71 protein-coding genes, 2 tRNA genes and 1 pseudogene (1 of these 74 cut by a window edge) are annotated in these 84,838 nt (G+C 40.4%); 38 read left to right on the forward strand and 36 right to left on the reverse strand.

Translation table 11 applies throughout. The features are described from left to right. Together DDV96_RS10730 and DDV96_RS10735 are read right to left on the reverse strand one after the other, a co-directional pair. Positions 1-1,087, reverse strand: the 5' portion of a protein-coding gene (locus DDV96_RS10730) for a tetratricopeptide repeat-containing sensor histidine kinase (RefSeq protein WP_206074021.1). 884 nt of this gene lie to the left of the window's left edge; 1,087 of the gene's 1,971 nt are visible here — the first part of the coding sequence; the start codon lies at positions 1,085-1,087; the stop codon falls past the left edge of the window. A gap of 123 nt (positions 1,088-1,210) precedes the next feature. Then, a complete protein-coding gene (locus DDV96_RS10735) occupies positions 1,211-1,645 on the reverse strand; it encodes a retropepsin-like aspartic protease family protein (protein ID WP_116694770.1) in 435 nt (144 codons plus the stop codon). 49 nt (positions 1,646-1,694) lie between these two features. Here DDV96_RS10735 and DDV96_RS10740 point away from each other — a divergent pair, with 49 nt between their 5' ends. The 8 genes from DDV96_RS10740 to DDV96_RS10775 all read left to right on the forward strand — a co-directional run bounded on the left by DDV96_RS10740 (position 1,695) and on the right by DDV96_RS10775 (position 7,269). Then, the gene (locus tag DDV96_RS10740) at positions 1,695-2,459 is read left to right on the forward strand and encodes a TatD family hydrolase (RefSeq protein ID WP_116694771.1); all 765 of its coding nucleotides are present in this window, start codon (positions 1,695-1,697) and stop codon (positions 2,457-2,459) included. 9 nt (positions 2,460-2,468) lie between these two features. Further along, the gene (locus DDV96_RS10745; protein WP_116694772.1) at positions 2,469-3,497 is read left to right on the forward strand and encodes an asparaginase; all 1,029 of its coding nucleotides are present in this window, start codon (positions 2,469-2,471) and stop codon (positions 3,495-3,497) included. 143 nt (positions 3,498-3,640) lie between these two features. Continuing rightward, positions 3,641-3,728, forward strand: a tRNA-Ser gene (locus DDV96_RS10750). Between the two features lie 375 nt (positions 3,729-4,103). Continuing rightward, positions 4,104-4,910, forward strand: a complete 807-nt coding sequence (locus DDV96_RS10755; RefSeq protein WP_116694773.1) for a MotA/TolQ/ExbB proton channel family protein — start codon at positions 4,104-4,106, stop codon at positions 4,908-4,910. Between the two features lie 18 nt (positions 4,911-4,928). After that, positions 4,929-5,357 carry a hypothetical protein gene (locus DDV96_RS10760; RefSeq protein ID WP_116694774.1) on the forward strand — a complete coding sequence of 143 codons (429 nt, stop codon included), beginning with the start codon at positions 4,929-4,931 and terminating at the stop codon, positions 5,355-5,357. 4 nt (positions 5,358-5,361) lie between these two features. Continuing rightward, positions 5,362-5,982, forward strand: a complete 621-nt coding sequence (locus DDV96_RS10765; RefSeq protein WP_116694775.1) for an ExbD/TolR family protein — start codon at positions 5,362-5,364, stop codon at positions 5,980-5,982. A gap of 13 nt (positions 5,983-5,995) precedes the next feature. After that, positions 5,996-6,469 (forward strand): ExbD/TolR family protein, encoded by a 474-nt coding sequence (locus DDV96_RS10770; RefSeq protein ID WP_116694776.1) that lies wholly within the window; start codon positions 5,996-5,998, stop codon positions 6,467-6,469. A 113-nt stretch (positions 6,470-6,582) separates the two neighbouring features. Next, positions 6,583-7,269: a porin family protein gene (locus DDV96_RS10775; protein WP_116694846.1), complete on the forward strand. Its 687-nt coding sequence runs from the start codon at positions 6,583-6,585 to the stop codon at positions 7,267-7,269. Here DDV96_RS10775 and DDV96_RS10780 read toward each other — a convergent pair. The 7 genes from DDV96_RS10780 to pyrH all read right to left on the reverse strand — a co-directional run bounded on the left by DDV96_RS10780 (position 7,264) and on the right by pyrH (position 16,530). After that, positions 7,264-7,869: a hypothetical protein gene (locus tag DDV96_RS10780; RefSeq protein ID WP_116694777.1), complete on the reverse strand. Its 606-nt coding sequence runs from the start codon at positions 7,867-7,869 to the stop codon at positions 7,264-7,266. The genes DDV96_RS10775 and DDV96_RS10780 overlap by 6 nt on opposite strands. Continuing rightward, complete coding sequence (rpoN, locus tag DDV96_RS10785; RefSeq protein ID WP_116694778.1) at positions 7,869-9,332, reverse strand: RNA polymerase factor sigma-54; 1,464 nt, start codon at positions 9,330-9,332, stop codon at positions 7,869-7,871. Before rpoN ends, DDV96_RS10780 begins: the two co-directional genes overlap by 1 nt. A 297-nt stretch (positions 9,333-9,629) precedes the next feature. Continuing rightward, the gene (asnS, locus tag DDV96_RS10790) at positions 9,630-11,072 is read right to left on the reverse strand and encodes an asparagine--tRNA ligase (RefSeq protein ID WP_116694779.1); all 1,443 of its coding nucleotides are present in this window, start codon (positions 11,070-11,072) and stop codon (positions 9,630-9,632) included. 89 nt (positions 11,073-11,161) lie between these two features. Further along, positions 11,162-13,561 (reverse strand): efflux RND transporter permease subunit, encoded by a 2,400-nt coding sequence (locus DDV96_RS10795; RefSeq protein WP_116694780.1) that lies wholly within the window; start codon positions 13,559-13,561, stop codon positions 11,162-11,164. 307 nt (positions 13,562-13,868) lie between these two features. Next, positions 13,869-15,134, reverse strand: a complete 1,266-nt coding sequence (locus DDV96_RS10800; RefSeq protein ID WP_116694781.1) for a DUF5686 family protein — start codon at positions 15,132-15,134, stop codon at positions 13,869-13,871. An 87-nt stretch (positions 15,135-15,221) separates the two neighbouring features. Further along, on the reverse strand, positions 15,222-15,776 hold the full coding sequence (gene frr / locus DDV96_RS10805; RefSeq protein ID WP_116694782.1) for a ribosome recycling factor: 555 nt from the start codon (positions 15,774-15,776) through the stop codon (positions 15,222-15,224). 46 nt (positions 15,777-15,822) lie between these two features. Beyond that, positions 15,823-16,530 (reverse strand): UMP kinase, encoded by a 708-nt coding sequence (gene pyrH / locus DDV96_RS10810; protein ID WP_116694783.1) that lies wholly within the window; start codon positions 16,528-16,530, stop codon positions 15,823-15,825. A 154-nt stretch (positions 16,531-16,684) separates the two neighbouring features. Between pyrH and DDV96_RS10815 the strand changes: the two genes are divergently transcribed. Both DDV96_RS10815 and DDV96_RS15855 read left to right on the forward strand, forming a co-directional pair. After that, a complete protein-coding gene (locus DDV96_RS10815; protein ID WP_116694784.1) occupies positions 16,685-18,067 on the forward strand; it encodes a T9SS type A sorting domain-containing protein in 1,383 nt (460 codons plus the stop codon). Positions 18,068-18,136: 69 nt separating this feature from the next. Beyond that, positions 18,137-18,295, forward strand: a complete 159-nt coding sequence (locus DDV96_RS15855; RefSeq protein ID WP_165806005.1) for a hypothetical protein — start codon at positions 18,137-18,139, stop codon at positions 18,293-18,295. Positions 18,296-18,314: 19 nt separating this feature from the next. Here DDV96_RS15855 and tsf read toward each other — a convergent pair whose 3' ends face one another. The 7 genes from tsf to DDV96_RS10850 all read right to left on the reverse strand — a co-directional run bounded on the left by tsf (position 18,315) and on the right by DDV96_RS10850 (position 26,346). Further along, positions 18,315-19,136, reverse strand: coding sequence for a translation elongation factor Ts (gene tsf, locus DDV96_RS10820; protein ID WP_116694785.1), 822 nt, complete (start codon positions 19,134-19,136; stop codon positions 18,315-18,317). Positions 19,137-19,234: 98 nt separating this feature from the next. Next, entirely contained in the window at positions 19,235-20,146 is a 912-nt protein-coding gene (rpsB, locus tag DDV96_RS10825) for a 30S ribosomal protein S2 (RefSeq protein ID WP_116694786.1), read from the reverse strand. Positions 20,147-20,384: 238 nt separating this feature from the next. Continuing rightward, complete coding sequence (rpsI, locus tag DDV96_RS10830; protein WP_116694787.1) at positions 20,385-20,771, reverse strand: 30S ribosomal protein S9; 387 nt, start codon at positions 20,769-20,771, stop codon at positions 20,385-20,387. Next, positions 20,771-21,226, reverse strand: a complete 456-nt coding sequence (rplM, locus tag DDV96_RS10835) for a 50S ribosomal protein L13 (protein ID WP_116694847.1) — start codon at positions 21,224-21,226, stop codon at positions 20,771-20,773. The genes rpsI and rplM overlap by 1 nt, the downstream gene beginning before the upstream one ends. A 218-nt stretch (positions 21,227-21,444) precedes the next feature. Continuing rightward, a complete protein-coding gene (locus tag DDV96_RS16200; protein WP_116694788.1) occupies positions 21,445-21,675 on the reverse strand; it encodes a T9SS type A sorting domain-containing protein in 231 nt (76 codons plus the stop codon). 62 nt (positions 21,676-21,737) lie between these two features. Next, positions 21,738-25,190: a pyruvate carboxylase gene (locus DDV96_RS10845; RefSeq protein ID WP_116694789.1), complete on the reverse strand. Its 3,453-nt coding sequence runs from the start codon at positions 25,188-25,190 to the stop codon at positions 21,738-21,740. A gap of 97 nt (positions 25,191-25,287) precedes the next feature. After that, positions 25,288-26,346: a hypothetical protein gene (locus DDV96_RS10850; protein WP_116694848.1), complete on the reverse strand. Its 1,059-nt coding sequence runs from the start codon at positions 26,344-26,346 to the stop codon at positions 25,288-25,290. A 129-nt stretch (positions 26,347-26,475) separates the two neighbouring features. On the opposite strand from DDV96_RS10850, the gene DDV96_RS10855 reads away from it, so the two are divergent. Together DDV96_RS10855 and DDV96_RS10860 are read left to right on the forward strand one after the other, a co-directional pair. Continuing rightward, positions 26,476-29,121: a DUF5916 domain-containing protein gene (locus DDV96_RS10855; protein WP_116694790.1), complete on the forward strand. Its 2,646-nt coding sequence runs from the start codon at positions 26,476-26,478 to the stop codon at positions 29,119-29,121. 207 nt (positions 29,122-29,328) lie between these two features. Then, positions 29,329-29,976, forward strand: coding sequence for a hypothetical protein (locus DDV96_RS10860; RefSeq protein WP_116694791.1), 648 nt, complete (start codon positions 29,329-29,331; stop codon positions 29,974-29,976). On the opposite strand, the gene polA is transcribed toward DDV96_RS10860, so the two are convergent. Next, on the reverse strand, positions 29,973-32,843 hold the full coding sequence (polA, locus tag DDV96_RS10865) for a DNA polymerase I (RefSeq protein ID WP_116694792.1): 2,871 nt from the start codon (positions 32,841-32,843) through the stop codon (positions 29,973-29,975). The two genes, DDV96_RS10860 and polA, sit on opposite strands and share 4 nt — an antisense overlap. 356 nt (positions 32,844-33,199) lie before the next feature. On the opposite strand from polA, the gene DDV96_RS10870 reads away from it, so the two are divergent. Further along, a complete protein-coding gene (locus DDV96_RS10870; RefSeq protein WP_133240842.1) occupies positions 33,200-34,618 on the forward strand; it encodes a hypothetical protein in 1,419 nt (472 codons plus the stop codon). A 185-nt stretch (positions 34,619-34,803) separates the two neighbouring features. Here DDV96_RS10870 and DDV96_RS10875 read toward each other — a convergent pair whose 3' ends face one another. Continuing rightward, positions 34,804-35,457, reverse strand: coding sequence for a polysaccharide deacetylase family protein (locus DDV96_RS10875; RefSeq protein ID WP_317045965.1), 654 nt, complete (start codon positions 35,455-35,457; stop codon positions 34,804-34,806). Positions 35,458-35,461: 4 nt separating this feature from the next. Continuing rightward, positions 35,462-38,758: a glycosyltransferase family 117 protein gene (locus DDV96_RS10880; RefSeq protein WP_116694850.1), complete on the reverse strand. Its 3,297-nt coding sequence runs from the start codon at positions 38,756-38,758 to the stop codon at positions 35,462-35,464. Positions 38,759-38,951: 193 nt separating this feature from the next. On the opposite strand from DDV96_RS10880, the gene DDV96_RS10885 reads away from it, so the two are divergent. After that, positions 38,952-39,024 (forward strand) — tRNA-Gln (locus DDV96_RS10885). 43 nt (positions 39,025-39,067) lie between these two features. Here DDV96_RS10885 and DDV96_RS10890 read toward each other — a convergent pair. After that, a complete protein-coding gene (locus DDV96_RS10890; protein ID WP_116694794.1) occupies positions 39,068-40,306 on the reverse strand; it encodes an NAD(P)/FAD-dependent oxidoreductase in 1,239 nt (412 codons plus the stop codon). A gap of 109 nt (positions 40,307-40,415) precedes the next feature. Between DDV96_RS10890 and DDV96_RS10895 the strand changes: the two genes are divergently transcribed. The 16 genes from DDV96_RS10895 (at position 40,416) to DDV96_RS10970 (ending at position 54,578) form a co-directional block, all read left to right on the forward strand. Next, positions 40,416-41,942: an HAL/PAL/TAL family ammonia-lyase gene (locus DDV96_RS10895; protein ID WP_116694795.1), complete on the forward strand. Its 1,527-nt coding sequence runs from the start codon at positions 40,416-40,418 to the stop codon at positions 41,940-41,942. A 2-nt stretch (positions 41,943-41,944) separates the two neighbouring features. After that, the gene (gene fabG / locus DDV96_RS10900; RefSeq protein WP_116694796.1) at positions 41,945-42,676 is read left to right on the forward strand and encodes a 3-oxoacyl-ACP reductase FabG; all 732 of its coding nucleotides are present in this window, start codon (positions 41,945-41,947) and stop codon (positions 42,674-42,676) included. A 53-nt stretch (positions 42,677-42,729) separates the two neighbouring features. Continuing rightward, complete coding sequence (locus DDV96_RS10905; protein ID WP_116694797.1) at positions 42,730-43,611, forward strand: LpxL/LpxP family acyltransferase; 882 nt, start codon at positions 42,730-42,732, stop codon at positions 43,609-43,611. Between the two features lie 121 nt (positions 43,612-43,732). Continuing rightward, positions 43,733-44,170 (forward strand): hypothetical protein, encoded by a 438-nt coding sequence (locus DDV96_RS10910; protein WP_116694798.1) that lies wholly within the window; start codon positions 43,733-43,735, stop codon positions 44,168-44,170. Beyond that, positions 44,170-45,321, forward strand: a complete 1,152-nt coding sequence (locus DDV96_RS10915; protein WP_116694799.1) for a beta-ketoacyl-[acyl-carrier-protein] synthase family protein — start codon at positions 44,170-44,172, stop codon at positions 45,319-45,321. The genes DDV96_RS10910 and DDV96_RS10915 overlap by 1 nt, the downstream gene beginning before the upstream one ends. Further along, a complete protein-coding gene (locus DDV96_RS10920; RefSeq protein WP_116694800.1) occupies positions 45,311-45,934 on the forward strand; it encodes a 3-oxoacyl-ACP synthase in 624 nt (207 codons plus the stop codon). Before DDV96_RS10915 ends, DDV96_RS10920 begins: the two co-directional genes overlap by 11 nt. Next, positions 45,934-46,191: a phosphopantetheine-binding protein gene (locus tag DDV96_RS10925; RefSeq protein WP_116694801.1), complete on the forward strand. Its 258-nt coding sequence runs from the start codon at positions 45,934-45,936 to the stop codon at positions 46,189-46,191. The genes DDV96_RS10920 and DDV96_RS10925 overlap by 1 nt, the downstream gene beginning before the upstream one ends. Before the next feature lie 112 nt (positions 46,192-46,303). Further along, positions 46,304-46,546: a hypothetical protein gene (locus DDV96_RS10930; protein ID WP_116694802.1), complete on the forward strand. Its 243-nt coding sequence runs from the start codon at positions 46,304-46,306 to the stop codon at positions 46,544-46,546. Further along, positions 46,537-46,851 (forward strand): type II toxin-antitoxin system RelE/ParE family toxin, encoded by a 315-nt coding sequence (locus DDV96_RS10935; protein ID WP_116694803.1) that lies wholly within the window; start codon positions 46,537-46,539, stop codon positions 46,849-46,851. The genes DDV96_RS10930 and DDV96_RS10935 overlap by 10 nt, the downstream gene beginning before the upstream one ends. 84 nt (positions 46,852-46,935) lie before the next feature. Next, positions 46,936-48,129: a beta-ketoacyl-[acyl-carrier-protein] synthase family protein gene (locus DDV96_RS10940; protein WP_116694804.1), complete on the forward strand. Its 1,194-nt coding sequence runs from the start codon at positions 46,936-46,938 to the stop codon at positions 48,127-48,129. After that, positions 48,129-49,154 carry a beta-ketoacyl synthase chain length factor gene (locus tag DDV96_RS10945; protein WP_116694805.1) on the forward strand — a complete coding sequence of 342 codons (1,026 nt, stop codon included), beginning with the start codon at positions 48,129-48,131 and terminating at the stop codon, positions 49,152-49,154. The genes DDV96_RS10940 and DDV96_RS10945 overlap by 1 nt, the downstream gene beginning before the upstream one ends. Then, positions 49,148-49,912: a polysaccharide deacetylase family protein gene (locus DDV96_RS10950; protein ID WP_116694806.1), complete on the forward strand. Its 765-nt coding sequence runs from the start codon at positions 49,148-49,150 to the stop codon at positions 49,910-49,912. Before DDV96_RS10945 ends, DDV96_RS10950 begins: the two co-directional genes overlap by 7 nt. A gap of 1 nt (position 49,913) precedes the next feature. Further along, complete coding sequence (locus DDV96_RS10955) at positions 49,914-50,537, forward strand: LolA family protein (RefSeq protein ID WP_116694807.1); 624 nt, start codon at positions 49,914-49,916, stop codon at positions 50,535-50,537. Between the two features lie 10 nt (positions 50,538-50,547). Next, a complete protein-coding gene (locus tag DDV96_RS10960) occupies positions 50,548-50,934 on the forward strand; it encodes a hotdog family protein (protein ID WP_240607703.1) in 387 nt (128 codons plus the stop codon). After that, positions 50,921-52,150 (forward strand): DUF2062 domain-containing protein, encoded by a 1,230-nt coding sequence (locus tag DDV96_RS10965; protein WP_240607704.1) that lies wholly within the window; start codon positions 50,921-50,923, stop codon positions 52,148-52,150. The genes DDV96_RS10960 and DDV96_RS10965 overlap by 14 nt, the downstream gene beginning before the upstream one ends. Beyond that, on the forward strand, positions 52,143-54,578 hold the full coding sequence (locus tag DDV96_RS10970) for an MMPL family transporter (RefSeq protein WP_116694809.1): 2,436 nt from the start codon (positions 52,143-52,145) through the stop codon (positions 54,576-54,578). Before DDV96_RS10965 ends, DDV96_RS10970 begins: the two co-directional genes overlap by 8 nt. Positions 54,579-55,098: 520 nt before the next feature. Here DDV96_RS10970 and DDV96_RS10980 read toward each other — a convergent pair. The 6 genes from DDV96_RS10980 to DDV96_RS15860 form a co-directional block, all read right to left on the reverse strand. Further along, positions 55,099-56,181: a T9SS type A sorting domain-containing protein gene (locus tag DDV96_RS10980; protein WP_116694811.1), complete on the reverse strand. Its 1,083-nt coding sequence runs from the start codon at positions 56,179-56,181 to the stop codon at positions 55,099-55,101. A 340-nt stretch (positions 56,182-56,521) separates the two neighbouring features. Continuing rightward, on the reverse strand, positions 56,522-57,607 hold the full coding sequence (locus tag DDV96_RS10985) for a DUF7452 domain-containing protein (RefSeq protein WP_165806006.1): 1,086 nt from the start codon (positions 57,605-57,607) through the stop codon (positions 56,522-56,524). 442 nt (positions 57,608-58,049) lie between these two features. Continuing rightward, the gene (locus tag DDV96_RS10990) at positions 58,050-58,592 is read right to left on the reverse strand and encodes a DUF4136 domain-containing protein (RefSeq protein ID WP_116694813.1); all 543 of its coding nucleotides are present in this window, start codon (positions 58,590-58,592) and stop codon (positions 58,050-58,052) included. Between the two features lie 12 nt (positions 58,593-58,604). Further along, complete coding sequence (locus DDV96_RS10995) at positions 58,605-60,584, reverse strand: urocanate hydratase (RefSeq protein ID WP_116694814.1); 1,980 nt, start codon at positions 60,582-60,584, stop codon at positions 58,605-58,607. Positions 60,585-60,658: 74 nt separating this feature from the next. Further along, entirely contained in the window at positions 60,659-61,039 is a 381-nt protein-coding gene (locus DDV96_RS11000) for a GxxExxY protein (protein ID WP_116694815.1), read from the reverse strand. A gap of 76 nt (positions 61,040-61,115) precedes the next feature. After that, positions 61,116-61,277: a DUF5522 domain-containing protein gene (locus DDV96_RS15860; RefSeq protein ID WP_165806007.1), complete on the reverse strand. Its 162-nt coding sequence runs from the start codon at positions 61,275-61,277 to the stop codon at positions 61,116-61,118. A 157-nt stretch (positions 61,278-61,434) separates the two neighbouring features. Between DDV96_RS15860 and DDV96_RS11005 the strand changes: the two genes are divergently transcribed. Continuing rightward, complete coding sequence (locus DDV96_RS11005) at positions 61,435-61,749, forward strand: hypothetical protein (protein ID WP_116694816.1); 315 nt, start codon at positions 61,435-61,437, stop codon at positions 61,747-61,749. A 331-nt stretch (positions 61,750-62,080) separates the two neighbouring features. On the opposite strand, the gene DDV96_RS11010 is transcribed toward DDV96_RS11005, so the two are convergent. The 3 genes from DDV96_RS11010 to DDV96_RS11020 are packed head-to-tail and all read right to left on the reverse strand — an operon-like array spanning position 62,081 to position 69,322. Continuing rightward, the gene (locus tag DDV96_RS11010) at positions 62,081-66,685 is read right to left on the reverse strand and encodes an Ig-like domain-containing protein (protein WP_116694817.1); all 4,605 of its coding nucleotides are present in this window, start codon (positions 66,683-66,685) and stop codon (positions 62,081-62,083) included. A gap of 6 nt (positions 66,686-66,691) precedes the next feature. Then, positions 66,692-67,585, reverse strand: coding sequence for a hypothetical protein (locus DDV96_RS11015; protein ID WP_116694818.1), 894 nt, complete (start codon positions 67,583-67,585; stop codon positions 66,692-66,694). A gap of 21 nt (positions 67,586-67,606) precedes the next feature. After that, positions 67,607-69,322, reverse strand: coding sequence for a hypothetical protein (locus DDV96_RS11020; RefSeq protein WP_116694819.1), 1,716 nt, complete (start codon positions 69,320-69,322; stop codon positions 67,607-67,609). 233 nt (positions 69,323-69,555) lie between these two features. On the opposite strand from DDV96_RS11020, the gene DDV96_RS11025 reads away from it, so the two are divergent. Genes DDV96_RS11025 through hemL form a run of 3 tightly spaced genes read left to right on the forward strand, consistent with a single transcriptional unit; the run spans position 69,556 to position 72,627 of the window. After that, entirely contained in the window at positions 69,556-70,497 is a 942-nt protein-coding gene (locus DDV96_RS11025; RefSeq protein WP_116694820.1) for a 1-aminocyclopropane-1-carboxylate deaminase/D-cysteine desulfhydrase, read from the forward strand. A 1-nt stretch (position 70,498) separates the two neighbouring features. Further along, the gene (locus tag DDV96_RS11030; protein WP_116694821.1) at positions 70,499-71,335 is read left to right on the forward strand and encodes a glucosaminidase domain-containing protein; all 837 of its coding nucleotides are present in this window, start codon (positions 70,499-70,501) and stop codon (positions 71,333-71,335) included. Positions 71,336-71,340: 5 nt separating this feature from the next. Next, positions 71,341-72,627 carry a glutamate-1-semialdehyde 2,1-aminomutase gene (gene hemL, locus DDV96_RS11035; protein ID WP_116694822.1) on the forward strand — a complete coding sequence of 429 codons (1,287 nt, stop codon included), beginning with the start codon at positions 71,341-71,343 and terminating at the stop codon, positions 72,625-72,627. 280 nt (positions 72,628-72,907) lie between these two features. Here the strand turns inward: hemL and DDV96_RS11040 are convergent, their stop codons facing one another. The 4 genes from DDV96_RS11040 to DDV96_RS11055 all read right to left on the reverse strand — a co-directional run bounded on the left by DDV96_RS11040 (position 72,908) and on the right by DDV96_RS11055 (position 77,006). After that, the gene (locus DDV96_RS11040) at positions 72,908-73,258 is read right to left on the reverse strand and encodes a hypothetical protein (protein ID WP_116694823.1); all 351 of its coding nucleotides are present in this window, start codon (positions 73,256-73,258) and stop codon (positions 72,908-72,910) included. 88 nt (positions 73,259-73,346) lie between these two features. After that, positions 73,347-73,781: a hypothetical protein gene (locus DDV96_RS11045; RefSeq protein ID WP_116694824.1), complete on the reverse strand. Its 435-nt coding sequence runs from the start codon at positions 73,779-73,781 to the stop codon at positions 73,347-73,349. Positions 73,782-74,017: 236 nt separating this feature from the next. After that, positions 74,018-75,292 carry a fibronectin type III domain-containing protein gene (locus DDV96_RS11050; RefSeq protein WP_116694825.1) on the reverse strand — a complete coding sequence of 425 codons (1,275 nt, stop codon included), beginning with the start codon at positions 75,290-75,292 and terminating at the stop codon, positions 74,018-74,020. A gap of 256 nt (positions 75,293-75,548) precedes the next feature. After that, positions 75,549-77,006, reverse strand: a complete 1,458-nt coding sequence (locus DDV96_RS11055) for a hypothetical protein (RefSeq protein WP_116694826.1) — start codon at positions 77,004-77,006, stop codon at positions 75,549-75,551. Between the two features lie 162 nt (positions 77,007-77,168). On the opposite strand from DDV96_RS11055, the gene yiaA reads away from it, so the two are divergent. Next, the gene (yiaA, locus tag DDV96_RS11060) at positions 77,169-77,645 is read left to right on the forward strand and encodes an inner membrane protein YiaA (protein WP_116694827.1); all 477 of its coding nucleotides are present in this window, start codon (positions 77,169-77,171) and stop codon (positions 77,643-77,645) included. A 180-nt stretch (positions 77,646-77,825) separates the two neighbouring features. Here yiaA and DDV96_RS11065 read toward each other — a convergent pair. The 3 genes and pseudogenes from DDV96_RS11065 to DDV96_RS11075 all read right to left on the reverse strand — a co-directional run. Next, positions 77,826-78,062 (reverse strand): annotated as a pseudogene (locus DDV96_RS11065) (lysine--tRNA ligase); the annotation flags it as partial. Between the two features lie 193 nt (positions 78,063-78,255). Beyond that, positions 78,256-79,059 carry a hypothetical protein gene (locus tag DDV96_RS11070; RefSeq protein ID WP_116694828.1) on the reverse strand — a complete coding sequence of 268 codons (804 nt, stop codon included), beginning with the start codon at positions 79,057-79,059 and terminating at the stop codon, positions 78,256-78,258. 481 nt (positions 79,060-79,540) lie between these two features. Further along, on the reverse strand, positions 79,541-80,230 hold the full coding sequence (locus tag DDV96_RS11075) for a hypothetical protein (RefSeq protein WP_116694829.1): 690 nt from the start codon (positions 80,228-80,230) through the stop codon (positions 79,541-79,543). 99 nt (positions 80,231-80,329) lie between these two features. On the opposite strand from DDV96_RS11075, the gene DDV96_RS11080 reads away from it, so the two are divergent. Genes DDV96_RS11080 through DDV96_RS11090 form a run of 3 tightly spaced genes read left to right on the forward strand, consistent with a single transcriptional unit; the run spans position 80,330 to position 84,580 of the window. Beyond that, complete coding sequence (locus DDV96_RS11080) at positions 80,330-81,547, forward strand: ABC-three component system protein (protein ID WP_116694830.1); 1,218 nt, start codon at positions 80,330-80,332, stop codon at positions 81,545-81,547. Positions 81,548-81,549: 2 nt separating this feature from the next. Further along, on the forward strand, positions 81,550-82,254 hold the full coding sequence (locus DDV96_RS11085; RefSeq protein WP_133240843.1) for a hypothetical protein: 705 nt from the start codon (positions 81,550-81,552) through the stop codon (positions 82,252-82,254). Further along, complete coding sequence (locus tag DDV96_RS11090) at positions 82,247-84,580, forward strand: AAA family ATPase (RefSeq protein WP_116694832.1); 2,334 nt, start codon at positions 82,247-82,249, stop codon at positions 84,578-84,580. Before DDV96_RS11085 ends, DDV96_RS11090 begins: the two co-directional genes overlap by 8 nt. Positions 84,581-84,838 lie beyond the last annotated feature (258 nt).

Here is an 84,838-nt window from a genome sequence, read left to right on the forward strand (position 1 = left end):
ACTGCCCCATTTCAGAATAAATATTTGAAAGCAATAAATGGGAATGGAGGATATCATCTTCGTGGCCAACAGCCTTGGCGTTTTTCAATTGGTTTTTCGCATACTGCAACGCTTCGTTTTCTAGGCCCATAGCGTGATAATACCTGGCTTTTGCTCCATTATAGCTTATATTGGCCAAACGATCATCTTTTGCCTTTCCTATCCATTGGTCCAAGATATTGATGTAGTCGCGGGCGGTTAACATCTGGTTGCTGTTTATGTAGTATTCAGCAAGTTTGGCATTTACATCAATGCGGCTGCTGTAATTTTTCTGTTCTGTATCCGTAATATCGAGCAGCGAATCGGCTTTTAAAAGGTAATCTAGCTCTAATTTTTTGTTACCTGTTTTATTGAAATCGATGGCCTGGTTGTAGTATTCGGTTATCAGGTACTGTTTGTTCTCCAACCCTTTGAGGGTTTCAATAAGGTCTTCCCGTTCTTTTTCTGCTTTGTCGTAAAAACCATTCATGCTGAACATGGTGATCATCCCTTGGCGGGCATGTAACATATATTCGTAGGCCTGCCGTTTTTCGTATAATTGGTAGGCCTTTTCGTAATACTCGCTCGCAGCGACAAACCTACCTATGTTAGAATACGCCTGACCGCTAAAAAGATAGGCATCGGCGATATAAATGGAATCGTCTTTAGAGAAATTTTTGATCGCCGTTTCGTAATCCTGGATGGCATCTTTCACATTCAGTTTTAGGTTGGCCTTTCCTCTTTTAAGGTAGAGCCCGCCCAATAAAAAACTGTCTTTTATTTTATACTTATGTGCCAATACACCATCGATGACGGTTACGGCCTTACGGGGTTCGTTTTTGTAGTTTGAAAGCACCCGTTGCAGGTTCATGGCCTTTTTAGCCGCCAATGCAATGCTGTCCACTTTTTTTGCCAATTCAATATATTGGGTGCTGTAGGTTATAAAAGTTTCGTTGTCAACTCCATAGCTTTTTGAAAGTACCGAATCGATCGCTGTCAGTTTTTCGTGGATGTTGGAGGCCGTTCGGGCTTTGTTTTTGTAAAACGAAATATCTTGACCATGGCCCATAAGCGGCCATAGCAAAAAAAGGGCTAAAAATACTGTAAGCTTTTTAAGCATAGTTGCCAATACATTATGGGGAGGCCTTAAAAATACTAAAAATTAATCAGTGGCACGAAGCCGGGTAGCAACTTATTTTAGGTAGAGGCAATTTCTACCATAATCGATGACTGCACGAAATTGTTTTAAAAAATCGGCCCCGATTATGCCGTTTATCGAATCTTCTTCGGCTTGTTGCAGACCTTGGTTTACGTGGGAAAGGTCAAAAACCACAAAATCCATGGTGTTTGAGCTCCAGCTGCCTATGATTACCTTGTTTTTTCGGGCCATACGAGTTTCCATGTTTATGGCGCCGGCACCGGCAGCTTTAATTTCGCTGTCCTCGGTTTCCATTGAAAAAAGCGATATCTCGTCATAACCAATGCAACTGGTCGAGGCGCCAGTGTCTAAAATAAACAGCCCGGGAACCCCGTTTACCGTGGCCGATAATTTATAGTGGCCTGTTACCAGTTTTTTTAAGGGGATTCTGTGGAATTTTTTTTCTTCAAGGAAGGTACGTAACTGCATCTTATGTTTTTTGTAAAGATAGCCAACAAATTTAAGTAGCTTTGCGAATATGTTGACAGATACACACACCCATTTATATAGTGATGCTTTTAACGAAGACAGGCCACAAGTTCTACAACGGGCTATCGATGCCGGGGTAAAGCGGTTTTTTATACCTGCCATAGATTCAGGGCACACCCAAGAAATGTACGAGCTGGAACTAAACTACCCCCAACACGTATTTTTGATGATGGGGCTGCACCCAACTTCGGTAAAAGAAAACTATCTTGAGGAACTGGCCCACGTGGAACAGCAATTTAAAGACCGAAGTTTCTACGCTGTGGGCGAAATAGGGATCGATCTCTACTGGGACACTTCCACCTTGGCCATACAGCAAGATGCGTTTAAAAAGCAAATACAGTTGGCTAAAAAACACAAATTGCCTATCGTTATTCATTGCCGAGATGCGTTTGATGAGGTGTTTGAGGTTTTGGAAAGTGAAAAAGATGAGGAACTCTTCGGGATTTTCCATTGCTTTACCGGTACAAAATCACAGGCAGAACAAGCCTTATCCTATAATATGAAACTGGGCATCGGCGGCGTGGTAACCTTTAAAAACGGTAAAATAGACCAGTTTTTAAGTGAAATCAGTTTGAAACATATCGTTTTGGAAACCGATTCCCCTTATTTATCGCCCGTACCGTATCGCGGTAAGCGAAATGAAAGCAGTTATTTACAATTTGTTTGTAAGAAAGTGGCACAATTATATAACATTTCAGAAGAGGAGGTGGCAAAGGTGACCACCCAAAACTCAAAAGAACTATTCGGCATATAAACCACGACCATGCACACAAAACCCAACATACTTTTAATATATACCGGCGGGACCATTGGTATGATCAAGGATTTTGAAACCGGGGCTTTGCGCAATTTTGATTTCGATGACCTATTAAAGCACATCCCTGAGCTAAAACTGCTGGATTGCGAGATTAGCACCCGGAGTTTTGAAGAGCCAATAGACAGTTCAAATATGAGCGCTAAATACTGGACCATGATAGCAGGCATCATTGAAGAAAACTATGCCCATTTTGATGGTTTTGTGATCTTGCACGGCAGCGATACCATGTCTTATACCGCTTCGGCGTTGAGTTTTATGCTGGAAAATTTGGCAAAACCTGTTGTGTTCACGGGGTCGCAGTTGCCCATTGGTGATCTGCGTACCGATGCCAAAGAAAACCTTATTACCTCAATCCAGATTGCGGCACTGCAAGAAAAAGGCAAGCCCCAAATAGCCGAAGTTTGCCTGTATTTTGAATACAAGTTGTACAGGGCCAATCGCACCACCAAGATAAATGCAGAGCATTTTGAAGCTTTTGCCTCCTTAAACTACCCAGCACTGGTGGAAAGTGGCGTCCACCTTTTTATTAATCACGATGCCCTGTACAGGCCTAACCGAAGAAAAAAACTGAAAGTCCACAAGCGGATGGAGTCGAATATTGTGCTGTTGAAAATGTTTCCCGGTATCGATATTTCCACGGTAGAACATATCTTCGCCTATCCCGAAATGAAAGGGTTAGTGATTGAAACCTACGGAAGCGGAAACACGACCAACGAGGAATGGTTTTTAAAGCCCTTAAAAAAGGTAATAGCTAAGGGGATTCCCGTCATCAATGTAACCCAGTGCTCTGGTGGAAGTGTGGTCATGGGGCTTTACGAAACCAGTACGGCCTTAAAAAGAATGGGTGTGATATCGGGTAAAGACATTACTACTGAAGCCGCTTTGGCAAAATTAATGTATTTATTGGGGCAGAAAATATCCCCTAATAGCTTTAAAACCATTTTCGAAACATCGTTAAGGGGAGAGATGATGTAAAATTTTTCGCGAAAATATTTTATCAACCAATATATTTTTTGTTATTTGGCACTCCGTTTAAAAAACCTGCTTTTTTAATCAAAAAGTGAGGGTATATTTGAAATAATAGCGTTACTTACCTTATTTTTGAAAGGTAAAACAATAGAGAGGTGGCCGAGTGGTCGAAGGCGCACGCCTGGAAAGTGTGTATACGCCAAAAGCGTATCGAGGGTTCGAATCCCTTCCTCTCTGCGAACACAATTGGTGTGAGGGTGTAAGTATCGTAACCCACGCCAACAAAACCGTGGTTAAGCAAACGTACAAAGTGAAAAGTTGGCGCATTGTCGATAATTACCGTTAAAAGCCGTCAAAAACCATTGGTTTTATACAAGTTCTTGTTATTTTCGTTTTTTGAAAACTGAAAGTTAAGGCTGTACGTAATGAACCTGATGAAACAGCTTTATATGCCTTGAACAAGACAGTGTTGATTTATATTCTGGCAAAAAAACTTAATAAGCACTGAAATACAGTTGTTTATTGGTAATGCACAAATTTATTATTGCAGATTAACTAATTATTTTTATATCTTTAAACCTTTAACTAAACACAAACTTTAAGTCGATAGCAATGAAAAAATTATTTTCTATTATGGCAATTGCCGCAATGGTCTTTGCGGGAACATGTAACGTAAACGCAGCAACTGCTCAAACCGTACCGAGCAGTGCTCAAGCATTAACAACCGCAGCTACAGTGACCTTTGTACAAGACGAAGAGGCCGCAGCTGACACTGATGAACCGAGAGGCTTTCATCAAGAACTGAAGCAACGCTTTATTGAGGGTGGTCCTGCATTTATGGGGATCGTACTATTATGTCTTATCCTTGGTCTTGCAATTGCAATTGAAAGAATTATCTATTTAAATCTTTCCACCACCAATACACAAAAATTAGCTGCAAAGGTGGAAGATGCACTTAACAGCGGTGGCATTGAAGCGGCGAAAGAAGTGTGTAGAAATACCAAAGGGCCGGTAGCTTCTATTTACTACCAAGGTCTCGACCGTGCAGACGAAGGCGTTGATGCCGCAGAAAAAGCAGTAGTTGCTTACGGTGGTGTGCAAATGGGACAGCTGGAGAAAAATGTTTCTTGGGTGTCTTTATTTATCGCACTTGCTCCTATGCTTGGTTTCATGGGTACGGTAATCGGTATGATTGAAGCCTTCGATAAAATCCAAGCTGCTGGTGATATGAATCCATCTCTTGTTGCCGGTGGTATTAAGGTGGCATTGTTGACAACCGTATTTGGTTTGATCGTGGCGATTATCCTTCAAATTTTCTACAATTACATCATCGCTAAAATCGATAGTATCGTAAACAGTATGGAAGATGCTTCCATTACCTTGATCGATATGTTGGTAGATTACAAAAACAGAAAATAATACTAAAACCACCTTATAATGGCTTTACATAAAATTTTAAAAATTGTAGCAATAATCCTCAGTTTGGCAGGTATTGTGTTCCTTGGTATGATTTTATCAAAGGGCGACGATGTTGTAAAAGCAACTGGAGAAGGTGTTGACGGATATTTGTACATAGCATACATTACGCTCGCAATCGTACTATTATTTGTTATAATCTTTGTGCTGAAAGGGATTTTTGCCGGAAACATAAAACGAACCTTATTGTCAATCCTCGGTTTCCTCGTTGTGGTGGCTATAGGCTACGCCCTGGCCAGCGGCGTTGAAACCCCAATGCAGGATGGAAAGATGCTTTCAGAAAGTGGATCCCGTTGGGTTGGTACTGGATTGTATGTATTTTACATCTTGGCAATCTTAGCGATAGGTTCTATGGTATTCAGCGGAATTAAAAAAATGACAACACGATAATATTATGGCAAGAAGAGCAACACCCGAGGTTAACGCAGGGTCTATGGCAGACATCGCATTCCTGCTCCTTATATTTTTCCTGGTAACCACTACCATTGAAAAAGATAAGGGTATTGCGAGACAATTGCCCCCTGACGAAGAAATAGAAGACCCACCTGTTATTAAACAGAAAAACCTGTTCATTGTTAATGTGAATAAGGACGACCAATTACTGGTAGAAGATGAGCTCATGAACGTGAAAGACTTACGGGAAGCAGCGATTGAGTTTTTGGATAATGGTGGCGCGCCAAAAGGCAGCCCCGAATACTGCAACTACTGTAAAGGAGCTCGAGACCCAAAATCTTCAGATAATCCAGAAAAAGCGGTTATTTCGGTACAGAACGACCGTTTAACATCATACGAAATGTACATAACCGTACAAAACGAATTGGTGGCAGCTTATAATTTCTTACGTAACAGGGAGTCTCAGCGGCTGTTTGGATGGAAATTTACCGAGGTAAAACAGGCTATCGACGAAGGTAGTTTTACCGGTAATGAAGAAGATGCACAAGAAAAGCTGAAACGAATTCAAGAATTGTTTCCGCTAAAATTATCAGAAGCAGAACCTAAGAAGAGCGGACAATAAATAACAATCTATTATGTCAAAATTCAGAAAGAAAAAGGGTGGTGAAATACCAGCAGTAAATACAGCATCATTACCCGATATTGTATTTATGCTATTGTTCTTCTTTATGGTAGTAACCGTATTAAGGGATAACAATTTATTGGTACAGAACACATTGCCAAAAGCAGATCAATTAGAGAAGCTGAAAAAGGACCGTTCAGTATATATTTATGCCGGTAAGCCAAGTGCGCGCTACCAAGATAAATATGGAACTGAAGGGAAAATACAGATAGGCGATAAATTTACCGATATTTCCAATGTAAAATTTGCATTGACCGAAGCAAGGGAAAGATTGCGACCAGAATTGCAGGACAAAGTCATGGTGGCGCTTAAAGTGGATGAAGACACCAAAACCGGGCTTGTAACCGACATAAAACAGCAATTGCGGGATTTGAATATGTTGAAAATTATCTACATAACTTCTCCCGGAAACCCTATTGAACAATAAACAATGGGTTTAATAAAAATAGCAGCCTTGATCGTTTCGGTCAAGGCTTTTTTATTTCTATTTTTTAAAATTAGGCCTATCTTTAACAAATGATGGATTGCTCAAAAACCATAATGATATTAATTAGCCTTATTTGCGCTATACCTGCGATTTGCCAACAAACAGAAACGCATAGCGACACTTTGGTCGACACTAGGTATCGTGAAGATCAATTTTATATTGGGCTTAATTACAATATTATTTCCAGCGTGCCCAGAGGGGTTAACTCAAGGGGACTTTCAGGTGGGCTGCAACTTGGGTATTTCAGGGACATGCCCATCAACAAAAGGCGCAATGTGGCCATTGCTATTGGTGCCGGCTTGGCTTTTGATCAATTTGGCCAAAACCTTTTCATAGGGGAAAAGCTTGACCAAACCACCATATTCAAAGTGTTGAACGATGAGGTGACGTTTGATCAAAACCGTTTCAGCATGGCTGCTTTAGAAGTTCCGGTACAGTTCAGGTGGCGCACTTCAACTGCTGAGAGCTATAAATTTTGGCGTATCTATGCTGGATTTAAGATGGGCTATGTTTATTGGTACAAAGCAACTTTTAAGCAACCCAATAACAAAGTGGTGCAAACCGATATACCTGAATTCAACAATCTTCGTTTTTCGGCAAATCTGAGCTTTGGGTACAATACCTTTAATTTTTACGCATCATATAGCATCAACCCTTTTTTTACCGATGCCACTACCAACACTGGCCAAACCGTAGATTTTAAGGCTATTAAGTTAGGGCTGATCTTCTACATCCTATAACCAAAAGTTGACCATGATCAATTGCGGGATCAATCCTATGAACAAGCCTATAATGAGTTCAGCATAATTGTGGGAAGTGGTGTGCAAACGCGAAGAAGCCACCCACCCGTTGAAAAAGAAGAATGCACTTATCCAGGGTAGCACATTTACTTTAAAATGTATGCTCATTAAGAAGACAAAGGTGGTGATGCCCGCTATTCCTATTTGGTGCAGACTTACTTTAACCTTGAGCATAACCATCACCAAAGCGGAAATAGTAGAAAAGAGAATGCCTACAAAAAAATAATAGAGTTCTGGACTGTCGTAGGCATCGAACACCAGTTTAATGATTACCAACAGCAAAATGCATTGAATCATTAATGGGATTTTACGTTCTTTGGCGGTTTTTAAGTGCATGGAGTTGATGATTCCCAAATTCCGCAATAAGAAAAAGACAATAATAGGTACAAATAGCGTGATGATGGCCACGGCAAAGAGTTTGGAGCGCATCAAATCCAAATCAACATAGCGGGGCGTAAAAACAAAATATAGAATAGTGCCTAAAGTAGGCATCCATAATGGATGCAGCACATAAGCGCCAAGACGTAAAAAGCGATCCATTAAATTTCTTTTCGTAAACGAGCCACGGGAATATCCAGTTGTTCCCTGTATTTTGCAATGGTACGGCGCGCAATGGGGTAGCCTTTGTCTTTGAGTACTTTCGCTAGTTTATCGTCCGTTAGCGGCTTCTTTTTGTCCTCTTCCTGAACGGTAATTTCAAGGATTTTCTTTATCTCGCGGGTAGAAACGTCTTCCCCTTGGTCGTTTTTCATGGATTCGCTGAAAAATTCTTTTATCAAGAACGTTCCGTAAGGCGTATCCACGTATTTACTGTTGGCCACGCGGGAAACGGTTGATACGTCCATATCTATTTCATCGGCGATGTCTTTTAAAATCATAGGCCGCAACTTGCGTTCATCGCCCGTTAAAAAGTAATCTTTTTGGTAGTTCATAATGCTGCTCATAGTTACGAAAAGTGTTTGTTGCCGTTGTTTAATGGCTTCTATGAACCATTTGGCAGCATCCAGTTTCTGCTTGATGAACATCACGGCATCTTTCTGTTTTTTCGTTTTTTTCTTAGATTCCTTATACCCTTTCAGCATATTGGTATAATCACGGGATACGTGCAGTTCAGGAGCATTTCGGCCGTTTAAGGTAAGCTCTAGTTCCCCATCGCGTATTTTTATGGTAAAATCGGGGATTACGTGCTCCACAATTCGGGTGTTGCCCGCATAGCTACCGCCCGGTTTGGGGTTTAGGCTCTCGATTTCATGGATGGCATCACGTAGCTGGTCTTCGGAAATATCAAATTTTTGAAGGATTTTTTTGTAATGTTTCTTCGTGAACTGGTCAAATGCTTCATCCAGAATAGAGATGGCCAAAGCCACCGGTGGGGTTTCTTCCCGTCGTTTTAACTGAATCAATAAACACTCCTGCAAACTTCTTGCGGCGACACCGGCGGGATCTAAACCTTGCACAATGTTGAGCACTCTCTCTACTTTTTCTTCACTGGTATATACGTTTTGCGTAAAAGCTAGATCGTCCACAATATCGAGTATCTCTCGGCGAATGTAGCCGCTTTCATCAACGCTGCCCACCAAGAATTTGGCGATTTGCATTTCTTCTTCGTCCAAGCGGTAGGTGTTTAGTTGCTGCAATAAATATTGGTTGAACGACTTCCCCGAAGCATACGGTATCTGCTTGTCCTCATCGTCTGCGCTGTAATTGTTGGAGGAGAGTTTATAACTAGGCACTTCGTCATCACTTAAGTAATCGTCTACGTTTATTTCGGTTTCGATCACTTCGGTACCGTCGTCTTCGTATTCGTCTTCATACGTATCCGAAAATTCGTCCTCGTATTCCTCGCGTTCTTCTTTTCCGCCTTCAAGAGCTGGGTTTTCTTCCATTTCCTGTGATATACGCTGCTCAAAAGCCTGTGTGGGCAGTTGTATCAACTTCATCAACTGGATTTGTTGAGGCGATAACTTCTGGGATAGTTTAAACTTTAATTGTTGCTTTAACATAAATTATAATCTGACTTATAAAGTTAAAAAAATCCAGCTACAAAAACAGGATTGCGGCTGGATTTAATAAACTATTGGGAAATTTTGAGGTATGCTTGATGCTGGATGACAGTGATGACTGTTCCTGAAATTTTCGGCTCATTGATGAATAAGCTTAAAACGCAGAATATTTTTTGTAGAGACGAACGCTGTTATAAGTTATTATGACTTACCTTCTTTTATAGAATCAATGGATTGGGGATATTTTTTTTACTTTCACCCTTCACCCTTCACCGGTCACCGAACACCAATCACTCCTTAAAACTCAGCATTGCCGGGAGTGCGCGGATACGGTATGACATCACGTATATTGCCCATTCCGGTTACAAATTGCACCATACGTTCAAAACCAAGGCCAAAACCGCTGTGCACGCATGTGCCAAATTTACGGAGCTCCAGGTACCACCAAAGTTCTTTTTCATCGATGCCCATAGACTCCATTTTTTCCTTTAATACATCATATCGTTCTTCCCGCTGCGAACCACCTACAATCTCTCCAATACCGGGAAACAAGACGTCCATTGCCCGAACGGTTTTACCATCGTCGTTCAAGCGCATGTAAAAAGCTTTGATTTTCGCCGGATAGTCAAAGAGGATCACGGGACATTTAAAGTGTTTTTCCACCAAAAAACGTTCGTGTTCGCTTTGCAGGTCGGCGCCCCACTCGTCTATGATGTATTTGAATTTTTTCTTTTTGTTGGGCTTTGAGTTTTTCAGGATCTCGATCGCCTCGGTATAGGTAACTCGCTTAAAGTTGTTTTCCAGTACAAACTTCATTTTTTCCCTAAGTGCCATCTCGCTGCGTTCAGCCTGTGGTTTGGTTTTTTCAACCTGCAACAGCCGGTTTTCCAGAAATTCCAGGTCATCTGCACAGTGCTCTAAGGCATATTTTATAATGTATTTTATAAAGTCTTCGGCCAGATCCATGTTGCCGTCCAGATCGCAAAATGCCATTTCGGGTTCAATCATCCAAAATTCGGCCAAATGACGTGAAGTGTTTGAGTTTTCGGCTCTAAACGTGGGGCCAAAAGTGTATATTTTCCCCAAGCCCATGGCGTAGGTTTCGCCTTCCAATTGTCCGCTTACGGTTAAGTTTGTCTCTTTTCCGAAGAAATCCTGTTTATAATCTATTTTTCCCTCATCATCCAACGGTGGTTTTTTTGGGTCTAAATTGCTTACCCGGAACATTTCACCAGCACCCTCTGCATCGCTACCGGTGATAATGGGAGAGTGCATGTAATTGAAACCATTTTTCTGAAAATATTCGTGCACGGCAAAGGCCAATTTAGAACGGGTTCGCATGACCGCGCCAAAGGTGTTGGTGCGCACGCGCAAATGGGCTTGTTCGCGTAAGGTTTCCAATGAATGCCGTTTGGGCGAAAGGATGGTGAGCTTAACATCTTCTGGGTCTGCTTCGCCCAAAATGGTGATCTTAGAAACCTGTACCTCAACAGCCTGCCCTTTTCCTTGGCTTTCTACTAACACGCCACTTACTTCAATGGCCGCGCCCACATTGATTTTTTTCAATGTTTCTTCTTCAAAATTCTCAAAATCAACAACACATTGCAGGTTTTTAATGGTAGAACCATCGTTTAAAGCGATAAAACGGTTGCTCCTAAAAGCCCGTACCCAACCTTTTACGGTGATTTCGTGCAGGGAAGGCTCGGTTTTCAATAACTCAGTGATTTCGGTATGCTGCATAATGCTGTTTTTTTAAGCGGTAAAGATACTTTTTCTATAAATTTCAGAAAAATATATTCTGAAGTACCTTAAAGGGTTCAATTTCAATTTCAGTCTTCCACTTCGTCTTCATCCTCTCCATCTGTTAAAATCTTTAATGAGGGTTTTTTAAAGGTCTTTTTATTGGCGATTTCTTTTTCCAACGACAACAACAAGGCCGGCAGCAACAATAAGTTGGCCAACATGGCAAAAACTAACGTTACCGAAACCAATGCTCCCAACGCCACCGTGCCGCCAAAACTGGAAATGGTAAATACCGAAAACCCAAAAAACAGTACAATCGAGGTGTAGAACATGCTCACGCCCGTTTCGCGCAATGCGGCATAGACCGATTTTTTTATCTTCCAATTGTTGGCGATGAGTTCTTGCCGGTACTTTGCCAAAAAGTGGATGGTGTCGTCCACCGAAATACCAAAAGCAATACTAAACACCAAAATGGTCGATGGTTTTATGGGCACGCCCAAAAAGCCCATAAGACCTGCCGTTACTAACAACGGAAGCAGGTTGGGCAATAATGATACCAAGATCATTTTAAAACTGCGGAACATCCACGCCATAAACAAGGCAATCAATAAAATGGCAAACGACAGTGAAATGATCAAGTTATGGATTAAGTATTTGGTCCCTTTTTGGAATACCAAAGCTTTCCCGGTAAGGGTCACATCATAACGCTCCGGAGGGAAAATTTTGTGGATTTCAGCTTTTAAATCCTCTTCAATACGCTCGTAACGCTCGGTTTCGGTGTCTTTTATAAACGTGGTGATGCGGGCAAACTGTCCCGTGCTATCTACATAACTTTCCAGTAAATTGGTATCGCCCGCACTGCTTTTTGCCTGCGAAAGGATAAACGTGCGTTCTTGGCTGTTGGGCAACTGGTAATATTCTGGATTGTTGTTGTAATAAGCCTGTTTTGCATATTTAACCAGTTCAACCACCGAAAGCGGCTTGGAAAATTCAGGTACTTCTTCTATATAGGTCTGCAGTTCGTCCATTCGTTTTAAGGTGGCAGACTTCATCACGCCTTTTTTGCGTTTGGTATCGATTAATATTTCCAACGGCATGATGCCTTCAAATTCTTGTTCAAAAAAACGAATATCCTTGAAAAACTCGGTCTTTTTGGGCATGTCTTCTATGATGCTTCCTGAAATTTTAATGGTGTAGATGCCAATAATGCTCACACACAGCATCACGATGGAAACAATAAAAATAGCGATGCGATGCTCTTTTACCATCCGTTCCATCCAGTTGACAAACGTACCGATCCACCGTTTGTTCAAGTGTTTTAGATGTTTGTACTTGGGGATGGCCATGTAGCTGTACACTATGGGGATAATAAACAGACTGAGCAGGAAAATGGCAATAATGTTAATGGAAGCCACGATACCAAATTCGCTCAACAATTTGCTGTTGGTCAAAATAAAAGTGGCAAAACCCGAAGCGGTGGTCACGTTAGTCATTAACGTAGCGTTGCCCACTTTGCTGATAACCCGTTGCAATGATTTTGCCTGGTTGCCGTGCTGTTTAATTTCCTGTTGGTATTTGTTGATGAGAAAGATACAGTTGGGGATACCAATGACGATGATGAGCGGCGGAATCAAGGCCGTGAGCACCGTGATTTCGTAGTGAAGCAGCCCTAATATACCGAACGACCACATAACCCCGATTATGACCGTTACCATAGAAATTAAGGTCGCCCGAACCGAACGAAAGAAGAAGAAAAATATCAGCGAAGTAACCAAGAGAGCCGCCCCGATGAACATCCCGATCTCGTCAATGATGTTTTGCGAATTTAAGGTGCGTATGTACGGCATGCCCGAGGTATGCACCTTAATCCCTGTTTTCGTTTCAAACTGGTCTATTAACGGGATCAGGTCTTTTAAGATGAAGTCTTTCCGTTCGGCGGTATTTACGATGTCTTTTTTTAAATATACCGCTGTGCGGACCGACTGTTTGTTCGGACTATAGACCAACCCCTTGTAAAAAGGAAGGTTATTGAAAAGTTCGTGTTTGTATTTCTGAAGTTTTTCTGAAGAGGTAATGGAATCTTCAATAAAAGGCACCATTTGAAACCCGACGGTGTCTTCCTTACGTTTCAGTTTTTGCAGGTTGCCAAGGGACAAAGTAAGGCTTACCTCGTCATATTCGCCAATTTTTTCCGAAAGCTGAGCCCATGCGTTAAAATGGGAAGGGGTGAAAAGTGCAGAATCCTTTATTCCCAAAACGATCAAATTTCCTTCTTCGCCGAATTTTGAAAGGAATTCGTTGTATTTCAGGTTGATTTCGTGGTCGTCGGGCAATAAATTGGCTTCAGTATAGGTAAAGCGCATGTTTTTCCATTGCAACGCGAAAAATACGGTGGCTGCTGCTATGGCAATAAGAATAAAAGTTCGGTTGCGTAAAATAAACCGTGCCACGGCACTCCAAAACCCGATACTGAAAAGTTTGTCCAAACCTGTTGTTTTTTAGCAGGCGCAAAGGTATAAATTATAAGGCAGTAGCAGGGGGTTTAGCGCCAAATTTTACAGCTTAAAATTAGTCGTGTCCGACTAAGACATAAGACCGTTGCACTAATAGACACAGGACGTAAAACTAAATCGATAACAAATTCGAAATTGACCTTTGCTTATTTCAATTAAGTTATAGTATTATTTTTAAAGCTGACTTAAAAAAGCAAGTCGTAAAGGTATAAATCCCTCTCATAAAGGTAAAGTGGGTTGCTACAAAATGTATCAAATTGTTTTGCCGAATACTAATGGCTTAAAATTTAGCGTAAAAGGTAAATTTGAACGAAATATTATCTTCAAATTCGGGCAAGTGATAATATCCATACCGATACGCAAAGCTCAGGCCAAAACCAAAAAGGAGTTTGTTGAGCTCAATCCCCGATTCGGAATAAAATTGGTCCAAGGTTTTAAAATTGAGACCAGCGTGTTTTTGAGGGTTTTCCATGTTTCCGATGGCGTGACGGGTAATGATCACCAATTCGGGCTTAAAACGCTCGGAAAAATAAAACCGGCGCAAACTGTGTTTTATTTGCATTGTGGCGAGCTTGGACGAGAAAAATTCGCCAAAGTACATCGTTTCAAAACTTTTACGTCCTGCAACCGAAAACCGTTGCAGGATGGTGTTTTTGGTCGGGCTGTTGGGGTAGGCGTGAAACAGATGAGTGATCGGGGCATCGCCAATGGCATAATCGCCTTCCAACAGAATACTGGTGGCCGAGAGATCGGTGCGCTTTATGTAATAATCGAGTTTTAAGCCAAATTTTGTGTAGTTAAAGTCGCTGCCTGCTATACCTTTTAACCCTTGCGTAACCTGTGCGCTTATCTTTGGGGTGCCGTCAAAATATTCTACAAAACCATCGTTGGTGGTAATAAACTCTTTTTTTGGACTTATCCTTACCGAAGCTGTGATCTCAGCCAGTTCGTAGCCGTCGTAGGTTTTTCCCTCATTTATAAAGGTGTAATCTTCAATTTGTTCTACGTTGCTGTGCGAGATGCGGAGTTCTGATAATATTTTAGGGTCAAATTCACTCTGAACATTCGCCTGCCACGTGCGGTGTTTGAAAAATTGGGTTACGTTCACCAGCCGGGGCTCGAATACCGAATACACCCGGGCATCGGTCAAATACTGAAATGTCCCTATCTCGCGGATATCATCCACGTAATAAAGGTTGAGCCATGTTTTGTTTTCTTTGTCAATGCGGGCACTTCCGCCTAAACTGTACTTAATCGTGCGGTCCTTAAAACCGTATGCCACGTAACCGCCAATTTTATAGTTTTCGAAAAGACTGTCGTTGGTAATCCCACCTATGCCCAAACGGAGGCTTTCGTAATTGTTGTATTTAATTAGATACCGAAGATCGACATCAAAAAAACCTATGGGGTAAAAGCCGGTATTGAAGGGATTTTTCTTTTCCTCTTTTTTGGTGGCGGTAGTATCTTTTTCGGTTTTTATGGCAGGTTCTTGCGCAGCAACACCATAAGCGAGTAACAGCGTGATGATAAAAAGATAGTGGCGCATACAGAGAATACGGGGTTAGAGTTTTAAAAATAAAAAGAAAGCGGCATAATGGCCGCTTCTTTTTATTTTGTTTAACGAAACCGCAGGTTAAACGGTCATGATCTCTTTTTCCTTTTGGGCAAAAATCCGGTCGATTTTCGCAATATGGTTGTCGGTCATTTCTTGGATCTCTTCTTCTAAATTTTTTTGTAAGTCTTCTGAAATGTCCAGTTTTTTCAAATCGTTATTAGCGTTTTTACGGTCGTTTCGCACCACGACTTTTGCTTCCTCGGCTTCGGCTTTCGCCTGTTTAGCCAATTCTTTACGGCGTTCTTCGGTTAAAGGAGGTACGTTTATAATAACGCTTTCGCCATTGTTTTGAGGGTTGAAACCAAGATTGGCCACTTGAATGCCTTTTTCAATTTCAGGGATGAGCGATTTTTCCCAAGGCTGGATGGAAATGGTCATTCCGTCTGGCGTGTTTACGTTGGCCACTTGATTGAGCGGGGTAGGGCTACCGTAATAATCTACCACCACACTGCCTACCATAGAGGGAGAGGCTTTACCGGCACGGATATTGGCCAATTGCTTCTCAAGGTGTTTAACGGCTTTGTCCATGGCTTCTTTGGTGCCGTCTATCAAAAATTCAATTTCGTCTTCCATTTTTATTTTTTGTTTAAAAATACGTCAAAAGAGACAATTATAATAACTATAAATTTACTTTGGTGCCAATTTTTTCGCCGGAAACCACTTTCAGCAAATTGCCTTTGGTGTTCATGTCAAAAACAATGATGGGCAGTTTATTTTCTTGGCTCAACGTAAAGGCTGTAGTGTCCATTACTTTCAGTCCTTTTTTCAGCACATCTTCAAAGGTGATGTAATCGTATTTTTCGGCGGCCTTGTCCTTTTCGGGGTCGCTGGTGTAAATGCCGTCCACCCGGGTTCCTTTTAAAATAACATCGGCGTGAATTTCAATGGCACGTAACACCGCGGCGCTATCTGTGGTAAAATACGGATTTCCGGTGCCACCACCAAAAATCACAACGCGTCCTTTTTCCAAATGGCGAATGGCCTTTCGGCGTATAAAAGGTTCGGCCACTTCGTTTATTTTCACGGCGCTTTGCAAGCGGGTGGGCACGTTTTCATCTTCCAAAGCACTCTGCAAGGCCAGACCGTTGATTACGGTAGCAAGCATCCCCATATGGTCACCCTGTACACGGTCCATCCCGCGGCTGGCACCGGCAACACCCCTAAAAATGTTTCCGCCCCCAATAACGATGGCCACTTCAACCCCTTTGTCTGTTAGTTGTTTTATTTCTTGTGCGTATTCCTTTAAGCGTTCGGGGTCTATCCCGTATTGGCGTTTTCCCATTAAGGCTTCGCCCGATAATTTTAAGAGGATCCGTTTGTAGTGCATAGTGGTATTTTACTGTGCAAAAATAATGAAAAATTATGTACCGTGTTGAGAAATTTAAAAGGTTGGCGTTGCATACAATATGGAAACAATGATGACATTTTTAAACCACCCCGATGTAAAGAAAACAGCTCATTAATCTTTAACATTTCTTATTATGAAACATCTAGTACTCTTTTTTTATTGCCTGCTTGCCATTGGTGCAACAGCGCAACAACCCAACACTTCACATTTTTCTTTTACTCCTGCCGAAATTGAAAAAACGAAATGTATTTCTGATGCACAACGGCAAGAAGTGCGGCAAACGATTGAAAAAAACAAACAAGCGATTCTGCAAAAAACCCCAAGTGCTTTTCAACATAGGGGCGGCTCGCTGTTATTTATTTTACCGATACAGGCCAAGAGCAACTTTGACGACTATGGGTATTACATTATCAACAACCAAGTGGATCAAGACCTAAATCCCAACGGAAACTTAGAAGATTACAACTGTGGCGAACGCACCTACGATTGGGTTACCGGTAACCACGAAGGCACCGATTATGTACTGTGGCCGTATCCTTGGAAGCGTATGCAAGAAGAAATCATGGAAGTAATCGCCGCTGCACCTGGTATTATTATCGATAAAAGGGACGGCAACTTCGACCTTAACTGCGACAACAACGGCAACCCCAACTGGAACGGTATTATCGTTGAACATCCAGATGGATCGCAAGCGTGGTATTGGCATTTTAAGGACGGTGCCATTACAGCCAAAAACATAGGCGATACGGTAGAAGTTGGGGAATACCTGGGTGCTGCCGGAAGTTCGGGCAGCAGTACCATCCCGCATTTGCATTTTGAGGTGTATGATGCCAACGGAGATTTAATCGATCCCTATGAAGGCACTTGCAACGATATGAACCCTTCTAGCTGGTGGGTGGACCAACCGGATTATTTTGTGCCGGAAATCAATCATATTTCAACCCATAACTCCACCAATTTTGATACCGAATGCGGCGTGGTGGAAAACACCTACGAAGAACTGAACTTTGAACCTGGCGAGGACGTCGTCTTCCGTATTTTTTATCGGGACATCAGCACGGACGATAACACCCATATAACCGTTACCAAGCCCGACGGATCGGTATTGTACGACTATGATTTTACTTCCCCTTGGCCCAACTACACCGGAGCTTATGCCGAATGGGTTTTCCCGGTGGACAATACGTGGCCTGACGGGGTATACACTATTTCCGCCGAATTTTACGGTACGGTCTATGAAACCATTTTTGGCGTGAACACCGATTTGGGGAGCGAAGACGAAGCGTTTCAAGCGTTATCTGTTTATCCCAACCCCACTTCGGGAACCTTGTTTATAGCCAGTGGATCGGTCATTGAAAAGGTTGAAGTGTACGATATCCTTGGACGGAAGGTAGTGCGGCAAACTTCAACAGCACAAAAAATGGAAATCAATACCGAAACCTGGAGCAGTGGTTTGTATGTGGTTTTTATTACTTCAGGAGGGAACACCGTTTCAAAGAAAATAATTAAAGAATAGCATTTAGTGGTACAGTATATTTTGCCTTGAAGAGATCTTGTGGGAAAAAGAACTAATTCTTACAAAACAATGAACTATCTATGGGGTATCTATGGAGTATCTGTGAGGTTGCTTAGAGAAAGAAGCTGCCCTAAAACTAAATTTTTGGATAAACCGATGATTGTAAAATTTGAAAAGGAAGCTATAAAAGAAAAGAGGTTTCAGCAACTTGCTGAAACCTCTTTTTAATTATGATATGTTGTTGTGCTTAGTCTAAAGAAACACGCTCAAAAGCAACAACCTCTACATCGCCAAACGATTTCACGTATTGGGCAACGCTCTGCTTGCTGTCTTTGATAAAGGCTTGGTTTACCAATGTATTGTCTTTAAAGAAACGTTTTATCTTGCCTTGGGCAATTTTGTCCAGCATGTCTTCTGGTTTGCCTTCTTGGCGCAATTGGTCTTTGGCGATCTCGATTTCCTTATCGATGGTAGCTTGATCTACGCCTTCTTCGTTCAACGCTACTGGGTTCATTGCCGCGGCTTGCATAGAAACATCTTTGGCAACTTCTTCGGCGTTGTCCACTTTTTTGGAAAGACCGGTCAACACGGCGATTCTGTTCCCTGCGTGGATGTACGAACCTACAAACGGAGCTTCCAAAGTTTTAAAAGCACCGATTTCTATTTTCTCGCCAATAACACCGGTTTGCTCGGTCAATTTTTCCTGAACAGTGATGCCGTTGTAATCTGCAGCTAAAAACTCATCTTTAGAGGATGTGTTCAAGGCCAGTTCGGCAAAATCGTTGGCCAATTTTACAAAACCGTCGTTCTTGGCCACAAAGTCTGTTTCACAGTTCAAAGAAACGATAACGCCTTTGCTGTTGTCATCGTTCACTTTTGCGATTACAGCCCCTTCGCCAGACTCACGGTCGGCTCTTTTGGCAGCAATTTTTTGTCCTTTTTTGCGAAGGATTTCGATTGCTTTGTCAAAATCACCATCGGCTTCGACCAAGGCCTTTTTACAGTCCATCATCCCGGCACCGGTGGATTTTCTTAATTTATTTACTTCTGCGGCGGTTATTTTTGCCATCTTTATAACGTTTTTAATGTATTAGTAAAAAAGCCGTTCAATTGATTTTCAATGAAGAAAATAACCAAACGGCAAATTTGTATTAACAATGGGTTATTTTACTCTTCTTCTTTGGTTGCTTTCTCCAAAGTTTCTTCTTTAGACTCCAATTTTACAGGCTTTTTGGCCTCTTTCATGGCTTTTTTATCTTCTTTGTCTTCCGAAGGAACTTCCTTGTCTGCTTTTTTATCAGCCTTCTTTGCTTTGGCCTCTTCTGCTTTCTTCGCTTCCTTTTTGGCTTTTTTCGCGGCTTTTTCTTCTTCGCTCTTTTCTTTTCCGGCTTTGCGTTCTGCAAGACCTTCTATAATAGCTTCTGAAACTTTACCAACGATTTTTTCGATAGACTTGGATGCATCATCGTTCGATGGGATAGCATAATCAATCTCACGCGGATCACTGTTGGTGTCCACCATTGCGAAAATTGGAATGTTCAGTTTCTGGGCTTCTTTTACAGCAATGTGCTCCCGTGTTGTATCTACAACAAACAAAGCACCTGGAAGCCGGCTCATATCGCTAATGGAACCTAAGTTCTTTTCCAGCTTCGCACGAAGACGGTTTACTTGCAAACGCTCTTTCTTGGAAAGGGTGTTGAAGGTGCCATCTTGTTTCATACGGTCAATAGAAGCCATTTTTTTAACGGCTCTTCTAATTGTTACAAAATTGGTAAGCATACCACCGGGCCATCTTTCTGTAATGTAGGGCATATTGGCATCGCTTGCTTTTTCTGAAACGATGTCCTTTGCTTGTTTTTTAGTAGCTACGAAAAGGATTTTTCTTCCGCTGGCTGCAATTTTCTTCAAAGCTTCATTTGCTTCTTCCAGTTTTGCAGCTGTTTTGTAAAGGTTGATAATATGGATTCCGTTGCGCTCCATATAGATATATGGTGCCATGTTCGGGTTCCATTTACGGGTTAGGTGTCCAAAGTGTACACCTGCGTCAAGTAACGACTTAACTTCTTTGTTGTCTGCCATTTTGTTTTAGTTTACGTTCCTGTTTAGATAGCAACCTTTCCTGTAAAAAGGACTTGGTTTAGATGCTAAACTAACTTCCGCGACATACGGAATAACAGCGAATTAATAAAAAATTTATATAGATATGTAAAAGTACTTGTCTGGCCGCTTTTAAAGCGGTGCCGCAACGAGTGCGGCACGGCAAGTAAACTGTTTTTTCAACAAGCTCACAAACAAGGTTGCTGAGCGTAGCCGAAGATTAACGTTTGGAGAATTGGAACTTCTTACGTGCTTTCTTCTGTCCAAACTTCTTACGTTCTACCATTCTTGGGTCTCTTGTCAATAAACCTTCTGGTTTAAGAATCCCTCTGTTTTCTTCGTTAAGTTCGCACATAGCTCTGGAAAGGGCCAAACGGATGGCTTCTGCCTGTCCGGTAATGCCACCTCCAAATACGTTTACCGACACGTCAAAGTTTTTGTCGTTTTCGGTCAACATAAGAGCTTGCCTTACTTTATATTGTAGCGTACCTGTGGTGAAGTACGTTTCCATATCTTTTTTGTTAACGGTAATGTTTCCTTTTCCGTCAGAAAGGTACACACGCGCAACAGCGGTTTTTCTTCTTCCTATTTTGTGAATAACTTCCATTACTTGATATCGTTAAGGTTAATGGTTTTAGGTTTTTGTGCCTCTTGGTCGTGCTCTGCGCCGGCATATACTTTCAGGTTCCTGAAAAGTTCTGCTCCCAATTTATTTTTTGGCAACATACCTTTGACAGCTTTTTCCACAACTCTTGCTGGGTCTTTGCCGTACAATTCTTCTGCTGTTAAGCTGCGCTGTCCACCAGGATAACCTGTGTGACGAATGTATTGTTTATCGGTCCACTTGTTCCCGGTCAATACAATTTTGCTGGCGTTGGTGATAACCACGTTGTCTCCACAGTCAACATGAGGGGTAAAATTAGGCTTGTGCTTGCCACGCAGCAATTTCGCTACTTTGCTGGCCATGCGTCCAAGCGTCTGTCCATCAGCATCTACGTGCAACCATTCTTTGTTTACGGTCGCGCTGTTTGCTGAAATAGTTTTATAACTTAGTGTATCCACTTTAATTGATTTTTCTGCCGGCATTCACCTACCGTCAGGTTAAACATTTCCTTCTTTTGGATAAATCGGGGTGCAAATGTAACGTTATTTATTTGAAAAGCAAGGGGTGGGGAACTAATTTTTCTTCTGAAAAAAGACGTAGTATTTAAGACTCCCGAATTCTCAGGACTGCAAGACCTATCAACAGAATTCAGAATTCAGAATTATGAATTGAAAAATTATTCTTTAACAAACTTCTTAGTGGCAATCTGCTTGCCCGCTGTAAATTGAACATAATACATACCACTCGATAATTGTGAAACATCGATTGTTTTTGAAGTTTCAAACCCTTCAATTTGTTGCACCAAATCACCTTTTACCGAAAAGACTTTTACTTGGTCTATTTGTTGGTTGTTGGCGTTGAGTTGTGAGAACGCCTCGCTGTGAGCTGTGGGTTTTGAGCTGAGTATGCGTTATTGGTAAAACCCAGCTATCCAAGCTTTACTTTTCGATTTCGACTTCAATTTCAACCTCACTCAACCGTCACTACTAAATCCCCTTTCATTAACATGGTTCCCGGTTTTAACGTGATCGATTTTACTTTCCCAGCTTTGTTGGCTGTTACCGTTGTCTCCATTTTCATGGCTTCAATAACAAAAAGCGGTTCGTTTGCTTCAATTTCTTGTCCTTTTTTCACCAACATTTTATAGAGCATTCCTTGAAGCGGCGCACCGTATTGGTTAGCATCTTCTGGGGCTGCTGGAATGTGGACTTCTTTTTCAACCTTGATGGATTTGTCTTTAATTTCCACAAAACGGTTTTCCCCGTTTACCGAGAAGAACACAATACGAACCCCTTCATCATTTGGTATTCCTACCGAAAGCAGTTTTACAATGATGGTTTTTCCTTCTTCCAGTTCAATAATGGCTTCTTCGCGTAGTTTCATTCCGTAGAAGAAGTTTTTCGTGGGAAGAATAGCTAAGTTTCCGTATAGCTTATATTTTTCGTGTGCTTGTTCAAAAACACGTGGGTATAGGCTGTAGGACAGAAAGTCTTCAAATTCAATTGGGCGGCTAAATCCTTTCTGAAATTTCTTTCTAAATTCAGCATATTCTTTATCAAAATCAATAGGCTCCAAATGCGCATTGGGTCTATCAGTGTAGGGATCAGTATTTCTTAGAATTATTTTTTGCAATTCTTTTGGGAAACCTCCTAATGGTTGCCCTAAATCGCCTTTAAAGAAATTGATAACCGATTCCGGAAACGAAATTTCATTGCCGCGCTCCATTACATCCTCAGGCGTTAGATCGTTCGTGACCATAAAGATAGCCATATCACCCACCACTTTACTACTTGGGGTTACTTTCACCAAATTTCCGAAGAGGGCATTTACCTGCTCATACATTTTAGTTACTTCGTGGAACCGGTCAGCCAGGCCCAATGCTTCGGCTTGCGGACGTAAATTGGAATATTGGCCGCCTGGGATTTCGTGTTGATACACTTCGGCCGTTCCCGCTTTTAAACCAGACTCGAATGGATAATACATTTCGCGGGTATCTTCCCAATAATTGGAAAATTCATTCAGCTTTTTAATATCATAGTCGTGTGCCCGTTCGTGACGTTTCATCATTTCGACTACTGAGTTGAAATTAGGCTGCGATGTTAAGCCAGATAAACCGCCCAATGCCACATCAACAACATCTACACCCGCTTCAATGGCTTTTAAATAGGTGGCCGATTGTATGGAAGACGTATCGTGTGTATGCAAATGCAATGGGATGTTCAGCGTATCTTTTAAGGCCGAAACCAATTCGGTTGCAGCGTATGGTTTCAATAAACCGGCCATATCTTTAATGGCAATCATATGCGCCCCGGCATTTTCCAAGTCTTTTGCCAGTTGTGTGTAGTATTTTAGGGTGTATTTGGTTTCCTTGTGGTCCAAAATATCTCCTGTATAGCTAATGGCTGCTTCTGCAATACCACCGGTTTTGTTTCGAACATAGTTAATGCTTGGTTCCATCGCTTTTACCCAGTTTAAGGAATCGAATATCCTGAATAGATCGACCCCGTTTTCCCATGATTTTTCCACAAATTTTTCAATTAAATTATCTGGGTATGCTTTGTACCCTACGCCGTTGCTGCCCCGAAGCAACATCTGAAACAAGATATTCGGCATACGCTCCCGTAATTCGCGTAACCGAGTCCAAGGGCTTTCGTTTAAAAACCGCATACAGACATCAAAGGTAGCGCCGCCCCACATTTCAATACTAAAGGTGTTGGGGTGGTTTTTAGCGTAGGTTTCAGCCACTTTTAGCATATCGTAGGTTCGCATACGTGTTGCCAATAATGATTGGTGGGCGTCACGGATGGTCGTATCGGTATAATATATTTTCTTTTCATCCTTAAGCCAGGCACAGAATTTTTCAGGGCCCATTTCGGTAAGCATATCTTTTGTGCCTTTTGGAAATTTTTCAGAAGGACTATAAATAGGAATTTTAGGGTTTCTGAATTTTTTATTTTCGTCGATAAACTTTACATCTGGGTTTCCATTGACGATCACTTCCCCTAAATAATTGGTGATTTTTGTCGTTCTATCTTGTGGTAATTTTACATCGAACAAAGAAGGCGTATTCCCGATAAAGTTGACCGTCGCGGCTCCTTCTTTAAACGTCTCGTGCTGAATGACATTTTGAAGAAAGTGAATATTGGTTTTTACACCACGAATTCTAAATTCTTTTAAAGCTCGAACCATTTTTCGAACCGCACCGTCCAACGTTCTGCCGTGGGCCGAAACTTTTACCAGCATCGAGTCGAAAAAAGGGCTAATACTATACGATTGATAAATACTTCCGGCATCTAAGCGAATGCCCATCCCCGAAGCACTTCGGTAGGTGGTAATCGTGCCATAATCTGGAGTAAAGTTGTTGGTTGGGTCTTCCGTTGTCAATCGACACTGCAAGGCAAAACCATAGGTTTTAAGTGAATCTTGATCGTAAATTTTAATTTGCTTATCCGAAAGTTTATACCCGCCAGCGATAAAAATCTGGGATTTAATTAAATCGATTCCAGTGACCATTTCCGTAACGGTGTGTTCCACTTGAATACGCGGGTTTACCTCAATAAAGAAGACATTGTCGTTTTTATCGACTAAAAACTCAACTGTTCCTACGTTATTGTAGCTTACTTCTTCGGCAATGGAAACTGCATATTTGTAGAGCGCTTGTTTTACTTTTTCTGAAACATTATAAGAAGGTGCCACTTCAACTACTTTTTGATGCCGGCGTTGCACCGAACAATCCCGCTCGTATAAATGGCGGATATTTCCGTGGTTGTCGGCTACGATTTGAACTTCTAAGTGCTTCGGCTCTTCCACATATTTTTCTAAAAACATGGTATCGTCGCCAAAAGCATTTCCGGCTTCGCTTTGAGCCGACTCAAAATTGTTTTTTAAATCGTCGTCATTTCTAATAATCCGCATCCCACGGCCACCGCCGCCCGAAGCAGCTTTCAACATAACCGGATAGCCAATTTCAGAAGCTTCAGAAAGCGCTATTTTTAAAGAGGTAAGTTCTTTCGTGTTGCTTTTAATGGTTGGCACCTTGCACTTCTCAGCAATTTTTTTGGCTGTGATTTTATCACCTAAGGCATCCATTACTTTTGGGTCTGGACCGATGAAAATTACACCCGCTTCGGCACATTTACGGGCAAATTCAGAGTTTTCAGATAAAAAGCCGTATCCCGGATGGATGGCATCGACATCTTTTGCTTTTGCCAAAGCAATGATTTCATCCCCATTTAAATAGGGTTTCAACGGTTCGTCGTCTTTGCCAATTTGGTAGGCTTCGTCGGCTTTGTAGCGGTGTTGTGAGTAGCGGTCTTCATAGGTGTAAACGGCAACGGTTGTTAAGTTTATCTCGGTACATGCCCTAAAAACACGTATGGCGATTTCTCCGCGGTTGGCAACTAATACTTTTTTAATATCCATGATGTTGTGTGGCTTTTTTTCTGAAAAACTAAAATGCTGTTAAAGATAAAAAATACTATGCGCGCATAATAATTTTTAAACACTTTTTCTGAAATCTTTATGAAATATAATACGGATTCTCGTTTTGGTAATTACGGATTACAAAATCCAAGGCGCTTTGCAGTATTTCGCCCATGTTTTCCGATTTTTTAAAATTTACATCACCGGTAAGGGCCAAGAGGTCGTTTTTTAACTGGGCTATTTTTTCGGGAGGCGATATGGTGTCGTTTTTCATACATTCCATAATTTCCCGCAACCGTGTTTTATCGCTTACGGCCCGTTTGGCCAACAAGGATCGCTCTTCCCGTTTGTACTGCTCGATGGATTCTTCCTGCAACAACTCCATCGTCATGGTGACCAACTTATTGTTTTCCTTTAAAAATTGCGGTTTATAGACTTTGGCGTTGCCTTCGTAGCTTTGTTGGTCAAAATCGATGGCACGGATTCGGTATTGAATTCTGTCAAAATCGTGGGTGAGGACCATCACGTAATTGTACGAGCGCATATCGCCCAACAGCCTTACAAAACAACGTTCGTTGAATTTTACAAACTCTTTGGCAATTTCCTTTTTTTGCTGCTCGGTACATTTTTGCAGTTCATTTTCAATAAAATCATCCCCCGGAATGCCCGAGATGTGTTCTTCGATCAAGGTATTGCCGTGCACCAAAAAATTGATGTGGTTGGGCGATAGCAGGTGTTCCAGCTCGAGGCCATAAATGCGGGAGGCATCGGCTTTTTTAATGTAGAGGAATAAATAGTTGTCGTTCAAGATGTTTCGCACTTTTACACGAAACGGTTTTGAATTTCCGAAGGTGCAAAAATCGATACTGTCAATGCTAAGGTAGGGCAATAAGCTGTCGCTACCATCGGAATGCAAAATAGAATACATCCGCTTTAGGCTGGCGTCTATTTCTTCGCGTTCAAATTCAGAGTAATACACGCTGATCCAAAGTGTGTCATTCCCGTGTTTGTCATAAATGGAAACCGAGCCCTGAAACCGCAGCAAATCATCATAATAAATGGTGATTTTGCTTTTGCGGCCATGTTTGGTTAAATAATTGGACAGCGCATCGGTAATCTCGTAAGCGGGTTTCTTTTTGGAAATGAGTTTTCGCATGGTAACCGTTTTAAACCTTAAAGATACCATAATTAAAGGGATGTTTTAACTGTTAAATAAATCATAAAAATACGTTAAGGGTGTCACAACATAAGGCGAAATAAGTCTATATAATTAAATCAACCAATTATGTATAAGAGACTTATATGTTTCGTTTGTAGTGTGTTTGTAGTTGTTTCAGTTCAGTCGCAAACAGAAATAGATGCCGAAACCAATAGTGATAAGCTAAAAAAACGAAGCTACACGACACAGTCTATTGGTAATGAACTTCCGCCAACCATTGATGGTGTCATCGACGAAAGCGCTTGGGATAGCGTGGATTGGACCACAGACTACGTGGAAAACCAGCCCGATAATGGCACGCCGCCCACCGAACAGACGAAAATGAAAATCGTCTATGATGCCAAAAACTTATATGTAGCGTTTAGGTGTTACGATGCCGAACCGGATGAAATAGTACGAAGGCTTTCCCGTAGGGATGGTTTTGAAGGTGATTGGGTAGAATTGAACATTGATAGTTATAACGATAATAGATCAGGGTTTTCATTTACTATTACGGCTGCTGGGGTAAAGGGTGATGAGTTTATTTCAAATAACGGAAACAATTGGGATGGCAGCTGGAACCCAATTTGGTATGTAAAAACACAAATTGATGCCGAAGGGTGGACCGCCGAAATGCGAATCCCTTTAAGTCAGTTGCGGTTTGGAAATGCCGAGGAACAGGTTTGGGGCATACAATCAACCCGGCGATATTTCAGAAAAGAAGAACGTTCTTTATGGCAACCGGTAGATGCCAATGCGCCAGGTTGGGTAAGTGAGTTTGGCGAATTGCGCGGCATTAAAGGCATAAAGCCCCAAAAACAGTTAGAGATTCAGCCGTATGCGCTTACCAAACTAAATACTTACGAAGAAGAAGTCGGAAATCCTTTTCGAGATGGAAGTGATACCCGTTTTACAGCTGGATTGGATGCTAAAATCGGTATCACAAACGATCTTACCTTAGATGCAACCATCAACCCAGATTTTGGCCAAGTAGATGCTGATCCTGGAGCCATAGCATTGGATGGATTTGAAATATTCTTTCAAGAACGGCGTCCTTTTTTTGTGGAGAACAAAAATATATTCGACTATAACATCAGTGGTAATTCTGATAATCTATTTTTCTCGCGCCGTATTGGGAGAAGTCCGCAAGGTTCAGCTTTTGGACCCACTACTGCATATGTTGATCAGCCAGAAAATTCTACCATTTTAGGTGCGGCAAAATTTAGCGGAAAAACCAAGGATGGCTGGTCTATTGGCGTATTGGAAAGTGTTACTGCCAAAGAATATGCCGAGGTTGTTAATGAAGACGGAACTGAAGCAGAAGTATTGGTCGAGCCGTTAACCAATTATCTTGTTGGTCGGTTGCAGAAAGATTTTAACGACCGAAACACCTATATAGGAGGAATATTTACAGCTACCAATAGAAACTTAGAAGACCGTTTAAATTTTTTGCATAAAAATGCCTATTCTGGAGGGCTGGATTTTAAGCACAACTGGAATGATAGAAATTATTATGTGGAAGGCAAGCTGGTTTTAAGCCAAGTAAACGGGAGTGAAGAGGCTATAGAACGAACACAACGATCTATCGTTCACTTATTTCAACGGGTTGATGCCGGTCACGTTGCTGTAGATACAGCTAAAACGTCTTTAGCAGGAACAGGCGGCAGGATGGAGTTTGGAAAGGGAGGCGGTGGAAACTGGCGGTACAATATTGGCGGCTCTTGGCGGTCCCCAGAATTAGAACTGAACGATATTGGTTTTTTACGGCAGGCCGATATTGTAAACCAATATGCAGGGGCAAGACGCGTGTTCAATAAACCTTCCAGTTGGTACCGAAGGGCGAACATACGGGCATATCAGTCATCAGATTATGATTTTGAAGGAAATTTTAACCGCTTGTACTATCAGCTTGTAGGGTATGTGAACTTTAAGAACAATTGGTTTGCTGAATTGGGGTCGGAAAATAATGCGGCCCAGTTTAATATATCTGAATTACGTGGTGGGCCACGCTTTAGAAGAAACGGCGATCATTTAGGGTTCTTGTACCTTGGGACCGATAGCCGGAAAAAATTCAGTACTACCTTGGGCTATGTTTACGGGCAGGCGGCCCAAAAAAACTTTTCCTTTACACGTTACGAAGTTCGGTTTAACTATCAACCATTCAATGCACTGAGCTTGTCGATGACTACCAAATATGAATCAAGGCCCGATAAAACACAATATGTTGACCAGCCCAGTTTTAATGGCGACAAACGGTATGTTACTGGCGAAATTGATCAAGAAACCATTAGTACCACGCTTCGGGTGAATTATACTATCAATCCTAATTTAACCATTCAGTATTATGGACAGCCTTTTTTGGCCCGCGGAAGGTATAGGAACTTCAATTTTGTAAATAATGCAACTGCGAAAAATTTGAATGACCGGGTTACCCTGTATGGTGCTAATCAAATAACCTTTGCAAACGACACCTATTCCATTGATGAAAATAGAGATGGTGTTACCGATTATTCTTTTGAGAACCCCGACTTTGCTTTTGTGCAGTTTCGGTCTAATTTGGTGTTGCGTTGGGAATACATTCCAGGTTCTGAAATTTTCTTCGTTTGGTCCCAAGGCATAACCGGGTTAGGGGATGCCAGAAATGATTTCAATAGCATTGTGGATAATCAATTATTTCAAAAACGACCGCAAAACACATTTTTGATCAAGGCTACGTATCGGTTTGTGTTGTAAATTAAGTCAGCGATAAAAAAACGTATTTTATCGAAAAGTAAATCTTAATAAAACCATTTTGTAGGTTGTTTCGTTACATATTATAAGATTTGTAAAAACCCCAATAATTATGTTTCGAAAAAGAACACTTTTAATCGTTTCTACTTTAATTTTATCTTTTATGCTCTGGCGCAAGTTGGAATTTCCAATACTGCTCCAGAAGCAGCGTTGGATGTTACATCTTCAGACAGTGGTATTTTAATTCCTAGGGTAGCACTCTCCTCAGATACAGATGTTACTACTGTCACCAACCCTAATGGGGGTGGGGCGCCAGTAGTTAGCACTTTGGTATATAATGATGGAACAAGTGGATTAACCCCTGCTGGATTTTACTTTTGGAATGGTAGTAGCTGGAGTAAATTGATAGATACGACTCCAGATGTTTATTTTGGTAAGGCAATAATTAACTCGACTGGAAATATAGACATTACAGGTATTCCTTTTCAGCCCAAACGTGTTGTTTTCACTGCATATGCAAATGTAGATTCTTATAACTTGAATACAAATAGCTCTGGCGCTAATAATAATAACACTAAAGAAAACACTTTTGGTTCTATGAAAGGTTATGCTTTCGAGATGGGGAGAACAATCACGCAACAAGTAATTTTCAATGGAGGTTCTGGTAATTCAATAAATAATATTTCTCGCTATGCTTCTTCTTCTCACTGTATAGGGTTACGGTATACTAACAATAATGGAAGTGACTTAGGCTTAACAAATGCTTCTCTTACAAGTTTTAAAGCTGATGGCTTTAGACTGAATGTTACAACATTGACAGATAATGTAGTTGTTCTCTATGAGGCATATCGTAATTAATGCGCCTCCAACCAATTTTCACCCAGCCCAATTTCCACATCCAATGGAACTTTTAGTTTGTAAGCGTTTTCCATTTCGGTTTTAATGAGTTTTTGAAGTTCGTCCAATTCAGGTTTATACACATCGAACACCAATTCATCATGCACCTGAAGCAGCATTTTGCTTTTATAGTTGGCTTCGGACATTTTTTTGTGAATGTTGATCATCGCCACTTTAATAATATCGGCGGCACTTCCTTGTATGGGGGCGTTTACGGCGTTTCGTTCTGCAGCACCGCGCACTACGGCATTGCTCCCGTTGATGCCATTTAAGTAGCGCCGTCTGCCAAGAACCGTTTGCACGTAACCGTTTTCGCGGGCAAAATCGATTAGCCCGTTCATATATTTCCGCAATTTTGGGTAGGTTTTGTAATAGGTATCGATTAATTCTTTGGCTTCTTTTCGGGATAAATCGGTTTGGTTGCTCAATCCAAAGGCCGAAACTCCATAAATTATCCCAAAATTCACGGTTTTGGCATTGCTACGTTGCTCGCGAGTCACTTCGTCAATTGGCACATTAAACACTTTGGCCGCGGTGGAAGCATGAATGTCTTCGCCCTTTTCAAAAGCTTCGATCATGGTGTCTTCCTCGCTCAAAGCGGCGATGATGCGCAGTTCAATTTGCGAATAATCGGCAGCCAGCAGGATGTGGTCTTTGTCGCGCGGTACAAAGGCCTTCCGTACTTGGCGACCCCGTTCGGTACGTATGGGGATGTTCTGTAAATTTGGGTTGTTGCTGCTCAAGCGTCCGGTGGCGGCTACGGTTTGCATATAATCGGTGTGGACGCGGCCGGTTTTTTCGTTCACTTGTTCGGGCAGGGCATCCACATAGGTGCTTTTCAGCTTTGCCAAGCCACGGTATTCCAATACATCCCGAATTATTTTATGGTCTTTGGCCAAATAGGAAAGCACGTCTTCGGCGGTTGAAAATTGTCCGGTTTTGGTTTTTTTCGGTTTATCGACCAGCTTCATTTTTCCGAAGAGAATATCGCCCAATTGTTTTGGGGAAGCAATGTTGAATTCCTCACCGGCTTCTTCGTAAATTTCTTTTTCCAGACGTTCAATATCGTTATTTAGTGCTTCGGAAAGGCTTGCCAAATACGCTTTGTCCAGTTTTATACCTTCCAGTTCCATATCGGCCAATACACGGAGCAGGGGGATTTCAATATCGTCGAAGAGCTCTTGGGTGTTTGCCTCGCCCAGTTCCTTTTCAAAATGTTCTTTAAGCTGAAGCGTAATGTCGGCATCTTCCACGGCGTATTCGGTCTGGTCTTCCACCGGAACATCGCGCATGGATTTTTGTTTTTTTCCTTTTCCGCCAATCAATGCCGTAATGGATACTGGGGTATAGTTAAGGTAGGTTTCGGCCAAGACGTCCATATTGTGCCGCATATCGGGGTTGATAAGGTAATGCGCCAACATGGTGTCGAACAGTTTTCCCTTTACTTCCACATTATATTTGGCCAATACCTTAATATCGTATTTTAAATTCTGACCAATTTTTTCGATGTTTTCTGCTTCAAAAAACGGGCGTAATGTTTCTATCATTTTTTGTGCTTCTTCCCGCTCTTCGGGAAAAGGCATGTAAAATCCTTTTCCGGTTTCCCATGAAAAAGCAATCCCTACCAACTCGGCCGTTAGTGGGTTTAGACCGGTGGTTTCGGTATCGAAACAGACGCTTTTTTGTTTTAATAAATTCTGAAGGAACAATTTGGTACCCATTCCCGGTTTTATGGTCTGGTAAAAATGTTCCGTGTCTTTTATGGTTTTGCGAGAGTTGTAAGTTTCGGCATTTTCTGATGTATTCCCGTCGCTGTCGAAAAGCGAGAATTGGCCGGAGCCGGCAGATTTTGCATCTTTTTTAGCACTTTGCTTCGTCCCCCTCTGCCCTTTGGGCATCTCCCCCGAGGGGGGAGAAGTGTTTTCTTTTTCATTGTTAGTGTCTGAAGAAAACAACTTTAGGAATTGATCGCGCAGTCTTCTAAATTCGAGTTCTTCAAAAATTTCCTGTACTTTTTCGGCATCGGGCATGGAAAGTTCGTAGTCCTTTTCATTAAAGGTTACCTCGCAATCGGTAAAGATGGTGGCCAGTTTTTTGGACAGGCGGCCAATTTCGGCATTGGCGATCACCTTTTCCTTCATTTTTCCTTTCAGCTGGTCGGTATTGTCCAGCAACCCTTCCATAGAACCGTATTTGGCGATGAATTTTTTGGCAGTTTTGTCGCCCACGCCGGGCAAACCGGGAATGTTATCGCTGGCGTCACCCATCATGCCCAAATAATCGATCACCTGTTCGGGCCGTTCTACGCCAAAGCGTTTCTGCACTTCGGGGATGCCCCAGGTTTCAATGGCATTGCCCATTCTGGCTGGGCGGTACATAAAAATATTTTCGGAAACCAACTGGGCGAAATCTTTATCGGGCGTCACCATAAACACTTGGTAGTCCTCTTTTTCGGCCTGTTTGGCTAGGGTGCCAATGATATCGTCTGCTTCCATACCCGAAATTTCAACACACGGAATGTGCATGGCCTTTAAAATGTCCTTGATAATAGGGATGGACTGCCGGATCACATCGGGCGTTTCGTCGCGGTTGGCTTTGTATTCAGGAAACATCTCGGTGCGTTCCTTGCTGCCGTCTTTATCAAAACAAACGGCGAGATGGTCGGGTTTTTCCCGGCGAATGACATCAAAAAGCGAATTGGTAAACCCCATAATGGCTGAAGTGTCTTGCCCTTTGGAGTTTATACGGGGGTTTTTTATAAAAGCATAATAACCACGGAATATCAAAGCGTAGGCATCGAGCAGGAACAGGCGTTTTTTATCGGACATGAACTAAAATATTGTGTTTCCTTCAAAAGTAAAAAGAAGACTTCATATATACGTGGTTTCCATAGAAAAATAAAAGCCGTCTTTCCTCAAAGACGACTTTTACCCAAAAGTTGTACCGTAAAATAAACCCTTAGGCCACTGTACGGTTGTTTATATATACGTAGGTTTTTACCACTTGGTTTTGACTTTTAAAATTTAAGTGGACCTTATAATGATGAGAGGTGTTTTTTAAGTCGTTTTAGCGTTTACAAAAACACAATACAATTTATTGCATATTTACGATTAAATGCGTAGTTTTTAAGTTAAACGGCATGTATTTTGCGCCGAATTATAAAAACCTACAAATCCCCACTGTTATGAAACAACTTACATTACTTTTTTTCACTTTATTTTTTTGTGGTTATTCCTATGCTCAAGTAGGAATAGGAACCACTAATCCAGACCCCTCCTCTATGTTGGACATTCAATCTGATTCGCAAGGGTTGTTAGCTCCTAGAATGGATACGGCTGCTCGAAATGCGATTGCTAACCCAGCAGAGAGTTTATTGGTTTTTGACACTGATGAAGATGCTTTTTATTATTATGATACTGCCGGTACCAAATGGGTAAAATTGCTAACTAATAATGTGGAACGGGATAACTATGTTTTGGTTAAAGATGAAACTGATTTTCCAACCTCTGGAACTTTAGATGAAAATACATATTATGAAATAAATGGAACGATAACCTTAACAAAATCAATTAATTTAAACAATGCGTATGTGTCTGGGATGGATGCCAATGAAGATATTCTTTCATTTCCAGGAGGAACCGTTTTTAAAGGCACTACTACCGGTGGAAGTATAAGGAATGTTACACTTAAAGGAGACAAAGCTTTTGAAATTACTGGGCCAGGAATTACACAAGGTTCATTATTAGTACAAAATACTATTATAGACGGTATGTCAACGAGTGTTGGAAGCATATCAGGTTTTGGATTATACTTTGGTAACATTGTTCAGTTTAAAGGGAATAAAGGCGGAATCACTTATTCGAACATTGGAAACTTGCTATTGAACAATCAAGCCTGGTTAGATACTAATGAGGGGACTTTTGAAACTTTCTCAGGGAACTTTGGATTAATAGAGAAAGTAAGTGGTTTTAGTTCAGTAAACGGTGGGGATGTCGCTTTAGACGTGAGTGATGCTAGTCTTAATGTGACAACAGGTGTATTACAAGGAACTGTTTTTTCAGGGGGCGGTGATTTTGTAAGTGGTTATGCCGCTGCAAATACGTATCCAGGGTATAATTTCTCTGTTGATTGGGAAGTAAATGCACCAGGAATACCTAGGGAAAGTGATGATGTGGGAAATGCCAGTATGTACTACCAAGGAACAGCGGCATCTACTACACTTAATAGCAATGGCACCAAAATTAGCGTTTCTACGACAGCTTCTAACCTTTTGCGATTTAGTCATGGAAACAATGAACTTATTTATAAGGGGAAAGAAGAACGTGTTTTTGACATAAGCGGTTCTTTATCTTATAATAGTAGTGGAGTTCCAGAATTGGTTTTTTATATTCTAAAAAAGACTACGTCAGGTAATAGTGCGCTTAATAATACCAAAGTTTTTTCGAAAGGTAGTACAGGTTTTTTTACGGATTCCGGTACTTTGGCCATTCCTTTAACAGGGACTGTTAGTTTAAAACCTGATGAGTCTATAGAAGTATGGGTGCAAGGTGGTAATTCTTCGAGCAGTATTAATATTCGCTCTTTAAATTTAAGTATTAACTAAAGAAAGTTTTTCTGCAAATTTGCTTATAAAGGTTCATTGTTTTCTATAGTAGTAGGAAATAATGGGTGTTTAGTTTTTAAATAATTTGAAAAGGCTTTGAAAATCATTTTAACACTTTCCTAATCTTTTGGTGGTTGTGGTGGCCTTGTTTAATTTTCAGAATACATATGGCAATATTTGGCAGCTTAAAGCTTTTTAAAATTATAGTCCATTTTTTTATAATACTCCAAAACCTTCGGCAGCACATACCGGAGGTTTTTTTGTGCTTTTAAACTGTCATGGAATACCACAATACTCCCGGGTTTTAGATTTTGTGCCACATTTTGAAAGCATTGGTCTTCTGAAACCGAAGCGTCATAATCGTAACTCAGCACGCTCCACATAACGATTTTGTAGCCTTGTTGCTGGAGCAAGCTTGCTTGTTTTGATGTGATCTTGCCATACGGCGGACGGAAAAGCGAGGTACGAGGAACGAGGTACGAATGACGACTATTTTGTGCTTGTAACTCAGTTTCGAAAAGCGAAACATTTTCAATATAGCTTTGAGTGCTTGTTTTCCAGCCATTTAAATGATTAAAGGTATGATTGCCCACTTGATGTCCTTCAGAAATTATTCTCTGAAAAATCTCGGGATGTTTTTTAACGTTGTCGCCAATACAGAAAAAAGTGGCTTTGGCGTTATACTCTTTTAAAGTATCGAGCACCCAGGGCGTCACTTCGGGGATGGGGCCGTCGTCGAAGGTTAAGTAGATTTTATTGTCTTTATTTGGCAATGCCCAAATTCGCTCCGGAAAAAGCCGTTGCACCAATTTGGGCACTGTTACCAAACGCAGTTTCACTTTTTTACTGTTCTATTGCTTTGTTTATCACATCATCGGGAACCGAATCGGCCATTATCTGGATGGATTCTTTTTCCTGAAGGTCTTTCTCCACATCAACGCCTTCGCTTTCCTTGTAAAAATGACGGAAGAGTTTTAAATAGTCATTAAACTCAGCCGCTTCTTCTTTGGCAAAGGCTTCGTCGTCATACACAATCACGATATCGACCAAACCACGGTAGCGCTCCATATCGCTAATAATTTCATCGGCAATATTGTACTGCCTTTTCACTTTAAGGCCGCTGTAATACAACAGTTTTTCCTGATATTTTTTGGTAACTTTTTCGTACAGTTCACGGGCTTTTTCGGGCTCGTCCACTTCATAATACCCTAAAACATACGGTTCTAACAGCGAATAATATTCAAAGTACTTCACAGGCATTTTTTCCATGGCCAGATCGAGCACTTCTTCGGCTTTTTCCTTTTTGCCTTCGTTGATGAGATTTTCTGCCAACCGGGCCAAATTGCTTCGGTAGGTGATCCCGTTTCTCCTGGTTTCGGTGTCGTGATATATGTCTGGACTGCCGCTGTTGCCCCAATCCCAGTTCATAACGATGTCGTACATTTTTTCGGTATCAACACGGCCCATATCAAATGGGTTTCGTGGGTTTACCGGTGTTCTTATTGGGACTAATTTATAGACTACGCCGTCCAGTTGCAGGTAATCTTTCATCCATAAATAATCGTCATCGCCAAAAGCACCGCCGCTAAAGTAAATGGGGCGTTCCCAATCGTTATTGGCAATGATGTCGAGCATCATCATTCGGTTTTTATAGATAACGTTTCCTTTTAACTGAATGTAAATTTCATCGACTATTTTATCGGCATCCTTTTGCGGAACAATGCCGTTTTCCAACACTGTTTGCTTGTCCACCGGAATACGGATGGTCTTTGCCGGAAACGTATTGGCCATTTGGTTGCTTTCCAGCTCGACCTGTGTTGCCGGGCTGTCGTTGGCCACCCAGTTCATCCAGGTCTTGATGTCAACGGTGTCTTTTCTGGTTTCTTGATAATACAAGAAATCGCGCGTGCCGTAGCGGTATTTTTCGTGGGTGAGTTGCGACGGAATAGGGTCGCTGGTAAAGGCTTTCTTTTTCATATCGTCAATGTACCAATCGGTTTGGAAAAGACTGGTATTGATGATGCGTACATCTTGGCGGTAACCTTCAATGTTCTGTGCATACCACAAGGCAAAGGTGTCGTTATCGCCAATGGTAAAGAGAATGGCGTTCTCATCTACCGAGTCGAGATACATTTTTGCCATCGCATTGGCGGTATAACGACCAGAGCGATCGTGGTCGTCCCAGTTTTGGTAGGCCAACAATACGGGCGACGCCAATAGGGTAACACTGAGTACCACGGGGATGGCAATTTTTGGGGATAGGTAGTCTTTTGCCATTTCATAGAGGGCATAGACGCCAAAACCAATCCACATCGCGAATATGTAAAACGAACCTACCAGCGCATAATCCCGTTCGCGGGGTTCAAACGGGCGTTCGTTGAGGTACACTTTTAGGGCAAGACCGGTAAACAAAAAGAAAACGAGCAACACCCAAAAATTCTTTTTGTCGCGGTTAAACATGAACACCACGCCCAGAATCCCTAAAATCAAGGGCAGGAAATAATAAGTATTCCGTGCTTTGTTGTTTTTTACATCGCTTGGCAGGTTGTCTTGAGAGCCAAGACGCAGTTCGTCTATAATATCGATCCCGCTAAGCCAATTTCCGTGCAAATCGGTGTACTGACCTTGCACATCGTCTTGTCTTCCGGCGAAATTCCACATAAAATAGCGCCAATACATATACCCGAACTGAAACTCAAACATAAACTTGAGGTTTTGGGCAAAGGAGGGTTTTTCGATATTGAGTGCCATTCCAAACTCACGTAAAAACCTGTCATAGTCTTTGCTATCAACTACGCCTTGCTCATAAGCCTGTTTAAATTTGTTTACTTCCTGCACCAATCGCTTTTCGTTTCGGTATTCGGGCTTTATGGTAAAATCGAGCCCTCCGGTAAACTCCAGGTAATTTGCATTGTTCTCTACACTCCACATTCTGGGCAGATATGCTTTTTGTGAGTCATCACTGTTTTGCAAAGCATTTTTATAATCGTTTACAATAACATATTTGCCGGCTTGTTCGTCTTCTTCGTATTTTGGTTTTTCATCCTTATAGGGGTTGTCTGGATCTAAACCAACATACGCTTCAGTAAACAACGGGCCGTAAAACAAATGGGTTTGTGGGTACTGTTCGCGGTTATAATAAGCCAAAAGCTCTCGGGCGTTCGATGGGTTGTTTTCATTGATAACCGTGCCGGCGTTTGCCCGAATGGGGAGCATTAACCAACTTGAAAAGCCTATAAAAATGAACAATACACAAAGAATTAAGGTATTAAACTGCGTATGGTTTTTTTTGCGTGTGTACCGAAGCCCAAAATAAAACAAAGCAATGAACACAATACCGGCAATAAGCGTCCCACTGTGGAAAGGCAGGCCAATGCTGTTGACGAAAAACAGCTCCGAGGCACTGAAAAACTTCATCGTCATGGGCAATAACAATTTGAAGATAAATAGCAGGATGGCCACCACGACCACATTGGCCACGATAAAATTTTTGATCGTGATCTTTTTATAATTCTTGAAAAAATACAGAAATCCAATGGCTGGAATGGTGAGCAATCCCAAGAAGTGGATGCCAAATGAAAGTCCGATGATAAACGAAATTAGAATGACCCAGCGATCGCCTCTTGGGGTGTTCATTTCGCGTTCCCACCGCAACCCACAATAAAATAAAACTGCGGTGATAAATGCTGAAGAAGCGTAAACTTCGGCTTCGACGGCACTGAACCAAAAACTATCGGTAAAGGCAAAACTGAGCGAACCTACAAAAGCACTGCCTAAAATAGCGATGGCATTGTTTCGGGTCACTTCTTGCTGTTTTGATACGACAGTTCGCAACAAGATCGTCAACGACCAAAACATAAATAAGATGGTAAAGGCGCTGGCGAAAACCGACATCAGGTTAATGGTAAGCGCAATGTTTGAGGCTTCCATGGCAAAAATGGAAAAGAACGCCCCTAACAACTGATAGAGTGGTGCACCTGGCGGGTGGCCCACTTCCAGATTGCTCGCCGTGGTGATGTATTCGCCGGCATCCCAAAAACTTGCTGTGGGTTCTACGGTAAGCCAGTAGGTGATAAGGGAGATAAGAAAAGCGGACCAACCTAAAATCTGGTTCCATTTTTTAAAGTTGAAAGAAGCCATAAGCACGTTCGGTTTTTGTTGTGGCGAATTTACTAATAATAATGCAGTGAAACCCACCAAAAGCATGTAACGCAACGAAATAATGACTTATTTTATGTTTTTTTCAGAAAAAATAAGATTGCGGGTGAATTTTTAATGATTTTTATTTGCTGAAGAAAAAGTTTGTATTAAATTTGCCACCTCATTATGGAATTGGCCCATGGTGTAACTGGCAACACGTCTGGTTTTGGTCCAGAAGAGTCTAGGTTCGAGCCCTAGTGGGCCAACAAAAGTCTCAAACTTTAAAGCGTTTGGGACTTTTTTTATTTTTTAACCATCGCTATCCATTTCAATTACCTTGGCAAGTGCGTTTACCAATCGTTGGTGGTTTTTTACAAATGGGTTGCTGGTGTCCCAAACATAGCCGGCCAGTACGGAGCAGATTTGTTTTTTAATCTCTGGGTTTATGGTCTTGGCAAAGAATATCTTTTGAAGGTTGCCAGAATACCATTCGTCAACGTAGGTTTTAAACACCGAAACGCCCTGTTTTAGGTGGTTCTCGTACCCCTTTTCCCAATCGATTGTTTGTCCTCGAAGTTTTTTGGCGGTTAATTTGGCGGCCAACAATCCAGATTCCGTAGCAAAAGTGACCCCTGAAGAAAAAACAGGATCCAAAAACCCGGCGCTGTTTCCGGTAATGGTATAACCGTTTCCGTAAAGGGTGTTCATGGGCGATGAAAAATTTTCGAAGTGTTTCGGGTCAAACAAAAAATCGTTGTTTTCAAACCGCTTATAGTAATGATTTGAAAGGTTTAGCAGTTTCCGAAGCTTTTCAGAAGTACTGCCCGAAAAAGAATCGATAAATTCTGAAGGGCCTACAAAGCCAATACTCGTTTTTCCATTTGAAAAAGGAATGACCCAAAGCCAAGTTGATTCGGTAACCACATCGAAGGTGATCAAGGTGCCTTCTTCACCATTCGGTCTGTTTATATCCTCAATGTGAGTAAAGATGGCAGCATTGCCTTGGGAAGATGTCGGTTTTACCTGGTTCAATAATTTCGGAATCACACGTCCGGGACCACTGGCATCGATGATGTGTTTTGCAAGTATATGCTGTTCTTTTCCATCAGGGTTTATCACCGTGGTCTTTGAAGTCCCATTTTCTCGAAACCTTATCCCGGTTACTTCGGTCTCAAATAAAATAGGAACCCCTTTTTTTTGAAGTTCATCGGTCAATGTCTTATCAAACTCCGCCCGTGGCACCTGCCAAGTCCAATCCCAACCGTTTGTGTGCTTTTCTTTAAAATCGAAATGGCAACTTTTCCCTTCTTTTAAAAACCGTGCCCCTTTTTTTATTTGGAAGTTTTGTGCTTTTAGGCTATCTAATAAACCAACTTCTTCAAAATGTTCCATGCAGCGAGGCAACAAGCTTTCACCAATTGCAAAGCGTGGAAACTTGCTTTTTTCTACTACTTTTACATTAAATCCTTGTTGGTGTGAATAGGCCGCTGCAACAGAACCCGAAGGTCCAGCGCCAATTATTAAAATGTCAACTTCTTGTTCAGTCATTCAATAAGGATAAAAGAATAGTTTTTTATTTTAATTTTACAACCCAAAATAACTACATTACGTTGGTTATTGCAGGATAATTTGCTAAAAATTTCCAATTTTATTTTAAATGAATATAGGTAAAGACGGGTTGGTACTTCAAGATTTTCAGGATGTGGTTTTTTCTGAAAAGAAAATAGCTATTGACGATTCGGTTTTAAAGACCGTTGAAGAGAGTTTTAAATTTTTAACCAAATTCTCTGAGAATAAGGTTATTTATGGCGTTAATACTGGTTTTGGACCGATGGCGCAATATAAGGTTGATGATTCCAAGCGTGTCCAACTTCAGTATAATTTAATACGCAGCCATGCTTCGGGGACTGGAAATCCCATTCCTCCAAAATATGTAAAAGCAGCTATGCTGGCACGCTTAAATACGTTGGCTATTGGTAAATCTGGGGTTCATCCTTCAGTCATTGAGTTGATGACGGCCCTTATCAACAAAAACATCATCCCGGTGGTCTATGAACATGGCGGGGTGGGCGCCAGTGGCGATTTGGTGCAATTGGCGCATATTTCACTGGTGTTGATCGGCGAAGGGGAAGTGATGTATAAAAACGATATAAAACCCACCGCCGAAGTTTTTAAAGCTGAAAAGTTACAGCCCATAACCGTTGCTTTGCGCGAAGGATTAGCATTGATGAACGGCACATCCATTATGTCCGGGATAGGGATCCTCAACACTATTTACACCAAACGTTTGCTTCATTGGGTGGTGGCCTGCTCTTCGGCCATTAATGAAATTGTAAAAGCGTACGATGACCATTTATCTTTAGAGTTGAATAAAGCTAAAAAACACAGCGGACAACAGCAAATCGCTAAATGGATGCGAAGTCATTTAAAAGACAGTAAACTCACCCGAAAACGCGAACACTACTTGTACAATGGAGCGGTTACCCACGCAGTTATTGATGAAAAAGTGCAGGAATACTATTCGTTGCGTTGTGTGCCACAAATATTGGGGCCGGTTCTGGATACCTTGCAAAACGTTGAAAAAATCGTTTTGGAAGAAGTCAATTCGGCCAACGACAACCCAATTGTCGATGTTGAAAAGCAACAAGTATATCACGGCGGAAATTTTCATGGCGATTACATATCGTTAGAAATGGACAAACTGAAACTGGTGGTGACCAAAATGGGCATGCTTGCCGAAAGGCAATTGAATTACCTACTCAATTCAAAATTGAATGGAATCCTCCCGCCCTTTGTCAATCTGGGCGAATTGGGGCTTAATTATGGCATGCAAGGCGCGCAATTTACTGCTGTGTCCACGACAGCGGAGAATCAAACACTGTCCAACCCGATGTATGTGCACAGCATTCCCAACAACAACGACAATCAAGACATTGTAAGTATGGGCACCAACGCGGCTTTATTGACCAAAAAAGTGATTGAAAACACCTTTGAAGTGGTCGCTATTGAATTAATTACTGTTGTACAAGCAATAGAATATTTAGAAATTCAAGGCGAAGTATCTTCAACAACAAAGAAATTGTATGATGAAATCAGGGCGATTGTTCCGGTATTTAAAGACGATGAAGTGATGTACCCGTATGTAAAAGAAGTAAAAGAACGCATAACCAATTCTGAAATATAATTATGAAATGTGCATTGGTAACAGGCGGTTCACGAGGAATAGGAAAAGCAATTAGCCTACAATTGGCCGTGGACAGCGACTATCACATCCTTGTTAATTACCGAAAAGACCAAACAGCCGCCCATGAAACGTTGAAATCTGTTGAAGATGCCGGAGGCAAGGGGTCTTTGTTGCCTTTTGACGTTTCAAATAGGGAAGAAGTGGTGAAGGCGTTGGGGACATTTCAGGAAAAAAACCCTGAAGCTGTTGTCGAAGTCCTTGTCAACAATGCCGGCATCACCAAAGACGGCCTTTTTATGTGGATGAAACCAGAAGCTTGGGATTCCGTTATCAACACGAATTTAAATGGTTTTTTTAACGTGACCCATCACTTAATTCAAAACATGTTGATGAACCGATATGGCCGCATTATCAATATTGTATCGTTGGCAGGAGTGAAAGGCAATGCCGGACAAGTAAACTACGCTGCGGCAAAAGGCGCTGTGGTTGCTGCAACAAAATCACTCGCACAAGAAGTAGGGAAACGCAACATAACCGTTAATGCGGTTGCGCCAGGGTTTATAAATAGTGATATGACGGAAGACTTAGACGAAAAAGAGCTTAAAAAAATGGTTCCGTTAAACCGTTTTGGCCAACCGGAAGAAGTAGCGCATTTGGTGTCTTTTTTAGCTTCCGAAAAAGCATCATACATTACAGGGGAAGTCATTAATATTAATGGTGGAATTTACTCCTAAGCCAAAAAATCCTGTAATTTTGCCACGTATCTAATTGCTAATTTAAAACGCACATGGCGGCAGAGTGGGACGGTAAATCCCGGGGCACGGTTTTCGGGTTTAAGGTATTTGTGTTTTTCATCAAAAACTTCGGTATTCCCGCTGCGTATGCGTTGATGCATTTGCCGATTCCTTATTTTTGTTTGTTTTCCCGAAAAAACGTGCGGGGATTGTATTATTATTTCAGAAAAAGGAAACGCTATTCGTGGTTGCAAAGCTCATTGAATATCTACAAAGGATATTACCAATTTGGACAAACCCTTATTGACAAAATAGCCATCCAATCTGGCCTACGGGAAAAATACACCTACGAGTTTGACGGCATTGAACATTTAAAGGAAACATTGGCCCTCAAAAAGGGCGGCATTTTGATCAGCGCCCACGTGGGCAATTTTGAGTTGGCGCAGTACTTTTTTAATGATTTGGATGAAGAAGCCAATATCAGCATCGTCATTACCGATCAAGACCACGAACACATTAAAGCATATTTGGGTTCGGTTGTGAAAAAAAAACAGGACAATTTTATAATCGTGAAAGACGATTTATCCCATATTTTTGAAATAAACGCTGCCTTGGCCCAAAATAAGATTATTTGTATTTCTGGCGACCGGTATATGGACGTTACCAAAACGATGGAAGCGCCGTTATTGAACAAATCCGCCAAGTTTCCAGTAGGGCCTTTTCATCTCGCCACTCGGTTGGATGTTCCAGTTTTATTTGTGTATGTTATGCGCGAACCGAAACGGCATTATCATTTATATGCCAGAAAAGTAGCCGTAACGCGACGTGACGCTAATGATTTATTAACTAAATACACCCAAAGTTTAGAAGAGATTTTAAACCAATATCCGCTGCAATGGTTTAATTTTTACGACTTTTGGGATGATATAGCATAACACCTGCCGGTGTTAAATTTCAAATACCAAAAAAAAACAAATCACAAACGGTCTCAAATTTACATTTGCGCTATAAGTTGACCAACGTGATTTTGATTTTTAAATATCAAGTGATTATATTATGAAAGAGTTACGATTTCCAATTACCGATCCCTTTATCTTGGAAGAATTGCTTCCGCAACGCGAACCGATGATTATGGTCGATGCCTTGATGTATTACGATAAAAAATCCGTCATTGCAGAATTGACCGTTACTGAAGGAAACAGCTTCGTAAAAGATGGTTTTTTGTCTGAAACCGGCCTTTTGGAGCACATTGCCCAAACAGTGGCCTTGCATACTGGATACACGGGCTACATGCAGGAAAATCCTGTAAAAGAAGGTTACATTGGCGCCATAAAACAAGCCGAAATCTTAAAAACCCCAACCATAGGCCAAACGGTGGAAACCGAAATGGAAATCATTCACGAAGCCATAGGAATCAGCATGGTAAAAACCACGACCAAGCTGCAACACGAGACAATTGCAACAACCGAAATGAAAACCATGTTAAAAGCGTAATGTCAAAACCTGTTTACATACAAGAAGCCTCGCTTGTTACGCCATTGGGATTTTCAATTGCAGCAAACATTTTGGCTTTGGAAAACGAAAAATCTGGAATTGAAGAACAGCATGGCACAGATATTTTGGATACGCCTTTTTACGCAGCGATGATCGTTTCAAAAAAGATTGACGCTGCATTTGAAAAATTAGGCGATCCTTCCAAGTATATGAAACTGGAAAAAATGCTATTGCTTTCGGTTGCTGAAACCTTAGAAAAATCAAATCTTCAACTTTCAGAAAAAACGGCGCTTATTATTGCCACCACAAAGGGAAGTATCGACGTACTCGATCCTGACATTTCTTTTCCGGAAGAACGAGCGTATTTACCGGTTTTAGGAAAGAAAATTCAATCTTTTTTCGGTTTTAAGCAAGAACCGATTGTGGTTTCCAATGCGTGTGTTTCAGGAATTTTGGCAGTTGCCGTGGCCAAACGCCTTATTCAGAATAACATCCATGAAAATGCTGTGGTTGTCGCCGGCGATTTGGTTTCTAAATTTACCGTTACCGGTTTTAATACCTTTCAAGCCTTAAGTGATGGGCCTTGCAAACCCTACTCAAAATTCCGAAACGGCATCAGCATTGGCGAAGCGGCGGCCTCGGTTGTGGTTTCTTCAGAAAAAAAGAAAAACACGTTTGTTCAAGTTATTGGCGATGGCTCTTGTAACGATGCCAACCATATTTCGGGACCATCGCGAACGGGGGAAGGCTTGTTGAAAAGTGTTCAGTCTGCGATGCGAGAAGCTGAAGTTTCAACAAATGATATTGATTTGATTTCCGCCCACGGGACTGCAACCATCTATAATGACGAAATGGAAGCCATCGCCTTTAACAGGGCCCAACTGCAAGATGTTCCTTTGCACAGTTTAAAAGGTTATTACGGCCACACATTGGGCGCTGCGGGTTTGCTGGAAGCCATTATCGGTTTTGAAGCAATGAACCAAAATAAGTTGTTTACGTCATTGGGGTATGACGAATCGGGAACTTCAAAACCGTTGAATATCATTCAAAAAACAGAAAAGAAAACAGTCAACACCTTTTTAAAAACAGCTTCTGGTTTTGGTGGGAGCAACGCCGCTGTACTCTTTAAAAAAGTTTCATGTGAGCACTAAATTAAACATACAAGCTTGGTGTAGCGTTAAAAACGGCACAGTTAGTTGCAATGGCAAGAAAATTGTGTCTACTGATAATGAACAAACATTTTCAGAATTTGCAAAGCAGATATACAAAGAGCAGCAATGGGAATATCCCAAGTTTTACAAAATGGACCGGTTGAGCAAGCTCACGTTTATGACTGCTGAAATTTTATTGAATGAAGTGACAATCTCTTCGGAAGAAAAAGAACAGCTGGCAGTTGTATTTTCTAATAAAAGTGCCAGTTTGGATACGGACAGGAACTATCAAAATTCGATAAACAGCATTGAGAACTTTTATCCCAGTCCGGCAGTATTTGTGTATACATTACCTAATATTGGGATGGGCGAAGTGTGTATTCGGCATAAGATACAAGGTGAAAATGCCTTTTTTGTGTTCGATGATTTTAATCCGTTGTTTTTAAAACAATACGCTGAAAGTTTAGCGCAAAATAATAAGGCCACTCAAGTTTTATGTGGTTGGACCGAAATAGATGAAAAAGGATACAAATCTTTTTTATATTTGGCCTCCCCAAATGGAACCCTTCCGCATACGGAAGAAACGATTACAAAATTATATACCCAAAGTTGATGGACGCATTAAAAAAGGAACTGAAAGAGAATATTATTGAACAACTGAACCTCGAAGAATTCACCGTTGAAGATATTGATAATGACGATGCGTTGTTTGGCGATGGCTTGGGGTTGGATTCCATCGATGCCCTAGAACTGATCGTGATGCTCGATAAAGATTACGGAATAAAACTGACCGACCCTGAAAAAAGCAAAGAGATTTTCCAGTCTATCAATGTCTTGGCCGAATATGTTGCAACGCATCGAGTCAAGTAAGAAGGGTGTTAAGAAACGGTAGAGGCCTTTTTGTTTTAAAGTGTTTTTTCAATTGAGATAAAAACCATCGATTAAAGCAGATTTCGTAAATTTGAACTAAAGCTTTTCAAAAATGGACTTACAGACTAGAAAATTATCTTTTATTCAGGAATTTCTCCGCATAGAGGACGAAGCTATTATAAAAAGTCTTGAAAAAATGCTTATAAAGGAAAAAGCAGCGATCTACGAAAAGAACCTCAAACCTATGTCGGTGGAACACTATAATGCCGATATTGATCAATCATTGGAAGATTCAGAAAATGATAGGGGCCTGGATATACAGGATTTAAAAGCTGAAATTAAAAAATGGCGCTAACTGTTTTTTGGACTCTTTTTGCCAAAGAGAAGCTCAACGAGATTTTTGAACATTATAAAGCTAAAGCCAATGTTCAAATTGCTGAAAATCTGGTGGACGCTATTGTTGACCATACCAATAATCTGGAAAACCAGCCCTATATTGGGCGAACTGAAGAGCTGTTGTTGGATCGCCCTCAAAAATTCAGGTATTTGGTGTTTAAGAACTACAAGATTATCTATTGGATAAATGAGAACAAAAACCGAATAGACATTGCCCATGTTTTTGACGCACGACAAGACCCGTTTAAAATAAAACAGACATAATAAATTAATACGACGCCAATAAATAGGGTTGCCTTACCTGAAACAGCTCATCCCATTCTTTAGCCTTAAAACAGACAATTTTTTATGAAAAACCAAGTAGCCATAACCGGAATGGGCATTGTGTCGGCCATTGGCAATTCGGTTGAACAAAACCTACAAGCACTTCTTACTTCAAAAAGTGGAATAGGAATTTCAGAACACATTCAAACCTTACATAAAGATACAATTAAAGTTGGCGAGGTTTCTTTTACCAATGCTGAAATGGTCACGCAATTAAACCTTCCGGAAAACAACAATTACACCCGCACTGCTTTGTTGGGATGTTTGGCCGCGAAAGAAGCCGTCCAAAACGCCCAGATTAAAGCTATTTCAGCATACAAAACTGGACTTATTTCAGCTACCACCGTTGGCGGGATGGACATGACCGAAACCTACTGGAAACAATTTGCCACAGACCCAGAAGTTCAAAAATATATTTCGAGTCATCATGCCGGCGATAGCACGGAAAAAATTGCAACCTCTTTAGGAATTACCGACTTCGTTACTACAATTAGCACCGCTTGTTCGTCAGCGGCAAACGCCATTATGTTGGGTGCACGGCTCGTGAAAGCCGGAAAACTGGACCGAGTCGTGGTTGGTGGGACCGATGCCTTATCAAAGTTTACCATCAACGGTTTTAAATCATTGATGATTTTAAGCAAAACCAATTGTACGCCTTTCGATGCCAACCGCAACGGATTGAACTTAGGCGAAGCCGCTGCTTATTTAGTGCTGGAATCTGATGAGGTAGTTGCAGCACAAAACAAATCTGTTTTATCTTATGTAAGTGGGTATGGCAATGCGAATGATGCTTTTCACCAAACTGCATCTTCAAAAACGGGCGACGGTGCCTATTTGTCCATGAAAAAAGCATTGAAAGTGGCCGGTTTACCACTTTCAGCTATTGATTATGTAAATGCCCACGGAACGGCCACCCAAAACAACGATTTGTCTGAAAGTATTGCCTTACAACGCATTTTCGGTAAAAATGTGCCTAAATTTAGTTCTACCAAAGGTTTTACAGGTCATACACTGGCTGCTGCTGGAGCGGTGGAAGCTGTGTTATCTGTATTGTCGTTGCAACAAAACACTGTGTTTGCAAATCTTGGCTTTACAACGGCCATGCCAGAAACAGGGTTAACGCCGGTTACTCAACTTCAGAAAAAAGAACTAAAACATGTACTGTCTAATTCCTTTGGTTTTGGCGGAAATTGTTCCACCTTACTATTTTCCAAATAATGAAAACGTGTTACATCCATAGCGCAATGAGCATTTCGGCACAAGATAGTTTTGCTGAAGACGGATCTTTTACTGAAGTACAAATATATTCAGATTATAAAATTTCAGCAGTTCATCCACCGTATCGTGATTTTATTCCGCTTTCCCAATTACGAAGAATGTCACCGGCGGTTAAAATGGGTGTCGCCGCTTCACAACAAGCATTAAAAAAAGCTAATCTCGAACTACCCGAAGCCATTATCACAGGTTCAGGTTTGGGGTGTATGGCAGATACAGAGAACTTTTTAAACACCTTGATAGAACAAGACGAACAATTTTTAACCCCAACGGCCTTTATTCAGTCCACCCATAACACGGTTGCCGGGCAAATCGCTTTGGGATTAAACTGCAAAGCTTACAATACCACATACGCTCACGGGTCGGTTTCGTTTGAATCGGCATTGATTGATGCACAGCTTCAGCTTGAAGCCGGAGAAGTTAACAACGTTTTGGTAGGTGGCGTGGACGAATTGGGAATCGAGTTTGTGGACTACGTTCATTCAGTTGAACACAAACAAACGCAACCCATTCAAGTACCCTTAAGTGAAGGTGCTACCTTTTGTGTGTTGTCTTCAGAAAAAAAAGAAGGAGCGGTAGCGGTTTTAAAAGCAGTTGAAATTAATTCAAAAATTGCTGAGGGACATATAGGTGCTGAAATACAGGCTTTTTTAAAAAGAAACAAAGTTGACTCTTCAGAAATTGATGCCGTAATTTTAGGAAATAACGGCAATGCTTTTGACGGGTATTACCAGAATGTCGAAAACCTGTTTTCTGAAACCGATATTCTTCAGTATAAAAAATTTGTAGGCGAATATTTTACGGCCTCTGCATTTGCTTTTTGGATGGGAGCGCAATTATTGGACGGACAACCGCTTCCGCCAGCCTTTTTTGTCCGTAAGGCTGCACAAAAAAAGTATACAACCGTTTTATTGTACAATCAATTTAAGGGAAGCCAGCACAGTTTTGTACTTTTAACACAATGTTGAAATTTGGTCAAATAACCGTACTTGCCGCCGTTGCTCTACTTATTATTGGCGTTGTTGATTTTTTTTCTGAAATTTCACCTGTTTTGTATATAGCGCTATTGCTGCTTTGGCTTTTAATCGTGGCCTTGGGCTCTTTTACCTTGCGATGGGGGTTTTTTACTACTTTCATCACAAAAGGCAATCAAACGGAAAAACAAGTAGCGATCACTTTTGATGACGGCCCACATCCCGAATACACGCTTGAAATTTTAAAATTACTGAAATCATACAACGCAAAAGCCACGTTTTTTTGCATCGGGAAAAATTTGGAAAAATATCCAAAAATCGCTCAGCAACTAATTGCCGATGGGCATTCCCTAGGCAATCATTCGTATTCCCACGCCACCAATTTTGGGTTTTTCAGAAAAAAGAGAATTGTGGAAGAACTTGCTAAGACCGATGTCTTACTTGAAAAAATAACCGGTTCAAAAAACGTGTGGTTTAGACCGCCCTACGGCGTTACGAATCCTTCTATCGCAAAAGCTGTAAAAGAAACAAACCATAACGTTGTTGGGTGGAACGTACGCTCGTACGATACGGTGATAAAAAATCCAACTAAAGTAGTGAACCGTATAAAAAAACGAGTGTCACCAAATGCTATTATCTTGTTGCACGATACCCATTCCCGATGCCCTGAAATTGTGGAACGTTTGTTGCAATTTCTGAAAAAAGAAGGATATCAAACCGTGACTGTTGAAAGGTTGCTAAAGAAAAATTAATATGAGAAGTTTTATAATCATACTATTTAGTTTGTTTGTGCAACACCTTTTTGCACAAACACCTTTGACATCTACAGAGATTGACCAATTTAAACAACACGTAAAGCAAACCGCCCAACAAACCAAAACCATTGTCAGCGATTTTGTACAGGAAAAGCAAATGGAGTTTTTAAATGATGGCGCTATTTCAGAAGGGACACTTACTTTTAAATCCCCAGATGCCATTCGTTGGGAATACACTAAACCCTATACATACGAAGTGATTTTTAAGGGCGACCAACTGTTGGTAAACGATGGTAATGGCACGCAACACATTGATTTAAGCTCGGATAAACTGTTTAAAAGCTTCAATACGTTGTTGGTCAATAGCATTAAAGGCGATATGTTTCAGGATGAAGATTTTAAAATTTCTTACTTTAAAGCGGAAGATGGGTTTCAAGTACGTTTTATTCCGAAGGAAAAAAGAATGAAACGCTTTATCGCTTCGTTACAGCTTAGTTTTTCTGAAGAAGATTATCAAGTAACGCAATTAAAATTGATTGAACCTTCAGAAGATTTTACTTTGATTACCTTTAAGAACAAACAAATTAACGTGTCGGTTCCCGATTCGGTTTTTAAACTGTAAAACCATGTTAATGCCCAATTTATATCAGGTTTTAAAGAAAGAAGTAGTTGACGAAACTACTATTTCGGTAACAGTAGAGGTGGATAAAAACCATCAAGTTTTTGAAGGTCATTTCCCCGAAAATCCAGTTATGCCGGGGGTTTGTATGCTTCAGGTCATCAAAGAACTTTCCGAAACACATTTGGAAACAGGGCTTTTTCTTCAAAAGCTGTCTAACGTGAAATTCACATCGGTAATGAACCCCCAAGTCCGTCCTCAACTTGTTTTGAACCTTACTTTCAGCAAGAAAAACAACGAGATAACGGTAAAAAACACCAGTACGTTCCCAAATGGGACGGTAGTGTTAAAATGTAATGCTATTTTTGTGCAAACAAAGCGCGTGCATGAAACTGCCTGAGCAACATATAATGCAACCCAAATATCTTGAAACTACCCAAAAACTCAAGCAGTACAACTGTTGTGTGTTAATACCTACGTACAACAATTATAAAACGCTAAAACGGGTGTTGGACGGCGTTTTGGAATATACCGATGCTGTTGTTTTGGTCAACGACGGTTCTACCGATGAAACACTTCAAATTCTTTCCAGGTATCCACAAATAGAACAGATTCATATCAACAAAAACCAAGGAAAAGGATATGCACTAAAAAAAGGCTTTAAACACGCCGTTTCTTTTGGTTTTGATTATGCCATAACGTTAGATAGTGACGGGCAGCATTTCCCTTCGGACATCCCGATTTTTATCAATGCATTGGATACTTCAAAAAACAAAAACCTGTTGTTGATAGGCGACCGGAAGATGAATGAGTCCGATGTGCTCGCACAAAGCCGAAAAGGCAACAACGTGTCCAGTTTTTGGGTACGGGCGGTAACCGATCTGGAGCTGCACGACACCCAATCGGGGTTTCGGTTGTATCCCATTAAATATTTGAAAGAACTTTCTTTTTTCAGAAACACCAAAAAATTTGAATTTGAAGTGGAAGTGCTCGTAAAAGCACATTGGGCCGGTACATTGGTTAAAAATGTGCCCATTAAAGTATTGTACGACCTCGACGAACGGGTTTCGCATTTCCGACCATTTATGGATATTGCCCGAATTACCATTTTGATCATTTGGTTTTTGATCGTAAAGTATTTTTATATTCGTCCGAGGGATTTTTTCAGAAAAGTAAAGCAAATGGGCTTGCGGCAATTTTTACGGGAAGAAGTGCTTGGGAGCAACGATTCGCCGGAAAAGAAAGCACTTTCGGTCGCTTTGGGTCTGTTTATTGGGTTATCGCCACTTTGGGGTTTTCATACGGTTATCGTTATTTTTCTTGCCATAGCCCTAAAACTGAACAAAGTGATTGCTTTTGCTTTTTCAAACATCAGTCTGCCACCGTTTATTCCGTTTGTTTTTCTGGCCAGTTTAACCACAGGTTATTGGGTGTTGGGGCAGAAAAATGAAGCCACCCTGGCCAGCGTTACCGATAATTTTGAAGTGATCACCTCGCTAAAAGCCTATTTTGTGGGAAGTATCGTGCTTTCGGTTGGAGCGGCGCTTATTTTGGGAAGTTTGTCCTATTTGTGTTTTTATCTGTTTGATACTAAGAGAATACAGCCAGATGGATAGATTTTTTTTCAAACTATATACATCGATTCAGAAACAGAAAGCAGTCTTTTTTATTGTTCTGGCTTTAGTATGTATTGGATTAGCTTCTCTAGCATTTCAAGTTACGTTTGAAGAAGATATTTCTAAGTTAATCCCTTCCAATTCAGAAAATGAAGAATTTCAAAAGGTTTTAAAGAACATCCGTTTTACCGATAAAGTGATCGTAAACATCAAAAAAGAAAACGGTACGACCGAGGATCTGGTTGATTATGCTTCGACCTTGAACGATAGTCTGATTCCACTTAAAAACCAATACATAAAAAACATTCAAGGCACGACGGAAGAAGAAACCTTCTTTGAAACCATGGATTTTGTGTACAACAACCTGCCATTGTTCCTTACCGAATTAGATTATGAACGTTTGGAAAAAAAAGTGTCTAAAGACAGTATTGCCAAAATCATGAAGGAGAATTACAAAACCTTGGTTTCGCCTTCCGGGATACTCGCAAAAAAGCAACTTTTAAAAGATCCGTTACACATTACAGACCTCGCTTTGCAAAACTTAAAAAACCTAGGAATTGAAGACGGTTTTAAACTTAAAGATGGCTTTGTCATGACCAAGGATGAACAGCACATTTTATTGTTTATTACCCCAAACTTCCCGTCTTCAGACTCAGAAAAAAATACTGTTTTTACGGAGAAGCTATATGAAATACAAGAGCAGTTGCGTGTAAAATTCGACTCCAAAATAACCAGTGATTTTTACGGAGCGTCTTTTATTGCTGCTGCAAACGCTAAACAGATTAAAAAAGATATCCAATTGACCATCGGGATTGCATTGACAATTTTACTATTAATTTTCATTGCGTTTTACCGTAGTATCTGGATTCCGTTGATTATTTTGTTTCCTACCATTTTTGGTGCGTTGGTGTCAGTTGCTTTTTTAGTGTTGATCAGGCCACAACTTTCGGCTATATCGTTGGGGATTGGCTCTATTTTGTTGGGGATTACCTTAGATTATTCTTTACATATCCTTACACATATAAAAAATGGCGAAACCGGCAAGCAATTATACAAAAGCATTACCAAGCCTATCCTAATGAGCAGTTTTACAACGGCCTTGGCTTTTCTGTGTTTGCTTTTTATCAAGTCGCAAGCGTTGCAAGCTCTCGGGATTTTTGCGGCTGTAAGTGTGTTGGGTGCTTCGGTTATGGCGTTGGTGTTTATTCCACAGGTTTATAAAAGGAAGTCGGTTGCAAATACAAAAAAGAAAACCATTTTCAATCGTGTTGCAACCTATCCCATCCATAAAAACAAAGTGGTCGTTGGTTGTCTAATTGTTTTGTTGGTAGTTAGTTGTTTTAGTTATAATTCGGTTGCATTCAATAAAGATTTAGAGCAATTGAATTACAAACCAGACCAGCTCGTTAAAGCTGAAAAAGAATTGGAGACGATAACTAATTCGGTGTCAAAATCGGTGTATGTTGCCACCTATAACAGTACTTTAGAAAAGACATTGCAGCAAAATGATTCCGTTTATGCTTTGTTGAAAGGATTGGAAAAACAATCAGAAATTGAGGCTTTTAACTCGGTTGGGGGTTTGGTTTCTTCGGAAGAAAAACAAAATGAAAAAATTCAAAAATGGAACCGTTTTTGGAAACCAGAACGGCTTGAAAATGTAACATATTCCATTAAAAATACTTCAGAAAACTTAGGTTTTAAACCAAATGCATTTTCATCGTTTTATGAACTGTTAACCTCCAGTTTTAAACCTTTACAGTTATCTGAATACCCTGAATTCGGAAGCAACATGATTGCAGATTATATTTCAGAAGGAGATGATTTTGTTACAATAACTTCGGTTGTTAAAACAAACGAAAGCCAAATGGAAAACCTTCAAACAAAAGTAGAACAACTGCAAAACACACTAATAATTGACCGTAAGCAACTCAATGAAACGTTACTGAATACGTTACAAAATGATTTTAACAGCTTGCTTCGGTACTGTTTTGGCGTGGTTGTTTTGGCCTTACTGTTGTTTTATCGAAATTGGAAATTGGTTGTTGTGACAACCGTCCCTATCTGTCTAACATGGCTGTTGACCATCGGGGTTATGGGAGTATTTCAATTGCAATTCAACGTGTTCAACAGTATTATTTCAGCATTTATATTTGGTTTGGGTGTCGATTACAGCATTTTTATAACCAACGCTTTGTTGAATAATGAAAAAACAAACAGCTTGGCAACACATAAAACGGCTATATTGCTTTCGGTGATCACGACCATTTTAGGAATTGGCGTCTTGGTTTTTGCCAAACATCCGGCTTTGCATTCGGTTGCGTTGGTTTCAGTAATCGGTATTTTTTCGGCTATGTTAATTGCATTTACCGTTCAGCCTTTGTTGTTTAATCTTCTTATTTTTAGAAAAAAAATAGTCGTGTCCGACTAAGACTTAAGTCATTCATTCAGGCTCGTCCAATATTGCGAACCTATCTAACTCTAAAATGGAGTGTCTTTTATGGAAATCAGGAAACTAATGCCCAAACCCTATGAGTCAGTAGTGCTTTCAAACCCTTAACGTAAGTTTAGGCAGGCACATTCATAAAACACTAAAACCTTTGTAAAACCAAGGGTTTACAAATAATTTGTGATGTGACGATACAAGGAATTTCTGATTTGCAAGATCGTCTTTTTTTTCCTTTCTCAGTGAGAATTACCACCTGTACTATCTACGTTTCCTTAAAAACCAATGCCATCTAAGCCATGAATAAGAAAGACCAGAAGCTCCGTTGCCGCCAGCAGCATAGATATTGACTTTAAACGGAAGGAGAAAATGCCAAAGGACACCAAAACAAAAAAAACAAGAAAACTTGAAGGTTTAACTTTTAGGGCTATTTGCTTAATATACCAAAAAAGGGAAAAGTGCCACACACCTCTCCCTTTTAAGATACTAAACAAAAAACAACTTTTTAGATTTTTATTAGCTTTACCGATTGAACGGCGTTGCCAGCCTGTACCTTTGCAATATAGTTACCTGCGGCAAGTCCCGAAATGTTCATAGTGAACGCATTGCTGTCGTTTCCAGAAACTTGTTGTACCTCTTGGCCCAAGATGTTGTAGATGGCGATGTTTGAGATTGCCTCACTTGATGTAAAGGTAACTTCGCCCTGTGTTGGGTTGGGATAAGAGCTTACAGTTGCAATGATTTCATTTTCTTCAACTCCTAAGGTTGGGTCAGCCACATATATGTTGAACATGGCATCTTCTGGCATAGGGGAAGAATCTTCTGTATAAATGGTCCAGTTGGTACCATTGTACCATACGCCAAGGGTATGATCCACAATTACATTGCTGCTATTACCACTCGATCCCCAATTGTGGGTGATTACTGGATAGGCCTCTGGTTTCCCATTCAGGCTTGGGTGGTCTATAAGCGTGTAATTTGAGGAAATATTTCCGGCTGTGGCCGTATGTTTGAATGCTGTGGCACCGCCGGTACCTTCATCAAGTAAAAGATCAAAGGCAGCTTGTGCAGGTATGTTTACACTGGTATCTTCATTATAAATGTACCAATAATCGTCACCGTTATCATAATATACTCCATAATTGTGGTTATTTCGTACGTTATCGTAATAGTTGGTGCAAATAATGATCGCGTCTGGATTGCCATTGATGGTCGAATTGTCGATTTTTACTTTATAATCGGTACCATCTGCCACAATGCCCCAGTCTAATCCACCATCGATAATGTGGATGTTGTAAGATGAGCCTTCCACCATAGAGCTGGAATTTTCATTGTACACCATCCATCTGGAGGTGCTTGTGTTGTAATAGCTTCCGGTAACGTTATCGTTGTATTGCACGCCGCCATTATCGAGGTTGTGCGTTACCATAAACATTCTACTGGGGTCACCGTTTAAATCTGGGTGGTCCAGTTCAGTGGCATCACTAGTAATATTGCTTGATGTTGCCGTGTGCACAAAAACTTTATCCTGTGCTACTGCTGCTGTAAAGAGCAGCATACTTAAAAATGTAAAAATCTTTTTCATCATACTAAGTTTAATTATTGTTATATTCTATAATGGGGGTAAAAGTCTAAAACATATAGGGCTTTGGCAATATGCAATGATTGTATGGTCGGTTTGAATGAGTGAACGCCCTAATTGTTCTACTGAAGTACTTTTCTTACAGAAGTTTAGATGCGGAAATAGTGCTTTTGCAACCTCAGTTAGTAGTTCAAAAGCTATTTTTTAGATGGGATGGACTATCTTTTCAGAAAGAAAAATAATGATAGTTACTCTTTTCAGAATTAAAAGAAAACGAAAAGACTAGCCTGCATGAAAAAAGGGTGCCTAAACACCCTTCTCTCGAATACTAAACAAAAAACAATTATTAGATCTTGATCAATTTTACAGATTGAACGGCGTTTCCAGCCTGTACCTTGGCAATGTAATTCCCGCTCGCAAGTCCTGAAATGTCCATAGTAAACGCATTGCTGTTGTTTCCAGAAACCTGTTGTACCTCTTGGCCCAAAATATTGTAGATGGCGATGGTCGAGATCGCTTCATTTGCCGTAAAGGTAACTTTGCCGTTTGTAGGGTTGGGATAGGAACTTACAGCTGCAATGGTCTCGTTTTCCTCAACTCCTAAGGTTGGATCGGCAACATATACATTGAATTTTGCGTTTTCTGGCATAGGGGAAACATCTTCGGTGTAAATGGTCCAGTTGCTACCATCGTACCAAACTCCAAAGGTGTTGTCCATTACGATGTTGCTGGCATCACCACCTGTCCCCCAGTTATGAGCTATCACCGGATAGGCATTTGGTTTGCCATTTAAACTGGGATGGTCTATAATGGTATAGTTGCTGACTATATTACTTGCCGTAGCCGAATGCGAAAACGCCGTAGCGCCACCGGTACCTTCATCGATCAATATAGAGAAAACTGCTCCGGCTGGGATGTCGACAGTGGTTTCTTCATTGTATATGTACCATCTGTTTTCGGTACTATTATAGTAGAATCCGTGATTGTTGTCGTTGTACACACTATTGGGGTTCCAATAGGTAGCGTACACCATAACCGCATTTGGATTTCCATTAATGTCTGGATCGTTTAACTGCAATTCATAACTGGATCCATCTGCTTCGACATTGATCATCTTGCCACCATCAGGGATATAGATGTTGTATGAAGAGCCTTCTACCATATCAGTGCCATCTTCATTAAATACAGCCCACTGCGAAAGGGAGGTGCTGTAAAACGTACCTGTTACGTGGTCGTTGTATTGTACCCCGCCATTTTCTAAATTGTGGGTAACGATAAAATTTGCGGAACCGTTCCCATTCAAATCTGGGTGGTCCAAAATAGTGGCTGCAGCCGATATGTTGCTGGCAGTGGCTGTGTGCACAAACACCTTGTCTTGTGCTAATGCTACTGTGAAAAGCAGCATGCTTAAAAATGTAAAAATTGTTTTCATAATACTAAGTTTTAAATTGTTAATTAAATTACTGACACCAAAAGTAGCGCGCATTGTTTTGATTATCAGCAGGTATTGCCTTGTAATTGTAAGGGGCGAATCCCCTTTTTTACTCGAGGGTATTACCATTAAAACAAATATATGTGCAGAAAGCAAATGTCGTTTTCAACTATGTAACAAAGTATAAGACGTATGTAACATAGGTGGAAAATTTCACAAAACAATATAGAAAGAGGATACTTGGTCAATGGTGTGAATAGGCTGGTTTAACCATAAGGGATAGAACGTTTGGCACAGCATTCTCAAGGTGTTAAGTGAGGATTTTTAATACGTTGTGTTCTTTGAGGTTATTATTATCATTGTGGAGAATTAGTTTTGGCAAACCTCATCAGTTACGAAAAAAGCAAAAAAAAAGCCCCCGAAAACCGAGGGCCAATAATCATTATTTTTTCATTGTTCCGGGCGGGTATTCCGCTAAAATTTCAGAAACGATTTCCCGGATGCGTTTTTCTTTTGCTTCTATATTTCCATCACTTATAAGCCGGGCGCTGCCTATGCCTTGCCATACCAATTCGTTGGTCTTGGCGTCGATAAGGTCTATGTAGAGGCTACCTTCGGTAGAACGGGAAACAGAACTACCGTAATAACTGCCGTAGTACCAAGGGCTCCAGCCCCAACCATAGCCAAAGTTGTTGTTGTAGACGTCCACGCGTTCACGTTCTTTGGTGAAAATGCTCACCAAAAGATCCGCCTCTTTACTTTTAACAAGACCTTTGGCGCTCAATTGGGCATCAATTGCGCGAAGGATGCGTTTTTTGTCCAGATCGTTTATTTCGGCCTTGTCAATTCCTGGTTTGTAAAATGCATAGGTATTGTAGGTGTCAAAATTCGCTTTCCTATCGTAATCGGTTGCTACTTTTACGGTACTGCAAGAGCTGGCAACCACCAGTAGCAGCATTATGGGTATCAGTTTCCAAGTTTTCATAATGTAATGTTTTTAAAGTAAGTCATCGTCAACGAAATTGGGTAGCGTTACCTGAAGGTTTGGATTGTTGTCCATTGCCCGTTTTATGGCAAAGACCGCTCCGTCATTCCGTGCCCAACTACGGCGTGCAATGCCGTTGTTTACATCCCAAAACAGCATACTTTCCAACCGTCGTTGCGCATCTATAGTACCATCAAGAACCATACCGAAGCCACCGTTTATTACTTCGCCCCAGCCAACACCACCGCCGTTGTGAATGCTCACCCAAGTAGCACCGCGAAAGCTATCGCCAATAACGTTTTGTATGGCCATATCGGCTGTGAAACGGCTGCCATCGTAAATGTTTGAAGTTTCCCGGTAAGGCGAATCGGTGCCAGAAACGTCGTGGTGGTCACGGCCTAATACCACTGGGCCTATCTTACCATCTTTAATGGCTTTGTTGAAGGCGGAAGCTATTTTGGTGCGTCCGTTGGCATCGGCATACAAAATACGGGCTTGCGAGCCGACCACCAATTTATTTTCTTGCGCCCCTTTAATCCATTTGATGTTATCCTGCATTTGCTGTTGGATTTCCTTGGGCGAATCGTTCATTAATTCTTGAAGGACTTCGGAAGCAATTTCGTCTGTTTTTTGAAGGTCTTCCGGTTTTCCAGACGTACAGACCCATCTGAAAGGACCGAAGCCATAATCAAAACACATGGGGCCCATAATGTCCTGTACATACGATGGATAGATGAATTCTTTGTTTGGTTCTTCGGAAAGAATATCGGCGCCGGCACGGGAAGCTTCTAACAGGAAAGCGTTGCCGTAGTCGAAAAAGTAAGTGCCTTTTTCGGTGTGTTTTTTAATTGCTGCAGCGTGACGGCGGAGGCTCTCCTGTACTTTTTCTTTGAAGGTTTCAGGATCGTTGGCCATCATATCGTTGGCTTCTTCATAGCTCATCCCGGCAGGATAATACCCGCCCGCCCATGGATTGTGCAAGGAGGTTTGGTCGCTTCCTAAATCGATTTTAATATTTTCTTTGGCAAAATGCTCCCATACATCCACTACATTGCCATCATAGGCAATGGAAACAGTTTCTTTTTCTGAAACCGCTTTGCGCACTCGGTTGGCAAGTTCTGTAACATTTGAAATCACTTCATCTACCCAGCCTTGCTCGTGGCGGGTTTGGGTTGCTTTTTTATTGACTTCGGCACAAACCGTTACACAACCTGAAATGTTACCAGCTTTAGGCTGTGCGCCACTCATGCCGCCAAGTCCAGAGGTTACAAACAAGCCTCCTTGTGGTTGTTTGTTGATTTTTCTGAAACCATTGAGTACGGTAATCGTTGTACCATGGACAATCCCTTGCGGACCAATATACATAAAACTCCCAGCGGTCATTTGTCCGTACTGCGTAACGCCCAGGGCGTTGAACTTTTCCCAATCATCTGGTTTAGAATAGTTGGGGATCATCATACCGTTGGTGACCACTACCCGTGGCGCATCTTTATGGCTGGGGAACAAGCCCATGGGATGCCCCGAATACATGGCGAGGGTCTGCTCGTCGGTCATTTGTGAGAGGTACTGCATGGTCAACAGGTATTGTGCCCAGTTTTGGAACACAGCCCCATTACCACCGTAGGTAATCAATTCGTGTGGGTGTTGTGCTACTGCATAGTCCAGGTTGTTCTGTATCATGAGCATAATGGCTTTTGCCTGCTGGCTTTTGCCCGGGTATTCGTGTATGGGGCGGGCGTACATATCATAATCTGGACGGAAACGGTACATATAGATGCGTCCGTATTCTTCTAATTCTGCTTTAAATTCTGGTAGAAGGGTGGCGTGGTGTTTTTTATCAAAGTACCGTAGGGCATTGCGTAAAGCGAGTTTTTTTTTTTCAGTTGTAAGGATTTCTTTACGCTTTGGTGCGTGGTTGCGTTCGGTATCGTAAGGTTTTGGTTTTGGCAATTGGTCTGGAATGCCTTGTTGTATTTCTTGTGTAAAAGTCATGTATATTCTATTTTTATTTGTGTGTTGTGTGTCTCTGTGATTAGCCTACCACAAAGCCACAAAGGTCACAGAGGTTAAAGATAACCATTCAATACTCTTTTAATGCCATCTACCACTTTCACTTCATTAAAATTGATCAATAATCCTAGTTTAATATCGGTCAATTTTAAATATGTTAAGATTTGGGCCGTATGAATAGGAGCGAGGCAGTCGATAGATTTTATTTCAATGATTACTTTTTCATTTACGATAAGGTCTAACCTATATCCTGCGTTGAGTTTAATATTTTTATATACTACAGGAAGTGCAACCTGTTGTCTAATTTGCAAACCTAAAAGTTTTAGTTCGTGCGCCAAACAAACCTCATACGTGCTTTCCAATAAGCCAGGGCCTAATTGTTTGTGCACGGCTATGGCTGCCCCAATTATTTTTGATGAAAGCTCATTTTCTGTCATTGTTCAATTTCTTGGTGTTCTTTGTGCCTTTGTGGTTAATTCCTCACAAAGCGACAAAGATGTATGGCTTTATTTACTATTTTTTTTTAACATTAAACCCATACGGACAGTGCCTACAACCACTTTCACAACAATAGCCACGTTTTAAATGGTATTGCTCGGTAAAGCACTTGTAGCCTTCGGGCGTCAGGTAATAATCGCCTTCTTCGATAGGTATTCTTTTTTTGGGAAATAGCATGGGGTAAAAATACAAAATTCAGTGGTCAGTATTCAGCTTTAGTGCGCAGTATTCGGTAAGCTGTTTTAAATAGGTTAAATTGTAAACTAAAACTTAAAATTGTTTAGGTTTATTGCCATGGTTTTTCTTACATTCAACTTACCCCTAACAACTACATATGATTGTCTTGGTAAATCGGTTTTTATTGCGGAAAAAGTTTGCTGGTGTGGCCTTGTGGCCTTTTCTAATAATTAAAGAGCCTTCCCTTAAAGCCGATGCTGTTTTTATGAACCATGAACGTATTCACCTACGCCAACAGGCAGAACTCTTGGTCCTGTTTTTTTATTTGTGGTATGTTATTGAATATGCCATACGCTTGTTACAGTACCGAAATTACTATGCAGCATACCGAAACATTAGTTTTGAACGGGAGGCGTATGCCAAGGAAGAAGTGATATTGTATTTACAAAAAAGACCTTTTTGGGGTTTTTAAGGTATGTGTAAATAGATAGCTTTTATTTACTGAAATTAGATCAATTATAGGAATATTAAAGCTTCTTTCTAATATTGTAGGAAAAAAGCGTTTTATTCTTACAAAACAATGAACTATCTATGAAGTATCTATGAAGTATCTATGAAGTTGACCCGTCCTAAAATAGTTATACAGGTTACTAAATAAATCCTGGTATAATTGAACAATACTTTTCATATTGACGATGATGAGCTTTTTAAATTTGAAGATTTGGGTTGTGAATGAAACGAGTACAATAAAAAAAGCCCGAAGCGTTATACGGCTCCGGGCTTGTTATCAAGTTTGTCTTGGGCTATTTTTTAATCAGTTTTTTGGTGACTGTTCCCATTTCGGTTTCGATTTTCACAAAGTAAACCCCTGTTTTTAAACTGGACACCCTCACTTGGTGTTGGGTGATTCCAGGCCCTATTTTGGATGTTATGCTTCTGCCCATCACATCGAACACCACAATGTTTTTCAATGGGTTGTTGGGCGATACAATGTGTAGTACTTCGTTGACTGGGTTGGGGTACATCACCAAATTGGCAAGGTGTTCTTCCACCCCCAAAATCCCTGGGGTTTTAAACTGTAGGGTAAACCGGTTGCTAAATTGCCCTTTCCCGGCCGCGAACACATAGTCTTCTTCGCTCAGGTTGGTTACGATACCGTTTTTGTTGTCGATTAAATACACCTCGGCTTCTGTTATCTGGCTTCCTTCTACATCATTTATGGAGATGTGGTAGGTGGCCTGCTCGTCCACTTGAGTGTCGAAGCCCAATTGAACCTGTGCTTGTTCTTTAAAAGCAGCCCTTCCCTGAATGGCCAATTGCTCGCCCGAAGGCAGTTCAGAATACAAGGAAACCGGGGTGGCCAGGCGTTTGCTGTCGTAAGCAGGGTCAAAGCCATCTGTGGCATTGCCCAGAAAGCCTATTAAAATGGCGCTTCCCATTTCCCACTTTTCATTATACACATTTAGCCAGATGCGGTCATTCTCAAGTGAAGGCCGTCTGTACGTGTCATTATTGCCCGTAACCCGCATGCTGTTGTTAAACACTGCAGTGGCTGCAGCAGTGGTCTTCACGCCAAAACCTTGTCCTGAGGCGATGTATCCGTTGGGCTCGGTTGAGGTACCGGGATCGTTTCCGGCCGCTGTTCCGCCCGTGGCGTTATACATAGAGATGTCGCTCATATTATAATTGTTGGGGTTGTAACCCGGGTATGACGGATTTGGCGCCGTTAAGTGCTCCCAAAAATACAAGGTCTGTACAGTTGTGTTTGCAGCCAAAAAGGCATCGGCATCAATTGCGGAAGGATAGGGATTGGCCAACATATTTGGGCTGCTGTTTTGGTCGCCATTGAACAACAAATCGACCGTAACCGTACCATTGTTGAGTGTTCCTTGGGTATATTCGAGGTTGAAAGTACCCGTGCCAGTAGGTGTAGTTTGTGGCCGTACCAAATAGCCTTCGCCCGGATTGATCTCTTTGGCATAATTTAACCAGTTGTCGCCATTGTCGTCGGCAAAATTCTCTGTCCATGGGAAGTTGTTTGCTACGTCCGGATTGGGCGCAAAGTTTTCCGTAAGGTGGTTGCGTACCATTACTGCCGTACTGTAAACCCCGTTCCGGCTTTCGCCTGAAACCGGGCTACCCAAGATCATAAAATCACGTGCATCGAGATGGGGCGTGGTTTTTCGTACTTTAATAACCCCATTGTTAATTACCCTTGCAGCATCGTTTGTTTGCACCAAACTGCCTTCGTGCTCTATAATTAAGGTACCGTTTATAATAAGCTCATTGCCTACATTTAGGTAATCGCCGGCATCGATGGTCAAGGTGCTGCCTTTGCGCACTTTTACGGTACAGGCATCCAAGCTGCCACCATTTGCCGTGTTATAATCTTCGGCAAACTCAACGGCCGAATTGGAATTCGGGATGTTGTTGGTCCATCCGGTACTGGTATAATTGGTTTTGTTGCTATTGTTTATCGCAGCATTGTACGCAAAAGTGTACACCAGAACCGGCGCATTGTTGGCACCGCTCTCAAAAGCATCGGCAACGCGTTTTGCGGATTGGTCTGTCAAGCTCACGCCGCTTCCTTCAATTATAAAGGCCGTGCTGTTACCTTGCTCCCAAGTACAATTGTCCACCAATTGCTGTAACAATGGGGCGATATTTGGTGTTTGTTGTGCCGATCCTGTCTGTCCCGTGCTCGTCCAAGCTGCTGGAGCCCAAGTAACGGCATTGGGAAGTTTGGTTCTGGAAGAAAGGTTGCTTGCTGTAAACGGCATGGCATTGGGGCTGTCCTCTAGATAGATTTTCAACTCAGCTGGGTTGCTGTGCGCTTCGTCCGATCGAAACTGAATATACGCATTGGTAATGGTAGCCCCGTACGGGATGTTTACGCTTTTGTAGCGCAAGCCTACTTTTTGGTAGCCGTTGGGCTGTCCAAATTTGCTGTACCCATCATACACCATTTCCAGGTCGGTGCTGTCATAATAGATAATGCCGTCTTCGGTTTCTTCCACATCGTCGTTGCCCGATTCGATACGGGAGAGTTTGGTGGTGCTGAAATTACCTACATTAATGTCTTTCGTCACTGTAAATTGACTGCAAGCATCTGAAGCAACGGCTTCAACCGTATAGCTTCCGTTGGAATACGTGTCGGTAAAACTATATGGGGCATTGGTATCTGTTTTTATCAAGGAACCGTCCACATAAAATTCAACACGCTCAATGCCCGTGCCAGCTCCAGTTACGTCAACATTCAAAGTCAGGTTGCTTCCATTGCTATAATCGTTGGGTTCATCTTCATTAAAAGCTATACCAAGTGCTTCGGTTGCATTGGCGGCATTGTAGGAGTAGGTGTACACCAGTCTGGGGGCATGTGTCGCGCTGCCATTGTACGAGTCGGCAACCCGCTTCGCGTTGGGGTCTGTCAAGCTCACCCCTGTTCCTTCTATCATAAACACACTGCTGTTGTTGGCCTGCCAGTTGCAATGGTCCACCACTTGTTGCAGCAGGCTGCTCAGATCTGGAGTTCGCTGTGCGCTCCCGGTTTGATTCTGGCTATTCCAGGCCGCTGGTTGCCAATTAACATTGCCCGAAACCCTGTTACGTCCTGAAACATTATTTGCTACATCAACAAAAGGGGCTGCGTTGCCACTATCTTCGGCATAAATCAATAAATCTGCAGAAGCACTATTTGTTTCATCGGAACGAAACTGGATATAGGCATTGGTGATTGTTGCGCCTGCAGGAATATCCAGGTTTTGAAACCGCATCCCTACAATTTGGTTGCCGGTACCGGTGCCATTGTCGCGTACCATTTCTAAGTCGGTACTATCAAAATTAAGGTTGCCGGCGTCATTTTCTTCTACATCGTCATCTCCGTTAGCAATATAAATGGTGTTTCCACCGGTAACAGTGCCCACGTTTATCGAGATTTCGGTAGTTCCCGTTTTGCCCTCTATGTCGGTAGCAACTGCCCGTACCACGTGAATTCCGTCAGTATATGTGTTTGTAAAGCCATAAGGGGCATTGGTGTCGGTATGTACCAAGACATTGTTTACATAAAAGTCCATCTGGGTGGTGCCGTTGCCTTCGTTCAATACTGAAATGTTAAGTGAAATATCCGTTCCGTCACCAAAATTGGACGGCGTACCTTTCTTAAAACTTATAATGGGTTTTAATCCTGGTTTTTCGATGACCACGACGTCCCCTTCCGAAGGATTCCAAACGTCGAGGTTTGCGGGAAGTGTAAAAGGGTCGTTGTTGGACACTTCGCCTACGCTGGCGGCATTGTCCACTTTAATGGTCCTGAGCTCAATGCGCTGTTCATCGACAAAAATAAGTTTAAACTGGTTGAACGAACCTGAGTTGCGCGTCCAACTTTTGTCGTCGTTATTGGTTCGCGTAGGTGCGCCCCAACAGCCTTCACCGGCATATACGGTACCGTTTTCATCATCCCGTATAAAACCTTCGTCGCTTCCAGAACCGTTTGATGGCATAACGGGCCACGTAGTCTTTACCGTATGGGAATCACAATCTACGACCAAGCGCACGCCTTCGTCATAAAACAGTTGTGCCCAAGCATTGTATTCGGCATTCCCTTCCGATTTTCCTGAAGTGTGCGGCCGCATAGGTTTGTGGTACTGTGCTCCTTTCCACGTAACATCACTATTGGCTGCCAAGTCATTCTGCAGCCAAGTCAATTGGTTTCCGGAAACCGATATTTCAGAATTCAACGTATAACTTCTAAACAGGTTATTGCCAAAGGTAATGGCATAATATGAATCTGAAGTTGGGGTGTCAAAAAGATTGTATATCACCGTAGTGCTTTCGTGATTTCCACGGGTGGGTACTATGGGGATCATTCGCCCGTCGCTGGCCGTGGTCAATTGCCAATCGTCAAACCAGTCTTGCCATTCTGAACTGGTGTCTTGATTGGTCATGTCGCCTCCAAAAAGTACGGCTTGGGGCTTTAGTTTTGCTACTAAGGAATTTGCATTTTGACGTGGAACCCGATTATTTCGGGAATCGCCACCAGCAATAAAGGACAGCCTGCTATTATCGGCCGGTGCGGTCCTGAACCAAAACCGTTGGCTGGTGCCTTCGCTATCGTGAATTACAAAATAATAATTGGTGTCTGGGGTAAGGCCTGTGATACGTGCAAACTGATTGTTCATCCCTCTGGCGTTCACGGCACGGTCCACGGTTTTGCTGCTTGGGTATTGTGTGTAGTTGGTGCCAAAATCGGTTGGCCCATAATGCACGGTTGGGTTGGCCCCCGATATCTGGTTCCACGCCACGGTTATGGTGGTGGTGGGATCTGTGGTCATGATAAGGCGATACTTATCGTTATTTGCATAGAGTGCAAAACAACTGCACAGCAATAAGTAGGTAAAAAGTTGTTTCATAAATGGTTATGTTAATGCGGGGTTAGTGTGATTTTTTTGTGGGGTTGCGTGTGTTTTAAATTGCCTTTGGTAAAGTAAAAAAGCTAAGAGTGGTACCAAACCGTGGGGTATTCGGTATATGGTTAGATGCAGGGATTGGTGCAAGCTGTCGGCAAAGAAATCTATATAGGTACCAGCCACGACCCGTGCCAAGGCTGTCATAATGCCCCATATAAAAGCGTACAACAGGGCATACCTGGCAATTTTAGGGATAAAAATGGCTACGGAAAGTACCAAGTCCAGCACACCGGCAATGTATAAAAAGGTAACCGTGGTGTTTTCTGAAATGCCCAAGGAAGCAATGGTCATATCGATAAAGTTACCGGGCACTTGGTAATAGCCCAACGCGTACAAGCCGTGGGAAGTAAAGGTAATGGCAATCAACACTTTTAAGGTGAACGTTATTTTTTGAAGCGAAATACGTTCGTTCAAGGCCATTAACAGCACCAGTGGCGTGGCAAATTGAATGGCGTGTTCAAAAAACTGGGCGTAGTGGAAAAACTTCGCTTTCATCAATAAAACCGAAAGTACGGTTAGCAATACTGCTCCTATGATAATAGGCAGTTTTAACCATTTTTTGTTTTTGTTGTTGATGGCCAAGGCCGCTATCCCGGCAAGTACGTACAGTGCCCCATTGATGCGGATGCTGCGCTGTATCCAGCTGTCCACGGTAAGGTTTGTTACATAGTCTTGCCATGGGGTGTTGAACCATCCCTCCACGATGCCGGCCATTAAACCGTGGTCCCACAGCAAAGCCCTGAAAGGCGCATCGAAAAAGAGGAACTGATAGCCTCTTCCTATAAAAATAAGGAAGGCGCATACTTTTAATAGGGTGATGGTGTTTTTTCTTGAAAAATTCATATTTCAGAATATAGAATTATTTTAATGAAGAGCTACCCAATTGGTTCCATTATGAACGTATAATGTGTTATCATCTCCATTAAAGTAAATCTCACCTGCTACTCCATCTGCAGCTGCTTTAACGGGAAGTGGTTTTAATTTTATCGTTTCACCTATTGTCACACTCTCTGCAACTTCAAGATCTTCGTGCACTTCAACATCGCCATCGTTTTGTAGGGTCATATTGAGCCTTGAATTACCGCTGTTTGAGCCAGGGTTATTACCGGAATAAAACTCAACCACTCCGTCAGATTTATTGTGACCAATCTGCAACGTATGGGAGTTGTTGTTGTTTCTGAAAAAAGCCTGCAAGCCAGATGAAACTGTGCCTGTATTACTGCCATCCCAAAGTTCTAAAGCTTGGTGGGTGGTACTGGTGCCATTGTTGGTGTTGTCTATGCGAATAGTGGTTGCTGCATCTTGGTCTCTGGTAATGTGAAGAATGTCTCGTGGATCACCGCCAGTGTCGCGTCCAATATTTACATTTCCAGCAGGGGTAATCTTAAACTGGGCGTTGTTTGCTCTTTGTATTGTACTTATGTAAAAATCGGAATCTTCTGCCGTTGGGGCATTTTCAGCTGAAATAAACCATTCTTGGGATTGCGCCCTAAACTGTATGTTTTCGCCATCTCCATCGTGGCCTGTCGTGCCTGAGCCGATGTCCACATCCCCGTTTACATCAAGAATTTCGTAGGGTGATTGCGTTCCAATTCCCACGCGGTTTTCATTGTCCATGGTCATGGTAATGGCAGAGTTTGAACCGTTGCTGTCGCCCGAATAGAAATGTACGATACCATCACTTTCATCATGACCAATTTCTAAAACATCGCTCCTGTTGTTGTGTCTTATAAAAGATTTTAAATGGGTCTGTCCGTCCCAAAATTCCAGTGCGGTATGGGGGTGGTCTTGCACTGTGCTGGTGTTGTCTATGCGTATGGTTGTAGCCTTATTATGTTGGTTGTTAACTACGTGGAATTCGGAGAGCGGGAGAGTGTCACTACTTTTACCCACTTTTACGTCACCGTTTGGGGCGATTATCAAGCCTGCAGTATTTTCCCTTTCGGTTGTTCCAATATAAAAACTGCTACTATTTGGGTCTGGGTGATTTTTGACGTTGATGTTCCATTCGCCACTCTGGCCGGTCATCTGTATATTTTCCGAACCATAGTCGAAGTTGGATGCTGCACCGCCAATTTCAATGTCGCTGAGAACCTGCAACAGATCGTTTGCCGAGCCTTGCGTAGTTTTTCCAATTAACAATTGCCCTCCAGAAGAATTTATGCGCATGTTTTCGTTGCCATTGGTTTTAAAAATTACATCCCTATTGTCGGTTGTACCCATAAAATTTGTTGCTTCGTCTGTCCCAGCATTCCCGGTAAGGGACCAATCGTCGTCCACGGTATTGCCTATATTTACCCATCGCAGGCCATTCCAGTAATGAAACCCTTTGCCGGTAGTGCTGTTGGTGTTGTATACCAACAAGCTTTCGGTGTTGCCACCGGTTACCGGGGCTATAGTGTTTAAATCGACAATGTCAACACGGGGCACGAGCATCCCTTTATTGGTGCTGTTTACATCGAGCATGGAACCGCCCGCAGGAGTGGTGGTGTTAATGCCCACTTGGGCTATCCCGTTGGTTAGGGCCAAAAAGACCGTTATTAAAAAAAGCGTTTGTTTAAAAATAGTTGTTGGTTTCATAAGTAGTTAGTTGTCAATTGATTTGGATGAACAAGTATAACGAAAGAAATAGACTAAAAACAAAAAAACTCGATGAAATACGGTAAATTTTATGATATATACGAAATATCCTACAAATTAATAATCAATAGGTTAGCTTTTTGGTTAGTGACGGTACGTTGTTTTTTAAAATGCTGTTCGAAATTTTAGCGCCCGCACGGTTTTGCTTAATTTAGCGGTATAGGCTTTACTTTATGAAAGGTCCTGTTAGCACTTTTTTCACTTCCCCCTTTCAATCGGCGTTGCAGCGCGTACCGATAGCAGCTTTTGTTGACACCACTTGCCAGCTCTATATGCTCCGAGAAGACCAGATCCACCCGTATGTATCGGGAAACAAATTCAGAAAGCTGAAATACAATATCCAACAAGCGGTAAAAGAAAACCATAGGACCCTGCTTACATTTGGCGGGGCGTATTCCAACCATATTGCAGCGGTTGCCGCGGCCGGTGCCCTATGTGGAATGCAGACCATAGGCATTGTTCGGGGAGAAGAACTTTCAGAAAAAATACATGAAAACCCTACCTTACGCTATGCCCAACAACAAGGGATGCAGCTGCATTTTATCAGTAGAGAGGCGTACCGGGATAAATATAAAGCGTCACAAATAGAACTGTTACGGGAACACTTCGGAAACTTCTACCTCTTGCCCGAAGGCGGCACCAATGCCTTGGCCGTACAAGGCTGTGCAGAAATACTTGCGGGAACTGAAACACATGCCGATTATATCTGTGCCCCAGTGGGTACGGGCGGTACGTTGGCAGGTCTCGTAGAGGCATCAGAACCCCATCAGCAAATCATTGGTTTTTCGGCCTTGAAGGGAACGTTTCAACTTTCAGAAATTGAAAAATATACAGATAAGGAAAATTTTGAACTTACAGATACGTATTGTTTTGGCGGCTATGCTAAAATAGATTTGCAATTGGTGCGTTTTATTAATGAATTTTATAAAAAAACCGGCATCCCTTTAGACCCGGTCTATACCGGAAAAATGTTGTTTGGCATCGTTGACTTGCTCAAATCTGGGCATTTCAAGGAAAATAGCCGTATTTTTGCCGTCCATACGGGAGGGCTGCAAGGCATTGCCGGAATGAACCAACGTTTAAAAAAGAAAAACCTGCCACAAATAATTTGTTAATATGCTATACCGAATTTGCATTGTATTGTTAATCAGCACCCTATTTTTCGGTAGCTGCAAATCTAAAAAAAGAGCGGCTGCTTCAAAAAACAAAACCCGTACCGAACGGGTGGTTATACGAAATTCCCAAAAAGGGGACATTAAACTTCCCAAAAAGACCGAAGTAAAAACCCCGCCGCCCAATGCGTCTTATGCCGAAATCGTTACCACCTACATCGATAACTACAGCTTGATAGCCATGGAAGAGATGCAGCAGTATGGCATCCCTGCCAGTATTACCTTGGCACAAGGTATTTTGGAAAGCGGTGCTGGCCGTGGCGAACTGACCCGCAAGGCCAACAACCATTTTGGCATTAAATGCCACGGTTGGACCGGCGGGCGTGTGTATCACGACGATGATGAACTGCAGGAATGTTTCCGCAAGTACAAAGACCCAAAATATTCGTTCAGGGACCACTCGTTGTTTTTAACTGAACGTAGCCGGTACCAAGACCTTTTTAAACTGAAAAAACACGACTACAAAGGCTGGGCAAGAGGCCTGAAAAAAGCCGGTTACGCCACCGATCCGCGTTATCCCCATAAACTGATAAGCATTATTGAGCGCTATGGTCTTACCCATTACGACGACCTTGTATTGGGCGGTACCACAAAAACGGCAAAAACCAATGTGGCCAACGCCAAAATTAAAACCTATACCGTACAGCGGGGCGATACCCTGTACAGCATTTCGCGCCGTTACAATATAACGGTCGATACCTTAAAACAATACAATGGATTGGAGGACAATACCATATCCATTGGGCAAGTATTGTACTTGCACGAAGTAAAAAACCAGTAATTGTTATGATTTATAAAAGAAGCAGTGCCCTTTTTAAAGCGGCACAACAAGTGATACCCGGTGGTGTCAACTCTCCTGTGAGAGCCTTTACGGCCGTTGGTGGCGACCCTATTTTTGTAGAAAAGGCAAAAGGTGCGTATTTGTACGATGCCGATGGCAATAAATTGATAGACTATATCAACTCCTGGGGCCCTATGATATTAGGCCATGCTTACGAACCAGTAGTGAAAGCGGTAGTCGATAAAGCTAAAAAAGGGACCTCTTTTGGCATGCCTACCGAAATAGAAACCGAAATAGCTTCCTTGGCTGTTTCCATGGTGCCCAATATCGATAAAATACGGTTTGTTAACAGTGGTACCGAAGCCTGTATGAGTGCGGTACGCTTGGCTCGTGGCTTTACCGGGAAAGACAAGATCATCAAGTTTGCTGGCTGTTACCACGGGCATAGCGATTCGTTTTTAATACAAGCCGGAAGCGGTGCCGTTACCTTTGGAACGCCTAATAGCCCCGGGGTCACCCAGGGGACTGCCAAAGATACTCTATTGGCGAACTACAACGATTTAAACCACGTGGCCGATCTCATTTCAGAAAACAAAGGGGAAATTGCCTGTATCATTTTAGAACCCGTTGCGGGGAATATGGGCTGTATTCCACCTTCGGAAGGGTTTTTGGAAGGCTTGCGAAACCTGTGTAATGAAAACGATATTCTTTTGATTTTTGATGAGGTGATGACCGGTTTCCGTCTGGCAAAAGGCGGGGTTCAGGAACGGTACGGAGTGGATGCCGATATTGTTACCTTCGGAAAAGTGATAGGCGGCGGTTTACCGGTAGGGGCTTTTGCCGCCCGGGCCGAGATTATGAGTTATTTGGCACCCGAAGGCCCGGTGTATCAAGCCGGAACGCTCAGTGGAAATCCGTTGGCTATGGCAGCAGGCTTGGCGATGCTTACTGAATTGAACAGTAAGCCTGAAGTATTCACTTCCTTGGAAAAAAAGACCGAATATTTGCACAACGGAATCGCCGAACAACTCACCCAGGCAGAAGTTACCCATACCATTAACCGGGTAGGCTCGATGATTTCGGTGCATTTTTCTGAAACGCCCGTAACCGATTTTAAAACAGCTGCTTTGGCAAACAACGATACCTTTAAGAAGTTTTTCCATGGTTTGTTGAACGAAGGGATTTACATTGCCCCCAGTGCTTTTGAAACTTGGTTCTTAACCGATGCGTTAACTTACGAAGACCTTGATGCCACTATCGAAGCGTGTGGCAAGGTTGCTAAAACACTGTAGAGAACACCAATAGAATTAATTCCATAGACCTATTGACACGTCATTTTTTGTCTCCTTCTCCTACTAAGAGGGGAAGGAACACTTTGAGGATGAACTTTCAGCTTAATGCCAAAGCTTTTATGATTTTTCTTGTGGGTACAAAGTGACTGCCACGCAAGAAGTTGCCAAATCGCAAAACAAAACAGGTTTAAAGGTAAGCACATTTGAAATGACGAACTAAAAAACCCCTCCAAAGCTTCTGCTAAGGAGGGGTTTATTTTTTTATATTGCAATTGTAAGACTACTCTTTGAGCATGCCCAACCAAGTTTTGTATTGTTCGTCGTTCAATGTTTTTTTAACATTGGTCTTTAAGTCATCCAAATATTCTTTTTTCTCGGCTGCGACTTTAGGTTGGTTTAGGTCTTTGCCAGCAATGTTCTTTTTGTATTTCATCTCGTAAGAGGTGTAATACCTGAAAAGCGCGCGCTGTTGGCTGTCGTTTATATCCAGTTTTGCCGAAATATCGGCTACTTTCTTTTTGGCGATCACTTCTGGCCTATCTGAATCCTGCGACAGGCTCTGAGCCGTGGTATGCTGTACGCCAGCTACCATTATCAAAGCGATTGCGAGTATTTTGACTATGTTTTTCATATCGTTCATTTTTAATGATTGATTACCAAAGTAACCAATTTTAATGGATATAGTCCAAAAATTAAGCCAATTTTAATATTTTGAGGGATTATCCGTGGTTTTGATGATCCTTTCTTTTTTGCTTGCGTCGTTTCATGCGTTTTTTTGCAAACCGCTCCCACTTGGTGTACTGTGCTTCGGTTAAAATGGATTTCATCTCTTTTTTGTGGGCTATCCGTTTGTCCATTACTTGCGACTTTCTTTCAAATCGTTCGGTAGCTGAAAGTTTTTTTTGGTTTTTGCGGTCTTTTTTAACCGTTTTCCGTGCTTTGGCTTCTTTCAAAAACAGTTGTTTTACTTCTTTTTGCTGTTTTTCAGTCAAATCGAGGGCCAAGGTCATTTTTTTTGTCCTCAGTGCTGCTTTTTGTTCGGCTGTTAGGTTTTGTTTTAGTTCAGCTTTAGGTGCACTTTTTGGGGCCTCATGCCTTTGGGCCGTAGCACTAAAACCCAATATGGCCATGTAGATAATCAATACATTTTTCATGATTTCATATTTTTAAGTTCAACACAAGTATGACTTGTTTTTTTAAGTTTGGTTTAATTTGTTGATTAACAGCCATAAAAAAAAAGGGCGTCTAAAAAGTAAAAATAGATTGGTTTGTCTGGTCGAGCGCAGTCGAGACCTTATTGGGGCTTAACCGTCTGGAGTTCTCGACTGCGCTCGGATGGACAGCTAAAGTGACTTTTGAGACACCTACTTACAGGTCCAGAAATAAGGTATTAATTTTCAATCGCTTCTAAGTACTCAAGCAACATGGTCACCGCCTCTTCATGCACGATGGTGCGGCCCAGTTGCGGCATTCTATAGACTGGGGCGGTGCTTTGTACCCGTGCCTCAATTTCACCGCGGCTGGCGTAGATGTCCGTGTCTTCAAAAGGTGTATCGAACCTGAAATCGAGGTTGAAATTTGTTACCGAGCCGCCAGGTTGGTGGCAGTGGGCGCAGTTGATGTCCATATAGGCCCTGCCACGCTCATAAATACTGTATAGTGCCTCGTCGGTCCAATCGGGCAAGGTGCTTATATTTTCTGAAGCAGTACCTTCCAGCATCCCAATGCTTTCCAAATAGACCAATTGATTTTCACTGGTATAAGAAGGGGTAAAGTTCATGCTGCGCAGTTTCATCCCAATGGGTAAGGTGGTGTTGTCGTTATTGTGGCATGTAAAACAATCTTGTTTGGAAGGGATTTCATAGTTTATATCCAAAGTATCGCCATCTTCATTCGTGTAGCTAATGGGTTTTACGCTGCCGTTCTCGGTGTAAACAGCTTCGGTTTGGGCCTCGTTCCAAATATAATTCCCTACCTGCCAATTACCATTGATTTTCAATAGAATACGGGTTTCGATGATCAATTTGCCCGAACTGGGATCCTGCTCGTCCTTGTTGTAGTAAAAGGTTTTGGCAATTAAGGTGTTGTTGGGGAAATCTGGCAAGAGATCATTTCCTTTGTATCGCATGGTTTCGCAGTTTGGAAGGCGCACCAAGCGTTGTTTTTTAGCATAATCGGTAAACAGGGTGCTGTTTATTTCATAAAGCTGAACGTCACCTGCCGGATTTAAATCGGAAAGCGGGCCGCTGAATACGCCCATTTCAGATAAATGTGTTTTGTAGGTTAGGGTCTCAGCAAGGGTGCAGGTTTTTAATATCTCACTGTTTTTAGATTCATTTCCCTCGGCATCAAAAGCGATGACGGAAAAGCTGTATTCGGTCTCTGGAGTTAAGCTTGTGATGGGCAGGGAAGTGCTGGTAATTTCATTGTTAATTAAAGTGCCATCTTGAAAAACGGCGTATTTTACCACACCTACATTGTCGGTGGCGGCGTCCCAATTGAGCTGAAGGCTGTTTTCCGTTTTATTGGTCGTTCTAAGGTTTTTGGGGGGCGTGGGATTTTCGGTGTCCGCTGTTTCCGAAGGGGTATAATCATCATCACCGCCACAGGAAACAAGGATGGACATAAAAATAGCCGAAAAAATTTTGAGTAGAAATGGTTTCATTTGCTGAACTAATTTGGTTAAAAATAGCTATTTCTTTTTAACCGCTGTTTTACAAGGTGTTAAAAATATAGGTTCTAAATTTACAGATAAAAAAACACTATTTTTTTTGAAAGGTTTTGTTTGACAATCAGACTGTTAAGAGAACAGGAGAGAAACCCTTTTTTGTTAAGCTTATTAAACACTGTTTACAGTTATCAATAGAAATATTGAGCCGTCTAAGCCAAAAGATAAAGGTTGTATTGTAAACGGTGTTTTTTTATGATACCAACTCCAATGTTGTTTTATAGGGGTTGGTATTGTTTATTTTAGCCTTTAGCCAAGCATAAAAACTCATCACAAAAATATCTTCTTGGTGTGTGCCAACCCAATCAAAAGAAGTTTCCACCTTATTTTTAAACGTATCCGTGGTGACTTGTTCGGGGTTTTCATAATAATCTGAAACCAGTTTCATAAAGGTCAATACGCGTTCTTCCCCTGCTTTTTTAAGGGGTTTTGCAAACCGTTTTTTAAAACTTTGCAAGCGCGATAGCACTAGGTCCAGTTTATCGAGCTCCACAAGCAATAAAATTTCGATGATGCTCTTTTTAAGCACCCATAACCAACCTATTTTCTTGTCGTACCAATGGTCGCTGTGGGTAAAGTTTTTGAATACTTGATACGCTTTGCTGAACTCACTTTGCTGAAAAAAACACATACAAAGGGTCAATTGGCTGTCAAGCGATATGTTTTTTGAGTTTTCGAGCAAATGCACGGCCTTGTTTACGTAGCCCGTATAGGTTAGGTTCATCGCTTTTAACACCAGCAGTTTGTCTTTGAAACGTCTGTAATATTGGCGATTGTTCTTTTGCATTTCGGCTTCCATTTTTGCAACAAACTCTTTAGATTGTTTAAAATCCTTGTTTCTGAAACTGCCAACGGCCATTAGTTGCAGTATTTCTATGTGGTAAAAAAGGTGTTTTTGGGCCATTCCCTTTTTTTCTGAAATGATATTGTAAATCTCCATCATAAAAGACGAAACTTCGTGATAGTTGCGCTGTAAGGCCGCTGCCGTCGATGTAATATTGAGTAACTGAAACAAGGACTTATAGGTAAGGGTCGCATCCACCTTGATATTAAAGACCGTAAAATGTTTTAATATAATTTCTGTAATGGGGGTATCGCCCGGATTTTTCAATTGCTTTTTTATGGAAGCATACGCCATGTTGAGTTGAAACTGTTTTTTAAACCGTTCCATGTTGGTATGGGAAGCTTGTATCACTTCTTCCAAGGTTTCGTTGGGGTTTAGGTGTGCAAATTGTATTTTGGTGTGGTAAATTTCATTGAGGATTGGATGTAAATCTAATGCCAGGGCTTCTTTTTCGGCTTTTGCCAATATTTTAAATGCGGTTTTGTTCAGTTTTTGCTCTAAAAATATTCTGCCGGCCAATAGCAACTTCATGATTTCCATTTCTTCAGAAGTTTCCCCCGAAAAACCCTTGGAAGCCGTGAAATCCACCAGGCTATCACGGAGTCGTTTGCATAGGGCGTGATAGGCATTTTTGGACGGTTTTCCGTATAATAAAATATCTAAGTCCTGCTGTTTGCCAGTATCAATCAATTTAAAAAGTTGCAGGTTCTTTACATCGCCCCGCTGGTTCTTTTTCTTCAGAAACCGTACAAATTCCTGCTTGTCTTCCTTAGAAAACGTATTGATTATTACTGAAATATCTTTCATTTAATCGTTGGTTTAAATAGGCTTAAATATCTTAATTGAGTAATATTTTGGATAAATATATATTTTCCAATCGTAAGTTTTTGTAAAAACATACATTTTTTAACGCCCGATACTTTCGCAGATTTGTACCATAATAAAACATAAACATCAAAACGTTTAATTATGGAAAATCAAAAAATGAATACAGGGAGGGAAACCGAAAATGTGTTTACCTCTAAAAAGAAAAAAGAAGAAGCGTTTAACTGTAAACCCACTTCGGCATTTATCTCGGCCGCTTGGACCGCACTCTTTATTGGGATGATATCGTACTGTGTAGGCTTGTGGAATGCCGATATGTGGCTGAACGAAAAGGGCTATTACTTTACCATTTTGTTGTTCGGTTTGTTCTCGGTGGTCTCTGTGCAAAAAAGTGTGCGGGACAAACAGGAAGGCATTCCAGTGACCGAAATTTACTACGGTATTAGTTGGTTTACCACCATCGCCTCCATTTTGTTGTTGATAATTGGCTTGTGGAACGCCGATATGGAACTGAGCGAAAAAGGCTTTTACGGGATGTCTTTTGTATTGGCACTTTTCTCGGCCGTGGCGGTACAGAAAAACACCCGGGACATCAAATTTTTGGACAGGAAAGAGAAATAAATAATTCAAAACCGGAATGTGCCAGGCATGTTCCGGTTTTGATGTTTACGAAGCGGCTTCTATAATGGGGGCCGCTTTTTTTTGTACAGAGGTCTCGATACATTTTCACTTGCCCTGTCAGGTCAAATAAAAATACTCGACCTGACGGTCATGAATGATATTATGCATGAATAATTTTAATTATTCCACCAACTCCACAAACAGCCCTTCATCGGTTTTGTTTACTTTGGCGAGTTTGTGTTTGGTCAAGGCTTTGATGCTTTTGTCCCATTTTTTGTTGCTGAGGCCGCTTTGCTCCTTGAGTTCGTTGAGGTCTATTTTGTCGGCTTTTTTCAGCAACTCAAAAACCGCTTTTTCTTCGTCGTTCAATTCAACGGTGATTTTCTTTTCAGGTTTCATTTGCGGAAAAAATAAAACTAACTAACATAAACACCCGCTATTGCTTGTTTTATATTAAATTGATTATAATGCCCTGACTAATTTGTGACTAAAACTTGTGATTTATCTACTATAATTAGCAACCTGAATTTAAATATAAGGGAAATAATCTTATTGAATCTGAATTGATTATAATATGAAACATTCAATCATGTTTATATGGCCCTGACAATTAATCCAGAAATTTTTGCCCTGTAACTGTCGCATCCCAGCCTTCAGGATAATGAACCATAGTTATAAAAAATACCTTTCTATTGATATAATCATTATCGCAATCAAAACTAGTAGGGGCTATTACCTTAAAAACCCCACGACCATAGTAAGAAACTAATTTAGGTTGATAAATCCCTTGACTTGTTACTTTACATTCAGGTTCTGAATTTGGAATTACTTTTTGAAGATATCTTAAAGCCATATTGAAGGCTTTTTTTCTCCATCTTTCGGTATTATAGTCTGTGTCTGTATTAGCCACATTCAACTCGGTCTCAGTGTTCATTTTTGGCAAATTACTTTCTACGGGGATTTTTTCCTTAAACTCAATATTTGGGTCTACTTCGTAAACATAGGTTCTTCTATCATCTTTAGTTATGTCATAAGCATATTTATGATTAGGGTCTGACTTTAATCCAAAAATAAATCTAATGTATTTTTTTCCATTCTTTGTATAAGAACTATCAGCTAATCCAACATTTTCTGTACTTTCATAAAGTTCTTTTAACCTCATCATATTTGTAATATGCATTTCAGCTCTATATAATCTTTTAGCATGTGAGCTGTCTGAGGTTTGCTCATAGTAAAACCTATACTCTTCTTCATCTAAAAGTTTTTTGTGTAACAAATTACTTGAATTTTGATTGCTTTCTTTTTCAATATTTCTAGATGGGTTTTTTGAAAGCTCAGATTTTCTTTCAAAATATGCATATCCTCCGACAAGAGTTATAAGAAATATTAATAGCAATAAGTTAGTTTTTTTCATCTTTAAAAAGTTTAATTACTTATAAACAGGCTATTGATTATTTGGCTATTATAATTATGTTTTATGACTTTGTGAATTGTAAAGACAAGTCTCTTATTACCACCCGTCTTGTTTTGTTTGATATGAACGAGTGTACTTTGAGTGCATAAAAAAGTACGGAAAAGAATTTTATTTAAAGGGTCAATACGGTTTTTGGATTAGTATGCTTCATCTGTAAAGCAATATTCAACCAAGTACCTTTGTTGAGATTATTAAAATGAATAAGGCATGGTACTATAATCCACCCCTTAGTAAGGTACTGGTATACCTGAAAGTAAAGTGAACCAAGCCCATGCCCATAGCATGGGCATTTGCTCATCATCTTTTTACTTCCATTTAAAAATTACCAGTTTTTACTAAAGTCGAAGATGGCTAATGCCTATCGTTTGTTTTATATGTTAAGAACGTTTTCTATTCTATAAAATTAAAGGTTTTTTTTAATCTACATCAAGTGTTTCACTTTTTCAATATAATCCTCTATGAATTTGTCTATATCTTCCAAGTTCTCTTCATCTTCATTATTTAGAATTGCCAATTTCATTTTAGCATCAGACCTTGTCTTACTATTAATTCTTTTAGCAATTTTTAAAATGCTTTCATCAATATCATCAATAAGTTGGTTACTTATTTTTGGTTTTAACCATTCTTTTAAATTTAAGGGAAAGTCACCTAAATAGGTGTTCACTTTTTCTATATTACTGTCAGTATTCCTTAATCGTTCTTTAATTTTATGTTGACCATTAAGTTCATAAGCCATTATTGGGAATATTTCTGACAAATCTTCAATTACTATATCTATGTTTTTTTCAAGTAATTCAAAATGATTATTATTTTCGTTATCGTTTAATGATATTGAAGAAAGAAAATTCTTTACATTATCCAAATCAATGTCATCTTCCTTTAAATTAAATTCAAGTTTGAATTTTTCAATAAACCTAGATGTAAGTTTTTTAATTTTAAATTCTTTATTATCTTCTTTGCTTAAATAAAACCTAAGCTCGAGCAGATAAAAAAGAAGTTTTTTTAACTTTCTTTTATCTTGCCTTTTTCCATTCCAAATTTTTGATGCCTCATTTAGACCCCACCCAATTGTGACAGCTAAAATTGTTATAAATGCATTAATCCATTCCATTATATAAATATAGGGTTATGATATGAGTTTCAAAATTATTGTTAACTTTGATTACTTCCCAATTAATTTCTATTTTCTATAAAACTATAAAACTATAAAATGAGTACTGATGCAACTTCCAGTTGGTCTGGATATATATTTCAAGGAGATGTTGCTTTATGTAAAGCAATTGAAAAAATGCATGAAATTGGTTTAGGCACTAATGAAAACAGCTATAAACTAAGATTAGAAGAAGATGAAGACTTCTCTTTACATACTGAAAACATAGAGTATTTTCAAGTAAAAGCATATACTGCTCATCATTATACAAACTATAAGAAAGCGTGGGATGATATGATGGAAAGATTTCCAGACCATCCACAGAACAATTATTTATACGTTCAAAAGGAAGGTATAGATAAAAGTAAATTCAGTGGTGTTATTAATTCTATTCACATTCAAGATAACTTAGTAAGTGGTAAGTATACTCTGGCAAATATTAACGAAAAATTGAATGATTCAATTATTGCTTTTTTAAATAACGACGATTTATCTGATGACGATATAGCAAATAAATTAACTTACTGTAGTAAAAAAATTGCCGATTATGTGAAAAAACGACACAGAGAAAATTTAATAAGGGAAATACCTTTTACTGAAATTTCGAATTGGCTAGATGAAGCACCATTAGCACTCAATGAAAATTTATTTTGGCATACAATTGAAAAATTATTTTTTGAGGCATTATGTGAAACGTCAGCTGAATTAGATTTGACATTAGAAGAAGAAATTCAAGAATTTAATTTGTTGGATAATGCGATTTCTGAATTGGAAATCTTAGACAAAACAGAATTTAAAAATCTATTTGTTGAATTTATTAACAATACTAAAAAAGTTGGTAGCAACCTACGGATGTCATTGGCTGATTATACAAAAAAGCGGGACATTCAGAGAGTAATTGGAAAAGCTCTGAGAAAAATATCTCGAAGACCTTTATACAGAAAGTTGTGCTATAGCTTAAAAGTTGAGGCAGGCTTTGAACAATATCAACTTACAACTAATACTGTGAATTATGACATGGCTGATAGGATTGAGAGAATTCAATTTCAAAAAGAGTGTGAAGAGCTTTTTAAATCTCCAATTTCTACTGACACTGATTTTTATGTAACTAGATCATTAAATAGATCAAAGAAGGAAATGAGCGAAGTGTTGAAAAGTATTTTTAATGTTGAAGAAATTAATGGAACAATGCCTGAAGGGAAAAGCATTGTTCTGGAAGGAGAAGAAAAACTATTTGGTTTAATAAGTATTGGAAATGCTATCAAAAAACTAGAATGATTATGAAGAATCTTATTTCTAAAATTATAGAAGAAACAGGGCAAAAGTATATTAGTTTTGATTACGAAGGTTTTGATTTTATATTTTCATATTATGATAATAAAGATGATTTTCATCTATTTCTCTTTAGTGATTATAAAGATTTGATAAGTCCAATGAATAATATCAATGACATTGAGTTTTCTTTAAACGATTTAGTAAGAAGTGTACAAGCAAAAAAGCTTGAAAAATACGCTGAAAGATATTTAGATTTAAACCTTTCTTGTGTAGTTGTGTTGAAGCATATGGATGATGATGACTTACTTCCGTTCAAAAAGGCTGAAGAGAACTATATGATAACTAAGAAATATATTTTGTCATATTCTGAAAATTCGAAAATAAAACTTTCTGAAGAATTGAGTAAAAACAATTTGAATAGTATAGTTCAAAGTCTAAATGAGCTGGCAGTTATAAATAGTGATTGTTTAAATAATTCAATAAATAATGATTGGTACATTTTGCTTTTACGACTTTTTATAAAAATTCCTTTCCTAAATTATGAAACGGGCAGTGATGAAAAAGAAAGCCTAGTAGATGTTAAGGAACTTTTTATGTCTTCCTTAGATAATCAGAGCACTGATTTATATAATAAAATTATTAGGAATTATCAGTCGACTATAGATGTAGAGGAATTTTTAAGAAAAATAGATTATTTAGAGGATGAGTAAAGAAAAATATATAATAACTAAATTAGAAGCAAAAAACTATAAGTTTATTGAACACGGTATTTATAATATTGATGATAAAAATTTAGTAGTATTGGATGGTCCAAATGGTTATGGTAAAACTACTTTGTTTGATGCAATTGAAATTATAATTGTGGGTAAACCAAGAAGAATAGAAGAAAATAATAACATATTACGAAATTATAGTTATACAGATAGTCCAATTCATAATGATAAAAGTTTACCAATACAATTAACCCTTACATTAGAGAATGAGAATAAAGATAAGTTAGAGATTTCTAGGTTCTTTGAATCATCTCCAGATGAAAAATCAATAAGAAACAACCCACAAAAGATATATGATTCCTCGTCTTTAACAATCAATTTAAATAACGAAAAAATTGATATTACTATCAATGAAGCTTTAAGGTACTACAATATTAACTTGTTTAATGTATTTAATTACGTTGAACAGGATGAAAATACCTTTTTCTTAAAAAAGAATCCTAAAGATAAATATAAAGTATTAGCAGGCTTATTAGGAGTGGAGGAACAAATTGCCGAATTAAATTTATTGAGTAATTTTTTAAAATCGATTGGAAGTAAAATTTCTTCAATAAGTGAAGGCGTAAATGAAAAAGAAGTAGAGATTAAAGAGCTCATAGGCTTTAGTGGAGAATTTGAGTATAAGAAATTACTTGATGAGGTAGATTTGCATTGGGATCAAGAGGGGTTTGAATTGAAAAGCTTTGATGTTAGAAACACACTATTGTCTGAGATGGATAATTTAAAAAATCTAGTTAAAAATAAGGATAATATATCTAAAATTAAGAAGGCTATTTACTTAACTAAGCTAAAAAATAATGATAATTTTATTAAAGATTTAGTTAAGTATTATTGGTCAGTAAATAATATTGAAATATTAGACAAAGAAAATAAAAAGAGACGTGAAGTAGATGCTAATATTGAAAGTAATAAAAAAATTATTGAATGGATTGACACTCTACACTACACAAACTTAAAAGATAAAACCACATTATCTTTTCTAGAGACAATAGAAAATCTTAAAAATGAAAAAGACAGGTTTTTAACTATAGTCAACTTAATAATATCATTAAGAGAAAGTTTGTCTACGGAAAATAAAATATTAGATAATTTAAAGAATAGAAGAGATTCATTGGTCGATTATTATAAAACCTTTTATGAAGAGTTGAATCTTAATGACAGTGAATGTCCTGTTTGTGGATTTGAATGGGAGACACATCAAAAGTTGATTGAGCAAATTAAAGAAACAGAGGTTAAAATACTTCAATCTTTCAATGCTAATTCTAAAAAACTTGAAGATGAAAAGGAAAGATTGAAAAAAGAATTTCTTAATAAAATTAGGAGCAAAATAATTTTAAAAAATGAGTCTATTTCAAAGTTTAAAGAAAAACTAATTGAAATTCAATTTTATAATTTGGTTAAGGATAAGGAGTTACTTCTAAGCTCAACTTTTAATGAGTTTTTTGAATTTTTAGAAAAAGATGAGAAAGAGAAGATATTCTCTATAGTGAATAAAAGAACTATAGAAAATAAATCTGAGTTAGAAGATCGTATTCGAAATATAATTGATGGTATTATTCCAAGCATTGACGATAGTATTAATATAAGTCAAGTTGAATCAGACTTCAAGAAGTATTTTGATAATAATTTAAGTGCTTTAAAAGAATTTGACGGAGGTAAAATAGAAGATAAGATAAAATATTTTGACTATTTATTTCATAAGTTCACTACAAATACTATTAGTGAATTAGCAAGCAGATTGAAGAAATTAAAATCAGTGGAGGAAAGAGTTGAGAAGATTAAAGGAATTTTGGATACAAAAATAAAAGAATATTTAACTAATATAATTTCTACCATTAGTATACCATTTTATATTTATACAGGAAAAATATTACAAGAACATTCCTTAGGTTCAGGGTTAATGTTTGATGCTGATATTAATAATGTTGATCCTCAAATTAAAATAAAACCACTAAACAGAGAACAGGAGGCGTCTTATACATTAAGTTCAGGACAATTATCAGCTACTGTAATATCTTTAATGCTGGTTCTTAATAAAGTTTATAACACCTCTAAACTTGGGGTTGTTCTGATAGATGACCCTGTTCAGACATTAGATGAGATTAATACACACTCATTAGTAGAACTGTTAAAATATAATTTTTCTGACCAACAAATTATCATGTCAACACATGAAGATAGGTATTCTAAATTTATGAGATATAAATTTGACAAATTTGGACTAAGTTCAAAAAGTCTAAACATGAAAAATCTCTACAATTAATAGTTTAATGTACACGTAAAATTTTATAGCACTAAAAAAAGCACTAAGTATATATTAATAAAAAAGACTTTAAAAAATTTCTGGGGGACAATTTTAAATTAAGAGTTTAGAATTTTACTGTCTAATTCGCCGACACTATCCCACTAAGTGTGTAAGTTTAAAATAACAGGGGTTGGACTTTTTTAAAGTCTGACCCTTTTTTCATAGATCGTTAGGAACTGATTTAAAATGATGCCCCAGTTCCTTATAGGCATTGTC

Origin of the sequence: Marixanthomonas spongiae, from assembly GCF_003095375.1 — a bacterium.
GTDB lineage: Bacteria > Bacteroidota > Bacteroidia > Flavobacteriales > Flavobacteriaceae > Marixanthomonas > Marixanthomonas spongiae.

Coding starts and splice junctions, on each gene's coding strand:
- DDV96_RS10735 (WP_116694770.1), bottom strand. CDS start 1,645: ATGCAGTTACGTACCTTCCTTGAAGAAAAAAAATTCCACAGAATCCCC.
- DDV96_RS10740 (WP_116694771.1), top strand. CDS start 1,695: ATGTTGACAGATACACACACCCATTTATATAGTGATGCTTTTAACGAA.
- DDV96_RS10745 (WP_116694772.1), top strand. CDS start 2,469: ATGCACACAAAACCCAACATACTTTTAATATATACCGGCGGGACCATT.
- DDV96_RS10755 (WP_116694773.1), top strand. CDS start 4,104: ATGAAAAAATTATTTTCTATTATGGCAATTGCCGCAATGGTCTTTGCG.
- DDV96_RS10760 (WP_116694774.1), top strand. CDS start 4,929: ATGGCTTTACATAAAATTTTAAAAATTGTAGCAATAATCCTCAGTTTG.
- DDV96_RS10765 (WP_116694775.1), top strand. CDS start 5,362: ATGGCAAGAAGAGCAACACCCGAGGTTAACGCAGGGTCTATGGCAGAC.
- DDV96_RS10770 (WP_116694776.1), top strand. CDS start 5,996: ATGTCAAAATTCAGAAAGAAAAAGGGTGGTGAAATACCAGCAGTAAAT.
- DDV96_RS10775 (WP_116694846.1), top strand. CDS start 6,583: ATGATATTAATTAGCCTTATTTGCGCTATACCTGCGATTTGCCAACAA.
- DDV96_RS10780 (WP_116694777.1), bottom strand. CDS start 7,869: ATGGATCGCTTTTTACGTCTTGGCGCTTATGTGCTGCATCCATTATGG.
- rpoN (WP_116694778.1), bottom strand. CDS start 9,332: ATGTTAAAGCAACAATTAAAGTTTAAACTATCCCAGAAGTTATCGCCT.
- asnS (WP_116694779.1), bottom strand. CDS start 11,072: ATGCAGCATACCGAAATCACTGAGTTATTGAAAACCGAGCCTTCCCTG.
- DDV96_RS10800 (WP_116694781.1), bottom strand. CDS start 15,134: ATGCGCCACTATCTTTTTATCATCACGCTGTTACTCGCTTATGGTGTT.
- frr (WP_116694782.1), bottom strand. CDS start 15,776: ATGGAAGACGAAATTGAATTTTTGATAGACGGCACCAAAGAAGCCATG.
- pyrH (WP_116694783.1), bottom strand. CDS start 16,530: ATGCACTACAAACGGATCCTCTTAAAATTATCGGGCGAAGCCTTAATG.
- DDV96_RS10815 (WP_116694784.1), top strand. CDS start 16,685: ATGAAACATCTAGTACTCTTTTTTTATTGCCTGCTTGCCATTGGTGCA.
- DDV96_RS15855 (WP_165806005.1), top strand. CDS start 18,137: ATGAACTATCTATGGGGTATCTATGGAGTATCTGTGAGGTTGCTTAGA.
- tsf (WP_116694785.1), bottom strand. CDS start 19,136: ATGGCAAAAATAACCGCCGCAGAAGTAAATAAATTAAGAAAATCCACC.
- rpsB (WP_116694786.1), bottom strand. CDS start 20,146: ATGGCAGACAACAAAGAAGTTAAGTCGTTACTTGACGCAGGTGTACAC.
- rpsI (WP_116694787.1), bottom strand. CDS start 20,771: ATGGAAGTTATTCACAAAATAGGAAGAAGAAAAACCGCTGTTGCGCGT.
- DDV96_RS10845 (WP_116694789.1), bottom strand. CDS start 25,190: ATGGATATTAAAAAAGTATTAGTTGCCAACCGCGGAGAAATCGCCATA.
- DDV96_RS10850 (WP_116694848.1), bottom strand. CDS start 26,346: ATGCGAAAACTCATTTCCAAAAAGAAACCCGCTTACGAGATTACCGAT.
- DDV96_RS10855 (WP_116694790.1), top strand. CDS start 26,476: ATGTATAAGAGACTTATATGTTTCGTTTGTAGTGTGTTTGTAGTTGTT.
- polA (WP_116694792.1), bottom strand. CDS start 32,843: ATGTCCGATAAAAAACGCCTGTTCCTGCTCGATGCCTACGCTTTGATA.
- DDV96_RS10870 (WP_133240842.1), top strand. CDS start 33,200: ATGAAACAACTTACATTACTTTTTTTCACTTTATTTTTTTGTGGTTAT.
- DDV96_RS10880 (WP_116694850.1), bottom strand. CDS start 38,758: ATGGCTTCTTTCAACTTTAAAAAATGGAACCAGATTTTAGGTTGGTCC.
- DDV96_RS10890 (WP_116694794.1), bottom strand. CDS start 40,306: ATGACTGAACAAGAAGTTGACATTTTAATAATTGGCGCTGGACCTTCG.
- DDV96_RS10895 (WP_116694795.1), top strand. CDS start 40,416: ATGAATATAGGTAAAGACGGGTTGGTACTTCAAGATTTTCAGGATGTG.
- fabG (WP_116694796.1), top strand. CDS start 41,945: ATGAAATGTGCATTGGTAACAGGCGGTTCACGAGGAATAGGAAAAGCA.
- DDV96_RS10905 (WP_116694797.1), top strand. CDS start 42,730: ATGGCGGCAGAGTGGGACGGTAAATCCCGGGGCACGGTTTTCGGGTTT.
- DDV96_RS10910 (WP_116694798.1), top strand. CDS start 43,733: ATGAAAGAGTTACGATTTCCAATTACCGATCCCTTTATCTTGGAAGAA.
- DDV96_RS10915 (WP_116694799.1), top strand. CDS start 44,170: ATGTCAAAACCTGTTTACATACAAGAAGCCTCGCTTGTTACGCCATTG.
- DDV96_RS10925 (WP_116694801.1), top strand. CDS start 45,934: ATGGACGCATTAAAAAAGGAACTGAAAGAGAATATTATTGAACAACTG.
- DDV96_RS10930 (WP_116694802.1), top strand. CDS start 46,304: ATGGACTTACAGACTAGAAAATTATCTTTTATTCAGGAATTTCTCCGC.
- DDV96_RS10935 (WP_116694803.1), top strand. CDS start 46,537: ATGGCGCTAACTGTTTTTTGGACTCTTTTTGCCAAAGAGAAGCTCAAC.
- DDV96_RS10940 (WP_116694804.1), top strand. CDS start 46,936: ATGAAAAACCAAGTAGCCATAACCGGAATGGGCATTGTGTCGGCCATT.
- DDV96_RS10945 (WP_116694805.1), top strand. CDS start 48,129: ATGAAAACGTGTTACATCCATAGCGCAATGAGCATTTCGGCACAAGAT.
- DDV96_RS10950 (WP_116694806.1), top strand. CDS start 49,148: ATGTTGAAATTTGGTCAAATAACCGTACTTGCCGCCGTTGCTCTACTT.
- DDV96_RS10955 (WP_116694807.1), top strand. CDS start 49,914: ATGAGAAGTTTTATAATCATACTATTTAGTTTGTTTGTGCAACACCTT.
- DDV96_RS10960 (WP_240607703.1), top strand. CDS start 50,548: ATGCCCAATTTATATCAGGTTTTAAAGAAAGAAGTAGTTGACGAAACT.
- DDV96_RS10965 (WP_240607704.1), top strand. CDS start 50,921: ATGAAACTGCCTGAGCAACATATAATGCAACCCAAATATCTTGAAACT.
- DDV96_RS10970 (WP_116694809.1), top strand. CDS start 52,143: ATGGATAGATTTTTTTTCAAACTATATACATCGATTCAGAAACAGAAA.
- DDV96_RS10980 (WP_116694811.1), bottom strand. CDS start 56,181: ATGATGAAAAAGATTTTTACATTTTTAAGTATGCTGCTCTTTACAGCA.
- DDV96_RS10985 (WP_165806006.1), bottom strand. CDS start 57,607: ATGAAAACAATTTTTACATTTTTAAGCATGCTGCTTTTCACAGTAGCA.
- DDV96_RS10990 (WP_116694813.1), bottom strand. CDS start 58,592: ATGAAAACTTGGAAACTGATACCCATAATGCTGCTACTGGTGGTTGCC.
- DDV96_RS10995 (WP_116694814.1), bottom strand. CDS start 60,584: ATGACTTTTACACAAGAAATACAACAAGGCATTCCAGACCAATTGCCA.
- DDV96_RS11000 (WP_116694815.1), bottom strand. CDS start 61,039: ATGACAGAAAATGAGCTTTCATCAAAAATAATTGGGGCAGCCATAGCC.
- DDV96_RS15860 (WP_165806007.1), bottom strand. CDS start 61,277: ATGCTATTTCCCAAAAAAAGAATACCTATCGAAGAAGGCGATTATTAC.
- DDV96_RS11005 (WP_116694816.1), top strand. CDS start 61,435: ATGATTGTCTTGGTAAATCGGTTTTTATTGCGGAAAAAGTTTGCTGGT.
- DDV96_RS11010 (WP_116694817.1), bottom strand. CDS start 66,685: ATGAAACAACTTTTTACCTACTTATTGCTGTGCAGTTGTTTTGCACTC.
- DDV96_RS11015 (WP_116694818.1), bottom strand. CDS start 67,585: ATGAATTTTTCAAGAAAAAACACCATCACCCTATTAAAAGTATGCGCC.
- DDV96_RS11020 (WP_116694819.1), bottom strand. CDS start 69,322: ATGAAACCAACAACTATTTTTAAACAAACGCTTTTTTTAATAACGGTC.
- DDV96_RS11025 (WP_116694820.1), top strand. CDS start 69,556: ATGAAAGGTCCTGTTAGCACTTTTTTCACTTCCCCCTTTCAATCGGCG.
- DDV96_RS11030 (WP_116694821.1), top strand. CDS start 70,499: ATGCTATACCGAATTTGCATTGTATTGTTAATCAGCACCCTATTTTTC.
- hemL (WP_116694822.1), top strand. CDS start 71,341: ATGATTTATAAAAGAAGCAGTGCCCTTTTTAAAGCGGCACAACAAGTG.
- DDV96_RS11040 (WP_116694823.1), bottom strand. CDS start 73,258: ATGAAAAACATAGTCAAAATACTCGCAATCGCTTTGATAATGGTAGCT.
- DDV96_RS11045 (WP_116694824.1), bottom strand. CDS start 73,781: ATGAAAAATGTATTGATTATCTACATGGCCATATTGGGTTTTAGTGCT.
- DDV96_RS11050 (WP_116694825.1), bottom strand. CDS start 75,292: ATGAAACCATTTCTACTCAAAATTTTTTCGGCTATTTTTATGTCCATC.
- DDV96_RS11055 (WP_116694826.1), bottom strand. CDS start 77,006: ATGAAAGATATTTCAGTAATAATCAATACGTTTTCTAAGGAAGACAAG.
- yiaA (WP_116694827.1), top strand. CDS start 77,169: ATGGAAAATCAAAAAATGAATACAGGGAGGGAAACCGAAAATGTGTTT.
- DDV96_RS11070 (WP_116694828.1), bottom strand. CDS start 79,059: ATGAAAAAAACTAACTTATTGCTATTAATATTTCTTATAACTCTTGTC.
- DDV96_RS11075 (WP_116694829.1), bottom strand. CDS start 80,230: ATGGAATGGATTAATGCATTTATAACAATTTTAGCTGTCACAATTGGG.
- DDV96_RS11080 (WP_116694830.1), top strand. CDS start 80,330: ATGAGTACTGATGCAACTTCCAGTTGGTCTGGATATATATTTCAAGGA.
- DDV96_RS11085 (WP_133240843.1), top strand. CDS start 81,550: ATGAAGAATCTTATTTCTAAAATTATAGAAGAAACAGGGCAAAAGTAT.
- DDV96_RS11090 (WP_116694832.1), top strand. CDS start 82,247: ATGAGTAAAGAAAAATATATAATAACTAAATTAGAAGCAAAAAACTAT.